The organism is Streptomyces sp. NPDC052109, from assembly GCF_040680195.1.
Taxonomy (GTDB): domain Bacteria; phylum Actinomycetota; class Actinomycetes; order Streptomycetales; family Streptomycetaceae; genus Streptomyces.
This window is the reverse complement of the sequence record NZ_JBFAWF010000002.1, coordinates 395,883-509,141: the sequence shown is the minus strand read 5'-3', so window position 1 is coordinate 509,141 and position 113,259 is coordinate 395,883. Positions and strand designations below refer to the sequence as shown.

Here is a 113,259-nt window from a genome sequence, read left to right as displayed (position 1 = left end):
GCCATGTCACGCGCACCGGAATGCGGTTCTGCGCGGACATGCTGAACCTGACCACGGCCGAGGTCACCGCCGTCGCCACCTTCTACACCATGTACCGGCGCAAGCCGTCCGGTGACTACCAGGTCGGCGTGTGCACCAACACGCTGTGCGCGGTGATGGGCGGCGACGCGATCTTCGAGACCCTCCAGGAGCACCTGGGCGTCGGCAACGGCGAGACCACCGACGACGGCAAGGTCACCCTGGAGCACATCGAGTGCAACGCGGCCTGCGACTACGCGCCGGTCGTGATGGTCAACTGGGAGTTCTTCGACAACCAGACGCCCGGCAGCGCCAAGCGCCTGGTCGATGATCTGCGCGCGGGGCGGCCCGTACAGCCCACGCGTGGGGCGCGGCTGTGCACGTTCAAGGACACCGCGCGGATGCTGGCCGGCTTCCCCGACGAGCGGCCCGGGGCCGTCGAGGAGGGCGGCAGTGCGGGACCGGCGTCGCTGGTGGGCCTTCGCCTGGCAAGGGGAGAGGCCGCACCCGCGCGCGTGGTCCATCCGCGCGGAGGTCCACATGAGGAACCGCATGACAGGGTGCACGAGCCGTCACCGGCCGAGCACCTCAGTTCCCATGACGCGCCGCAGGAGACATCGGCCTCCGACCCGTCCCACCCGGCAGGGCCTACCGCCGAGGAGGGGGAGTGATGACTGTGGCAGCCGAACTCAAGGACACGAGCCCCGAGAAGCTGCTCGCACCCGTGCTGTCGGCCTTCTGGGACGAGGACCGGTCCTGGACTCTGGACGTCTACCGGAGGCACGAGGGGTACGAGGGGCTCCGCAAGGCGCTCGCCATGTCACCCGACGACGTGATCGCGTACGTCAAGGACTCCGGGCTGCGCGGCCGCGGCGGCGCGGGATTCCCGACCGGAATGAAGTGGCAGTTCATTCCGCAGGGTGATGGAAAACCGCACTATCTAGTTGTCAACGCCGACGAATCGGAGCCCGGGACCTGCAAGGACATCCCGCTCCTCTTCGCGAACCCGCATAGCCTCATCGAGGGCATGGTGATCGCGTGTTATGCCATCAGGTCGTCGCATGCCTTCATCTATCTGCGTGGTGAAGTCGTCCCCGTTCTGCGGCGGTTGCACGAGGCCGTGCGCGAGGCCTACGCGGCGGGCTACCTCGGCGAGAACATCCTGGGCAGCGGGCTCGACCTCCAGCTCACCGTGCACGCCGGCGCCGGCGCGTACATCTGCGGTGAGGAGACCGCGCTGCTCGACTCGCTCGAAGGCCGCCGTGGTCAACCGCGGCTGCGTCCTCCTTTCCCTGCTGTCGAAGGGCTCTATGCCTGCCCGACTGTTGTGAACAACGTCGAGTCGATCGCATCGGTTCCCGCGATCCTGAAAAACGGGAAAGACTGGTTCAGGTCGATGGGGAGCGAGAAGTCCCCGGGCTTCACGCTCTACTCGCTCAGCGGCCACGTCGCGAGCCCCGGCCAGTACGAGGCGCCGCTCGGCATCACGCTCCGTCAGCTGCTCGACATGAGCGGCGGCATGCGGGCCGGGCACCGCCTGAAGTTCTGGACGCCGGGCGGTTCCTCGACGCCCATGTTCACCGACGAGCACCTCGACGTCCCTCTTGACTACGAGGGAGTGGGTGCCGCGGGTTCCATGCTCGGCACGAAAGCCCTGCAGTGCTTCGACGAGACGACCTGCGTGGTGCGGGCGGTGACGCGCTGGACCGAGTTCTACGCCCACGAGTCCTGCGGCAAGTGCACCCCCTGTCGCGAAGGGACGTACTGGCTGGTGCAGTTGCTGCGGGACATCGAGGCCGGCAAGGGCACCATGTCCGACCTCGACAAGCTCGCCGACATCGCCGACAACATCAACGGCAAGTCCTTCTGCGCCCTCGGTGACGGCGCCGCGTCCCCGATCTTCTCCTCGCTGAAGTACTTCCGCGACGAGTACGAGCAGCACATCACGGGCCGGGGCTGCGCCTTCGACCCGGACAAGTCGACGGCCTGGGCGGACCGCCCGGAGGTGAACGCATGACCGTACAGCAGGCTGACAGCGGCTCCGCCGCGGGCCAGCGCCCCACGGGTGGGGGAAAGGCGGCGGTCCCGCCGGAAGACCTCGTCACGCTGACGATCGACGGCATCGAGATCAGTGTGCCCAAGGGCACCCTGGTCATCCGGGCCGCCGAACAGGTCGGCATCGAGGTCCCCCGGTTCTGCGACCACCCTCTGCTCGACCCCGCCGGCGCCTGCCGGCAGTGCATCGTCGAGGTCGAGGGCCAGCGCAAGCCGATGGCGTCCTGCACCATCACCTGCACCGACGGCATGGTGGTGAAGACCCACCTCACCTCGCCGGTCGCCGAGAAGGCCCAGCACGGTGTGATGGAGCTGCTGCTCATCAACCACCCGCTGGACTGCCCCGTCTGCGACAAGGGCGGCGAGTGCCCGCTGCAGAACCAGGCCATGTCGCACGGCAACGCCGAGTCCCGCTTCGAGGGCAAGAAGCGCACCTACGAAAAGCCCGTACCGATCTCCACGCAGGTGCTGCTGGATCGCGAACGGTGCGTGCTGTGCGCGCGCTGCACCCGGTTCTCCAACCAGATCGCGGGCGACCCGATGATCGAACTGATCGAGCGGGGCGCGCTCCAGCAGGTCGGCACCGGCGAGGGCGACCCGTTCGAGTCGTACTTCTCCGGCAACACCATCCAGATCTGCCCGGTCGGCGCGCTCACCTCGGCGGCCTACCGCTTCCGCTCCCGCCCCTTCGACCTGGTCTCCTCCCCGTCGGTGTGCGAGCACTGCTCCGGCGGCTGCGCCACCCGCACCGACCACCGGCGCGGCAAGGTGATGCGGCGGCTCGCCGCCAACGACCCCGAGGTCAACGAGGAGTGGATCTGCGACAAGGGACGCTTCGCGTTCCGGTACGCGCAGACGAAGGACCGCCTCGACACCCCGCTCGTCCGGAGCGCCGACGGCGTCCTGGAACCCGCCTCCTGGCCGGAGGCGCTGGACGCGGCCGCGCGCGGGCTGAGCGCCGCACGCTCCCGGGCCGGCGTCCTCATCGGCGGCCGGCTGACCGTCGAGGACGCCTACGCGTACAGCAAGTTCGCGCGGGTGGCGCTCGACACGAACGACATCGACTTCCGCGCGCGCGTGCACAGCGGAGAGGAGACCGACTTCCTGGCCTCCTACGTGGCCGGCCGCGGCCGCGACCTCGACGGTACGGGCGTCACGTACACCTCCCTGGAGATGGCGCCCGCCGTCCTGCTCGCCGGCTTCGAATCGGAGGAGGAGGCCCCCGGCGTCTTCCTGCGGCTGCGCAAGGCCTGGCGCAAGCGCAAGCAGAGGGTGTTCGCGCTGGCCACGCACGCGACCCGGGGTCTTGAGAAGGCGGGCGGCACCCTGCTGCCGGCCGCGCCGGGCACCGAGACCGAGTGGCTGGACGCCCTGGCGAGCGGCGTCGGCCTGGAGGAGGCCGGCGCACGCGCCGCCGAGGCCCTGCGCACCGAGGGCGCGGTCATCGTCGTCGGCGAGCGGCTCGCCTCGGTCGCCGGCGGCCTCACCGCCGCCGTACGCGCCGCCACCGCGACGGGCGCCCAGCTGGTGTGGATCCCGCGCCGGGCCGGTGAGCGCGGTGCCGTGGAGGTGGGTGCACTCCCGTCGCTGCTGCCGGGCGGCCGCCCGGCGACCGACCCCCGCGCGCGGGAGGAGGTCGCCGCCGCCTGGGGGCTCGCCGAACTCCCGCTGCGCTACGGCCGCGACACCCACCACATCGTCGAGGCCGCCGCCACCGGCGAACTGTCGGCACTCGTGGTCGCCGGCGTCGAGGTCGGCGACCTGCCCGACCCGGCACGCGCGCGTGAAGCACTCGACAACGTCGGCTTCCTCGTGTCTCTGGAGCTGCGGCCCAGCGAGGTCACCGAACGCGCCGACGTCGTCCTGCCGGTCGCCGCCGTCGCCGAGAAGGCGGGCACCTTCCTCAACTGGGAAGGCAGGGTGCGCTTCTTCGACGCCGCCCTCAAACCCGAGCAGATGACCCGCCGCCTGGCACCCACCGACGCGCGCGTGCTCCAGATGCTCGCCGACGCCATGGACGTCCACCTGGGCCTCCCGGATCTGCGCACCACACGCGCGGAGATCGACCGGCTCGGCCCCTGGGACGGCCCGCGCGCCGGCGAGCCCCAGGAGACCGCGGGTGTGCTGCCGCGCCCGGCCGCCGGCGAGGCCGTCCTCGCCGGACACCGGCTGCTGCTCGACCAGGGCGTCCTGCAGGAGGGCGACGAGGCGCTCGCCGGAACCCGGCACGCCGCACGCGCGCGTGTGTCGGCCGCGACGGCCGCCGAGGCGGGTGTCGCGGACGGTGACGTCCTCGTCGTCACCGGGCCGTCCGGCACCACCGAGCTCCCGCTGCAGGTCACGCAGATGCCCGATCGGGTGGTCTGGCTCCCGCTGAACTCCGCCGGCGCTGGCGTCGCCTCCGACACCGGGGCACAGCCCGGCTCCCTCGTCCGCATCGGCCCGGCGGCACTCGCCGAAGAGGCCCCCAAGGAGGTGGAGGCATGAGCCCGTACCTCGCCGTTGAAGACCTCTCGATGTTCGGCCGCGACCCCTGGTGGCTGGTCGTCATCAAGGCGGTGTTCTGTTTCGCCTTCCTGATGGTGACCGTGCTCGTCTCCATCGTCATGGAGCGCAAGGTCATCGCCTGGATGCAGCTGCGCGTCGGCCCCAACCGGCACGGCCCCTGGGGCATGCTCCAGTCGCTCGCCGACGGTGTGAAGCTGATGCTCAAGGAAGACATCATCGTCAAGCGCGCGGACACCGTGGTGTACATCCTCGCGCCGATCGTCGCGGCCATCCCGGCCTTCATGGCGATCGCGGTGATCCCCTTCGGGCCGGCCGACAACGAGGTCTCGATCTTCGGCCATCGCACCACGATGCAGCTCACCGACCTCCCGATCGCGATGCTCTACATCCTCGCGGTCGCCTCCGTCGGCATCTACGGCATCGTCCTCGCGGGTTGGAGTTCCGGATCCACCTACCCGCTCCTCGGCGGTCTGCGTTCCTGCGCGCAGATGATCTCCTACGAGATCGCCATGGGCGCCGCGTTCGCCTCCGTGTTCCTCTACTCGGGGTCGATGTCGACGTCCACCATCGTGGCGCAGCAGCACGACCGCTGGTACATCCTGCTCCTGCCGGTCTCGTTCATCCTGTACGTCGTCACGATGGTCGGCGAGACCAACCGCGCCCCCTTCGACATGCCGGAGTCCGAGGGCGACCTGGTCGGCGGCTTCAACACCGAGTACTCGTCCATCAAGTTCGCGATGTTCATGCTCGCCGAGTACGTCAACATGGTGACGGTCTCGGCCGTGTCGACCACGCTCTTCCTGGGCGGCTGGCGGGCTCCTTGGCCGATCAGCACCGTCTGGGCGGGCGTCAACCACGGCTGGTGGCCGATGCTCTGGTTCGTGGCCAAGGTCGTGCTGCTGCTGTTCGTCTTCGTCTGGCTGCGCGCCACGCTCCCGCGTGTCCGCTACGACCAGCTGATGAAGCTCGGCTGGAAGGTCCTCATCCCGGTCTCCGTGACCTGGCTGATGCTGGTGGCGACCGTACGGGCCCTGCGCAACGAGCACTACGACTTCGCCGACATCGCGCTCTACGTCGGCGGCGCGGTCCTCGCCCTGCTGCTGATCTCCTTCGTCGCCGACATGTTCCGCGAGAAGGCCAAGGAGGCCGAGCAGCCCGCCGCCGAGCAGGCCGGATTCGACCCGATGGCGGGCGGATTCCCCGTGCCGCCGCTGCCGGGACAGGAGCTGCCGCCGGTGCCGAGGCGCCGCCCGCGCCGCGAGCGGGAGCTGATTGTCAGTGGCGGGACGGACACTGTCAGTGACGGATCTACGGATGGAAAGGAGGCGTCCGATGGCTGAGGAGCCCAAGGAGACCAAGCCCGGTTTCCAGAACCCCGTAGCCGGCTTCGGCGTGACCTTCAAGGCCATGTTCAAGAAGCGGCTGACCGAGCAGTACCCGGAGCAGAAGAAGACGACGGCCCCGCGGTTCCACGGACGGCACCAGCTCAACCGCCATCCGGACGGCCTGGAGAAGTGCATCGGCTGTGAGCTGTGCGCCTGGGCCTGCCCCGCCGACGCCATCTATGTGGAGGGCGCCGACAACACCGACGAGGAGCGCTACTCGCCGGGCGAGCGATACGGCCGCGTCTACCAGATCAACTACGCCCGCTGCATCCTGTGCGGCCTGTGCATCGAGGCCTGCCCCACGCGCGCGCTGACGATGACCAACGAGTTCGAACTGGCCGACTCCAGCCGCGCCAACCTCATCTACACCAAGGAACAGCTCCTCGCCGGCCTCGAAGAAGGCATGGTCGACACGCCCCACGCGATCTTCCCGGGGACGGACGAACAGGACTACTACCGGGGCTTGGTGACCCAGGCCGCGCCCGGCACGGTCCGCCAGGTCGCCGTCTCCAAAGGCGAGGTCCCGCAGGAGGGCGCGTCCACCTTCGGCGAGGAGGAGCCGGCCTCGGAGAAGGTGATCGGCCGATGACCGCACAGCTCGCCGCCTACACCACCTCCACCGGTGAGGCCTTCCAGTTCTGGGTCCTCGGCACCGTCGCGGTGATCGGCGCCCTGTGCACCGTCTTCATGAAGAAGGCCGTGCACAGCGCGCTCTGTCTCGCCGGGACCATGCTCGTCCTGGCGGTGTTCTACCTCGCCAACGGCGCCTACTTCCTGGGCATCGTGCAGATCGTCGTCTACACCGGCGCGATCATGATGCTCTTCCTGTTCGTGGTCATGCTCGTCGGCGTCACGGCCGCGGACTCCCTGAAGGAGACCATCAAGGGCCAGCGCTGGCTGGCCCTTCTGTGTGGGATCGGCTTCGGCGTCCTGCTGCTCGCGGGCATCGGGAACGCCTCCCTGAAGGAGTTCACCGGCACCGGCCAGGCGAACGCGAACGGCAATGTGGAGGGCCTCGCCTCCCTCATCTTCACCAAGTACGTCTTCGCCTTCGAAATCACCGGCGCCCTGCTGATCACCGCCGCCGTCGGCGCCATGGTGCTGACCCACCGCGAGCGCACCGAGCGCGCCAAGACCCAGCGCGAGCTGTCCGAACAGCGCGTCCGCGCGGGCACGCACGTGCCGCCGCTGCCCGCCCCCGGTGTCTACGCCCGCCACAACGCGGTCGACATCGCGGGCCTGCTCCCCGACGGCACGCCCTCCGAGCTGACCGTCAACAAGACGCTGCGGGAACGTGGCCAGATCCGTGACGTGTCGGCGGAAGCGCTGAACGACCTGCGGGTGCTGGAGCAGCGTGCGAAGGAACGCCTGGAGCGCACGGCGATCGAACCGGCGACGTTCAAGCGGCCCGAGGAGGCGTCGAAGTGAACCCGGTCAACTATCTCTACCTCGCCGCCCTGTTGTTCACGATCGGCGCGACCGGCGTGCTGATCCGGCGTAACGCCATCGTGGTCTTCATGTGCATCGAGCTGATGCTGAACGCCTGCAACCTCGCGTTCGTCACCTTCTCCCGGATGCACGGCAACCTCGACGGCCAGATCATCGCCTTCTTCACGATGGTCGTCGCCGCCGCGGAGGTCGTGGTGGGCCTCGCGATCATCGTGTCGCTGTTCCGTACCCGCCACTCGGCTTCGGTCGACGACGCCAGCCTGATGAAGCTGTAAGGGGTCGGAAGAATCGTGGAGAACCTGATCGCGCTGCTCATCGCGGCGCCCCTGCTCGGAGCGGCCGTCCTCCTGGTCGGCGGTCGGCGCCTGGACCGCGTCGGCCACTGGCTCGGCACGCTGCTCTCGTCCGTCTCCTTCGTCATCGGTCTCGTCCTCTTCGCCGATCTGCTGGGCAAGGGCGCTGATCACCGGACCTTGACGCAACACCTGTTCAGCTGGGTCCCGGTGGCCGGCTTCCAGGCGGACGTCACCTTCCGCCTGGACCAGCTGTCGATGACGTTCGTCCTGCTCATCACGGGCGTCGGCTCACTGATCCATCTGTACTCGGTCGGGTACATGGAGCACGACGAGCGGCGCCGCCGCTTCTTCGGCTACCTGAACCTGTTCCTCGCGGCGATGCTGCTGCTCGTCCTCGCCGACAACTACCTGCTGCTGTACGTCGGCTGGGAGGGCGTCGGCCTCGCCTCGTACCTGCTGATCGGCTTCTGGCAGCACAAACCGAGCGCCGCGACGGCCGCGAAGAAGGCCTTCCTGGTCAACCGCGTCGGCGACATGGGCCTGTCGATCGCGATCATGCTGATGTTCACCACCTTCGGCACCTTCGCCTTCGGCCCGGTCCTCAGCCACACCGGCGGCGCCTCCGAGGGCAAGCTCACGGCCATCGGCCTGATGCTGCTCCTCGCCGCCTGCGGCAAGTCGGCCCAGGTGCCGCTGCAGTCCTGGCTCGGTGACGCCATGGAGGGCCCGACCCCGGTCTCGGCCCTGATCCACGCGGCGACGATGGTGACCGCGGGCGTCTACCTGATCGTCCGCTCCGGCGCCGTCTTCAACGCCGCCCCCGACGCGCAGCTCGCGGTCACGGTGGTCGGCGCGGTCACGCTCCTCTTCGGTGCGATCGTCGGTTGCGCGAAGGACGACATCAAGAAGGCGCTGGCCGGCTCGACCATGTCGCAGATCGGCTACATGGTCCTGGCGGCGGGCCTCGGCCCCATCGGCTATGTCTTCGCGATCATGCATCTGGTGACGCACGGCTTCTTCAAGGCCGGGCTGTTCCTCGGTGCCGGCTCGGTCATGCACGGCATGAACGACGAGGTCGACATGCGCAAGTACGGCGGCCTGCGCAAGTACATGCCGGTCACCTTCATCACCTTCGGCCTCGGCTACCTCGCCATCATCGGCTTCCCGGGCCTGTCCGGCTTCTTCTCCAAGGACAAGATCATCGAGGCGGCCTTCGCGAAGGGCGGCACCGAGGGCTGGATCCTCGGCGGCGCGGCCCTCCTGGGCGCGGCCATCACCGCCTTCTACATGACGCGCGTGATGCTGATGACGTTCTTCGGAGAGGAGCGCTGGAGGAACCAACCCACTCGCTCGCCGGAGGCGCCGAGCGCGGAGCCCGCGGCGGAGCACCGTGGTGAGCACGTCGAACCGCACCCGCACGAGTCCCCGAAGGTCATGACGATCCCGATGATCGTGCTGGCCGTCGGCTCGGTCTTCGGCGGCTTCTTCTTCAACCTCGGCGACCGCTTCCTGCACTGGCTGGAGCCGGTCACCGGGCACAGCGAGGGCAACTCCCCGGTCAGCGCGTGGACGGTCACCGGGGCGACCATGGTCTGCCTGGTCATCGGCGTCGGCATCGCCTGGGCCCAGTACGGCCGGAAGCCCGTCCCGGCCGTCGCCCCGCGCGGCTCGCTGCTGACCCGCGCGGCCCGCCGCGACCTGCTCCAGGACGACTTCAACCACGTCGTCCTGGTGCGCGGCGGCGAGCACCTGACGCGCTCCCTGGTCTACGTCGACCACACCCTGGTCGACGGCGTCGTCAACGGCACGGCGGCCGGCTTCGGCGGCCTGTCCGGTCGGCTGCGCCGGCTCCAGAACGGCTTCGCCCGCTCCTACGCGGTCTCGATGTTCGGCGGTGCGGCGCTCCTGGTCGCCGCGACCCTGCTGATGAGGGCGGTCTGATACCGATGTCCTTTCCTCTGCTGACAGCGACGGCGGCGCTCCCGGCCGTGGGGGCCGTCGCCACGGCCGCCGTACCGGCCGCCCGGCGCACCGCCGCAAAGTGGCTGGCACTGGTCGTCTCGCTCGCCACGCTCGCCCTGGCGGTGACGATCCTGGTCCGCTTCGACCCGAGCGGCGCCCGCTACCAGCTCACCGAATCCCACGCCTGGATCAAGGACTTCGGGGTGCGGTACGAGCTGGGCGTCGACGGCATCGCGGTGGCGCTGATCGCGCTGACCGCCGTACTGATCCCGTTCATCATCCTCGCCGGCTGGAACGACGCCGACCCGCTGGAGACCGGCAGCCGCCGCTGGCGCCCCACCCAGGGCTTCTTCGCGCTGATCCTGGCCGTCGAGGCGATGGTCGTCATCTCCTTCGAGGCGACCGACGTCTTCCTCTTCTACATCTTCTTCGAAGCCATGCTCATCCCGATGTACTTCCTCATCGGCGGCTTCGGGGACCGCGCCCACGCGCAGGGCGAGGAGGCTGCCTCGACCCAGCGGTCGTACGCGGCGGTCAAGTTCCTGCTCTACAACCTGGTCGGCGGTCTGATCATGCTGGCCGCGGTGATCGGCCTCTACGTGGTCGCCGGGAACTTCAGCCTTCAGGAGATCGCGCAGGCCCGCGCGAACGGCTCGCTGCACATGGCGACGAGCACCGAACGCTGGCTGTTCCTCGGCTTCTTCTTCGCGTTCGCGGTGAAGGCGCCGCTGTGGCCGCTGCACACCTGGCTGCCCAACGCCATGCAGGAGTCCACCGCCCCGGTCGCCGTCCTCATCACGGCGGTCGTCGACAAGGTGGGCACCTTCGCGATGCTCCGCTTCTGCCTCCAGCTGTTCCCGGAGGCCAGCAAGTGGGCGACGCCCGTCATCCTCGTCCTGGCCCTCATCAGCATCGTCTACGGCGCGCTGCTGGCCGTCGGCCAGCGGGACATGAAACGCCTGGTCGCCTACGCCTCGATCTCGCACTTCGGGTTCATCGTCATGGGCATCTTCGCGATGACCAGCCAGGGCCAGTCCGGTGCGACGCTCTACATGGTCAACCACGGCATCTCCACGGCCGCCCTGATGCTGGTCGCCGGCTTCCTGATCTCCAGGCGCGGCTCGCGGCTCATCGGCGACTACGGAGGCGTGCAGAAGGTCGCCCCGGTGCTCGCCGGCACCTTCCTGATCGGCGGCCTCGCCACCCTCTCCCTGCCCGGACTCGCCCCGTTCGTGAGCGAGTTCCTGGTCCTGGTCGGCACGTTCACGCGCTACCCGGTGATCGGCATCATCGCCACCTTCGGCATCGTCCTCGCCGCGCTGTACGTCCTCGTCCTGTACCAGCGGACGATGACCGGGCCGGTGAAGCCCGCGGTGTCGGCGATGCCTGACCTCCGCGTACGTGAACTCGTCGTCGTCGCCCCGCTGATCGTGCTGCTGATCTTCCTGGGCGTCTATCCGAAGCCCGTCACGGACATCGTCAACCCGGCGGTCAAGCAGACCATGTCCGACGTCCACAAGACCGACCCCAAGCCCTCGGTGGAGGCGGCCAAGTGAGCACAACAGCCGTCCACAGCCTGTGGACAACCGCGGCCGACCCGATCTCGAAGATCCCGGCACCCAAGATCGAATACGGACAATTGTCACCGACGCTGATCGTCGTCGGTGCGGCACTGGTCGGGGTGCTCATCGAGGCGTTCGTCCCGCGCAAGTCCCGCTACTACGCCCAGGTGTTCGTGTCCGTCGTCGCGCTGTGCGCCGCGTTCGCCGCAGTGGTCGCGCTGGCGGCCGACGGCTACGGCACCACCAAGGCGCACATCGCGGCCATGGGCGCCATCGCGGTCGACGGACCGTCCTTGTTCCTGCAGGGCACCATCCTGCTGGCGGGCCTCGTCGGCCTGTTCACCTTCGCCGAGCGGCGCCTGGACCCGGCCGCACACGGCAACCGCGTCGACTCCTTCGCCGCGCAGGCCGCCTCCGTACCGGGCAGCGACAGCGAGCAGGCCGCGGTGAAGGCGGGCTTCACCACCACCGAGGCCTTTCCGCTGCTGCTCTTCGCCATCGCCGGCATGCTGGTGTTCCCCTCGGCCAACGACCTGCTGACGCTGTTCGTGGCGCTGGAGGTCTTCTCCCTGCCGCTGTACCTGCTGTGCGCGCTGGCCCGCCGCAAGCGGCTGATGTCGCAGGAAGCCGCGGTCAAGTACTTCCTGCTCGGCGCGTTCGCCTCCGCCTTCACGCTGTTCGGCATCGCCCTGCTGTACGGCTACGCGGGCTCGGTGTCGTACGCACGCATCGCCCAGGTCGTCGACGGCACCGTCACCAACGTCGACCCGGCCCTGGCCAACACCATGGGCAACGACGCGCTGCTGCTGCTCGGCAGCGCGCTGATCGTGATGGGCCTGCTGTTCAAGGTGGGCGCGGTGCCGTTCCACATGTGGACGCCGGATGTCTACCAGGGCGCGCCGACGCCCGTGACCGGCTTCATGGCGGCGGCGACGAAGGTGGCCGCGTTCGGCGCGCTGCTGCGCCTGCTGTACGTCGTCCTGCCCGGGATGCGCTGGGACTGGCGGCCGGTCATGTGGGCGGTGGCGATCATCACCATGCTCGGCGGTGCGATCGTCGCGATCACGCAGACTGACATCAAGCGCCTGCTGGCGTACTCATCCATCGCGCACGCGGGATTCATCCTCGCGGGTGTCATCGCCACGTCGAAGGACGGCGTCTCGTCGGTCCTCTTCTATCTGGCCGGCTACTCCTTCGTGACGATCGGCGCCTTCGCGGTGGTCACGCTGGTGCGCGACGCGGGCGGCGAGGCGACCCACCTGTCGAAGTGGGCGGGCCTCGGCCGCCGCTCCCCGCTGGTGGCGGCGGTCTTCGCCGTGTTCCTCCTGGCCTTCGCCGGCATCCCGCTGACCTCCGGCTTCGCCGGGAAGTTCGCCGTGTTCAAGGCGGCGGCGGACGGTGGCGCGGCCCCGCTGGTCGTGGTCGGTGTGATCTCCTCGGCGATCGCCGCGTTCTTCTACATCCGCGTGATCGTGCTGATGTTCTTCAGCGAGCCGAGGCCGGAGGGCCCGACCGTGGCCGTCCCGTCCCCCCTCACCACGACGGCGATCGCCATGGGCGTCGCGGTGACGCTGGTCCTCGGTGTGGCCCCGCAGTACTTCCTGGACCTGGCGAGCCAGGCGGGAGTGTTCGTGCGCTGACGCTCACCTCGTACAGGCCGCTGCCCGGCACCCGTCATGAAAGGGGCCGGGCAGCGGCCTGACTGCGTCAGGTCACTCTCCGGTCACCCACGAGAACGGGCTGAGCCTGTGGATAACTCCGAGGCTGTCGGTCCGGACCCCTATCGTGGAGGCAGTGGTCGAGGAACGACACGCGGGGGACCGACGGGGGACAGGCAATGGGTGCGACAGGCGGGATCAGCGAGATGCCACAGGTGACCGAGGGGCCGGGCGCGGCCGACAGCGAGGCGCTGGCCACGCTGCACCGGGTCTTCGGATACGACGCCTTCCGGGGCGAGCAGGACGCGATCATCGAGCATGTGGTGACGGGCGGCGACGCCGTCGTCCTCATGCCGACCGGCGGCGGCAAGTCGCTGTGCTACCAGATCCCGGCCCTGGTCAGACCGGGTACGGGCGTGGTGATCTCGCCGCTGATCGCGCTCATGCAGGACCAGGTGGACGCCCTGCGCGCCCTCGGCGTGCGGGCCGGTTTCATCAACTCCACGCAGGACTTCGACGAGCGGCGCGTGGTCGAGGCCGAGTTCCTGGCCGGCGAGCTGGACCTGCTGTATCTCGCGCCCGAGCGCCTGCGCCTGGAGACGACGCTCGATCTGCTGTCCCGTGGCAAGATCTCCGTCTTCGCGATCGACGAGGCGCACTGCGTGTCCCAGTGGGGCCACGACTTCCGCCCCGACTACCTCGCCCTGTCCCTCCTCGGCGACCGCTGGCCGGACGTACCGCGGATCGCCCTCACGGCCACGGCCACCCGCGCCACCCACGAGGAGATCACCCAGCGGCTGAAGCTGCCGACGGCCCGCCATTTCGTCGCCAGCTTCGACCGGCCCAACATCCAGTACCGGATCGTGCCCAAGTCCGACCCCAGGAAGCAGCTGCTCGCCTTCCTCCGTGAGGAGCACGCGGGGGACGCCGGCATCGTGTACTGCCTGTCGCGCAACTCGGTGGAGCGGACGGCGGAGTTCCTGACCGCCAACGGCATCGACGCGGTGCCGTACCACGCGGGTCTGGACGCGGGCACACGCGCGACGCACCAGTCTCGGTTCCTGCGCGAGGACGGCCTCGTCGTGGTGGCGACCATCGCCTTCGGCATGGGTATCGACAAGCCGGACGTACGGTTCGTCGCCCACCTGGACCTGCCCAAGTCCATCGAGGGCTACTACCAGGAGACGGGCCGCGCGGGCCGTGACGGGCTGCCGTCCACGGCTTGGATGGCGTACGGCCTGAACGACGTCATACAGCAGCGCAAGCTGATCCAGTCCGGCGAGGGCGACGAGGCGTTCCGCCGCCGGGCTGCCGCCCACCTCGACGCCATGCTCGCCCTGTGCGAGACGGCCCGGTGCCGCCGCGGCCAGCTGCTCGCCTACTTCGGCCAGGACCCCGCCACGGCGGCCTGCGGCAACTGTGACACCTGCCTCACCCCGCCGGAGACGTGGGACGGCACGATCGCCGCGCAGAAGGTGCTGTCGACGGTCGTGCGGCTGCAGCGGGAGCGCGGGCAGAAATTCGGCGCGGTGCAGATCGTGGACATCCTGCTCGGCAAGCGCACCGCGAAGGTCATCCAGTTCGACCACGACCAGCTGTCCGTCTTCGGCATCGGACAGGACCTCGCCGAGGCCGAGTGGCGGGGTGTCGTCCGGCAGCTGCTGGCCCAGGGGCTGCTCGCGGTCGAGGGTGAGTACGGCACGCTGGTGCTCACCGAGGCGAGTGGCTCCGTCCTGCGGCGGGAGCGGGAGGTGCCGCTGCGCAAGGAGCCGAAGAAACCGGCCGCCTCCCGGTCCCGGTCGGCCGGCGGCTCCGGCGGCAAGACCAAGGCTGCCGTGGCCGAGCTGCCCGACGAACTGCTGCCCGCCTTCGAGGCGCTGCGCGCGTGGCGCGCCGAACAGGCCCGTGAGCAGGGCGTGCCGGCGTACGTCATCTTCCACGACGCCACCCTCCGGGAGATCGTCAGCCGCCGGCCCGGTTCGGTGCGTGAGCTCGGCACGGTGAGCGGCGTCGGCGAGAAGAAGCTGGCGACGTACGGCGAGGGCGTGCTGGCCGCGCTGGCCTCCCTGGACGGGCCTGCCCCGGCCGTCGACGCCACACCGGACGCCGACTGGCCGGAGCCGGACGAGGAGCCGGAGCCCGACGACTGGATGTAGGCGGCGGGCCACGACGGACCGGTCCAGGCGATGCGGGGGATCGTCACAGTCCCGGAGACCGCGCCGCGTAGGCCCTGACGTCGGCGTCCGAGTCGGCCGTGGCCGTGGCGAGGGCCGCGCGTGCCTCCAGCCCGGCCCGGTGCCGGGCCAGGGCCGGCACCCCCGCCTTGCGCACGTCGGCGTTCGCGTCGGCCGGCGCCTTGGCCCGCGCGGGGACGACAACACCCCTGCGTAGGCCGTGGACTGGGCGGCGTCCGCGCCCGCCCGGGTCGCCGAGGACGAAGGCGCCGATCCTGTGGCCGGATCGACTCCAGCGTGGAAGACCGACTCTTCGGGAGATGGCTGAGCCTGAGCTGGACCGGGCAGCGGTCGCTGGCGACCTAGGTGGCGAACTCGGCCCTCATGTGTCCCGACCACTAGTCGGAGTCCACGAAGCGCTCGCCGTGCCCGTCGACCTGATAGCCGCTGAAGGGGGTGGCGACGTAGGCGCGGGCCGGTCCGTTGTAGTCCCTGATCAGCAGGTTGGTCTGGAAGCGCTCGATGCCGGTCGGCTCGGCGCACGCGTGGTAGGCCGTGGCGTACTCGTCGCCGGCGTTGGTCGGATCCGCCACCCGGGCGCAGGCGTCAGGACAGTGCCGTGAGTCCTGGTGCGAACGTGATCAGCAGCGGGAGCAGCGGCACCAGGGCGGCCACGGTCGTCGTCAGCGCCCGGTGCCGGCGCAGCAGCCGCGGCGGCGGCTCCAGCAGCCGGTCCACGCGTTCGCCGAGGAGGCGCTTGCTGGAGTCGCAGGACAGGACGCCCCGGTGCTGGTTCAGTTCGATCAGCGCGAGGGCCGTGGTGAGGTGCCCGCAGCGCCGGGACGCCGCGTCGTCGGCGGCCAGTTCGACCAGGCGGTGCGTCTGGTCGCAGAAGTGTGCGAACAGCGGCACGCGCGGGAAGCCGGTGGCGAGCGCGGTGGACAGGTGCAGCAGCCAGTCGTGGTGGGCGCGCGCGTGACCGCGTTCGTGGGTGAGGACGGCGTCCAACTGGTGGTCGGTGAGACGGTGCAGTGCGCCGGTGGTGACGACCAGCTGGGGCGGGTGCCCCGGCATCCACCAGGCGTCCGGGTACTCGTCCTCCAGTACCAGCATCGGGCCGCGCGCCGCCGGCAGTCCGGCCGGCAGGTCGGGGGCGCGCTCCCGCAGCTGGGCGCGGGCCAGGTCACGGCTGCGGCGGGCCTCGACGAGTTCCCGGGCCAGCATCGCCGTCGTCCACGCGGCCCCGCAGGCCAGCAGCACGGTGACGGCGGCGGCCCAGACGGGCGTGGCGGAGAGGTCGTAGGCGGCGGTGACGGAGGGCGGCGCGGGGGCGAACACGCGATCGCGGACGGTGTGGAAGACGGCCGCCGTGCCCAGGACCAGTGCGGCCATGCAGCACAGCAGGACGGTGGCGACCAGGCACTGCCACACCCACAGCGCGACCACCGGTTCTCGCTCGGGCCAGGCGGCACGGGTCAGCGCGCGCGGCGCCGGCAGGGCGGCCGTCAGGGCGACGACGCTCAGCAGGAGCAGGCAGACGGTCATGCCGGGGCTCCGGTTCCTGGTCGGAGAGTTGTGCGGTGTGCCGGGTGGTGCGGGGCGATGCGCCGAGGGGCGCGCCGCGTGGTGCGTGTCCGCCCAGTATGACGGTGCGGGGCGGTGAGAGTCAGGTCTCGGCGGTGATCCGTCCTGCGGCCCTGCACGTCCGGCTCGGCCGGCGACCGGGAGGGGAGGCGTTGCGTGTCCCGGTCCCGGAACGCGGGCCGAACCGCCCCCGGCAAGTCGTCCTATCCGGATCCCCAGGTCACTGCCCAGGTCACGAAGCCCCGGGTCCGGTCGCCGAGTTCTTGCCGGGTCCGGATCAGGGACGCCGTCTCCGGTTCGCGAGGTGGCGCGGACCTGCTCGCAGGGCGGGACGGCCCGGCCGTGTCGACCCACACGGCGACGCCACGCGCTCCGGCACGGCCCTCCCCGCCCCCGGCTCACCTGTCCTGGCGCGCCCCGCCTCCGGCACTCCAGCCCCGGCTCACCCCGCCACGACTCGTCCGCTGACCTCGCCCAGTGCGACACGGCTTCCGTCCGGGCCGGGGGCCCAGGCCGACAGGGTCACCACGTCTCCGTCCTCCAGGAAGGTCCGCTTGCCGTCGGGGAGTTCGAGGGGGTCGCGGCCGTTCCAGGTCAGCTCCAGCAGGGAGCCTCGCCGGCGCTCCTCGGGGCCGCTGACCGTGCCCGAGCCGTACAGGTCTCCGGTGCGCAGCGAGGCGCCGTTCACCGTCATGTGGGCGAGCTGCTGGGCCGCGGTCCAGTACATGGTCGAAAACGGTGGCTCGGACACCACGTGGCCGTTGATCGCGACGGAGATCCGCAGGTCGTAGCCGCCGGGCTCGATGCCGGGCGCCGAGTCGTCCAGATAGGGCAGCAGCGGGTGCGTGCGCTCCGGAGGTGCCACGCGCGCGTGCTCCAGCGCGTCGAGCGGGGTGATCCACGCCGACACCGAGGTGGCGAAGGACTTGCCGAGGAACGGGCCGAGGGGAACGTACTCCCAGGCCTGGATGTCCCGCGCGGACCAGTCGTTCAGCAGGCACAGCCCGAAGACGTGGTCGCGGAAGTCGGCCAGTGCGACCGGGGTGCCCAGCGTGGACGGCGCGCCCACGACGAAGCCGACCTCGGCCTCGATGTCCAGCCGGATCGACGGTCCGAAGACGGGTGCCGGGTCGGCGGGCGCCTTGCGCTGCCCGGACGGCCGTACGACGTCCGTGCCGGAGACGACCACCGTGCCGGAGCGGCCGTGGTAACCGATCGGGAGATGCTTCCAGTTGGGGGTGAGGGAGTCCACGGCGTCCGGGCGGAAGATCTGGCCGACGTTGCGAGCGTGGTTCTCCGAGGCGTAGAAGTCGACATAGTCCGCCACCTCGAAGGGCAGGTGCAGGGTCACCTCGGACAGGGGACTGAACAGCGGTTCCAGCGTCTCGCGGTGCCCGGGGTCCGTGACCCAGGCCGTGATCGCGCGCCGTACCTCCGACCAGGCCGGGCGGCCCGCGGCCAGCAGCGTGTTGAGGGTGGGCCGCGCGAGCAGCGAGTGGTGCGGCGAGCCGAGGGCGGCGGCCGCGGCGCCCGCGTCGAGGACGTGGTCCCCGAGTCGGACCCCCACCCTCCGCTCCGTGCTGCCGGACGGCGAGAACACACCGTAGGGAAGGTTGTGCGGGCCGAAGGGGTCGCCCTCGGGGACGTCGAAGGGGGGCATGGGGTGCTGCCTCACTCTCATCCGGGCCGTGCATGGCGCTCGTTCCATGTGGTCGCGCCACACGTTACGGCCGTGATGCCTGTCTTGGGCAGTGCCTCCGGCGGCACCCCGAGGGGTGTCCGAAACGTGTGTGTCAAAGAAGCTTCGAAAGGTTGCTCGCACCCTGTCTAAAGAGTTCGCAATGTCCGAATAGGCCTTGTCGGAGGCGGCAATTCCGGCTTAGCGTCCTTTGGGGACACGGACGGGGTGGGTCCGTTCCATTGGGGGGACACGTGGGGGGACCCGTGGCCGGAGACACCGTCGGTGTGCCGTTCGAGGCGGACCGGGACGTACCAGGACTGATCGTCAAGTTCGGCGACTATCCGCTGCACCACGGCGGCGTCGGAGCGATCCGCAGCCTGGGCCGGCTCGGCGTGCCCATGTACGCCATCACCGAGGACGCGTACACGCCCGCGGCCTCCTCGCGTTATCTGAAGAAGGCCTTCGTGTGGCCGACGACCGGTGCGGAGGACCCGGGCCACCTGGTCGAGGGCCTGCTGCGGATCGGCCGCCGCATCGGCCGCCCCACCCTCCTCGTCCCGACCGACGAGGAGGCCGCCGTACTGATCGCCGAGCACCAGGACGAGCTGGCCGGATCCTTTCTCTTTCCGCGCGTCGATCCCGCGCTGCCGCGCCGCCTGGCCAGCAAAAAAGGCCTCTACGAACTGTGCGTGGAGCACGACATAGCGGCCCCCGCGTCGGCGTTCCCGGAGTCGTACGAGGACATCGTCGCCTTCGCCGACACGGCCCGCTTCCCGGTGGTGGCCAAGAACCGTGAGGCCTTCGTCCGGCGCGAACGGCCCGCCGTCAACGGCACCACGAGGATCGCCACCCGGGAGGGCCTGCTCATCCTCGCGCGCGACTGGGGGGCGCGGCCGGGCGTGATCCTCCAGGAGTACCTGCCGCGCGAGGACGCCGAGGACTGGATCGTGCACGCCTGCTTCGACCAGGACGCGAGCCCGCTCGCGCTGTTCACCGGCGTCAAGGTCCGCTCGTGGCCGCCGCACGCCGGCATGACGGCGAACGCGTACGTCGTCGACAACCCGGAACTCACCGACCTCGCCGCGCGTTTCATCAAACAGATCGGCTACAGCGGCATCATCGACCTCGACCTGCGCTTCGACCGGCGCGACGGACAGTACAAGCTCCTCGACTTCAACCCACGCATGGGCGCCCAGTTCCGGCTCTTCGAGAACGAGTCGGGCGTGGACGTCGTACGCGCCATGCATCTGAACCTGACCGGCCGCCCCGTTCCGGAGGGGGAACAGCGCGCCGGCCACCGCTACATCGTGGAGAACATCGACCTGCCCGCCCTCCTCGCCTACCGCCGCAGCGGCTATACGACGCCGCACGCGCCGGCCAGGGCGAGCGGGACGGAGCTGGCCTGGCTCGCGGGTGACGACCCGCTGCCGTTCCTCACGATGCTCGCCCGCTTCGTGCGCCCGGGCGCGAAGCACCTCTACCGGCTGTGGCGGACCAACCGCCGCGGCAGCAGCACTTCCACGAAGTAGGCAAGGCCACCACGGGGTGGCGCACCATGTCCTGGGGAGGGACTTCGTGACTCGACCGGTTGCAGTCATCGGGGCCGGGCCGTTCGGCCTGTCCACCGCCGCCCATCTGCGGGCGCGCGGCATCCCCGTCCGCGTCTTCGGTGACCCCATGGTCAGCTGGCGCGACCACATGCCCGAGGGCATGCTCCTGAAGTCGACGCCCGCCGCCTCGAATTTCGACTGCCCGCAGCCCGGCCACACCCTCGCCGACTACTGCGAAGCGGCCGGGATCCGCCGCCTGGTGACCGACGAGGACATCATCCCGGTGGACACCTTCATCGCCTACGGCGAGTGGTTCCAGCAGAAGCTGGTGCCCGAGCTGGAGCGGGTGCGGGTCGTCTCCGTCGACCGCGACAAGAGCGGCGGCTTCGAACTGAAGCTGGACTCCGGGGAGATGTTCACCGCGCGTGCCGTCGTCGTCGCCACCGGACTGTCGGGCCTGGCGCACCTGCCGGCGGAGCTCGCGGGGGCCGCGGCCGACGGGCCGGCGCCCACGGGCCCGGTCTCGCACAGCTCCCAGCATCACGACCTGAGCCGGTTCGCCGGCAAGGAGCTGATCGTGATCGGCGCCGGCCAGTCCGCACTGGAGACGGCGGCGCTCGCCGCCGAGGCGGGGGCACGCGTGCGTGTGGTCGCACGTGGCCGCGGCCGGGTCGCCTTCGGCGCCCCGCCCTGGAACCAGCCGAAGCTGCGCCCCGAGTCCCCCTTCGGCAACGCCTGGTCGCTGTGGGCGCTCAGCTACTACCCGCATCCCTACCGCTATCTGCCCGAGTCCACCCGTCACTACCTGGTCCGCCGCGTGCTCGGACCGCTCGGTGCCTGGTGGCTGCGCGAGCGCTTCGAGAGCGCCGTGCAGGTGCAGGACGTCGACCGGGTCATGGCCACCGAGGCGCCGGACGGCAGCCCCGTCCTCACCGTCCGCACGCACGGCGGGCAAACGGAGCGGCTCACCGCCGACCACGTCATCGCCGCCACCGGCTACCGCGTCGACATCGCGGCGATGGACTTCCTCGGCCACGAACTGCGCACCCGGCTCGCGGTGAGCCGCGGGACGCCGAAGCTCGGGCCCGGCTGTGTCTCGTCCGTCCCCGGTCTGTACTTCACCGGCCTGCCGGCCGCGTCGTCGTACGGCCCGGTGATGCGCTTCGTCTGCGGTACGGAGTTCGCCTCCCCGCGCCTGGCGAGGCACCTGGCGGCGGCCCACGGCTGAGCGGTGCCGGGGTGTCCGGCACCACCATCAGCGGTCGGGCGAGGGCCACTTGGGGTGGATCAGTACGTAAGTGCGCAGGACGGCAAGGTGAGTCGGCGGGGCGTGGGATCCGTATTCTCTGATCATGGCAGTCTCCCCCGCATATTCACTGATCGCCACCGACCTGGACGGAACGCTGCTGCGTGGCGACGACACGGTCTCCGACCGGTCGCTCGCCGCGCTCGCGCGGGGGGTGCGGGCCGGTGCCCGGCATCTGGTGGTGACGGGCCGCCCGGCCCCGCGGGTACGGCCCCTCCTCGAGCTCCTCGGCTGCACGGGGCTCGCGGTGTGCGGGCAGGGCGCGCAGGTCTACGACGCCGCGGCCGGCCGGCTGCTGTGGTCGGTCCGGCTGGACCGGGAGCTGGCCGAGACCGCGCTCGGCAAGATCGAGGCGGAGGTGGGGCAGGTCTACGCCGCCGTCGACCAGGACGGCGTCGACGGGCTCACGCTCATCGAGCCCGGCTATCTGATGCCGCACCCGACCCTGCCCGCGGTGCGGGTCGGCCGGCGCGACGACCTGTGGTGCGCGCCGATCAGCAAGGTGCTGTTGCGGCATGGCACCTTGACCGACGACGAGTTGGCCGCCGTGGCGCGTTCGGTGGTGGGATCGCTCGCGACGGTCACCATGTCAGGGCCGGGGACCGTGGAGCTCCAGCCGTCCGGAGTGACCAAGGCGACCGGTCTCGCGCTGGCCGCCGAGCGGCTCGGCATCGCCGCGGCAAGGGCCCTGGCGTTCGGCGACATGCCCAACGACATCCCGATGTTCGAGTGGGCAGGACGGGGGGTCGCCATGTCCAACGCGCACCCGGAACTGAAGGCGGTGGCCGATGAGATCACGCTGTCGAACGAGCGCGACGGCATCGCCGTCGTCCTCGAAAGACTGTTCCCGACCGACTGACCGGCACATCAGTACGCGGCCGGCGTACGGGCCCGGCGCACGCGGGCGGCCGGTGGATGCGCGGCGGCCCCGTGGATGCGCGGCGGCCGTCCGGCACGGCCCCGTCCGTCAGGTGCGGGTACGTGCCGGACGGCCGATGTCGTGCCGGTCCGCGGGAGTGGGACGGTCAGTACGCGCTGTGGACGTTGTCGATCGAGCCGTACCGGGCGGCGGCGTAGTTGCAGGCCGCGGTGATGTTGGCGACCGGGTCGTAGGGGTCGAACGCGGTGCCGGCCACGTGGTAGGTGTTGAAGGTCGGGTCGATCACCTGGAGCAGACCCTTGGACGGGATGCCCGCGGCGGCGTTGGAGTCCCAGAGGTTGATGGCCTTCGGGTTGCCGGAGGACTCCCGCATGACGTTGCGGTAAATGCCGTTGTAGGTGCCCGGGATGCCCTTCTGGGCCATGATCGCGAGCGACTCGCGGATCCAGCCGTCCAGGTTGTTCTGGTACCCGGCGGTCGTGGTGGAGGCCGTCGTGGTGCTCGTGGTGGTGGCCGCGGAGGCGCCGGTGGCGCCGAAGAGCGGCAGGGCGAGGACGGCGGCACCCGTGCCGGCGACGGCGAGGGCGCGGACGAGGCGGTTGTTCCGGGTACGGCGGTACTGAGCGGCAGCAGACATGGGAAGTCCTCTCCGTCGCCTGCGAGGTGAGCTGTCGGGTTCGGGCGGGGAGGTGCCCGGCCGCGCCCGAGGGCGCGGCTTCACCCCTAGCCGTTCCGGTGCGACGTGTGTCGTCCGGCCCGGCGACTTACCTGGGTCCCCCGCTCCTGCCGTACGAATGAGTTCGTCGATGGGTCACACAGGCGGCGGCAGGATTCGGCGTCCGCCTGGCTGGCCCGGAACGTATGCGAGAGCACATGTCGGGAACAAGTCCCGGATGAGCGCAACGCACTATTTGACCTTGATATGCGCCGTATGGGGTGCTTGATCCTTTGCGGTTGCCAATCCTCAACTCCCCGACGGGGTATGGGTGGAGTAAAGGCGGAGACGTGACCTGGGGGTTCGTGATCTCGACAGCCGACGTGACCCAACTCACGAAATAGCAAAGCAGTTCAAATCGGACATAGGGGATTTGGGTGGATCGAGTGGGCGGTGGAACCCGTGACGCGGCCCCGGTCGTTGTCGTAGTGGTCGGGGCGGTCGCCGCGTGGTGCATGATCGTCGCGGCGTGGAGGGAGGTGCAGGCGTTACTCCGCTCGCTCCCCGATTCGCGACAAAGCGTGCGGGGTCCTGTTAAGTCGATAAATGTCCGCTCTTACCACTTGATCAAAAACATACCGGTCATGATCCGATACCGCCCAGGCTGGACCGGTGGGCGCTATCGGTGATCGAAACAGGACCGGATACGCTGACTTGAGTGATGGCAGCGACCTATCGACAAACCGTGTAATCGCCAGCAGACACCAGCAGACAGGAGACCCCTCGTGACCGTCGTCGGGCCGTTCGGGCTGAGCGTGCGGGACCAGGCTCTGGAAGCCGATGTCCAGGCCGGATTGGCGGCTGTCGAGGAAGGCTTGCTCGAGGCCACCAAGAGCGAGGTCCCGTTCATCACCGGGGCCGCGCAGCACCTCGTGCGAGCCGGCGGGAAGCGGTTCCGGCCGCTGCTCGTGATGCTCGCGGCCCAGTTCGGCGACCCCTACGCGCCGGGCGTCGTGCCGTCGGCCGTGGTGGTGGAGCTGACTCACCTGGCCACGCTGTACCACGACGACGTCATGGACGAGGCCGCCGTGCGGCGCGGCGTCGACAGCGCCAACACTCGCTGGGGCAACTCCGTCGCGGTCCTCACCGGCGACTTCCTCTTCGCCCGCGCCTCCCAGATCCTCGCCGACCTCGGCCCCGAGGCGGTCCGGGTGCAGGCCCTCGCGTTCGAGCGGCTGGTCACGGGCCAGATCCTGGAGACCGCCGGCCCCTCGGACGGCCGTGACCCCGTCGAGCACTACCTGGACGTGCTCGGCGGCAAGACCGGCTCGCTGGTGGCCGTGTCCTGCCGGTTCGGCGCGATGATGTCCGGCGCCGACGAGACGGTCGTCGACGTGCTCACCCAGTACGGCGAGCGGCTCGGGGTCGCCTTCCAGCTCGCCGACGACGTCCTGGACATCGCCTCCGACTCCCACGAGTCCGGCAAGACCCCGGGCACGGACCTGCGCGAGGGCATCCCGACCTTGCCGGTGCTCCGGCTGCGCGAGCGGGCCGCCCGGCTGGGGCTGCCCGAGGACATCGCCCTGTGCGAGCTGCTCGACTCCGACCTCAGCGACGATGCCCGGCACGCCGAGGCGCTGTCCGCGCTGCGCGCCCACCCCGCGCTGGAGCGGGCCCGCCGGGACACCGTCCGGTACGCGGAGGAGGCCCGGGCTGCGCTGGCGCCGCTGCGGGAGTGCGGCGCCAAGGCGGCCCTGATGGAGCTGTGCGACGCGGTGGTGCACCGCGCCGGCTGACGCCGGACCGACCGTGGCGTCCGCGGTCCACAGGACCGCACCGGCCCGTGCCCGGACGGCCCGCGCGAGTCCGTGCCCGGCCGGCCCGTGCGAGTCCGTGCCCGGACGGCCATGCGGGACCCATGCCCGGACGGCCATGCGGCCGACCGTCGGCCGGACGCCGGCGGGCCGCACCCACCCGGGGCGGCGCACCCCGGCGCGGCCGGCCGTACGGCCTGTGCGCCCCCTTCCGGCAACATCCGTTCCGGTGAGACCCTTACGGGTCGGGGGAGCCGCCACCCCTACGTGTCATACCGCAGGCGTACACGGAGTTGGCTCCGAGGTCTGACGCTTCCTCACCGCCGATTTGGTGAGATGGAAGCCACGGAAATCACCACTCCTCACCGATTCGGGTGAGAATGGCGGCTCTGGTGGACCAACGTGAGGACAGCCGCCGCCGACGACGGAGGTAAGGCACACATGGCACCGTACGAATCCGACGACACAGTGGACGCCGCGCGGGACGAGACCCCGCACGCCGGACGCCGCAAGGCCGCCCGCTACGCGGTGCCGGTCGCGGTGGTGGGGGTGGCGGCTGCCACCATCGGTCTGGTCCCGGCGCTCGCCGCATCCGGTGACCCCGACCTGCCGAGGATCACCGCACAGCAGCTCATCGACAAGATCGCCAAGTCGGACGTCCAGCAGCTCTCCGGCACCGTCCGGATCAGCACCGACCTCGGTCTGCCCAACCTGGGCGGCCTGGAGAACAGCCTGGCCTCCGGCGCCGCCAAGGGCTCCGGCGACGGCTCCTCCGCCGACCCGCAGTCCAAGCTCACCTCGCTGGTCTCGGGCACACACACCCTGCGCGTCGCCGCCGACGGCCCCGAGAGGCAGAAGCTGTCGCTGCTGGAGAGCGGCTCCGAGTACAGCCTCATCCACAACGGCAAGGACGAGTGGGGCTACGACAGCAAGAGCAACGAGGTGTACCACGGCACCTCGGCCGACTCGGGCAAGGACCACGGGGCTGAGCCCCCGGCCACGCCGAAGGACTTCGCCGACCAGGCCCTGAAGTCGGTGGACGACACCACGTCCGTCACCGTCGACGGCACCGAGCGGGTCGCCGGCCGGGACGCCTACAAGCTGCTGGTCAAGCCCAGGCAGTCCGGCACCACGGTCGGCGCGATCAGCATCGCCGTGGACGCGAAGACGGGCATGCCGCTGAAGTTCACGCTGACGCCGAAGAGCGGCGGCGCCGCCGTCCTCGACGCCGGCTTCACCCAGGTCTCCTTCGCCCGGCCGGCCGCCTCCACCTTCGAGTTCACCGCGCCCAAGGGCGCGAAGGTGACGGAGCAGAAGAAGGACGCCACGGCACGCCAGGAGCAGAGGCCCGGCATGGGCTTCGCCGGGGACCACGGCAAGGGCACCGTCCTCGGCAAGGGCTGGACGTCCGTCGCCACCTTCGACACCGGTGCCAAGGGCGGCCTGCCGACCGGCTCCCGGGGCGGTGACCTCGGCGGCTTCCTGGGCTCGCTCGGCGACAAGGTCACCGGCAAGTTCGGCAAGGGCACGGTCTTCTCCACCCGCCTGGTCAACGCCCTCGTCACCGACGACGGCAGGGTCTACGTCGGCGCGGTGACCAAGGACGCCCTGGTGAAGGCGGCGGACACCGGAAAGTGATCCTGTCCGGGCACTACGGGCCGTGATCGTGCGTTGACCCTTCAGGCGGTGCTGATCGAGGGGACGAGGGGGAACCGATGGACGAACGGTCCGCCACGGAGCGGGAGGCGGGGGACGGGGAGCAGCATGCCCCGGGCGGGGCGGAGACGGCCGTCATCGTCACCCGCGGCCTCACCAAGCGCTACCGCGGCGGACAGCCGGCCGTGGACGGTCTCGACCTGACCGTCCCGGCGGGCAGCGTCTTCGGCTTCCTCGGCCCGAACGGCTCGGGCAAGACCACCACCATCCGCATGCTGATGGGCCTGATCGAACCGACGGCGGGCACGGCCCGCGTGCTGGGCCGCCCGATGCCGCGGGCGACCCGCGCCGTCCTCCCGCAGGTCGGCGCGCTCATCGAGGGCCCGGCCCTGTACGGCTTCCTCTCCGGCCGGGACAACCTGCTGCGTTACGACGCCGCCGACCCGACCGCCGACCCGCGCACCCGCCGCGCCCGCGTCGCCACCTCACTGGAGCGGGTGGGGCTCGCGGCCGCGGCGGGCAAGAAGGCGAAGGCGTACTCGCTCGGTATGAAGCAGCGCCTGGGCCTGGCCGCCGCGCTGCTCCAGCCGCGCCGGCTGCTCGTCCTGGACGAGCCCACCAACGGCCTCGACCCGCAGGGCATGCGCGAGATCCGCACCCTGATCCGGGAGCTGGCCGCCGACGGCACCACCGTCTTCCTCTCCTCCCACCTCCTGGACGAGATCGAGCAGGTCTGCACCCACGCGGCGGTCATGGCGCGGGGCCGGCTGGTCACCCAGGGCGCGGTGGCCGACCTGGCCGCCGGGGCGCGGGGCCGGCTGGTGGTGACCACCCCGGATCCGACCGAGGCGGCCCGGGTGCTGAAGGAACAGGGCGTCGGGGACGTCACGGCCGACGGCGACCGGGTCACCGGCGAACCGCCCGCGCGGGACCTCGCCGAGGTGAACGCGGCCCTGGTCGCAGCCGGGGTCCGGGTCAGAGGGTTCACGGTCGAACGGGCCTCGCTGGAGGACGCCTTCGTGGCGCTGACCGGGGAGGGCTTCGATGTCGCGGGCTGAGACGGTTCCCGGATCCGAGACGGTCCCCGTGACCGTCGTACGCCGGACGAGCCCCTTGTGGACGTTCGGGCTCCTGCGCAGCGAGCTGGTCACGACGGTCCGCCGCTGGCGCACGCTCGCCCTGCTCGGGGTGCTGGCCGCGGTGCCTGTGCTGGTCGGGATCGCGGTGAAGATCCAGACGCGGGGCGGCGGGACGGCGGACCACAGCGGCCAGGGCCCGGCGTTCATCACGCAGATCACCAACAACGGCCTGTTCCTGGTGTTCACGGCGCTCGCCGCGACGCTGCCGTTCTTCCTGCCGATGGCCGTCGGCGTCGTCGCGGGAGACGCGATCGCGGGCGAGGCCGGTGCGGGCACCCTGCGCTATCTGCTGGTCGTCCCGGCGGGCCGCACCCGGCTGCTGCTCACCAAGTACACGACCGTGGTGGCCTTCTGCGTGCTGGCCACCCTGGTCGTGGCCGTCTCGGCGCTGATCGTCGGCGCCCTGCTCTTCCCGCTCGGCGACCTCACGACGATATCCGGCACCCGGATCAGCTTCACCGACGGCCTCGGCCGGGCCCTTTTGATAGCCCTGGTGGTCGCCGCCTCACTGGTCGGTGTGGCGGCGCTCGGCCTGTTCGTGTCGACCCTCACGGGCAGCGGCATCGCGGCCATGGCGACCACCGTCGGCCTGGTCATCACCGTTCAGATCCTCGACCAGATACCCCAGTTGCACGCGCTCCAGCCGTACTTCTTCTCGCACTACTGGCTGTCCTTCGCCGACCTGATGCGCGATCCCGTGTACTGGGACGACCTGGTGAAGAACCTCGGGCTCCAGGCGCTGTACGCGGCCGTGTTCGGCTCGGCGGCCTGGGCGCGGTTCACGACGAAGGACATCACCGCCTAGGACCTAGCCGGCAGCCGTCCGGTGCGGGAAGCGCGCGAGGGGCGCGTCCTGCGCGAAGAACGTCTTGGCGCGTGCCAGCGCGTCGGTGTCCTTCAGTACGTCGCCGGGCGCGCTGCCGTTGCCGAGCAGCACCCCACCGAAACGCATCCCCATGTAGGCGGCCGAGTTGTTGAGGGTGCCGGAGTAGGGGTCGGCGACCGACGGCTCGTCGTCGGCGAGCGCGGCGATGCCCCAGAGCGTGCGGCCGGCCAGGGTCGCCTTGAAGTCGAGGCCGGGGGTGCGCAGCCAGCCCGACCAGTGGTCCAGGTAGCGCTTGGTGAGGCTGGACACCGAGTACCAGTACAGCGGGGAGGCGATCACGATGTCGGTGGCGGCCAGGGTGGCGTCCAGCAGCAGACCGGTGGCGCTGTCCGTCGCCGGGCGTACGTGGTCGGCGTCGTGCCGCAGGTCCGTGAAGTCGGGAAGCGGGTGTTCGGCCAGGCGGATCCAGCACTGTTCGACCTCACCGGGCAGCTGTTCGGCCGCGGCACGTGCCAGCAGTTCGGTGTTGCCCTCGGCGCGGGCGCTGCCCAGGACGAAGAGGAAACGTCGGTTCATGGGTCCCCCAGGGGCGTGCTGTCGCACTAACGATACAGACATGTGCATCTTATGCACATGCAAGCAATTTTGGCCAGGGCGGGCCGGAAGTGCGCCAAGGGGGCGGCTGGTGCGAGGCTGTGACGCGGCGGTGACGCGGAAGCCGAAGCGAGCCGACACACTGGTGGGCAGGACGCGTACGACCGGATCGCGACGCCGGGGGAGTGAGGAAACCGATGTCTCGACTCAGCTTCGAGAAGAAGCGGGCGCAGCAGCCCGCGGCGCATCCGGCGGTGGTACCGGTCCGGGTGTTCGGCGCGGGAGGCGCGTCGGTGGGCGGGACGTCGGTGGTGGCGGCGCCGGGCGAGGAGATCCAACAGGCCGTTCTCAACCACCTCCAGCGTCTGGCCATCAGCCTCGGCGCCCCCATACGCGCCACGATCCACGACGACCGCGCGGGCTGCGTGGTTCCCCTCGAGGTCGCGGCGGACGGCTCCAGCCGGGTCACGGGGGAGCCGGTACGGGTGGCTCCGCCGGAGAAGCCGGCTGCGGCGGGCGTGGGTTCGCCGGTCAAGCCGGGCGAGGCGGTTGTGGGTCCGCCGGTGTGTGCGGCCGCGCCGGAGGGCGGGAACGAGGCGCCTTCGCCGGAGCGTGCCGAGATCCTGGCCTCCGCCGAGCAGCCGGCACCCCTGCCGGCCCGAGCCGACCAGCCGGTTGCGCTGCCGGCCGGGACGGCGCAGGCGCCGACGGGACGGTTCGGCCCCGCGCCGCTCATGTCGGTCACGGAGGCCCCCGCGCTCGTCGTGGACGTCCCGGATCCCGAGGCCGCCCCCACGGGCTCCGTCCCGGCCACCACCGCCACCCCGACCCCCGCCCGGGGCTTCGACGCCGTCGCCGAGGAAGTGCTCGGGGACGGCCCCGTGACCGAGACCGCGGAGGGGGCCGAGCTGCTCACCGAGCCGATGACGCGGATCAACGAGGCCGTGCGCGACGGCCGTATCGAGGAGGCGGCGGAACTCGCCGGCCGTACGGTCACCGAGGCGACCACCGTGCTGGGCCCGGCCCATGCCGAGGTCCTGCACCTGCGCGAACTGTCCGCCTACATCGCGTACTTGGCGGGCGACCCGGTCCGCGCCCTCACGCTGTCCCTGGACCTCGCCCGACTGCGCCGGCAGGCGCGGGACGCCGAGGCCGCCTACGGCAACGTGCAGAGCGCGGCGACCGCGTGGCGTGCGGTCCGTGATCCCGAGGAGGGCCTGCGGCTTGGCCGCGCCCTCATCGAGCTCTGGACGGACCTCAGCGGCGAGCCGGGTCCCGCCGCCGACGACCCGGCCCCCCTGGAGTCCGCCCGCGCCCGCATGCTCCGCCTGGCCGACCGCGCGGCCCGCGCCGCACGGGCCTGACGGCCGACGCCGTCCAGGCCGCCGCAAGGCGCGGGATCCGGCAGCTCCGGTGCAGATGGCACTGCGCGGCGGCCCGGTGCACGCAGAACATCGGGCTAGTGCACGCAGAACTCGTTGCCCTCCGGGTCCGCCATCACCACCCACTCGCCCGAGGGTTCCTTCACCTCGGCCAGGACCCGCGCGCCCAGCGCCCGAAGACGCGCCACCTCGTCCCCGCGCCGCCCCTGGCCGGGGTGCAGATCGAGATGGAGCCGGTTCTTCACGGTCTTCGGCTCGGGTACGCGCTGGAACAGCAGCCGGCGTCCGAGCCCGGTGCCGGTCTCGGGGTCGTACGGGTCGCCGGGGTGCCGTACGGCGATCAGGTCACGGAAGGCGGGGCGGCCGTGGTACTCGACGGTGGCCGCGCCGGGCAGCGCGCCCACGGACAGCAGCCGTTCGATCAGGGCGCTGTTGTCCTCGGCCGTGTAGTGCAGCGCGGCGGCCCAGAAGTCGGCCTGGGTGTGCGGGTCGACCGCGTCGACGACGAGCTTCCAGTGCAGCGGGGCGGGCGTGGGGCCGGGTGTCTGGGTGGTCATGGTGACCACTTATAGCCGCGGGCACGGGCCGGAAGGACCGCTTCCGTCCCGGCACTCCCTCGCGCCGCCACCGGTGCGGTCACTCTCGCGCCGCCGCCTCTGCGGCGCGTCGTGCCGTCGCCGGCGTCGACCCGGAACCGGGCCCCGGAATCCCGGTGATGCGCGCGGTCACGGCCGCGCGGACTCGGCCGAGGGCTCGGCCGCGGCCTCCGGGCCGGGCGCCGAGGCCACGCTCTCCGTGTGCCGTACGGCCCTGACCGTGCCGGACGGCACGGTGGTGGCCGCCACGCCGGCCTGTCCGGCGAGGGTACGGGCGGTCCGGCGCGCGGAGCGCAGCGCGTCCCCGGTGAGCAGCATCAGCGCCAGCCAGACCAGCGCGAACCCGGCCCAGCGCTCCGGTGGCATGGCCTCGTGGAAGTACAGGATGCCGAGCAGGAACTGGAAGACGGGCGCCAGGTACTGCAGCAGGCCCAGCGTGGACAGCGGCACGCGGATCGCCGCCGCGCCGAAGCAGACCAACGGGATCGCGGTGACGAGCCCGGTGGACGCGAGCAGGGCCGCGTGCCCGGCGCCGTCGTTCACGAAGCCCGCCTCGCCGTGCGCGCCGATCCACAACAGATAGCCGAGTGCCGGCAGGAACTGGATCGCGGTCTCGGCGGCCAGTGACTCCAGGCCGCCGAGGGCGACCTTCTTCTTGACCAGGCCGTAGGTGGCGAAGGAGAAGGCGAGGACGAGCGAGATCCACGGCGGACGGCCGTAACCGACGGTCAGGACGACGACCGCCGCGAGGCCGGTGGCGACCGCCGCCCACTGCACGGGGCGCAGCCGCTCCTTCAGCAGCAGCACGCCCATCGCGATGGTCACCAGGGGGTTGATGAAGTACCCGAGGGAGGCCTCGACCACATGGCCGGAGTTCACGGCCCAGATGTAGACGCCCCAGTTCACGGTGATGACGGTGGCGGCCACCGTGATCAGCCCGAGCCGGCGCGGCTGGCGCAGCAGCTGTCCCGCCCAGGCCCAGCGCCGTACGAAGAGCAGGGCGACGGCGACGACGAGCAGGGACCACACCATGCGATGGGCGAGGATCTCCAGCGCCCCTGCGGGCTTCAGCAGGGGCCAGAAAAGTGGCACCAGACCCCACATACCGTAGGCGGCGAAACCGTTCAGCAGGCCTATCCGGTGCTCACCCTTGGACTTCCCGGCCACGGGCCCCCTCCTTCTCACATCAGGCACGCGAGAACGAAGGTAGCGCCGAGCACCCGCGCCTGTCATGGGTGTATCGGCATACGGTCATGACAGGCGGGGGAGGGGGCGGCTGGGCCTCTTCTGCGGCTCAGCCCTTGAGGGCGGCGGCGATCGCCTCCGACAGCGGCGTGGTCGGGCGGCCGGTCAGGCGGGACAGGTCGCCGGAGGAGACCACCAGCTCCCCCTTCTCGATCGAGGCGTCCACGCCGGCCAGGATCGCGGCCAGCGGCCCCGGCAGCCCGGCGCCGGTCAGGATGCCGGCGAGGGCCTCGACGGAGACGGCGTTGTAGGTGATCTCCTTGCCGGTCTGCCGGCTCAGCTCGGCCGCGTACTCGGCGAAGCCCCACGCCTCGTCACCGCCCAGCTCGTACGTCGTGTTCTCGTGACCCTCGCCGGTCAGCACCGCGACAGCGGCGGCGGCGTAGTCGGCACGGGCGGCCGAGGAGATCCGGCCGTCGCCCGCGGCCTGGACGACCGCGTTGTGCTCCAGTGCCGGGGCCAGGTTCTCGGTGTAGTTCTCGTGGTACCAGCCGTTGCGCAGCAGGGTGTACGGCAGGCCGGAGGCGAGCAGCGCCTCCTCCGTTGCCCGGTGGTCGTCCGCCAGCGCGGCCGTGAGGCTGCCGGGGGCGCTCGTGTACGCGAGCAGTGCCACGCCCGCGGCCCTGGCGGCGTCGATGACGACCTTGTGCTGCTGCACCCGGCCCTTGTCGAACTCGTTGCCGGAGATCAGCAGCACCTTGTCGCCGGCGGCGAACAGGCCGTCGAAGGTCTCGGGCGTGTTGTAGTCGGCGACGGCCAGCTTCACCCCGCGGGCCGCGAAGTCGGCGGCCTTCCGCTCGTCCCGCACGACGGCGGTGATCTGCTCCGCCGGAACCTTCTCCAGCAGCTGCTCCACGACGTGCCGGCCGAGGTGTCCGGTGGCTCCGGTGACGACGATGCTCATGGTGGGGAACTCCTTCTGCGGTGGGTATGCCACTCACCCTAGGAGGTGCACTAACTCATCGAAAGTACCCACTTTGAAGTAAGGTACTGACATGGCAGTAAGTCAGAAGCAGCTCGTGGACGCCGAGGCGCTGTGCCCCTACCGGCTCGTCCTGGAGCACGTCACCAGCCGCTGGGGCGTCCTCGTCCTGATCGAGCTCCTGGAGCGGCCGTACCGGTTCAGTGAGCTGCGCCGGGCGATCAGCCGCTTCGGGGGGCGGGGCGTCAGCGAGAAGATGCTCACCCAGACCCTGCAGACCCTGGAGCGTGACGGCCTGGTCCACCGGGACGCCAGGCCGGTCATCCCGCCCCGCGTCGACTACTCCCTCACCGGCCTCGGCCGCGAGGCCGCGGAGCAGGTACGGGCACTGGCCCGGTGGACCCACGACCGCATGGGCGAGGTGGAGCAGGCCCGGCAGGCCTACGACGAGAGGCGCCGGGCACACGACGAGGCCCGGGAGAACCGGTCCCGGGCCTCGTGAACGGCTGAAACGGCGGTCGGCTCAGCCGACGACCGTCCAGGTGTCCCCGCCGGCCAGCAGTGCGGCCAGGTCGCCCTTGCCCTTCTGCTCGATCGCGGTGTCCAGCTGCTCGGCCATGGCCGTGTCGTAGACCGGCCGTTCGACGGAGCGGAAGACACCGATGGGCGTCCGGCGCAGGGTGTCGGGGTCGGCGAGCCGGGAGAGCGCGAACGCGGTCGTCGGGGACGCGGCGTGGGCGTCGTGGACCAGGATGTCCGCCTCGTTGTCCGCCGTCACGGTGACCACCTCGAGGTCGCCGGTGGCCCGGTCGCGCACGACACCGCGCTCGTTGTCGGCGCCGAAGCGGATCGGCTGTCCGTGTTCGAGGCGGATCAGCGCCTCCTGGGCCTGCTGCCTGTCCTTCAGGGCGTCGAAGGCGCCGTCGTTGAAGATGTTGCAGTTCTGGTAGATCTCGATCAGGGCCGTGCCCGGGTGGTCGGCCGCCTGGCGCAGCACCTCGGTCAGGTGCTTGCGGTCGGAGTCGATCGTCCGGGCCACGAAGGACGCCTCCGCGCCGATCGCCAGCGAGACCGGGTTGAACGGGGCGTCGAGCGATCCCATCGGCGTCGATTTGGTGATCTTGCCGAGTTCGGAAGTGGGGCTGTACTGGCCCTTCGTCAGGCCGTAGATCCGGTTGTTGAACAGCAGGATCTTGAGGTTGACGTTCCGGCGCAGGGCGTGGATGAGGTGGTTGCCGCCGATCGACAGCGCGTCTCCGTCACCCGTGACCACCCACACGCTCAGGTCGCGGCGCGAGGTCGCCAGGCCGGTGGCGATGGCGGGGGCGCGGCCGTGGATGGAGTGCATCCCGTAGGTGTTCATGTAGTACGGGAAGCGGGAGGAGCAGCCGATGCCGGAGACGAAGACGATGTTCTCCCTGGCCAGCCCCAGCTCGGGCATGAAGCCCTGCACGGCGGCGAGGATCGCGTAGTCACCGCAGCCCGGGCACCAGCGCACCTCCTGGTCCGACTTGAAGTCCTTCATCGACTGCTTGGCCTCGGCCTTGGGGACCAGCTGCAGCAGCCCGTCGGTGGCGTCAGTCATCGATGGCCTCCTTCAGCGCCGCGGCGAGCTGTTCCGCCTTGAACGGCATGCCGTTGACCTGGTTGTAGGAGTGGGCGTCGACCAGGTACTTCGCCCGGATCAGGGTGGCGAGCTGCCCGAGGTTCATCTCGGGGACGACCACCTTGTCGTACTGCGCGAGCACGCTTGCGAGGTTGCGCGGGAAGGGGTTGAGGTGGCGCAGATGGGCCTGCGCGATCGACTCGCCGGCGCGGCGCAGCCGCCGTACCGCCGCCGTGATCGGGCCGTACGTCGAGCCCCAGCCCAGCACCAGCGTCTTCGCGCCGTGCGGGTCGTCGACCTCGACGTCCGGCACCTCGATCCCGTCGATCTTGGCCTGCCGGGTGCGGACCATGAGGTCGTGGTTGGCCGGGTCGTACGAGATGTTGCCCGTGCCGTCCTGCTTCTCGATGCCACCGATGCGGTGCTCCAGGCCCGGGGTGCCCGGAATCGCCCACGGCCGGGCGAGGGTCTGCGGATCCCGCTTGTACGGCCAGAAGACCTCGGTGCCGTCGGCAAGGGTGTGGTTCGGTCCGGAGGCGAACCGCACACGCAGGTCGGGCAGTTCGTCCAGGTCCGGGATCCGCCACGGCTCGGAGCCGTTGGCCAGGTAGCCGTCGGACAGCAGCATGACCGGCGTCCGGTACGTCAGCGCGATCCGGGCCGCCTCCAGGGCCGCGTCGAAGCAGTCCGCCGGGGTCATCGGCGCGACGATCGGCACGGGCGCCTCGCCGTTGCGGCCGAACATCGCCTGCAGCAGGTCGGCCTGCTCGGTCTTGGTCGGCAGACCCGTGGACGGGCCGCCGCGCTGGATGTCGACGACCAGCAGCGGCAGCTCCAGCGAGACCGCGAGCCCGATCGTCTCGCTCTTGAGCGCGACCCCGGGACCGGAGGTGGTCGTCACCGCGAGCGAGCCGCCGAAGGCCGCGCCCAGCGCCGCGCCGATGCCCGCGATCTCGTCCTCGGCCTGGAAGGTGCGCACGCCGAAGTTCTTGTGCTTGCTCAGCTCGTGCAGGATGTCCGAGGCCGGGGTGATCGGGTACGAGCCGAGGAACAGCGGCAGGTCCGCCTGCTGCGAGGCCGTGACCAGGCCGTACGCCAGGGCGAGGTTGCCGGAGATGTTGCGGTAGGTGCCGACCGGGAAGGCCTTGGCGGCCGGCGCGACCTCGTAGGAGACCGCGAAGTCCTCCGTCGTCTCGCCGAAGTTCCAGCCCGCCCGGAACGCGGCGATGTTCGCCGCCATGATCTGAGGCTTCTTCGCGAACTTCGACTTCAGGAACTTCTCGGTGCCCTCGGTCGGCCGGTGGTACATCCAGCTCAGCAGGCCCAGCGCGAACATGTTCTTGCTGCGCTCGGCCTCCTTGCGGGAGAGGTCGAACTCCTTCAGCGCCTCCACCGTGAGCGTGGTGAGCGGCACGGGGTGCAGGTTGTAGCCGTCCAGCGAGCCGTCCTCCAGCGGGGAGGCGTCGTAGCCGACCTTCTGCAGGGCGCGCTTGGTGAACTCGTCCGTGTTGACGATGATCTCGGCGCCGCGCGGCAGATCGCCGATGTTCGCCTTCAGCGCGGCCGGGTTCATCGCAACCAGGACGTTCGGCGCGTCGCCCGGGGTCAGGATGTCGTGGTCGGCGAAGTGCAGCTGGAAGCTGGAGACGCCGGGCAGGGTGCCGGCGGGGGCGCGGATCTCGGCGGGGAAGTTCGGGAGAGTGGAGAGGTCGTTGCCGAAGGAAGCGGTCTCCGAGGTGAACCGGTCACCGGTGAGCTGCATACCGTCACCCGAGTCCCCCGCGAACCGGATGATCACCCGGTCCAGGCGCCGCACGTCCTTCGCGTCACCCGGTTGGCGCTGCTCTCCCACGACGTTCGCGTCGGCCTGCTCCGCTGGGCTACTGACCTGGCTGGTCACTGAACTGGACCTCCTTCGAGGCGGCTGTCCGGGGCGTGGTCGGCCCACCGACCATCCCAGGATCAACCCTACGTCGGTTAGGGTCGCCTTCCCGAGGCGATCCACAGATTGGACGATATTTCGAGTCGGCCTGTAGCGCTTCTGGACCGGTCTGCGGCGCTGACGGTTCGCAACGCCCTTCCCGGGTTCCCTCGTCCCGTCTTCCGACTGGATATCCGTCATCCACGATGAGCCGCACGGTCTGGCACCTTGCTGACACAGTGTCGTCCGGTCAGGAGTTCAGATAGGTCAGTACCGCCAGAACACGCCGGTGGTCCCCGTCACTCGGGGCCAGACCGAGCTTCAGGAAGATGTTGCTGACGTGCTTCTCCACGGCGCCGTCGCTGACCACCAGCTGCCGGGCGATCGCCGAGTTGGTACGCCCCTCCGCCATCAGCCCCAGCACCTCGCGCTCGCGCGGGGTCAGCCCCGCCAGCACGTCCTGCTTGCGGCTGCGGCCGAGCAGCTGCGCGACCACCTCGGGGTCCAGCGCCGTACCTCCCCCGGCCACCCGCACCACCGCGTCCACGAACTCGCGCACCTCGGCGACCCGGTCCTTGAGCAGATAGCCCACGCCCCGGCTCGAACCGGCCAGCAGCTCGGTGGCGTAACGCTCCTCCACGTACTGCGACAGCACCAGCACCCCGAGCCCCGGATGCGCCTTCCGCAGCCGTACGGCCGCCCGGACGCCCTCGTCGGTGTGCGTCGGCGGCATCCTCACGTCCGCCACGACCACGTCGGGCAGCTCGCCCTGCGCGTCCAGGTCGGCGACGGTCTTCACCAGCGCCTCCGCGTCCCCGACGCCGGCCACGACATCGTGCCCGCGGTCGGTCAGCAGCCGGGTCAGGCCCTCCCTGAGCAGCACTGAGTCCTCGGCGATGACCACCCGCACCCTGTCCTCCACGATCTTCCGGCCCCCCAAGCCCGATCCCGCTCTCCGACGACGGTCCTCCGTACGGAGGTCCAGCATTCCAGCATTCGGTACGCGCCGCGCGGCAGGTCCGGGATCTTCTTCCAGCGTTCTGCCGAGCATCGGGGAGCCTGAACGATCGGGGAGGGGAAGGGGACGCGAAAGGTACGGCGGTGCGTACCGGTGTCAGGTCCGCCAGGGCAGTTCCGCGATCACCCGGGTGGGGCCGCCTGCCGGGGAGTCGACCACGAGGACGCCGTCCACCGCGTCCAGGCGTCCGGCGAGCCCGGCCAGACCCGAGCCGCGGGAGACGTCCGCGCCGCCCACACCGTCGTCGGTCACCTGCAGCATCAGCCGGTCCTCGGTCTGCCACACGTCCACCGACGCGGACCGGGCCCGGCTGTGCTTGCTGATGTTCTGCAGCAGCTCGGAGACCGTGAAGTAGGCGATGCCCTCGATGGCCGGGGCCGGGCGCTCCGGCAGGTCCACCTCGACCCGCACCGGCACGGTGCACCGGGAGGCGACCGAGGACAGCGCCGCGTCCAGGCCCCGGTCGGTCAGCACGGCCGGATGGATGCCTCGGGCGAGGTCGCGCAGCTCCTGCAGCGCCGTCTTCACCTCGCCGTGCGCCTCCTCCACCATCGCCGCCGCCGACCGCGGATCCTCCCGCAGCTTCTCCTTGACCAGCCCCAGGTCCATGGCCAGGTTGACCAGCCGCGCCTGCGCCCCGTCGTGCAGGTCCCGCTCGATGCGCCGCAGATCGGCGGCGGCCGTGTCCACGACGACCCCGCGGTCCGACTCCAGCTCCACCACCCGCGCCGACAACGACGACGGCCCCAGCAGCCCGCGCACCAGCAGTCCGTCCACCGTCGTCAGGGCCCGCACGATCCACGGTGCGGCCAGCGTGAACAGCAGCCCGACCAGCGCGGTCACGGTGATCTCGAACGGGTTGTCGAGATAGACGCTGTGGTGCTCGTCGCCGTACAGCTGCAGCCCGCCCTGGCCGCCGTACATCGGGAACACCCAGAACCACAGCGGGTACGTCAGCAGCGTCCAGCCGACGGACCACAGGGTCACCGCCACCGAGAACGCGAACACCGCCCACGGGAACTGCAGCAGCGCGTAGAGCAGGTTCCGCCAGGAGGAGCCGCTCTTCAGTACCGCGCCCATCCAGGCCAGCGCCCCCGGCTTGCGCATCCGCAGCGGCTCCGGCTCGGCCACGTCCAGCCCCAGCAGCCCGCGTGCCCGCGCCCGCTCCAGCGCGGCGAAGCCCCGGCAGCCGGCGAGCGCCGCCGCGAGCACCGGGATGCCGAGGAAGGTCACCAGCAGGCCCGCGCCGAGCGACACCACGGTCACCGTCCAGGTGAACAGCACGATGGACAGGGGCAGGCTCAGCAGGACATAGCCGAACTCGCGCCAGCTGCGCGCCTCGAACGGCGCCCGCAGCGCGGCGGGCAGCCGATAGCCGGTCGCGGCGGAACGTTCGTCCCCCCGGCCGTACCCGTCTCCGTAGTCCGTGGCCATCGATCTCGTCCCGTTCTCCTCGTCCGTACGGCGGTTCAGCCGTGTCTCCAGAGTCGTGCGCCGCCGGTTCCCGGGCCATGGAGTCCGTCGGCGTCTTGGGCCGGGGGTTTTCCCCACCTCCTGCCTCGGCGGACAGGCCGTCGTCCGGTGCCGGCGGCTTCCCGGTGCGGTCGGCCGGTCGCGGACCGTTAAAGGGGTGCTGCTGCGAGGCGGCTGCGGGCGCGTCGTGGGCTGGTCGCGCCCACGCGGCGGCGCCGCACGTCCGACGCGGCCCCGCGCCCGGCAAGCTGCGGCCGCATGAGGACGCGTAGTCGCCGCACACGCGTGCGGAACCGTGGCAGCCGCACCCCCCTGCGGAACCGCGGCAGCCGTCCCCGCACGTGGAACCGTCGGCTACTCCGCCCGGTCACGCCACGGCAGCTCCGCCGTGACCACCGTCGGGCCGCCCACCGGGGAGTCGAGGACGAACAGGCCGTCCACCGCGCCCAGCCGTTCCGCGAGGCCCCGCATCCCCGTGCCGTCCTCCAGCCGGGCGCCGCCCCGGCCGTCGTCCCGGACCTGGATGAGCAGCCGGTCCTCGGTGCGCCACACGTCCACTGACGCGGAGCGGGCCCGGCTGTGCTTGCTGATGTTCTGCAGCAGTTCGGAGACCGTGAAGTAGGCGATGCCCTCGATGGCCGGGGCCGGGCGGTCCGGCAGGTCCGCGGTCACCTTCACCGGCACCGTGCACCGGGTGGCGACGGACGACAGCGCCGCGTCCAGGCCCCGGTCGGTGAGCACGGCCGGATGGATGCCTCGGGCGAGGTCGCGCAGCTCCTGCAGGGCCAGCTTCACCTCGCCGTGCGCCTCCTCCACCATCGCCGCCGCCGAGTCGGGATCCTCCAGCAGCTTCTCCTTGGCCAGACCGAGCCCCATGGCCAGGTTGACCAGCCGCGCCTGCGCCCCGTCGTGCAGGTCCCGCTCGATGCGCCGCAGATCGGCGGCGGCCGTGTCGACCACCACCCCGCGGTCCGACTCCAGCTCGGCGATACGGCGCTCCAGCTCGTCCGAGGGCGACAGCAGTCCGCGCACCATGAAGCGGTCCACGTTCGCGAGCCCCCGTGCCAGGTACGGCAGCACCGGCCACAGCACGAAGAACGAGGTCAGCACGGTGCAGAAGGTGAGGATGCCCCAGGGCAGCCGGATGGCGTCGTAGAGCATCGTCCGCCAGCCCACCGGGTCCTTCAGCGCCATCCACAGCCGCTGCGTCAGCGTGCCGCTCCTGGCGAGCGGCAGCGGCGTCGGCTCCTCCACCCGCACCCCGAGCAGCCTCCGGGCGCGGGCCCGCTCCAGCTTCCCCAGCTGCCGGGAGCCCAGCAGGCTGAGCGCCAGCAGCGGCAGTCCGACGACGGTGACCGTCAGGGACCCGCCGACGGCCAGCGTGGTGATCGCGTAGACGAAGCCGAACACCGTCACCGGGAAGTTCAGCAGGAGATACAGGATCTCCTTCCACGTGTGCGCGTCGAACGCCGGCCGGATCGGGGGCAGCCGGTCGGCGCTGTCGGCCCGGCCCGCGGCGGAACTGGTAGCGGTCATGGCGGTCAGCCTGCCGTGCCCGGCAGCCTCAGCGCCATGCGGTACGCCGCCCTCCGCCGACGGGGGAAATCCCCACCCCGGCCCGCACCACCTGTCTCAGCCCGTGACGGGCTGCTTACCGTGTCTTTATCAGGGCCTAGACTCCCGTGCGTACGGATCGTCGAATCACGTGGCATCACAGAGTTCACGGATTCACGCGGGTCACAAGGTCAGGGAGCGAGGGACGGACGGTGCGGGAGACGTTGGGGGACTCGACGGCCGCAGCGGCGAACGTCATCGCGGCCGGCTACTTCCGGTCCTACTCGGTGGTAGGCCTGCTCGCCCTCGTCGGCGTGCTGTTCGTCGCGGTCGCCTTCGGCGCGGGCCGCCTGCTGCGCCCCGTCGTGCCGACCCCCGAGAAACTCCTGACCTACGAGTGCGGCGTCGACCCCGTCGGCGAGGGCTGGGCCCACACCCAGGTCCGCTACTACGTCTACGCCTTCCTCTACGTGATCTTCGCGGTCGACTCGATCTTCCTGTTCCCCTGGGCGACGGTCTTCGCCGCCCCCGGCTACGGCGCGACCACGCTCGTGGAGATGTTCGTCTTCCTCGGCTTCCTCGCCGTGGGCCTGCTGTACGCATACAAGAAGGGCGTCCTGGCATGGACGTGAACCCGGAGCCCGTGTACCTGCCGGAGCCCAAGCGGCTCGGCGCCCTGGCCCGCCTGGCCCCCGAGCCGATGAAGGTGGTCCTGAACTGGGGTCGCCGCTACTCGCTCTGGGTCTTCAACTTCGGCCTCGCCTGCTGCGCGATCGAGTTCATCGCCGCGTCGATGGCCCGCCACGACTTCATCCGCCTCGGTGTCATCCCGTTCGCGCCCGGCCCCCGCCAGGCCGACCTGATGGTGGTGTCGGGCACGGTCACGGACAAGATGGCCCCGGCCGTGAAGCGCCTCTACGAGCAGATGCCCGAGCCGAAGTACGTCATCTCCTTCGGCGCCTGCTCCAACTGCGGCGGTCCCTACTGGGACTCGTACTCGGTGACGAAGGGCGTCGACCAGATCATCCCCGTCGACGTCTACGTCCCCGGCTGCCCGCCGCGCCCCGAGGCGCTGCTCCAGGGCATCCTCAAGCTCCAGGAGAAGATCGCCCGGGAGTCGCTGGGGGAGCGGTACGGACACTCCCGGCCGTCCGCGGCCGCCCTGACCAGCGACCTGGTGAGGCCTCCTGTACCGGCCGCCGAGGGGGACGCTCAATGAGCACCGTCGGCTGGCTGCCCGCCCCGGTCGAGGACCTCTTCGGTACGAACACCACGGCCGAGGAGTCCTACGACCTCCTGACCGTGGACGTACCGCCGTCGTCCTGGCTCACCGCCCTTCAGACGGCCCGTACGACCCTGGGCTGCACCTACTTCGACTGGCTGAGCGCGGTCGACGAGCCGGGCACGGGTTTCCGCGTGTCCGCGCACGTCGTCGCGCTCTCGCCGGTGCGCCGACTGCTGCTGCGGACCACCGTCCCGCACGAGGCGCCGACGCTGCCGTCCGCCGTCGGGGTCTACGCGGGCGCCGCCTGGCACGAGCGCGAGACCCACGAGATGTTCGGCGTCCGCTTCGAGGGCCACCCCTCCTTGGAGCACCTGCTCCTCCCCGAGACTTTCGAGGGCCACCCCCTCCGCAAGGACTTCGTTCTCGCCGCCCGCGTCGCCAAGGCCTGGCCCGGCGCCAAGGAGCCCGGCGAATCCGAGCACGGCGGCCCGAAGCGCCGGCAGATGCTGCCGCCGGGCGTCCCGGACCCCAACGAATGGGGCCCGCTGAAGGGCCGGCTACCGGCTGCCCCGACCCGCGCGGCGGGCGAACGCCCGGTACGACGCACCCGTACGGCAGCGGCGGGCTCAGCAAGCCAGACCGGCCAGGCGGGGGAGGCTGGTGCTGGTGCTGGTGCTGGTGCTGGTGCTGGTGCTGGTGCTGGTGCTGGTGCTGGTGCTGGTGCTGGTGCTGGTGCGCGGCCGCGGCGGATGCGGAGTGCGAGCGAGGGCTCGGTGACTCAGGCGGGGCAGGCGGCCCAGGGCAGCGAGGCCGCTGCCGGCGCCGCTGGATCCGGTGCTGCAGCTGATGCAAGTGCTGCCCGGCCGCGGCGGATGCGGAGTGCGAGTGACGGCTCGGTGAGCCAGACGCCGGCACCGGCACCTGAGGACGCGGCCGAGGGCGATGCGACTCGGGCCGGGGCGGCGGAAGGCCCGGCGGCCGAGGCGTCCGTGGCGCACGAGCCCGGCCCAGCCCCGGCCCGTCCCCGCCGCGCGCGCACTGCCTCGGAGGGCTCGGCCGCCCAGCGGACCCAGGCCGCGCAGCCCACCTCGGAGGAGCCGACGGCACCTGCGTCGGACGAGCCGACGGCACCGGGCCAGGCCCAGCCGACGTCACCGGACAGCGCGGCTCGCCCCGCTCGTCGGAGCCCGGCCCCGCGCAGCTCCGACGCCCCGTGGCACCATGCCCGCCCGGCCTTCGAGCAACCGACGAAGCCCGAGGGCACGCCGACGGAGCCCGAGCAGGCGGCTGTGGAGCGCGAGCAGGTCCCAGCGGAGCGCGAGACAGCCCCGGCGGAGCCCGAGCCGGTTCCGGTGGAGCCCGAGCGGACGCCGGTGGAGTCCGGGCGGGCGGCTGTGGAGCCCGAGCAGGTCCACGGCGAGGCCGAGCGGACCTCGGCGGTGTCCGAACAGGTCCCGGCGGAATCCGGGCAAGCCGCTGTGAAGCCCGGACAAGGCCCGGCGGAGCGCGAGGCAGCCCCGGCGGGGCCCGGCCAGACACCGGCGGAGCCCGAGCAGGTGCACGGCGAGCCCGAGCGGACCTCGGCGGAGACCGAACAGGTCCCGGCGGAGCCCGAGCGGACACCGGCGGAGTCCGGGAAAGCCGCTGTGGAGCCCGGACAGGTCCCGGTGGAGCCCGAGCAGGCTCTCACGGAGCCCGAGCAGGCTGCCACGAAGCCTGGGCGGACGCCCGTCGACGCCGGGCAGGCCGCGCAGGCCGGGCAACGGTCCGATCAGCCGGTCACCGGTGACGACGGCGCCAACCGAGAGGCCCCTGCCAGTCCCGAGACCCCCTCCACCCCCGACAGCCCGCACGACGACGATCCCATAGGAGGCCCGCAGTGAACGGCGCGCTGGACGTCGCCCTGCGACTCCTGGTCGTGTTCGTCGTCTTCCTGACGTTCCCGCTGATCGTCGGGCAGACCGAGCACAAGGTGATGGCCCACATGCAGGGCCGCCTCGGCCCGATGTACGCGGGCGGTTTCCACGGCTGGGCCCAGCTCATCGCCGACGGCGTGAAGTTCGCGCAGAAGGAGGACGTGGTCCCGGCCGGCGCCGACCGCCGTGTCTTCCAGCTCGCCCCCGCCGTCGCCCTGTTGCCCTACCTCCTCGTCCTGCTCGCCATCCCCATCGGCCCGAGCGCGGGCGCCGTCGGCCAGGTCCTCGACGCGGGCGTGTTCTTCGTGCTCGCGGTGATGGGCGTGGGCGTGCTCGGCTCGCTCATGGCCGGTTGGGCCAGCGCGAACAAGTTCTCCCTGCTCGGCGGCCTGCGCACGGCCGCCCAACTGCTCGCCTACGAACTCCCGATGCTGCTCGCCGCGGCCTCGGTCGCCATGGCCGCGGGCACCGTCTCCCTTCCCGGCATCCTGCACGCCTTCCACTGGTGGTGGGTGCCCTGGCAGATGGTCGGCGCGGTCGTCTTCTTCGTCGCCGGACTCGCCGAGCTGCAGCGCCCGCCGTTCGACATGCCCGTCGCCGACTCGGAGATCATCTTCGGCGCGTACACCGAGTACACCGGTCTGCGTTTCGCTCTGTTCCTGCTCGCCGAGTACGCCGGCATCGTCGTCCTGTGCGGCCTGACCACCGTCCTCTTCCTGGGCGGCTGGCACGGTCCCTGGGGCACCGCAGGCCTCGGCTGGGTCTGGACCCTGTTGAAGACCGCGATCCTCGCCTTCCTCGTCATCTGGCTCCGCGTCACCTACCCGCGCCTGCGCGAGGACCAGCTCCAGAAGCTCTCCTGGACCCTCCTCGTCCCCCTCTCCCTCACCCAGATCGCCCTCACCGGCATCATCAAGGTGGTGATCTCCTAACCATGGCCGTGCCGCCCCCGCCCTCCCGTTCCCGCATTCCCGGCTCCGGCCTCGCCAAGGGCCTGGCCGTCACCCTGCGCACGATGACCAGGAAGACGGTCACCGAGCAGTACCCGGACGTCCAGCCCGAACTGCCGCCCCGCACCCGCGGCGTGATCGGCCTGTTCGAGGAGAACTGCACGGTCTGCATGCTCTGCGCCCGTGAGTGCCCCGACTGGTGCATCTACATCGACTCCCACAAGGAGACGGTCCCACCGGCCGCCCCCGGCGGCCGCGAGCGCAGCCGCAACGTCCTCGACCGGTTCGCCATCGACTTCTCCCTGTGCATGTACTGCGGTATCTGCATCGAGGTCTGTCCTTTCGACGCGCTGTTCTGGTCCCCGGAGTTCGAGTACGCCGAGACGGACATCCGCGACCTCACCCACGAGCGGGACAAGCTCCGCGAGTGGATGTGGACCGTCCCCGCGCCGCCGGCCCTGGATCCCGCCGCCGAGGAGCCGAAGGAGATCGCCGCCGCCCGCAAGACCGCCGAGAAGCTGGCGGCCGCGCAGGCCGAGCCGGAGGAGGGAGAGTCGTGACCCTCGCCCAGGCACCGCACGGCTTCCTGTCCCCGACCGGAGTCGAGATCGCCTTCCTCCTCGTCGGCCTTGTCACCTTCGGCGCCGCCCTGGTCACCGTCACCACCCGCCAGCTGGTGCACGCCGCCCTGTGGCTGGTGGTCGCGCTCGGCGGTCTCGCCGTCGAGTACCTCCTGCTCACCGCGGAGTTCATCGCCTGGGTGCAGGTCCTGATCTACGTCGGTTCCGTCGTCGTCCTCCTCCTGTTCGGTCTGATGCTCACCAGGGCGCCCATCGGCCGCTCCCCGGACGCCGACTCCGGCAACCGCTGGGCCGCCCTGACCGTCGCGGTCGCCGCCGCCGTCGCCCTGGTGTGGGTCGTCGGCGACGCCTTCCGCACCACCTGGATCGACCTCGACGGCCCGGCCGCCGGCTCCACCCGGGTCACCGGCGAGAGCCTGTTCCGAAACTGGGTGCTGCCCTTCGAGGCCCTGTCCGTGCTGCTCCTCGCGGCCCTGGTCGGCGCGATCGTCCTGTCCCGCAAGGCGAAGGCGGAGGCGACCGCCAGTACCCCGGTGAACAACCGCGTCGGCAAGGAAGGCGACCGCTGATGCACCTCGCCTACCCCGCCGTACTCTCCGCCCTCCTCTTCTGCACCGGCCTGTACGGCGTCCTCGCCCGCCGCAACGCGATCCTGGTCCTGATGTCGGTCGAGCTGATGCTCAACGCCGTCAACCTCAACCTGGTCGCCTTCGACATCTGGCTCAGCCGGGCCGCGCGGGAGACCCTGCACTCCGGCCAGGCGCTGACCCTGTTCACCATCGCCATCGCCGCCGCCGAGATCGGCATCGGCCTGGCGATCGTGCTCGCCGTCTACCGCAACCGCGGCACCTCCGACATCGACAAGCTCCGCGACACCGCCGAGGGTCCCGAGACCGGTGGCCCCGACTCCTCCGCGGCCGAGAAGGCTGAGGCCACCGCGTGACCACGACCACCCTCGCCGTCCTCGTCCCCCTTCTGCCGTTCCTGGGCGCCGCGGCCGGACTGCTGCTCGGTCGCACCGCGCCCGGGTTCGTCCGCCCCCTCGCCGTGCTGCCGCCGCTGGCCTCGCTCGTCCTGGCCGCGCTGGTCGCCGCACACCAGGGTGGCGGCCGGGCGGTCGACGCCCACACCGAGCTGACGCCCACCGGTTCGGTCCCGATCGAACTGGCGCTGCACATCGACGGCTTCGCCTCGCTCGTCGCGATCCTGGTCGCCTTCGTCGCGGCCTGCGTGCAGATCTACTCGACGGGCTATCTGCGCGACGACCCGCGCTACCCCTCCTACGCAGCCCTCGTCTCCCTGTTCACCTCCGCGATGCTCCTGGTCGTCTACTCCGGCGACCTGATCGTGCTGCTGGTCGGCTGGGAAGTCATGGGTATCTGCTCCTACTTCCTGGTCGGCCATTACTGGGAGACCCCCGAGGCCCGCGCCGCCTCCCTGAAGGCGTTCCTGGTCACCAAGCTGGGCGACGTGCCCTTCCTGATCGGCCTGTTCGCGCTGGCCACCGACGCCGGCTCCTTCCGTATCACCCGCGTCCTCGGCGCCGTCGCGAGCGGCGACCTGCACCACCCGACGCTGGTCGCCCTGCTGCTCCTCGCGGGCGTCGCGGGCAAGTCGGCGCAGTTCCCGCTGCACACCTGGCTCCCGGACGCGATGGCGGGCCCGACGCCCGTCTCGGCGCTGATCCACGCCGCGACGATGGTCGCCGCCGGTGTCTACTTCATCGCCCGACTCCTTCCCGTCTTCGAGGCCTCCTCGGCCGCGATGGTGGTCCTCGCCGTCATGGCCGCGGTCACGATGACCGGCTCGGCGCTCGCCGCGCTCGCCCAGGACGACATCAAGCGCGTCCTCGCCTACTCGACGATCGGCCAGCTCGGCTACATGACCGGCGCCCTCGCCGTCGGCGACCGCGGTGCCGCCGTCTTCCACCTCCTGTCCCACGGCGCCTTCAAGGCGCTGCTGTTCCTCGCGGCCGGTGTGATCATCCACGCCGCCGGCACCAACTCGCTGGCCGCCATGTCCCGCATGCACGGCCTGCGCGACCGCGTCCCGGACGCCTACTGGACGATGACCGTGGCCCTCCTCGCGCTCGCCGCGATCCCGCCGTTCAGCGGCTTCTTCTCCAAGGAGTCCGTCCTCGGCGCGGCCGAACACGCCGTCGCCGGGAGCACCGACCACGCGCCCGGCACGGCCGGCTGGATCGTCCTCGTCGCCGGTCTGCTCACCGCCCTCCTCACCGCCGCCTACGCGACCCGGCTGTGGCTGCTGGCCTTCCGCGGCCGGGGCGCCGAGGCCCCCGACCACGGCCGCCAGCCGCTGACGATGACCGTGGTGCTGTGGGTCCTCGCCGTGCCGTCCCTCGCCTTCGGCGGGCTCGCCTACCGCTCGCTGCCCGGCTGGTTCGACGGCCGCGCCCTGACCCCGAGCCTGCTCACCTCGATCCTCGGCACGGGCCTCGCCGTGGTCGGCGGGCTGATCACCTACGGGGCCTGGCAGCACACCACCCGCATCGCCGCCCGGGTGCCGCTGGGCGCGGTCGCCGCCCACCCAGAGGGCGACGCCGGACTGGTCGAGGCCGAGGCCATCGCCACGCACCGGCCGGCCTACGGTGACATCGCGTACGCGCCCGACCCGGCGGATCCCGGCCGACTGCTGCTCGGCCCGCTGCACCGGTCCGCGGCCGCCGGCTTCCACCTGGACGCCGTGTACGCGGCGCTGTTCGTCCGCCCGGTCCAGGCCGGGGCGAGTCTCGTCCGGTTCCTCGACCGCGAGGTCGTCGACACCTACGTACGCGGCGCGGCCGCCCTGCCCCGGGCGCTCGGGGCCGCCGTACGGCGGGCGCAGACCGGCAATGTGCAGACCTATGTGAGCGCGCTGCTCGCCGGCACCGTCGTCCTGGCGGTCGCCGTCGTCCTCGTCGCCACGGGAGCGTGAGCAGGCGTGATCGATATCAACGAGTCCGTGATGCAGTTCCTTCTGGCATTCGTCGTCGTCGGCCCGCTCCTCGGCGCGGTCGCCGCTCTCCTGCCGGCCCCGCCGGGACTGAAGGGGAGGTCGCCCGAGCAGGCCGTGCTGCGGCACGGCGTGACCGTGACCGGCGCGATCCTCATCGCCGCACTCGTCCTCGCGCTCGGCTTCGACCACGACCACCCGTCGAGGATGCAGGCCACGACCGACATCAGCTGGATCCCCGCACTCGACGTGCGGATCCACCTCGGCATCGACGGCATCTCCCTCCCCCTCGTCGTCCTGACCGCGCTGCTGACCTTCCTCTGCGCGCTCTACTCCTACTTCAAGCCGCCCGCGGGCGGCTCCCCGAAGGCGTTCGTCGCCCTGCTGCTCCTGCTCGAGTCCGGCACCCTCGCGACCTTCGCCGTCCTCGATCTGCTGCTGTTCTTCCTCGCGTTCGAGATGGTGCTCATCCCGATGTACTTCCTCATCGCCCGCTGGGGCGGCGAGGGCCGGGCCCGGGCCGCGTGGAAGTTCATCCTGTTCACGCTGCTCGGCTCCGTCGTCATGCTGCTCGGCCTGCTCCTGATCGGAATCAAGGCGGGCACGTTCGACATGGTGGCACTCGCCACTGACAACGGCCGGTCACTGACCGCATCCGTGCAGGTCATCGCCGTTCTGGCGATCGGCGTCGGGCTCGCGGTCAAGACGCCGATGTGGCCGCTGCACAGCTGGCTGCCCGACGCCCACACCGCCGCGCCGACCGTCGGCTCGGTGCTGCTGGCCGGTGTCCTGCTGAAGATGGGTACGTACGGTTTCGTCCGGATTCTGCTGCCGATCGCGCCGCACGGCTTCCACACCTTCGCGCCGTACCTCGCCGCGTTCGCCGTGGTCGGGATCATCTACGGGTCCCTGGCCTGCCTGGCCCTGGCCAAGCGGGGCGCGAAGGGCGACCTCAAGCGGCTGATCGCCTACTCCTCCGTCGGCCACATGGGCTTCGTCCTGCTGGGCATCGCCACCATGACCCCGACCGGCGTCAACGGCGCCCTGTTCGCCAACATCGCCCACGGCCTCATCACCGGCCTGCTCTTCTTCCTGGTCGGCGCGCTCAAGGACCGCACCGGCACCACCGACCTCGACACCCTCTCCGAGGAGAGCGGCCTCGCCCTGTACGGCAAGGCCCCGCGCCTCGGCGGCCTGCTCGCCTTCGGTGCCGTCGCCTCGCTCGGCCTGCCCGGACTCGCCGGGTTCTGGGGCGAGATGCTGGCCCTGTTCGGCGCGTTCAAGCCCGCCTCCGACCTCAGCCGGCCGGCCTTCCTCACCTTCATGGCAATCGGTGCGTTCGGCACCCTGCTGACGGCCGCGTACATGCTGATCGTGGTCCGCCGCGTCTGCATGGGCGGCACGGAGCAGGAGGTCCCGAAGCTCGCCGACGTCCACGGCTACGAGTTCGCCGCCTGGACCCCGCTCGTCGCCCTCACCGTCGTCGCAGGACTGTGGCCGAGGGCGCTGCTCGGCCTGACCGACCCGGCCGTGCACCAGCTCCTCGCAGGAGGCACCCGATGAGCGCCCAGCCCCTCGCCGAGTCGCTGGTGCAGTCCGTCGACTGGCTCGCCGTCGCCCCGCCGACCATCGCCGCCGCCGTGGGACTCGTCGTGCTGGTCGCCGACCTGTTCCTGCCCGAGTCCCGCAAGGCAGTCCTCGGCTGGGTCTCGGTCGCCGGACTGGCCGTGGCCGCGCTGACGCTCCTGCCCCTCCTGGACGGCGACCGCAGCACCTTCTGCGTGAACGGCGCCACGCGCGCGTGCAGCTACACCGCCGACCACTTCACTCTCGTCATCCAGTTCCTGGTCCTCGGCGGCGCGCTGCTCGCCGCCCTGCTGTCGGTCACGAACCTCAAGGACGACCAGCGGCGCGTCCCTCCGGGGGAGTTCTGGTTCCTGCTGCTGTCCTCCGCGGCCGGCGCCGCCCTGCTGCCCGCCTCCCGCGACCTCGCCACCCTGGTCGTCGCCCTGGAGGTCGCCTCCCTGCCCGCCTTCGCCCTCGTCGGCATACGGCACGGAGACAAGCGGTCCTCGGAGGCCGCCCTGAAGTTCTTCCTGTCCTCGGTGACGGCCACCGCGGTCACCCTGATGGGCGTCAGCTTCGTCTACGCCTCCACCGGCACCCTCTACCTCACCCAGGTCGCCCGGCGCCTGCCCCACGTCGACGGGCAGCTGCACACCCTCGCCCAGGCGGGCGTGGTCCTCACCCTGATCGGCTTCGCGTTCAAGACGGCAGCCGTGCCCTTCCACTTCTGGGTGCCCGACACCTACGTCGGCGCGCCGCTGCCCGTCGCCGCGTACCTGTCGGTCGTCGGCAAGGCGGTCGGCTTCTCCGGCCTGATCCTCGTCACCGTGGTCGCGTTCCCGTCGTACGCCGACGTCTGGGGGCCCGCGCTCGCCGTCCTGGCCGCCCTGACCATGACGGTCGGCAACCTGGGCGCCCTGCGCCAGCAGGCCACGCGCGCGTACAGCGCCGTACGGCTGCTCGCCTGGTCCTCCGTCGGTCAGGCCGGGTACCTGCTCGTGCCCATCGCCGCCGCCGGCTACGCCAAGGACCCGCAGAAGGCGATCGGCTCCACGGTCGCCTACGCGCTGATGTACGCCGCCGTGAACCTCGGCGCGTTCGCGGTGGCCGCCGTGGTGGGCCGTAGCCGGGCCCGGAACCGGATCAGCGACTACCGGGGCCTGTACGCCGCCAACCCGCTCACCGCGCTCCTGCTGGCGTTCTTCCTGCTCTGCCTGGCCGGGCTGCCGCCGGGGATCATCGGGCTGTTCGCCAAGGTCACCGTCTTCTCGTCGGCCGTCGACGCGGGCCTGGGCTGGCTCGCCGTCGTGATGGCCGTCAACGTGGTGATCGCGCTCTTCTACTATCTGCAGTGGACCGCCCTGCTGTTCCGCGCCCCCGAGGGCGAGCCCGCCCGGCACCACGTCCCCGGCCCCCTCACCGCCGCCCTCGCCCTCACCGGCGTACTCGGCGTCGCCCTGTCCGGAGCGCCTCAGCTCGTGCTCCGCTTCGCGGCCACGGGCCTGTTCTGAGCGGCCCGGCGGACCGTTCCGCCGGGCATGCCGGAGGGGTCCGAGGAGCCCCCTCGCGCGCATGGCCCATCCGTGCCGTCACGCGCGCGGGACAGCGAACGAGCACGTCACCCGTCCGGCCGACCGGCCCCCGCGCCGGCAACAGGGAACTCGCGACCGCCGCCTGGCGTTGTCACAAGCGGGAGGGTCCACTGGACCAAAGTGTTCCCCAGCTGCACGACTTGGAGGGCGTACGGTGCACCGCCGGCACAACGGGCTCAGGACCGCAGTACTCCTCGGGGGACTGTCCGCACTCATCATCGTCATCGGCAGCTTCTTCGGCCGCGCCGGCCTGATCATCGCGGTCCTGATCGCCCTGGGCACGAACGCGTACGCGTACTGGAACAGCGACAAGTTGGCCCTGCGCGCGATGCGCGCCCGTCCGGTCAGCGAGTTCGAGGCCCCCGCGCTCTACCGCATGGTCCGCGAGCTGTCCACGCAGGCCCGCCAGCCGATGCCCCGCCTGTACATCTCCCCCACGGAGGCCCCCAACGCCTTCGCCACGGGCCGCAATCCGCGCAACGCGGCCGTGTGCTGCACCGAGGGCATCCTGCGCCTGCTGGACGAGCGCGAGCTGCGGGGCGTCATCGGCCACGAGCTCAGCCACGTCTACAACCGGGACATCCTGATCTCCTCGGTGGCCGGCGCGCTCGCCTCGGTGATCATGTTCCTGGTGAACTTCGCCTGGCTCATCCCGGTCGGGCGCTCCGACGACGACGACGGCCCGGGCCTCATCGGCATGCTCCTGATCATGATCCTGGGCCCGCTCGCCGCAACCCTCATCCAACTGGCCATCAGCCGTTCCCGCGAGTACGAGGCGGACGCGTCCGGCGCTCAGCTCACCGGCGACCCGCTGGCCCTCGCCGGTGCCCTGCACAAGCTGGAGGGCGGCACCCAGCAGCTGCCGCTGCCGCCCGAGCCCCGGATCCAGACGGCCAGCCACATGATGATCGCGAATCCCTTCCGCGCGGGCCAGGGACTGACCAAGATGTTCTCGACGCATCCGCCCATGGCGGACCGAATCGCCCGGCTCGAGAAGATGGCAGGTCGCTACCGGTGAAGACGATCCTGAACGTCATTTGGCTCATCCTGAGCGGCTTCTGGCTGTTCCTGGGCTATCTGTTCGCCGGCGTCCTGCTGTGCATCACGATCATCGGCATCCCGTTCGGCGTCGCCGCCTTCCGTATCGGTGTCTACGCCCTGTGGCCCTTCGGGTACACCACGGTCGAGCGCCGGGACGCGGGCGCGCCCTCGTGCATCGGCAACGTGCTCTGGCTGATCCTGGCCGGCTGGTGGCTGGCGATCGCGCACATCGTCACCGGTATCGCCCTGTGCATCACGATCATCGGCATCCCGTTCGGCATCGCGAACTTCAAACTGATCCCGGTCTCCCTGCTGCCGCTGGGCCGCGAAATCGTGCCGACGGACGAGCCGTTCGCGACCCGCTGAGTCGGCGGGCGGACAGCGGGCCACGCGCGCGTACGGCCCCGGGCCCCCTGACGGCGTTTCACTCGCCGCGCTGCCGCACCCACCGCCGTACGCCGTAGGCCGCCACGCCCACCGCGAGCACGCCCGCCCCCACGGCCACCGAGACGGCGGGCAGCGCGAACGCCAGCGCGGCGCAGCCCAGCAGGCCCACCACGGGCACCACACGGGTCGACGGAGCCGGATTCAGGGTCCACGCGGAGGCGTTGGCGACGGCGTAGTAGGCGAGCACTCCGAAGGAGGAGAAGCCGATCGCGCCGCGCACGTCCACCATCGAGGCCAGCACGGCGACCACCGCGCCCACGGCCAGCTCGGCCCGGTGGGGCACCTGGAAGCGCGGGTGCACGGCCGCCAGCGCCCCCGGCAGATGCCCGTCCCGTGCCATGGCGAGCGTCGTACGGGACACGCCCAGGATCAGCGCGAGCAGCGAGCCGAGCGCCGCCACCGCGGCCCCGGTCCGCACCACCGGCACCAACCCCGGCAGGCCGGCCACCCGCACCGCGTCGGCCAGCGGAGCCGCCGCGTGCCCGAGCCGGCCCGCGCCGAGGACAGCGAGCACGGCGACGGCCACGCACGCGTACACCACAAGTGCGATGCCCAGGGCCAGCGGGATTGCGCGTGGAATCGTGCGCGCCGGATCCCGTACCTCCTCACCCAGGGTCGCGATGCGCGCGTACCCGGCGAACGCGAAGAACAGCAGCCCCGCCGCCTGAAGCACCCCGCCCGCGCCCGACGACAGCCCGACGTCCAGCCGCCCGGCCCCGGCCCGTCCGGACGCCAGGCACACGACCACCACGGCGGCGAGGACGGCCAGCACCACCGCCACGATCACGCGCGTCAGCCAGGCCGACTTCTGGATCCCGCCGTAGTTCACGGCCGTCAGCGCCACCACGGCCGCGACCGCCACGGCGTGCGCCTGCCCCGGCCAGACGTACGCGCCCACGGTGAGCGCCATGGCCGCACAGGACGCCGTCTTGCCGACCACGAACGCCCAGCCCGCGAGATACCCCCAGAAGGGGCCGAGCCGCTCGCGCCCGTACACGTACGTCCCGCCGGAGGCCGGGTAGCGGGCCGCGAGACGCGCCGAGGACATGGCGTTGCAGTAGGCCACCACGGCCGCGAGCGCCAGCCCGGGCAGCAGTCCTGTTCCGGCCGCGCGTGCGGCGGGTCCCAGGGCCGAGAAGACGCCGGCCCCGACCATCGAGCCGAGGCCGACGACCACGGCGTCCCGCACGCCCAGGGTGCGCCGCAGTTCGGTGCCGGAAGGTGTCATGCGCCGCACCCTACTGAGCGCGGCAACCGTGTGGTGGACGGGTGACGTCCTCTTCATCGACACGGCACGAACACGCGCGCGTGGACAGTGGGTCCTCACCGGATTCCCAGGAGCGGGACGGTGCGGACACAGCGCGGAAGGGCAGGTTCACGGCATGGGCATCATCGCTTGGATCATCCTCGGACTGCTGGCCGGAGCCATCGCCAAGGTCCTCCTGCCGGGCCGCGACCCGGGTGGCTTCATCGGCACGACTCTCATCGGCGTGGCGGGTGCGTTCATCGGCGGCTGGATCTCGGCCCGTTGGCTGCACCACCCGATCACCAAGAGCTTCTACGACGGCGCCACCTGGGTCGCGGCCATCGGCGGCTCCTTGGTGCTGCTGATCGTCTACCGCATCCTGTTCGGGAACTCACGCGACTGAGCGCGGCACCGGCAGCGCGAAAGGGTGGGCTCCGCTCGGGGGCGCCCACCCTTTTCCGCCTCTTGCCGAGGTCCTGCCGGTCGCCTACCGATAGTTCACGAACTGCAGCGCGAAGTCGAAGTCCTTACCCTTCAGCAGTGCGATGACGGCCTGCAGGTCGTCGCGGCTCTTGGAGGAGACGCGCAGCTCGTCTCCCTGGACCTGGGCCTTCACGCCCTTCGGGCCCTCGTCGCGGATGATCTTCGCCACCTTCTTCGCGTTCTCCTGGGAGATCCCCTCCTCGATGGACGCGAAGATCTTGTACTCCTTGCCGGACAGCTGGGGCTCGCCCGCGTCCAGGGCCTTCAGCGAGATACCGCGCTTGATCAGCTTGGACTGGAAGACGTCGAGGACAGCCTTCACCCGGTCCTCGGAGTTCGCCTCCATGAGGATCTTGTCACCGGACCACGAGATCGAGGCACCCACGCCCTTGAAGTCGTAGCGCTGCGAGATCTCCTTGGCGGCCTGGTTGAGGGCGTTGTCGACCTCCTGCCGCTCGACCTTCGAGACGATGTCGAAACTGGAGTCGGCCATGTCCTGTGGCTCCTTGTATCGGGTGCGTATCGGGTGCGTGCCGGCGTGCGCGGCGGCGGCCGCCGGGCCCGGCAGGCGCCGGGCCGCATCCGCACCAGCCTAGCCACCCACGAGCCGAGGGGTGGAGATCAATCGGGTGGCGGAGCACCCCTGTGTATCGGGTATTGTTTACGTCGTCGCCAGGGAGCGCCGCCGAGAAGCGGTTCGATCTGGTGTCCACCCCGGCGGTGTGCCCGAGCGGCCAAAGGGAGCAGACTGTAAATCTGCCGGCTCAGCCTTCCCAGGTTCGAATCCTGGCGCCGCCACGCTGAGGGAAACCCCCTCTGATCAGGCTAAATACCTGATCAGAGGGGGTTTCTCGTTGTCGGGGCCCCTTCGATTCGGCGTGGCCGAAGTGCGGTCGTGTCTCACCCCGTACCGCCCGTATCCCGACGTCAGTCACTGAGTGTCCCCCAGGTGTCCCCCGGGGGACGGCCCAAGCTCACCCCACTCCTGCAGAGCAGCGTCGATCGGTTCATGGCTCAGTGCTGCGTTACCTCCGGCCCGCACTTGCAAGTGAGCGGCCAAGATCACTTTCAACCAGCGGCTTGCTGGCACACGGCAGGGCGACTCATCGGTCTGTGCCGCTCTGCGGGGCAACCGCATACGCCTGGCTGGAGGGGCCGGTCAGCGCCGGGTCTTGATCTCGTCGAGTGTTTCTTCGACCGGGCCCGCCAAGACGTCGGTCAGACCGTAGCGGCTTACTACCTCCCGGTTCGTCTGCTTGGAGAGCGTACGATTTTCCTCGCCTACCGGCGCGATGACCGGCAACACGTCGACACCATGTGCGCCAAAGCGCCAATAGGTAGTAATGTGGCGCTTTTTCCTCGTATATTGATCGATCGCATTGCTTTCTTGCATCTCAGCCGTTTGGATGATGGTGTCGAGCTCTCTCTGATCTTTCTTCATCCATGAGGGCACATTACCTTTCCGCCAGGAGTAGCGCGAGACTCCAAATTTATCCAGAACGAGCCGGTCTTTACGCGCCAGACTCAGGGTGGCGTAGAACGTCAGCTTGCGGAAATTCGTGTTGCTGGGAAGCTGAACAACGGTCCGCGTGAGCGACTCGTCGTTCACCTCGACCCAATTTCCGGCGGGAATCCACGGCTGCGCCGCCACCAGCTTGCCCGGCTGGTAGACCTCTCTGCGGGTAAGTGGGTGCTTCTCCCGGTATCTAGCCCATTGCTCGGCATCCTCTCGCCACTTCGGTCGGGCCAGGTCTCTCGGGCTCACCTTCACGACCTCTCCCATGGCATGGAATTCGGCACCCAGCACGTAGAAGGCCATATCGCTGTGATTCACGAGCTTGATGTCGACCGGTACGGAAAGCACCTTGCGGTCCGCGCTGAGTACTGCCTTCTCAACGTTCAGCTGCACGAGAGGGGTGGCCTCGCGCCGGTATGGCTGAAAAATGTACTGGTAGCCAAAATTGGCAACCGCGACGAACGTGGAGATAATGAGTGCCGCAGCCACCCGCTTCGGAGTGGGGATCTCATCCAATCTTCGCCACACCAGTACGACAGTGGATAGCGAACTTACGCTAAGCACAATTGACAGTACTTTGAACTCGACTTTTTCGCCGTCATTCCATGTCTGTAGCGCGAGCAAAACGTTCGTCAATAATGCAACGCCGGTACTGATCAGCGCGGCCACTCCAAAGTTGGAACTCGGCCCGCGGACCCAACAGTCCACGACCGCAGCGACACCCACGACCATAATGAGAGCCGCCAGCATGAGTGCCGCTCCGGTGACACACCCCGCGAAAGTCAGAGCCTCTCTAAAGTCCTTGAAGCCACACCATCCCACGGGCAGCGCCGTCAGGAGCAGGACCAGCACAACCCATGCCATTTCCGCCCGCGAGCATGGGCATCTCCTCAGCCCTCTTCGCACCATCACGTACGAGCCGGAGCGGGCCCCCGGGGCGGGCCCTGAGGAATTCGTCACATGATCACCTCCTGGCTGTACACCGGAATCTGATCACCATGCTCCTAGGTATCCACGCGATGTTCCGAGTGATCCACGCGATCACTACACGTATTCCGCCGGGATCACTACACGCATTCCACCGGTCGGCCCATCCGTCCTGCGCCAAGCCGAAACGGCGATTGCGGCCTGGTTGGGGCAGCCTCCTGCTCTCATGGCCGCATCTCGGTGTTCGCCGGAGGGATGAGAACCCGGGAAGGCCGCTCGAGCGGGTGTTGAACCACCTTGTGCTCTTGCGAGATCGCGCGGCGACAGTGTGACGCCACGACCTGGAAGGTCGGCGTCTCGCAGAAGCTGTTCAAGGCCGGGGGCAACCTCAGGGCCGCTGGACGGGAGCCGCGGTACACCGCGGCTCAGCTCAAGCGCGCGGTCAAGGCAACTACCAACGCCTCCCGAGCCGGTCACCAAGGGTCCCCTCTGTCCAGGTTGATCACCTGAACAGAGGGGGTTTCACGTTGTCGGTCCCCAGTCACTGCGTGTCCCCCAGGTGTTCCCCGGGGGAGAGCATGATCATTCCGGCTCGTTCCACTCCCGCAGGGCCGCATCGATCCGGCTGTTCGCTCGCTCCCGTGTCTGATCCAGCACCTTGGCGTACACCTTGTGCAGCACCGCGATGCTGTGCCCAGCGCGACGGGCGCACTCCATCGCGTCCACCCCGGAACTGAGCCAGAACGACACCCCAGCGTGCCGGAGGTCGTAGGGGCGCCGAGCCAGCAGCGAGACCGTTTCTGCCTCGCTCAGCACCTCTCGGCGGGCCTTAGCCCATACCTCCCCGTAGCCGGTCTCCTGCAGCAGGCCGTTGCGGTTGGTCCGGAACAGCCGGCCATCGGGCGCCGTGCCCTGCGTGGCGATGTGCTCCCGCAGCATGCGAACGAATTGCGGCGGGATGGGCACCGGCCGGGAATCCTTCGTCGCCCGAGCTTTCAAGTGGCGCGTCTCGTGAGCCGACCCGTCGTCCGTCCAGCTCGGTCCGGCCCGAACAATGCCCTGGCGCAGGGTGAGCATGCCCCACCCCGTCTCCGGGAGGTGACACTGATTCGCGCGCAGGCCAGCCGCCTCAGCGGGACGCATAGCCGCGTAGTACAGGCACCCGAAGAACGCCTCCAGATGACGACCACGGGACCCCTGTTCACGTACGCCGGCCAGTAGTGCGCGTACCTGTCGAGGGTTTGCGACGCTTTCGGGATCCACCTCGTCCACGGACTTCGGGGCGGTCCATTTCACGGTCGTGAGCGGGTTGACCGGGAGGGAGAAGTACTGCTCTTCCACAGCCAGCCCGAGAACGTCGCTCAGACACGCTCGCTTGCGCTTCGCGGTGCGCGGTGATGCCGACTCTCCGTCCATGCGCAATGCCAGGGCATCAAGGGCGAGACGTACGTTTGTGGGGTCCTCCAGAGCAGACACCGACATTGAATGCTTGCCGATCCAGGCCAGGGCGCGGGCAACAGCGTCCAGTGGGGTCTCGTCCCAGCGGTTCCGGTTGAACGCCCACCCGTAGAGTGCACGCCGCATGAGGGCGGCATCGGGCATGCCTGCCTTCGACTTCACCAGCGCCGGCGTGAGTGGTTGCCAGCGCATCCGCGTAGTTCTTACGCGACTTTGCTGGGGCCGACGTCCGCTTACGGTCAACGTACGCACGGCAGTGCTCGTACCAGGTGATGGAACCCTGCTTCGCCCGCAGCTCGGAGACGGGAAGGCCGGTCTCCTCGTCGAACTGGTCGCCGCGTCGGATGGCGGACATGAGTTCCGAGCGGCGTCCCTCCGCCTGAACCTTGAGGGTGTAGCTCTTGGAGTGCTTGTTCGCCCCGACCAGCCAACGGACGCGGTATGGCTTGGGGCGGTCCTTGCGGATCTCGATGGAGTAGAGACGAACGTCGTAGGTCAGCGACATGCAAACTCCAGAGGGGCCCGCCGGAAGCGGGCCCCTCGTTCTCTCGTGGGGTGAAAGTCAGGCTGCGGTCTCGTGTTCCGCCCACCAGGCGTCCAGGTCACTGCGTCGACAACGGATCTGACCGTTGGGCAACTTGATGAGCTTGGGGGCCTTGCCGCGTGCGCGCATCCGGTAGAAGGCGGCGCGGCTCATGTCGATCTCTTCGAGGACTTCGCGGAGCTTGAGCTTGTCGGTGCCTGCCAAGGCATTAACTCCTCTGTGGTCTCTCTTCTGAGGGATCGGGTCTGCTGCACGATCGGGTGACATCTGAACTGGCTTGCTCTGAGGGGCGGGTGGGAAGGATGTCGCTGTGCCCAAGCCTTATCCGGAAGAGTTCCGCCAGGACGTCGTGCGAGTCGCGAGGAACCGCGGCCCGGGTGTCACGGTCGAGCAGCTGGCCACCGATTTCGGGGTTCACCCGATGACGTTGTGGAAGTGGATGCGCCGGGCGGACATCGATGACGGGTCCAAGCCCGGGGTGACCAGCCAGGAGAGCGCGGAACTGCGGGAAGCGCGTCGGCGGATCAAGCTGCTGGAGCAGGAGAACGAGGTCCTGCGCCGGGCCGCGGCCTATCTGTCGCAGGTGCATCTGCCGGGAAAAGGATCTACCCGCTCGTGAAGGAGCCGGCCGTGGACGGGGTGCCCGTCACGGTGACGTGCCGGGTGTTGAAGCTCGCCAGACAGCCCTACTACCGCTGGCTCGACAAGCCGGTGGCCGACGCCGTACTGGAGGAGTCGTATCGCGCGAACGCACTGTTCGACGCTCACCGCGACGACCCGGAATTCGGCTACCGGTTCCTGGCCGATGAAGCGCGTGGTGCCGGGGCTCGGATGGCGGACCGGACCGCGTGGCGGATCTGCCGGGACAACCGCTGGTGGAGCGCGTTCGGCAAGAAGCGCGGCAGGGGCAAGAAGGCCGGCCCGCCGGTGCACGACGATCTCGTGAGCCGCAACTTCACCGCGACCGGCCCGAACCGGCTGTGGCTCGCCGACATCACCGAACACGCCACCGGCGAAGGCAAGCTGTACCTCTGCGCGATCAAGGATGTGTTCAGCAACAGGATCGTGGGCTACTCCATCGACGCGCGGATGAAGTCCCGCCTGGCCGTGACCGCCCTCGACAACGCCGTGGCCCGACGTGAACACGTCGACGGGTGCATCCTGCACAGCGATCTCGGCTCGCAGTTCCGGTCCCGGAAGTTCGTCCGGGCCCTCGACCGGCACCGCATGGTCGGATCGATAGGGAGGGTCGGGGCGGCCGGCGACAACGCGGCCATGGAGTCCTTCTTCAGCCTGCTGCAAAAGAACGTCCTCGACCGCCGGAGCTGGGCCACCCGCGAGGAACTGCGGATCGCGATCGTGTCCTGGATCGAGCGGACCTATCACCGGCGCCGCCGACAAGCCGCACTCGGCCGGCTGACACCCGTCGAATTCGAGACCGTCATGACCACACCGGCCCTCCAGGCCGCGTGACCGAACCTGTCACCTGAACCTGCACCAGACCCGGGTTCTGAGGGCAGACGTGGGGTGTGGGCGCGCTGACGCGGCGTCTTCGCAGCCAGCAGGCCGTGGATCGCGCGGTCTGTAAAGCTGCGGGTCAACTGGAATGCCTTACTCCCTCCTGTGGGCGAGTGGTCCTGCCTGACTGGTTTCTGCATGCTCAGGTACGTCTAGTGGTGGCGCCGCTACGCTCCTGTCCACTGAGCGGCCGAGGCCAGGTGCCCGTGTGGTGCCTGGGCGCGTGGGGGTGGGGCGTGGTGGAGCGTCTTCTGGTGGATCTGAGCGCCGACGGCCGGGTGGCGGTGTCGATGTGGCCGTCGGGGGAGGCTTTCCCGAGCCTGGCCGGAGAGCCGACCGGGCTTGTGTGGCCGCTGGACGGAGAGGCGCTCGAGGATCTGCGCTGGTACTTGGAGGACTATCTGCGGGCTCCGTTTGGGGTGTACGAGGAGCGCGGTCCGCGGATTGCCGCGAGACTGCCCGAGTGGGGCCGGCAGGTGTTCCAGGCGGTGTTTGGGGCCGGGGCCGCGCGGGACGCATATATGCGTGCGCAGGACCGTGGGGAGGGACTGGAGGTGGTTCTCCGGTCGGGCGTGGCTTCATTGCTTGGCTTGCCGTGGGAGTTGATGGCGGATCCCGGGCGCCCGTCGCCCCTTTCGTTGGACGGGGTGGCGGTAACGCGGAGTATGCCGTCGGCCGAGCTGGGCCGAGTGTTCTCGGTTCCAGGTTCGCGGTTGCGGGTGTTGATGGTGATTGCTCGGCCGCGGGGTGCGGACGATGTGGGCTATCAGGTGATTGCACGTCCGTTGCTGCGGCGTCTTGAGGCGGTGCGTGGTGAGGTTGATCTCGTGGTGTTGCGTCCGCCGACACTGGAGCGCCTGGGGGAGGTGCTGCAGAAGGCGCGGGCGGCGGGGGAGCCGTTCCAGGTGGTGCATTTCGACGGGCACGGGGTGTTCGGCGAGGTGGCGTCGCAGCTGTCTGCTGGTTGGGGGCCATTGACGTTCCAGGGGGCAGGGGCCCGGGGAATGCTGGCGTTCGAGAAGCCGGGCGGGGGCGCGGATCTGGTGCCGGCGGAACAGGTGGCGCACGTCCTGGCGCGGGCAGAGGTGCCGGTGGTCGTGTTGAACGCATGCCAGTCCGCGGTTCTCGGTTCGCAAGTGGAGGCCGCTGTTGCGACCCGCTTGCTGCAGGAGGGTGCCGGCGCGGTAGTGGCGATGGCGTACAGCGTGTACGCGGTGGCAGCAGCGGAATTCATGACAGCGTTCTACGAGCGGTTGTTCGCCGGCGACCGGGTCGCTCAGGCGGTCGCGGCTGGCCGTCAAAGGCTGGCACAGAATGATCGCAGACCGTCACCGAAGGGACGTTTGCCGCTGGCCGACTGGATGGTCCCAGTGCTGTATGCGCGCAGCGAGGTCAGTTTCCCCGACCTGCGCACCGAGCGTGGCTCCCCGGAGTCCCTGGAGGCCTCCTTGGACCGGATCTTGGAACAGCCTGTGGACCCGGACGCCGCTGCTGCAACGGAGGTAACCGACCTGGTACCGGTGGGCGAGTTTGTGGGCCGGGATGGGCTGCTACACACCCTGGATGCGGCGGCGCGGTTGCAGCGCGTGGTAGTGCTACATGGCCCAGGGGGTGTGGGAAAGACGGAGCTCGCAAAAGCGTTCGGGCGCTGGTGGCGGGACAGCGGGGGTGTGGACCGGCCGGAATGGGTGGTCTGGCACTCCTTCGAACCGGGGGTGGCCTCCTTTGGCCTGGACGGTGTGATCTCTAGCGTGGGGCAACGGGTGTTCGGCCGCCGCTTTTCGCTGATCGAGGACTCTGACGAGCGACTGCGCGTCGTGGAGCAGGTATTGCAGGAGCGTCGACTGTTGCTGGTGTGGGACAACTTCGAGTCCGTACACACCATGCCCGACCCAACCCAAGCGACCCCATCCCTGGACGAGGACGGCCGGGAGGCCCTGCGCACCTTCTTGCTTCGCGTTGCTGGCAGCGGCCGTAGCGCAGTGGTGGTCACCAGCCGAAACCAGGAGGCGTGGCTGGACGAGGCGAGTGCCATTGCAGTGCGGCGAATCGAGGTGGCGGGTTTAGAGCCCCAAGACGCGGTCGAGTACGCGGACCAGGTCCTTGCTCCCTATCCGGCTGCGCAGGTCCGGCGCGGGCAATGGGCGTTCGGGGAACTGATGCAGTGGCTTGACGGGCACCCCTTGAGCATGCGTCTGGTCCTGCCTCACATGGAACACCAGGGCACTCAGGAGTTGCTTGACGCGCTCGCGCATGGCACAGCGGACCTACTGGGCCACGACGACGACCGTCGGGGCGCGTCCTTGTCCGCGAGTATCGCCTATTCCTTCTATCACCTTCGCGACAACGATAAGGAGTTGCTGGTTGCAGTCAGCCTGTTCCAAGGGATTGCAGTTACCGACGTGCTTGGCTGCTTTTCCCAGGAACCGATGGTTCCTGATCTCTTTCGTGAGATTACGAACGACGCTTGGCAGCGACTGCTAGAGGCCGCAGCCGCAGTCGGCCTGCTCACCGAACTGAATGGTGGCATGTTCAGGGTTCACCCGGCCCTGCCCGCCTTCCTGCTGACCCGGTGGCGCCGCCGAGAGCCGGAAGATTACGCCAACCAGTACCGAGCAGCGCAATCTGGCATGCTCAACGCCCACGCCAGACTGTGCATCTGGATTGCGCATGAGTGGCAATCCGGTAACGCTGGATTGGCAACCACCATCATCCATCTCTGGCGACGAACGCTGAGCAGCATGCTTGGCCACGCTCTCGACTGGGCCGAGTGGGAGGCCGCTCAAAGAATCGCGAATGCGCTGGGCATCTATTTGGACGCAAGAGGACTTTACCTAGAGGCGCGTGCCTGGGTGGACCGTGCGCGACTTGTCCTTGAACGCCCGGACGGCACACCACCGGCTCTGGGAACCTTGGCGGGGGGGCTCTGGCTGTTCTTCGTGGGCTCGGAAGCCAATCGCCAATTGGAAGCTGGTCGACTCGATCAAGCCCAGCAAACTTACGAGGAGATCCTCCGGTCCTTGGAGCAGCTGGCACCCAATGCGGATCAGCAATCTCGGGTGGCGCTGGCCTATCATCAGTTGGGGATGGTAGCCGAACAGCGCGGCATGTTTGAGGAAGCCGAGGGGTTGCATCGACGGTCGTTGGCCATCAAGGAGGAGCTGGGGGACCGGCCCGGGAGGGCCCTCAGTTATCACCAGCTAGGAATGGTGGCGCGGCTTCGCGGTGCGTTGGCGGAGTCCGAGGAATGGCATTGGCGCGCCTTGGCCATCGAGGAGGAACTCGGGTATCAACGGGGGATCGCTTCCACCTACGTCGAGTTGGGGATCGTAGCTCTGCTCGAGGGCAGGATGGAAGAGGCGAAGGGTCGATATAGCCGTGCCATGTCGCTTTGGATGAAAGTCGGCGACTTGCCAGCGATAGCTACTTGCTATCACCAGTTCGGGGTTGTTGCGCAGCTAGAGAATGCGCTCGGGGACGCAGAAGAGTGGTTTCAGCGGTCTCTGGTCATCCGGGAGGAGTTGGGGGACCTGCCGGGACTGGCCAAGACCTATCACCACCTGGGTTCCGTCGTGCTGAAGCGAGGGGGTTTGGAGGAGGCACAGGAGTGGTTTCAGCGGTCTCTGGCCATCAAGGAGGAGTTGGGGGACTTGTTGGGGGTAGCGAGGAGCTACTACCAGCTGGGCATGGTGGCGCAACTGAAGGGGGTGCTGAGGGAGGCGGAGGGGTGGTATCGGGAATCCTTGGCGATACTGGAGGATTCGGAGGATCTGCGCGCGCTTGTCGACATCTATCACCAGTTGGGGGAGGTGGCGCAGTTGCGGGGGGCGCCGAGGGAGGCGGAGGGGTGGTATCAGCAGTGCCTTGATGTTGAGCTGGAAATGGGGAACCGCTCAAGATTGTCCGCCATTTATAGGCAATTGGGGATCTTGGCCGAAGATCGAGGCGATGCGCGTACGGCATTGGGGTGGATTGTCCGCTGTGTTGCCTGTTTTGAAGATTTTCCCCACCCAGCCACGGGGCCAGGCCCTGATCATCTCAAGCGTTTGGTGACATCACTCGGCCTGGGGGTCCTGGAGGAGACCTGGGAGGCCGTTACCGGCGGTCCATTGCCTCCTGCCGTCCGCGCCTATGTGCTGTCCTCTCCGACTTCGTCGGATACACCCTGACCCGACAGGAGAACCGCTCATGAGTAGTCCCGTTGAAGCCGGCGCGCGCGCCGCTGCCCGACGACTCGACACGCCGCACACCTCGACCCTCGCCGCTGACGTTGAGGTCGCCCTAAACACCCAGGAAGCTGGTCGTCGCCCGGACCAGTACTTCGATCCGATCTCCCTGGGGGCATTCATCGTCAGTATCGCCACTCTTGCCTGGACGATCTACAACGACCTCCGAAAGGACGGCGTTGCACCACAACGCGAGGTGATCACGCGGCGCATCCGGGTCCAGTTCAACCGTGACGACAGTCAACTCGCCGCCCTAAGTTCTGCCGAGCACGACCGCTACATCGACATTACGGTCGAAGAAACCCTCAACGCCGCCGACCCGAACCACGGCAACCCGACCTGAGGCTCCCACTCGCGAACGCCAAAGTAGAACGGCTCGATCAGCAACTGTGGGGGATGCGTGGGGCCAGCACTTTCTCCGAGAGCATCCCGCAGGTCAGAGGCCTACTGTGCGTAGTCTGTAAAGCTGCTCGTCCTGCTCGCGGCCGGCTCCTGGCAGGCCTTCGGTGGGTTGCTGGTTTCCGGGTTTCAAGGACCTGCGCTCAGCGCCGATGCGACCATCCTCGGATGGATGCGTCGGTGCTCAGTGCGCTGGTAGGGCTGATTGGTGTAGGAGCTGGTGCTGGCGCCACCTTTGGTGGGGTCGTGTATCAGCAACGACATGGCACCCGAGAGGCGAGGGCCGCGCGGCTGCGGGGCGAAGCGGTTGCAGCAGCAGAAAAGATCCTGTCTGAGCTGTTGGCTATGCAACACAGCCTGCGACTGGGCGCGTACGGTGCCGCCGAGGAGGAGCAGCGCGACTACCAGAGGGCCTTGCAGCATCACCATGCAACGATCCAGTTGCACTCGCAGTGGCTGCCCGATGCCGAACTCAGGTCCCGACTCACCGTCAACGCTCTGTACACGCAGATCGGGCCGGTCGGCGATACCCGTAGCGACATCGAGCGTCGCGGGCACGGGATGGCTCTCTGCGCGGACAGTATTGCCTGCCTCGGTGCCTTCCTACGCTCTGAAGCTCTTCCTGTACGCGATGCATACGTCGATCAGATACTTGCCCGCTGGCCTGAGGGGCGGGAGCTACACACATTCATCGTTTCAGGTCCCCCCGTGGAGATCGACGAGACTCCAGGGTCTGCTACTTAGCGCAACTTGGAGGTAGCGCTCCCCACATTGGTGTGCCGCAGGATGCTCGACCCAACAATCGCAACAGGGAGAGCCAGGTACGCGGGCTCCGGCGTGCTCGCATGGGGCACTGGTGGGGCAGCGCAGCAACACCAGGTGTGAAGGCGCAGATGAGCGACTGAGTGCCCCGCGGTCTGTAAATCTGCCGGCTCAGCCTTCCCAGGTTCGAATCCTGGCGCCGCCACACGGGAACGAGAGCCCCGTGACCTGTGAGAACCAGGTCACGGGGCTCTTGTCGTACTCCCGAGCGATCAGCGGACTGGCTCACGCCGTCTCGCGTTCGAACGCCTTGTCGGTGGGCACCAGGGTGGATGCGGTCCCCACGTGGACGATGCGTGGACGGTCAGGGCCCTTCCCCGTGCACGGCCGGCAGTTGTTGCCGGTCAGCCACAGGCTGTGCCAACGATGTCGAGGGGACTGTGCATTCACCGCTCACGCCGACGCCCGCTCGAGGTGCCGACGCGGGCGATGAGGAGGGCGATGTCGTCCTGCGCGGGGGTGGGGGCGAGGCGATCGATGAGGGTGTCGGCCAGCTCGTCGAGGGAGGGGTGGGTCCCGGCGAGGAGGTGGGTGAGCTCCTCGAGGCCCTCGTCGAGGTCGCGCTCTCGGGCTTCGACGAGCCCGTCGGTGTAGAGGACGAGCACGCTCCCGGGAGCGACGGGGATCTCGGTGGTCGTGTAGGAGATGCCACCGATGCCGAGCGGTGCGCCAGAGGGCAGGTCGACGAGGCGTGCGGTGCCGTCGGGGGTGATCAGGGCAGGTGGGGGGTGTCCGGCCCGGGCGAGCCAGCAGCGGTTGGCTGCGGCGTCACAGACGCCGTACAGGCATGTGGCCAGGGTAGGGCCGTCGAGGTCCTGCATTGTCTGATCAAGGTGGTGCAGCAGCTGGTCGGGGGGCAGGTCGAGGCGGACGAGGGCGCGGAGTGTGCTGCGCATCTGCCCCATGACGGCGGCGGCCGGGATTCCGTGCCCCATGACGTCGCCGATGGCCAGGGCGGCCTTGTCGGGGGTCATGGCGGCCACGTCGTACCAGTCGCCGCCCACCTCATTGGCGTCGGAGGCGGGCAGGTAGCGGTGGGCGATCTCGATACCGTCGGGCGGGCTGAAGCTGCGGGGCAGCATGCTTCGTTGCAGCGTCAGAGCTGTGTCGTGCTCGCGGGCGTAGCTGAGGGCGTTGTCGATCGCCGCCGCGGCCTTGGCCGCGATTTCCTCGGCATCGGACAGCTCGTCCTCAGCGAACGGGCTGGGGTTCTCCGCTCGCCAGAGGCCGACCGAGCCCACAAGTGTGCGTCGTGAGTACAGCGGGGCGGTGATCAGCGAGTGCATGCCGTAGTCCAGCAGTTTGTGGGCCTGGTGGCCGTGCTGGGCCTGCCATGCGGAGGAGGTGCGAAGGTCCGGCACGAAGGTCGCGCTCGCGGTCGCGAGGGCGACCTGTGAGCCCACAGGGTCGAGCGGGGGAGCGTCGCGGACCCCGCCCAGTGCGACGCGTCGAGCCGATGCGCCGTGGTCGGCGAGCGGCTCGTCGAGCAGGACGGGCAAGGCCAGATCGACGGTGACGAAGTCGGCGAAGCGTGGGACCAGCACGCGGACCAGTTCCTGTGCGGTCTGCTTCGCGTCGAGAGTCGTGCCGATGACAATGCTGGCTTCGTACAGCAGGCCGAGGCGTTCGTGAGCGTGACGTGCCTGCTCACGGCTTTCCTCAAGTGAGCAGGCCATGGTGTTGAACGCCGTCGCGAGCTGCCCGATCTCACCTCTGCCGGTTTCGGGCATCCGCACGGTGAGGTCGCCGCCGGCGAGCCGGGACGCCACGCCGGCCGCCCTGCGGACCGGCCAGACAACGGCCCGGATCACGTACCCGGCGAAGGCCGCGATGAGGAGCATTGAGCCGGTAAGTCCGATCGACGCTGCCACGACCGCTTCCCGGATGTCATCGTTGGCCGCGCTTTCGCGCGCCGCGATCAGGGCTTCCTGGGTCGAGTCGTACCGGTCGAACTGCTTCCTGAGCGCGTCGACGCGCCGCTTCCCTTCCAGCGTCGCCGCTGCGCCGCGTGCACGGGAATCCCCTCGGCTCGCAGCCGCGACCAGCGGAATCGAGTAGTCGTGGATGAGAGACTCGCCAGCCTGCCTGATCTGTCCGGCCAGTGTCTTCTGGCCGGAAGTGGTGCTGAGGCGCACGAGTCGCTGTGCCTGGCCGGAGAACGTGGTCCGGGCGGTCTGCCATGGCTCGAGGAACTGCTTCTCCCCGGTGATGACGAAGCCGCGCTGGCCTGTCTCCAGGTCGACGATGAGTCCCTCGACCGTCCTCGCCTGTGCGAGTGCCGTCTGTGTGTGGCGGTCCGCGGCCGCCGACTCGCCGAGCCCGATGATCGTCCAGAGCAGCATCATGAAGGCAAGCCCGATCAGCAGGGCCAGCAGCCCACCAGCGACGGCAGTAAGGGGCACCAGCCCCACACGTGCGCGTCTCTTTCGTGGACCTGACATGCGCATCCCCTACCCTGCGCACGAACCGATGGTCGAGTCACCAGCAGGGCGGTCTCGCGGTGAGCTCCGTCCCCTTGAGTCTAGGTTGGGTGCGCCGGACCCGCCGGTGACGGCTGTAAGGCCGCGGTCGTCCGCCTGCCGGTTCAGCCTTGTCAGGTACGGATCCTGGGGGCCGGCCTGGGGCCGACAACATCATGGGGCGAGCGGTGACTCCTCGCTCGTATGGTGAGAAGAGACAGAGCTGCGGGGCAAGGCAGGGAAGCCATGAAGGTACCGGCGGTCGACTACGCGGCGGTGTTCCAGGCCCTTCCCGGGGCGGTGGCGCTGGTGACTCCACAGCTGATCTACGCGGACGCCAACGCGGAGTTCTTGCGCCTCCGGGGCGCCACCCGCGAGCAAGTGGTCGGTCGCTTCGTGCCCGAGGACCATCCCGAGAAGCACCCCGCCGAGCCTGTCCTGCTCAGAGTTCTGGCGTCACTGCGCCAGGCGGCGGACACCGGTGAGCGCAGCATCGTGGCGGTGCAGCGCTACGACACGGAGGACCCCGACCAGCCCGGAGTGTGGCGTGAGCGGTACTTCAACATGACCAACGTCCCCGTGTTCGGTTCTGATGGGCGGGTGGCGCTGCTGCTGCACCGGGTGGAGGAGGTCACCGAACTGATCCGCGCCCGTGAAGTCGCGCTGACCTTGCAGAAGTCCATGCTGCCCGCTTTCCGCCCGGACGGTCGGCATCAGGCGGCCGTACGCTACCGGCCCGCCGCCGAAGCACTCCACGTGGCCGGCGACTGGTACGACCTGGTCGACCTGCCCGGCGACCGCGTCGCCGTCGCCGTCGGCGACGTCGTCGGCCACGGCCTGCCCGCGGCCGGCGTCATGGGACAACTCCGCAGCGCCCTCACCGCCGCCTCCCTCGTCGCCCAAGGCCCCGCCCACGCCCTGGAAGTCCTCGGGCTGTACGCCCGCACCGTCGACGGCGCCGAGAACACCACCGTGGCCACGGCGTTCATCGACCGGGAGACCCGCACCCTCACCTACAGCAGCGCCGGCCACCCCCCACCCGGGCTCCTCCGGAGGGACGGCACCGTCGAGTTCCTGGACCAGGCCACCGACCCGCCACTGGCCGCCTGCCCTGAACACGCCCCCCGGACCCAGGCTGTCGCGGCCTTCCGCGAGGGTGCCGTTCTGGTGCTCTACACCGACGGCCTGATCGAACGCCGGGGCGAAGACATCGACACCGGCCTCGCCCGGCTGGCCGACTCCCTGGCCCGCCACCAGGCAGACGACCCCGAAGCCCTCGCCGACGCCGTGCTCGCCGACCTGCTCCCACCCGGTGACGCCGCCGACGACACCGCCCTCGTCATCGTGCGCCTGTGACTCCGGCCCGCCACGTTCGACTGCTCGTGTGCACCTCGCCGACAACGGTAAGTGCCTGGTTACGACCGGCGACCATCCGCTCCACCGGCGCTACGTCCGCGAGGCCGCACCCCGTGACGACGAGGGCGCCCGCTTCCGGTTCGGCCTCGACTGCCTCCTGGACGGCGTCGCCGCCCGGCTGCACCTGCCCCTGTCACCGCCCTCGGGGGAGTGACAAGAGGCCCGTGATCCGCGAGAACGGGTCACGGGCTCTCGTAGGTGCGATGCCGCCCGGACCGGCCGGCGCGCTGAGCCGGCCGCCGGGGGGCTCTCAGTGGAACTTGGCGGCCATGCCGGCCTCGTAGTCGCCGGCGGGCTGCTGAGTGATGACGTTTCCGCGGTTGAAGGCGTTGATGACGGCGATCTGGGTCACCAGGTCGGCGAGCTGCTCCTCGGTGTAGTGCTTGGCGGCATTCGCCCAGACCTCGTCGGGGACGCCACCGGCCGCGTCGGCGATGCGGGTGCCCTGCTCCGTCAGCTCCAGCGCGGCGCGCTCCGCCTCGGTGAAGACCTTGGCCTCCCGCCAGGCGGCGACCAGGTGCAGGCGCACGGCGGTCTCCCCGGCCGCGGCGGCTTCCTTGGTGTGCATGTCGATGCATCCGGCGCAGCCGTTGATCTGGCTGGCGCGCAGCATCATCAGTTCGCGAGTCGAGGCCGGCACGGTCGATTCCGAGAGCGCCATGCCCGCAGCGATGATGTGCTTCATGGCCTTGGCCGCCACCGGACTGACGGCCATGACGTTCAAACGAGCTTCCACGGTGTGCTCCTGGGTCGTCGATGGTGCGTACGCCTCTCTTGGACAGGGCGACCCCACGCGCTGTGACGGGAGCGGGATGTGACCTGCGTCTCGGCGGCGCGGTCCCGTATCGCAGGGCTCGTGTCGCCCCCTGGCTCGCTGGTCACACTTTCCCGTATCTTCATTAGAATCGAACGTGTGAACGATGACCGTCCGCTGACGCGTCTCGACATGCTGCGCTTCGCCCGCCGCGTCGTCGAGCACCAGGCCGCGCGGCAGCTCGCCCTGATGGACCGGTGGATCGCGGACGAGGAACGCCGAGAGGCCGAACGACGGCGCCGCCTCGCGACCCGGCAAGCCGCCCCGGAATGGCTGATCGAGCATGGTCTGAACGGCCGCAGCGCGGTGTACGTCCACGTCGGCGGCTGCGCGGGCGCCGGCGGGCGCACCAAGGGGGTCGGCCGGGGCCAGGCGGTGCGCGCGCTGACCGAGGGCGGCGTCGCCGCGTGCCCGCTGTGCCGCCCCGACACCATGCTGGGGATTCTGGAATGACCGGTCCGGGTGCGGGTCCGGGCGGACCGGACGATGCTGTAGCCATGGCCGGGAAACGCCCCATCGTCGTACACCTGCCGTCCCCGACCGGCGGTCGCCGGGTGCGGGTGGACGGCGAGATCCTCGGCCTGGCGTACAACGTGCGCGACCTGGTGGAGTTCCTGCGCCGCGCGGGCCTGGAGATCGACCCGGAACAGGTGGCCGACTCGCCGTTGATCGACTGGCGCGGGGTGGGCCCCGACCGCTGGGAGGCCGAGAGCCGCACCTGAGCGTGGGGTGGGTCCAGAGGGCCCCATCCGAGCGCGGGGGCGGCCGCACCCAGGCGCGGGGTCCGGGGAGGGCCGTACGCGAGGTCCGGAGGGCCGCACCCGAGCGCGAGGTCCGGAAGGCCGCACGTGACCGCGGGACCCGCGGGCCGCCGCCTGAGCGCGGTGTCGCCGTCGGCCCCCAGGCGGGCACACTGACGGCATGTCCTCCCGACGCCGCACCTGCCCTGTCTGCCATCGCGACATCGCCGTCGTCGCGGGCCGTTTCGCGCGGCACGACCCGCCCGGGGCGCGGGAGAACGGGGAACTCGTCTCCTGTGCGGGATCGCGACGGCAGGCGCAACTCGGGGCGGTCCAACCGGCGTTGGACGGCTACGCCGTACCGGAGTTTCCCGGGCAGCTGCCTCTGTTCTGAGCTGTCGGGCGACGGTGACACGGCCGGCCCGGCTTGCGGAGTCCGACGCGGCGACAGCAGGGCGCGGCGAAGGTTTTGACGGCGGCTCCTACCGTTCAACGGCCGGTGGCCGACCTCAGTTCCCGGCCACCGACTTCACCGCGACCGACACCGGCGTCGAGCCGCTGATCAGCTCCAGCGTCAGACCTGTCGTCGCCGGGGTGTCCACCAACTCCGCGAGGACGGCGGCCACGTCGTCCCGCGGGATCGTGCCGCGCCCGGTGTGCGCCTCCAGGCGGACCAGGCCGGTACCGGCGTCGTCCGTCAGCGAGCCGGGGCGCAGGATCGTCCAGTCCAGCGCCTCCTGCCGGCTCACATACGCGTCCGCCTCACCCTTGGCGCGCAGGTAGGCGTCGAAGACCTCGTCTCCCCGGTGTGCGGGATCCGCCCCCATCGACGAGACGACCACGAAACGCCGTACACGCGCGCGTACGGCCGCGTCCGCGAACAGCACCGCCGCGTCCCTGTCCACCGTCTGCTTGCGGTCCGCGCCGCTGCCCGGGCCCGCGCCGGCCGAGAAGACCGCCGCGTCGGCGTACTGCAGGTGCGCCGCGACCTCCTCCACCGAGGCGGACTCCAAGTCGAGCAGGACCGGTTCGGCACCGGCCGCCCGCAGATCGTCGCCCTGTTCGGCCTTGCGGATGATCCCCGCGACCTCGTCCCCGCGCGCGGAGAGCAGGCGCTCCAGTCGCAGCGCGATCTGACCATGACCACCAGCGATGACAATGCGCATGATTCCGACCGTACGCCCGAAGGGGCGCATCCGCCGCATGAGTTAACCGGCGTGGCCGCGGTGCGCCGGGCTACCGCGACCGGGTACGGCCCCGGCGTGCACGAACACACGCTCGGCGTGTGCTGAGGGTTTCACGCCGGCGTGCGAGCGGCCGCTACGCACCGGGCGTGCGAGCGGCGACTACGCGCTTGGTGAGCGGACGTACGCGCAAGGTTGAGGCAGTGCGCTCCGCCCCCCCGCACCCCCGGTGACCCACGCCTCCTGCCTCACGACAACTCGCCCCGCCCCTGTCGCGGCAGGCCGAGTTCCACCGTGGCCGCCGAGGTGCAGTACTCGCGCACCGCGCTCGTGCGGGCCACCACCCGGCCCCGGTGCACCACGATCCGGCTGTAAGCCAGGGACAGGGCGCCGGCCAGACGGTCGCCGCGTACGGCCAGGAGGTCGGCGGGGAAGCCGGCCTCCACGCGGATCTCCGGCAGGCCCAGCACCGCGCGGGCCGAGGCGCTCACGGCGTCGTAGGCGTCCTCCGGGCGAAGGCCGTGCGCGGAGGCGAGGAGGTAGGCCGCCTCCAGGGGGTCACCGCGGCCGACGGGGTTGGAGACGTCGCGCAGGGCGCCGCTGCCGGCCGACACGCGCACCCCGGCCGCGCGCAGCAGCCGTACCGGAGCGGCACCCCGGCGGTCGGCGCCGCAGCAGCCGCCCTGGGGCAGGCACACGACGGTCACGCCGGCCGCCGCGAGCTGGTCGGTGGCGCGCGAGGCGGCTTCGGTGGACAGGCGCGCCAGACCGGCGCAGGGCCCGATCGTCACGCCGGGGCGCAAGCCGCCCGCCATGGCCGCGAGCCGGGACAACCGGGCCGGGTCGGAGGCGTCCGTGTGCAGGTCCACCGGGCAGCCGTGCTCGGAGGCCAGTTCCAGGACGGCCTCCACATAGCCCGTGGGATCGGGGTCCACGTCCGGGCAGCCGCCCACCACCGAGGCGCCCATCTTGACCGCGTCGCGCAGCATCGCCAGCCCGTCGGCCCCCGCCACCCCGGTCAGCAGCCGTGGCATCGCCACTGTCGTCAGCTCCGCGAGCCCCCGCAGCGAGCGTCGCGCCTGGAGGACGGCGCCCAGTGCGCCGAGCCCCTGGACGTCGCCCACGCGTACGTGCGCGCGTACGGCCGTCGCCCCGTGCCCGAGCTGCAGCAGAACCGCCTCCGTCGCCCGGCGCTGGACCTCCTCGGGGGCGTACGACTCCGGGCCGGGCTGCTCGGCGGACAGCGCGGTGTCACCGTGCGCGTGCGGCTCGGCCGGAGCCGGGAGGAGCAGGTAGCCGCTGAGGTCCACGCGCGTGGCGCCCGTCCCGGCCGGACCCGGAGCCAGACTGCCGGTCGTGCCCACCGCCTCGATGCGTCCGCCGCCCAGCCGCACGTCCACGGTCCGGCCGTCGGTGAGCCGTGCCCCGCACAGCAGCAGGGGGGCAGGATCGGACTGCCCCGAGGACCCGGACGACCCCGACCCCGAGGAGTTCGACGGCGGGTGGGGATGCGGCTGGCTGTCTGGCATCGCGCTCCAGGGTGGGGACCGGGGCTCGGGCGGCCCGCGTGAGGGACCGGGGCGTGGACACCCCATGATCACGCAGAGTGAGTCGAGCCTAGGGTGGCGAGCCGCGGGGGGCGCGCAGGAGGGCAATAGTCGTACCGGCGTGGCCCGCCCTTGGCGGTACATGTGTCGCCCACCTGCGTGGTCACCGCCTCATTCCGACGGGCGCTCACGCCCGTGCAGCCCGGACCTTCGGGCGACCGACGACCCTTTACGCGTCACGCGCGCGTGCCGCCGGGCCCTCCACGAGACGGACGGCGCATACACGTACGTGCGTCCAGGCCTCCAGCCGATCCGTCCTGAGCGCCCAACCGGCCCCACCACCCACTGCCCGCCGAAACGCCTGACCGCCGGGCCGCGGCGGGAACCGCCTGACCGGCCTGACCACCTGCGCGCGCCTCGTCGGTCGGGGGCCGTGCGGCTCAGGAGGCCGTTGCGAGCGCTGAGATCGGGTCGTGCCGGGCGGCCGGATACGGATTTGGGTGAACGGCGGCGGACCGTGTAATGTCTTCATCGCTCGCCCCAATAGCTCAGTCGGCAGAGCGTCTCCATGGTAAGGAGAAGGTCAACGGTTCGATTCCGTTTTGGGGCTCTGGTGTGAGAGGTTCCCGTCGAAAGGCGGGTCCCGATCGCATCACAGCGGTGTAGCTCAGTCGGTAGAGCAAGCGGCTCATAATCGCTGTGTCACCGGTTCAAGTCCGGTCACCGCTACTCACAGTAGCCGATTGCGGGGTCGGTCCTTCGATCGGCTACTCTTTCTTGCGTTGAATCAGTCCATCCGTTCGTCTTAGGAGCACTCACGTGGCTGCCACCGACGTCCGCCCGAAGATCACGCTGGCCTGCGTGGAGTGCAAGGAGCGGAACTACATCACCAAGAAGAACCGGCGTAACAACCCGGATCGTCTTGAGATGAAGAAGCACTGCCCGCGCTGCAACGCGCACACCGCGCACCGCGAGACGCGATAATCAGGCTCGTTCGCGAGGCCGTCCCCTTCCGAGGGGGCGGCCTCGCGGCGTTTCACCGGCCCGCTGCACCGGCTCGCCGGCTGGGTGCCCACCGTCCCCGTGCGCATTTCCGGGCCGGGTTGCGGCTAATTTGGGGCCATCACAGCAGACATCAGGAGGTGCCGGGCCATGGCGCTCGACCAGTCCTTCGTTGGACGGACCTACCCGCCCACCGCGCCCTACGAGGTGGGCCGGGAGAAGATCCGCGAATTCGCCGAGGCGGTGGGAGAGACCAACCCGGCGTACACGGATCCCGAGGCCGCGAAGGCGTTCGGTCACTCCGATGTGATCGCTCCGCCGACGTTCGTGTTCTCCGTCACCTTCCGGGCCGCGGGGCAGGTCATCGAGGACCCGCAGCTCGGGCTCGACTACAGCCGCGTGGTGCACGGCGACCAGAAGTTCGCCTACAGCCGCCCGGTACGCGCCGGCGACCGGCTCACGGTCACCTCCACCATCGAGGGCATCAAGTCCATCGCGGGCAACGACATCCTGGACATCCGCGGTGAGGTGTACGACGAGGCGGGCGAGCACGTCGTGACGGCCTGGACCAAGCTCGTGGCCCGTGCGGCCGAGGAGGCGTGAGGACCCGATGACGGCGAAGATCGCGTACGACGACGTCGAGGTCGGCAGTGAACTGCCGGCGCAGACCTTCCCCGTGACCCGCGCCACGCTCGTGCGCTACGCGGGTGCCTCCGGGGACTTCAACCCGATCCACTGGAACGAGAAGTTCGCCAAGGAGGTCGGGCTGCCCGACGTCATCGCGCACGGCATGTTCACCATGGCGGAGGCGATCCGCGTGGTCACCGACTGGACCGGGGACCCGGGGGCGGTCGTGGAGTACGGCGTCCGCTTCACCAAGCCCGTCGTGGTGCCGAACGACGACCAGGGCGCTCTGATCGAGGTCAGCGGCAAGGTCGCGGCCAAGCTGGACGACAACACGGTGCGTGTGGACCTGACGGCGACCAGCGGCGGTCAGAAGGTGCTGGGCATGTCCCGGGCGGTCGTACGTCTGGCCTGACGGCCCGCGCGACCTGTCGAGGTAAGGGGGCGGGCGCCCCCATCGGGGCGCCCCCTTACGTACGTCCGCACGCCCGCCCGTACGTCCGCACGCGTCCGGCGAGCGGGCCCAGGGGCCTTGCCAAGTTAGTGATTGAGTACTAACTTACTTCGCATGGTCAGGATGAGCGCGGAAGAGCGGCGCGAGAGCGTCATTCGCGCGGCGATCGCGGAGTTCGCGCGGAAGGGCTTCTACGGCACTTCCACGGAGACGATCGCGAGCCGCGTGGGTGTCTCGCAGCCGTACCTCTTCCGGCTCTTCGCGGGCAAGAAGGCGATCTTCGCCGCCGCGTCGCTGCGGTGCGTGGAGGACACCTGCCGGGTCTTCGAGGAGGCCGCCGAGGGGCTGCACGGCGAGGAGGCCCTGCATGCCATGGCGAACGCCTACGTGCGGCTGATCACGGAGCAGCCCGAGAAGCTCCAGATGCAGATGCAGACCTACATCACGGTCGCGGCCGCCGAAGCGGAGGGTGACCACGAGTTCGGTGAGTCCGTGCGGGCCGCCTGGATGAAGCTCTGGGACACCGTTCATCTGCCGCTGGGGGCGGACGACGGCGACACCACGACCTTCCTGGCGTACGGGATGCTCATCAACACCCTGATGGTCATGGGGTTCCCGCCGGAACACCGCGTCTGGCAGGGGATGGACACGTTGGCCCGGAACTCCGGGCGGCTGGAGAAGTAGCGCGACGGGCGGTGTGCCCGCCTCTTTCGTGGCCGCAAAAGTTAGTCATCAATAACTAACTAGATCGCTCTCTGGGGGAGAGATGTCACAGCAGAACGCACCGGGCGAGACGGCGCCGAGCGGACCGAGCGCACGGCGCGGAAGTGCCGCGTGGGCCCTCGTCATCACGAGCGTCGCCGGATTCATGGCGGCCCTCGACAACCTCGTCGTCACCACCGCCCTGCCCTCCATCCGCAAGGACCTCGGCGGCGCCCTGGACGACCTCGAGTGGACCGTGAGCGCCTACACGCTCACCTTCGCCGTCCTGCTGATGTTCGGCGCGGCGCTCGGCGACCGCTTCGGGCGCCGCCGGCTCTTCATCGCCGGGCTCACCGTCTTCACCGGTGCCTCGGCCGCCGCGGCCATGGCACCCGGCATCGACTCCCTGATTGCCGCCCGCGCGGTCCAGGGCGTCGGCGCGGCCGTGATGATGCCGCTCACGCTGACCCTGCTGACCGCGGCCGTGCCCGCCGCCAAGCGCGGGATGATGTACGGCATCTGGGGTGCCGTCAACGGACTCGCCGTCGCCTCCGGACCGCTCATCGGCGGCAGCCTCACCGAGCACGTGTCCTGGCACTGGATCTTCTGGCTGAACGTTCCGCTCGGCCTGATCACGCTGCCGCTCGCCCGCCTGCGCCTCGCCGAGTCCTACGGCACCGCCGCCCGGCTCGATGTCCCCGGCACCCTGCTCGCCAGCGGCGGTCTCTTCGGCATCGTCTACGGCCTGGTCCGGGGGCCCGCCGACGGCTGGACCGACACTGTGGTGCTGACCGCTCTGTTCGCCGGCGGCGCGCTGCTGACCGGGTTCGTCCTGTACAGCTCCCGCGCGGCGAGCCCCATGCTGCCGATGCGGCTGTTCCGGTCCCGCGCCTTCTCCGGGATCAACGCGGCCAGCCTGCTGATGTTCGTCGGCATGTTCGGCTCGATCTTCCTGCTCAGCCAGTACATGCAGGGCGTGCTCGGCTACTCGCCCACCGAGGCGGGCCTGAGGATGCTGCCCTGGACCGGCATGCCGATGCTCGTCGCGCCGATCGCCGGGATCCTGTCCGACCGTATCGGCGGCCGGCCGGTCGTCGCCGCGGGGCTGCTCCTGCAGGCCGCCGGGCTCGGCTACATGGCCGTCGTGGCCACCGCGAACGCCTCCTACGCCGTCCAGCTGCCCGCCCTGATCATCAGCGGCGTCGGCATGGCCCTGTACTTCGCGCCGGCCGCCAATCTGGTGATGTCCAGCGTCCGTCCGCAGGAGCAGGGCATCGCTTCCGGCGCCAACAACGCGCTGCGGGAGGTGGGCGGCGCGCTCGGCATCGCGGTGATGTCGTCGATCTTCTCCGCGCAGGGCGGCTACGAGAGCGCGCAGAGCTTCGTGGACGGCCTGCGCCCCGCCCTGGTCACCGGCTCGGGGGTGGTCGCCCTCGCCGCGGTCGCGGCCCTGGTGATCCCGGCCCGGCGGAGCGCGGCCCGGCTCACCGCGGTGGACGGGCAGCCGCCCGCGACCGTTTCCGAGGGCGGCGCACCGACGGCCGCTGATGCGGGGAGCTCTGCCGCCGCGGAGGCGACTGCCCTGGAGAGCACCCGCTGAAGCCCGGCCCGGACCCCCGCCACCCTCGTCTCTTTCGCCGTCCTCGCCGTCCCTGCCGCAAGGAGATCGCGATGCCCGACCTTCCCTGGATCGTGCCGAACACTCCGCCGCGCGACACCGAGGTCCACGTCTTCGCCTCGCGCTTCGAGACCCGCTCGCTGTGGGGCGCCCTCCGTTTCCTCACCCGCACCCCGGCCGTGTGGCGGCAGATCGGCCGGGCTCCCGGTGCCTACGGGGCCTCCCTCAAGGCGCAGCCCCTGCGGCGGACGTTCTGGACGCTGTCCGCCTGGGAGTCGGCCGACGCGCTGAAGGCCTTCGCCGACTCCGGCGCCCACCGGCCCACCGCCCGCGGCCTCGCCTCCCAGATGCGCGACGCCCGGTTCGCCATCTGGCGGGCGTCCAGCGACCGGCTGCCGGTGCACTGGGAGGAGGCGGAGAGGCGGCTCACGTAGATCGCCGGTCGGCGGTAGGTCACCTACGCGCGCGTGGACTTGCGGAGGCGTCCACGCGCGCGTACGTGCGTGCCGGCCTGCGCGGGCCGGCGGGAGCGGCCGGCCGCGACCGGCACCGGGGTTCGGCGTGGCTTTGCGGGCGGTGGTCGCGTGGATGTCGGGCTGTCGGAGGCGTCTCGTAGTCTTGGGCGCGTGCAGGTACTCCACGACGCCCCTCTTGCCCCGCTGACCACCTTCCGGCTGGGCGGTCCCGCGACGCGGCTGGTCACTGCGGTGACCGACGCCGAGGTGATCGCCGCCGTGCGGGAGGCCGACGACAGCGGGACACCGATGCTGGTCATCGGCGGTGGGTCGAACCTGGTCATCGGCGACAAGGGCTTCGACGGCACCGCCCTGCGCATCGCCACGCGCGGGGTCGAGCTGCGCGGCACGACGCTGGAGCTGGCCGCCGGCGAGGTGTGGACGGACGCCGTCGCCCGCACGGTCGAGGCGGGGCTCGCCGGGATCGAATGCCTGGCCGGTATCCCGGGATCCGCTGGCGCGACGCCGATCCAGAACGTGGGCGCCTACGGCCAGGAGGTCTCCTCCACCATTACCGAGGTCAGCGCCTACGACCGGCGCGCCGGCGAGACCGTCACGCTCACGAACGAGGAGTGCGCCTTCTCGTACCGCCACAGCCGCTTCAAGGCGGACCCCGAGCGCTACGTGGTGCTGCGGGTCCGCTTCGAGCTGGAGGACGCAGGCGGGCTGTCCGCGCCGGTCAAGTACGCCGAGGCGGCGCGCGCGCTCGGTGTCGAGCCGGGGGACCGGGTGCCGCTGGCCGAGGCCCGCGAGACCGTGCTGAAGCTGCGCGCCGGCAAAGGCATGGTCCTCGACGCCGAGGACCACGACACCTGGTCCGCCGGGTCCTTCTTCACCAACCCGATCCTCACCGACGAGCAGTTCGCCGCGTTCCACGCGCGCGTGCGCGAGCGGCTGGGCGACGGCGTCGAGCCGCCCGCCTACCCGGCGGGGGAGGGCCGTACGAAGACCTCCGCGGCCTGGCTGATCGACAAGGCGGGCTTCACCAAGGGCTACGGCACCGGACCGGCCCGTATTTCCACCAAGCACACCCTCGCCCTCACCAACCGTGGCGGCGCCACCACGGAGGACCTGCTGGCGCTGGCCCGCGAGGTGGTCGCCGGCGTCCACGAGGCCTTCGGGATCACGCTCGTCAACGAGCCGGTGACGGTCGGCGTCAGCCTCTAGGCGTGCTGTTCGGACGAGGCGCAAGACCGTACGCCCCTGGTACGGCCCCCTAGTACGCCACGCCCACTCCCTGCTTCACCGTGCTCTCGTCGTCGATCATCGCCAGCATCGCGTGGGCGACGTCCGCGCGTGCGATGAAGCGGCCCCTGCGCGGGAAGCCGCCGACGACGGTGCGGTAGCGACCGGTGAGCGGCTTGTTCTGCAGGCGCGGCGGCCGTACGGATGTCCAGTCCGTGCCGCTGCGGGCCAGCTCCGCCTCCATACCGCGCAGATCGGTGTAGACGTCCTTGAGCGCGGCCGACACCAGGCCACGCATGGTGCGGTCCAGAGCGCCGTCGCCCTCGGGGGCGGGGCCGACGGGACCCGCGCTGACCACGAGCAGCCGTCGTACGCCCTCCTCCTCCATCGTGGCGAGGACCGTACGGGTCAGCCGCGTGGCGACCCCGGCGTCCTTGCGGCTGCGTGCGCCCAGGCCGGAGAGGACCGCGTCCCGGCCCCCGACGGCGGTACGCAGCGCCTCGGGGTCGGTCAGGTCGGCGCGGAACACCTCCAGGGCGTCCCCGGTGACGTCGAGCCGGGCCGGATCGCGGACCACGGCGGTCACCCGGTGGCCGGCGCCGAGCGCCTGGCGCACGATCTCCCGGCCGATGCCGCCGGTGGCGCCGAAAACGGTGATGTTCATGTGTGCTCCCGTAGGCGGGGCTGGTGGGTGAGTATTCACTCACTCGTGGTGCCTCTAGAGTGGGTAAGCACTCACCCACTCGTCAAGCCCCGATCGGAGCCCCATGGAGCAGAAGCCGGCGCGTGTGCGCATTCTCGACGCCGCTCACGAGCTCATGCTCACCGTCGGACTCGCCCGCGCCACCACCAAGGAGATCGCGCGAGCGGCCGGCTGCTCCGAGGCGGCCCTCTACAAGTACTTCGACAGCAAGGAAGACCTGTTCGTACGCGTGCTCGCCGAGCGGCTGCCCCGGCTCACCCCGCTGCTCAGCAGTCTGGCCACCGAGCCGGGACAGGGCACCCTCGAGGGCAACCTCACCGAGATCGCCCGCCAGGCCGCCCTCTTCTACGAGCAGAGCTTCCCGATCGCCGCCTCCCTGTACGCCGAGCCCCAGCTCAGGCGGCGCCACTTCGACGCCCTGCGCAAGCTCGGTTCCGGCCCGCACAGGCCCCTCCAGGACCTCGACGCCTACCTCCGCGCCGAGCAGGACGCCGGCCGCGTCCGCGCCGGCGCCGACACCTTCGCGGCCGCGTCCCTGCTGCTGGGCGCCTGCGCGCAGCGCGCGTTCGCCTACGACGCGACCGACACGGGAGAGCGGCCGCCGGTCGAGGAGTTCTCCGCGCGGCTCGCGAAGACGCTGCTGGACGGAATCTCCGTTGTGCGGGCCTCGGAGTGACCTCCATGCTGAGAGCATGACAAAGCCCTCCAGGGAAGACCCCCCGTGCGGCTGAGGCTGCGCGAGTTCCGGCCCCGCAACGGGCCGCACGCCTACCGGATCGTCCAGCCACGGCTTCCCTTGCGCCAAACCTCCTCGCGCGCCCCCATCGGCCTGCTGCTCGGCGACCACGACGGGCTGAGCCGGATGGCGGCCCTGTTCTCCTCTCCTTCGCCGCGTACTCCCGGCACACCGTCGTCCATGTGCCGCTGCGCTACGGCGTCCCGCCCGACGAGGGCGTCGGCGAGCCGGTCGACCTGGTCCTCGTCCATCACACGCTCGGACCGCGCCCCAGCCGGTGGCCCGAGCTGCGCCGGAAGCCGCGCGCGGGCAACCCGCTGACCGTACGGACCGGCGAGACACGCACCGCGCGTGACGCCGCCGTCCGGCGCGAGCGCTTCGAGCGGCCAGGCCTCCGGGACGTGCTGCGGCACGCCAGCACGCGCGTACGTTCTTCCTCTTCGGCGGCAGGGACGTGTTCGCCGAGACGGCCACCTGGTTCGCATACGCGGCGGGCAACGGGCCGTACCGGAAGAACGCCGCCAAGGGATGCGCGACGTGGATGGCTGAGCTGCCCGCACTGGTCCAGCCGTCCGGTGGCCGGCACCCGGTCGATGTGCTGGTCCGCTTCAAGCCCTGTCCGCCGTACGCCCACTTCGGACGGCCGGGCGAGCCCTTCAGGCGGCCGGCCGGGCCAGCCAGTCGTCCACGCCCGCCAGCAACCGCGCCCTGACGTCCGCCGGGGCGGCCGAGGCCCGCACCGACTGCCGGGCCAGCTCGGCGAGCTCGGCGTCCGAGAAGCCGTGGCCTTGCCGGGCGATCTCGTACTGCGCGGCCAGCCGGGAGCCGAACAGCAGCGGGTCGTCGGCGCCGAGGGCCATCGGGACGCCCGCCTCGAAGAAGGTGCGCAGCGGCACGTCCTCGGGTTTCTCGTACACACCGAGGGCCACGTTCGAGGCCGGGCACACCTCGCAGGTCACGCCCCGGTCGGCCAGCCGCTTCAGCAGCCGCGGGTCCTCCGCGGCGCGCACGCCGTGTCCGATCCGCGAGGCGTGCAGGTCGTCCAGGCAGTCGCGCACCGAGGCGGGGCCGGTCAGCTCGCCGCCGTGGGGAGCCGACAGCAGACCGCCCTCGCGCGCGATGTGGAAGGCGCGGTCGAAGTCCCGGGCCATGCCCCGCCGCTCGTCGTTGGAGAGCCCGAAGCCGACCACGCCCCGGTCCGCGTAGCGCACCGCGAGGCGGGCCAGCATGCGGGCGTCCAGCGGGTGCTTCATGCGGTTGGCGGCGACCAGCACGCGCATGCCGAGCCCGGTCTCCCGGGACGTCGTGTCCACCGCGTCGAGGATGATCTCAAGGGCCGGGATCAGACCGCCCAGCCGGGGCGCGTACGACGTCGGATCCACCTGGATCTCCAGCCAGCCCGAGCCGTCCTTCAGGTCCTCCTCGGCGGCCTCCCGGACCAGGCGCTGGATGTCCTCCGGTTCGCGCAGGCAGGAGCGCGCCGCGTCGTACAGCCGTTGGAAGCGGAACCAGCCCCGTTCGTCGGTGGCCCGCAGCCTGGGCGGTTCGCCGCTGGTCAGCGCTTCCGTCAGGGTCTCGGGCAGACGTACGCCGTGCTTGTCGGCCAGTTCCAGGACGGTGCCCGGTCGCATCGAACCGGTGAAGTGCAGGTGCAGATGAGCTTTCGGCAGTTCAGAGACATCACGTACACGCTCCATCCCAGGATCCTGCCGTACGCACCTGTCGCACCGGTAGCCGTTTCCCCGTACGTGGTCTTGCTCGCACACGGAAGCGGGCCGCCTCCCCCCGGGGGAAACGGCCCGCACGCGCGCGTAGAGCTCGAAGACGAGGAGCTCGACAGAGGAGCTCGCCAACGGAACTAGTCCCGCGCCTCCGCCAGCAGCTTCTGGATGCGGCTCACGCCCTCGACGAGGTCCTCGTCGCCGAGCGCGTACGACAGCCGCAGATAGCCCGGCGTGCCGAACGCCTCGCCCGGGACGACCGCGACCTCGGCCTCCTCCAGGATCAGCGCGGCCAGCTCGACGGTGTCCCGCGGACGCTTGCCGCGGATCTCCTTGCCGAGCAGGGCCTTGACCGACGGGTAGGCGTAGAACGCGCCCTCGGGCTCCGGGCAGACCACGCCGTCGATCTCGTTGAGCATCCGCACGATGGTCTTGCGGCGCCGGTCGAAGGCCTCGCGCATCCTCGACACGGCCTGGAGGTCACCGGAGACGGCGGCGAGGGCGGCCACCTGGGCCACGTTGGAGACGTTGGAGGTGGCGTGCGACTGCAGGTTGGTCGCGGCCTTGACGACATCCTTCGGGCCGATGACCCAGCCCACGCGCCAGCCGGTCATGGCGTACGTCTTGGCCACGCCGTTGACCACGACGCACTTGTCGCGCAGCTCGGGGAAGAGGCCCGCCAGGGAGACGGCGGCGGCGTCGCCGTAGACCAGGTGCTCGTAGATCTCGTCGGTCAGCACCCACAGGCCGTGCTCCACGGCCCAGCGGCCGATCGCCTCGGTCTCGGCCTCGGAGTACACCGCGCCGGTCGGGTTGGACGGGGAGACGAAGAGCACGACCTTCGTCTTCTCCGTGCGCGCCGCCTCCAGCTGCTCCACGGTGACGCGGTAGCCGGTGGTCTCGTCGGCGACGACCTCCACCGGGACACCGCCGGCCAGGCGGATCGACTCCGGGTACGTCGTCCAGTACGGCGCCGGGACGATGACCTCGTCGCCCGGGTCGAGGATCGCCGCGAACGCCTCGTAGATGGCCTGCTTGCCGCCGTTGGTGACGAGGATCTGCGAGACGTCGGGCTCCCAGCCGGAGTCGCGCAGCGTCTTCGCGGCGATGGCGGCCTTCAGCTCGGGCAGGCCGCCGGCCGGGGTGTAACGGTGGTACTTGGGGTTCTTGCAGGCCTCGACGGCCGCCTCGACGATGTAGTCCGGGGTCGGGAAGTCGGGCTCACCGGCGCCGAAGCCGATCACCGGACGCCCGGCGGCCTTCAGGGCCTTGGCCTTGGCGTCCACGGCGAGGGTGGCGGACTCGGAGATCGCGCCGACTCGGGCGGAGACCCGGCGCTCGGTGGGTGGGGTTGCAGCGCTCATGGAGCCCATCGTTCCAGACCGGAAACACCCCCGGCACGCGGGTTTCACAGACTGAACAGCCAGGGGTCGGCACGTGAACACGGGTCCGAATCCGGTCCCCGGCCAGGACGATCTTTGGTCACGCCGCCCCGTACGGGCGCTTTCTGTTCGACGCCGGGCCGCGGACCACGTACACTCTCACCTCGTTGGCCTCCAGCAGCCGCCGCCGAAACAGGTGCACACCGCGCACCCGTCCGGATGCGGTACGTTTGGGGGGACGCGAAGGGTCGTAGCTCAATTGGTAGAGCACCGGTCTCCAAAACCGGCGGTTGGGGGTTCAAGTCCCTCCGGCCCTGCTACACACACCGCCAGGATGTGTGCGCATGTACGTACAGCGATTGCACCGCCGTGCGGCTCAGACCGGGCGCGGCACGGCCACGACCCGGAATCAGGTGAGGCAGAATGACGGACGCCGTGGGCTCCATCGACACGCCTGATGCCCAGGACGAGGCGCTCGAGTCCAAGAAGAAGGCCCGCAAGGGTGGTAAGCGCGCCAAGAAGGGCCCGCTGAAGCGCCTGGCCACCTTCTACCGCCAGATCATCGCGGAGCTCCGCAAGGTCGTCTGGCCGACGCGCAACCAGCTGACGTCGTACACCACCGTGGTGATCTTCTTCGTCGCCATCATGATCGCGTTGGTGACCGTGATTGACTATGGGCTCAACCACGCGGCCAAGTACGTCTTCGGCTGAGCCAAGAGCGAAGGGCGCCGTGGCACCGGCGCCCGTTTTCGCATGTTCCACCACTATGTATCCAGGAAGAAGCAGCCATCGTGTCTGACCCGAACCTGAACGACGACGCCATCGAGTCTCGCGGGACCGCTGCCGAGATGGTGGACGACGAGCTCGACATCGTCGAGGGCGCGGACGAGCAGGACGAGTTCGAGGCTGCCGAGGCCGAGGCGGGGGAGCCGGCCGAAGAGGCTGCCCTGAACGTCGAGGACGAGGACGAGGACGCGGAACAGGCCGAAGAGGCTGCCGCCGAGGCCGCCGATGAGGAGCCGGCCGAGCCCGTGGACCCCGTCGCGGCCCTGCGCGAGGAACTGCGCACCCTCCCCGGCGAGTGGTACGTCATCCACACGTACGCCGGCTACGAGAACCGCGTGAAGACCAACCTGGAGCAGCGCGCCGTCTCGCTGAACGTCGAGGACTACATCTTCCAGGCCGAGGTGCCGCAGGAAGAGGTCGTCCAGATCAAGAACGGCGACCGCAAGACGATCAAGCAGAACAAGCTGCCGGGTTACGTACTGGTCCGCATGGACCTGACCAACGAGTCCTGGGGCGTCGTGCGCAACACGCCGGGCGTCACCGGCTTCGTCGGCAACGCCTACGACCCGTACCCGCTGACCCTGGACGAGATCGTCAAGATGCTCGCCCCGGAGGCCGAGGAGAAGGCCGCCCGCGAGGCCGCCGAGGCCGAGGGCAAGCCCGCCCCGCAGCGCAAGGTCGAGGTGCAGGTGCTGGACTTCGAGGTCGGCGACTCGGTCACCGTCACCGACGGCCCGTTCGCCACGCTGCAGGCGACCATCAACGAGATCAACCCCGACTCGAAGAAGGTCAAGGGCCTGGTGGAGATCTTCGGCCGGGAGACGCCGGTCGAGCTGTCCTTCGACCAGATCCAGAAGAACTAGTCCGGAAACAGTCCCTTTCGGACTTCTTCGGACTTCATGCTTCCGCGCAGGTCAGGCAGGCCCTCACGGTCCGCCTGACCTGCACGGTTTTTGGCCGCGCATTCATACCCGTTATCGTTGCGCGGTATGCCTGCGTCAGGATCGCGATCCTCGCGCGGGCATGGACCCGAATGAAAGGACCCGGAGAGCAATGCCTCCCAAGAAGAAGAAGGTCACGGGGCTCATCAAGCTCCAGATCCAGGCCGGTGCCGCCAACCCGGCCCCGCCGGTCGGCCCCGCGCTGGGTCAGCACGGCGTCAACATCATGGAGTTCTGCAAGGCCTACAACGCCGCGACCGAGTCGCAGCGCGGTTGGGTCATCCCGGTGGAGATCACGGTCTACGAGGACCGCTCCTTCACCTTCATCACCAAGACGCCGCCGGCCGCGAAGATGATCCTCAAGGCCGCGGGCATCGAGAAGGGCTCCGGCGAGCCGCACAAGACCAAGGTCGCCAAGATCACCGAGGCGCAGGTCCGCGAGATCGCCCAGACCAAGATGCCCGACCTGAACGCGAACGACCTGGACGCCGCGGCGAAGATCATCGCCGGCACCGCGCGTTCCATGGGCGTCACGGTCGAGGGCTGACCTCACCCACCAGTAGTCATGCGGCCGTAGCCGGTCGCACGTGGCAGGGCCTGCTCGGCCCAGGGACCACGACTCCTTTCAGAACACACAGGAGCAAGTTGTGAGCAAGCGCAGCAAGGCTCTCCGCGCTGCGGACGCCAAGGTCGACCGGGAGAAGCTGTACGCCCCGCTCGAGGCCGTCCGTCTCGCCAAGGAGACCTCCACGACCAAGTTCGACGGCACCGTCGAGGTCGCCTTCCGCCTGGGTGTCGACCCGCGCAAGGCCGACCAGATGGTCCGTGGCACCGTGAACCTGCCGCACGGCACCGGCAAGACTGCCCGGGTCCTGGTCTTCGCGACCGGTGACCGTGCTGCGGCCGCGGAGGCCGCGGGCGCCGACATCGTCGGCTCCGACGAACTCATCGACGAGGTGGCGAAGGGCCGTCTGGACTTCGACGCCGTCGTCGCCACCCCGGACCTCATGGGCAAGGTCGGCCGCCTCGGCCGCGTCCTCGGCCCGCGTGGTCTGATGCCGAACCCGAAGACCGGCACCGTCACCCCCGACGTCGCCAAGGCCGTCACCGACATCAAGGGCGGCAAGATCGAGTTCCGCGTCGACAAGCACTCGAACCTGCACTTCATCATCGGCAAGGCGTCCTTCGACGACGCCAAGCTGGTGGAGAACTACGGCGCCGCGCTGGAGGAGATCCTCCGTCTGAAGCCGTCCGCCGCCAAGGGTCGCTACATCAAGAAGGCCGCCATCACCACCACGATGGGCCCCGGCATCCCGGTCGACCCGAACCGCACCCGCAACCTCCTCGTCGAGGAGGACCCGGCCGCCGTCTGAGCCTTCCGCTCCCCCGGTAGCCGCGTCAGGTACGCGTAAGGAGAGGGCGGGCCCCGCAACCTTCCAGGTGCGGGGTCCGTCCTTTCTTTGTGCGAGCTTTCGTACGACTGTCGGTGGCCTGGATTACGGTGCAGGTACACGACTTGCATGGGGGAGGACCAGATGAAGAGCACGACGGCGCGCCGGGTGACCCTTTCCGCGGCGGTGGTGGCCGCACTGACCGGGGTGGCCGCCTGCGGCTCCGCCGACTCCGGGAAGGGCGGCAGGGCGGCCGGCGACACCGCGATCAACGTCAGCCCCATCGCCGCCCTGCGCACGGCCGCGCAGTCCACCGACAAGGCGGACTCGGCGAAGGTGCGCTCCACCATGTCCCTCGGCACCCTGATGACGGCGACCGGGAACGGCGCCTTGGCCTGGGGCCACGGACTCACGGGCAACCTCACGATCACGTACACCGGCGGCCAGATGGCCGAGATGATGCGCAAGGCCGGTTCCGCGTCGACGCAGGCCCGCTACCTGCCGGACGCGTACTACGCCCGCATGAGCGACGCGTTCGCCCGGCAGGCGGGCGGTAAGCACTGGCTGAAGTACGGGTACGGCGACCTCGCCAAGCTCGGCGGCGCATCCGGTGCGTACATGAAGGACCAGGCCCAGTCGTCCACGCCGAACCAGGCCGTGAAGATGCTGCTGGCCTCCGGTGACGTGAAGAAGGTCGGCACCGAGACGGTCTCCGGCGTCCACACCAGGCATTACGCCGGCACGGTGAACGTCGCCGACCTCGCGGGCAGGAGCAGCAACCTCAGCGCGCAGCAGCTGTCGGCCCTGAAGACGCAGCTCGACCAGGCCGGCATCACCACGGACACCGTCGACATCTGGATCGACGACCAGAATCTGCTGGTGAAGAAGACCGAGAAGGCGGACACGAACAAGGGCGTCCTGAGCAGCACCGCCTACTACAGCGACTACGGCGTCCCGGTCTCCGTCCAGGCGCCCCCGGCGAGCGACACCAAGGACTTCAAGGACCTGATGAAGTCCCTCGGCACCCCGGGGTCGGCGAACACCGCGAGCGGCTCCGGCATCAGCTCCTGACCCCACCGCGGGCCCGGGGCGCCGTGGAGCCCGATTTGCTCGACGGCGCCCCGGTCCCGTACTCTCTTGCAGAAGCCAAAGACCGCTGGTCGTTACCGTGCGCTCTGAACGAGGGCGCGGTGGCCGAAGGATCCGCTGAAAAGTGGGCGACCCGCGCAGGTGACAGTGGAAGAACTCCCGGAGTGCGCGCGCCGAGCGTGTGCGCGGCCGGTCGAGTCCGCCCCGTGCGCCTGCGCCGGGGCGTTTCGTTTTCCCCAGTCCTCCTTCGGGTCCGCGCGGTCCGAATCACCCGGAAGGAGGCCGAGGCTCTATGGCGAGGCCCGACAAGGCTGCCGCGGTTGCGGAGCTGACGGACAAGTTCCGCAGCTCCAACGCCGCCGTGCTGACCGAGTACCGCGGTCTCACCGTGGCGCAGCTCAAGACGCTGCGCCGGTCGCTCGGTGAGAACGCCCAGTACGCCGTGGTGAAGAACACGCTGACCAAGATTGCGGCCAAGGAGGCCGGGATCACGCTGGAGGACCAGCTCTTCGCTGGCCCGACGGCCGTCGCCTTCGTCACCGGTGACCCGGTGGAGTCGGCGAAGGGTCTGCGTGACTTCGCCAAGGAGAACCCCAATCTCGTCATCAAGGGCGGTGTCCTTGACGGCAAGGCGCTGTCCGCCGACGAGATCAAGAAGCTTGCGGACCTCGAGTCCCGCGAGGTTCTGCTCAGCAAGCTGGCCGGTGCCTTCAAGGCGAAGCAGTCCCAGGCTGCCTCCGTCTTCCAGGCGCTGCCGTCGAAGCTCGTCCGCACCGTGGACGCGCTGCGCGCCAAGCAGGCCGAGCAGGGCGGTGCCGAGTAATTCGGCTCGCTTTCTGACCCGCACCAACGGCGCGGGTCGCAGCGGGCCGACGTACGCCCGCCTTATCCAGTACATCCGGCACCTGCCGATTTGAGTGGAAGGACCGCCATCATGGCGAAGCTCACCCAGGACGAGCTGCTTGCCCAGTTCGAGGAGATGACCCTCATCGAGCTCTCCGAGTTCGTGAAGGCCTTCGAGGAGAAGTTCGACGTCACCGCCGCCGCTGCCGCGCCGGTCGTCGTCGCCGGTGGTGCCGCTGGTGGCGCCGCCGCCGAGGCCGAGGAGGAGAAGGACGAGTTCGACGTCATCCTCACCGGCGCCGGCGAGAAGAAGATCCAGGTCATCAAGGTCGTGCGTGAGCTGACCTCCCTGGGTCTGAAGGAGGCCAAGGACCTCGTCGACGGCACCCCGAAGCCGGTCCTCGAGAAGGTCAACAAGGAGGCCGCCGACAAGGCCGCCGAGGCCCTCAAGGGCGCCGGCGCGTCCGTCGAGGTCAAGTAAGACCTTTCCGGGTCCCCAGGACTCGAACGCGAGGCGAGCGCAGCCGGGTGGCACCGTTAAAAGTGCCCCGTAGGGCTGTAACGCGACCGCACCGAAGAGCGATCATCCATCCGGGTGGTCGCTCTTCGGCGTATCCGGGGCCCGGCCGCGGTTGCCTTGCACTCGCTACGGCGAGGGGTAAGGTGATCTTCGTCGTGTCTCCGCCACGATCCGCTTCGGACTGTGGGGCCTTGACGAACCGCACGCAGCGCGCAATTCTCAGGACGCGTCGTCACAAGGATCCGAATCCGAGGCATGGATCGACGACGAAGAGGGCAGTATCAACGTGCGTTGAGAGCAGGCATGCCGAGGGCGTTGACAAGAGCGGTGAGCACAGCGAGGGTCTCGAAAAACCCGCACTGGACATCAGTGTGCCAAGTGGCTACACTGACCCTTTGCGCTGCCTGTTAGCTGTCCCCTGCCCGTCACCAGGGGTCTGCCCTCACTCGAGCACTGATGACCGAACCTCCCTTGACCTGGGGTTTCTGTCTCTGTGTACGGGGGAGGGGCCGGTACGCGCGTAGTGAGTCCGAGCCCTCGGAAGGACCCCCTCTTGGCCGCCTCGCGCAATGCCTCGACCGCGAATACGAACAACGGCGCCAGCACCGCCCCGCTGCGCATCTCCTTTGCAAAGATCAAGGAGCCTCTCGAGGTTCCGAACCTGCTCGCGCTGCAGACCGAGAGCTTCGACTGGCTGCTCGGCAACACCGCCTGGCAGAGTCGGGTCGAGGAGGCTCTGGAGAACGGTCAGGACGTCCCCACCAAGTCCGGTCTGGAGGAGATCTTCGAGGAGATCTCCCCGATCGAGGACTTCTCCGGGTCGATGTCCCTGACGTTCCGGGACCACCGCTTCGAGCCGCCGAAGAACTCCATCGACGAGTGCAAGGAGCGCGACTTCACGTACGCCGCCCCGCTCTTCGTCACCGCCGAGTTCACCAACAACGAGACCGGTGAGATCAAGTCCCAGACGGTCTTCATGGGCGACTTCCCGCTCATGACGAACAAGGGCACCTTCGTCATCAACGGCACCGAGCGTGTCGTGGTGTCTCAGCTGGTCCGTTCCCCCGGTGTCTACTTCGACTCCACCATCGACAAGACGTCCGACAAGGACATCTTCTCCGCCAAGATCATCCCGTCCCGGGGTGCCTGGCTGGAGATGGAGATCGACAAGCGCGACATGGTCGGTGTCCGCATCGACCGCAAGCGCAAGCAGTCGGTCACCGTGCTGCTGAAGGCCCTCGGCTGGACGACCGAGCAGATCCTCGAGGAGTTCGGCGAGTACGAGTCGATGCGCGCCACCCTGGAGAAGGACCACACCCAGGGCCAGGACGACGCGCTGCTCGACATCTACCGCAAGCTGCGTCCGGGCGAGCCCCCCACGCGTGAGGCCGCGCAGACGCTGCTGGAGAACCTCTACTTCAACCCGAAGCGTTACGACCTCGCCAAGGTCGGCCGCTACAAGGTGAACAAGAAGCTCGGCGCGGACGAGCCGCTGGACGCCGGTGTGCTCACCACCGACGACGTCATCGCCACCATCAAGTACCTGGTGAAGCTGCACGCCGGCGAGACCGAGACGACCGGTGAGTCCGGCCGCTCGATCATGGTCGAGACCGATGACATCGACCACTTCGGCAACCGTCGCATCCGCAGCGTCGGTGAGCTGATCCAGAACCAGGTCCGTACGGGTCTCGCCCGTATGGAGCGTGTCGTGCGCGAGCGCATGACCACCCAGGACGTCGAGGCGATCACGCCGCAGACGCTGATCAACATCCGGCCGGTCGTCGCCTCCATCAAGGAGTTCTTCGGCACCAGCCAGCTGTCCCAGTTCATGGACCAGAACAACCCGCTGTCGGGGCTGACGCACAAGCGTCGTCTGAACGCCCTCGGCCCGGGTGGTCTCTCCCGTGAGCGGGCCGGCTTCGAGGTCCGTGACGTTCACCCGTCGCACTACGGCCGCATGTGCCCGATCGAGACGCCGGAAGGCCCGAACATCGGTCTGATCGGCTCGCTCGCCTCCTACGGCCGGGTCAACGCGTTCGGTTTCATCGAGACGCCGTACCGCAAGGTCGTCGACGGCCAGGTCAGCGACGAGGTCGACTACCTGACCGCCGACGAGGAGGACCGCTTCGTCATCGCGCAGGCCAACGCGCCGCTGAACGACGAGATGCGGTTCGCCGAGGCCCGCGTGCTGGTCCGCCGCCGTGGCGGCGAGGTCGACTACGTCGGTCCCGAGGACGTGGACTACATGGACGTCTCGCCGCGCCAGATGGTGTCGGTCGCGACCGCCATGATCCCCTTCCTCGAGCACGACGACGCCAACCGTGCCCTCATGGGCGCGAACATGATGCGTCAGGCCGTGCCGCTGATTAAGTCCGAGGCCCCGCTCGTCGGCACCGGCATGGAGTACCGCTCCGCGGTCGACGCCGGCGACGTGGTCAAGGCCGAGAAGGACGGTGTGGTCCAGGAGGTCTCCGCGGACTACATCACCACCGCCAACGACGACGGCACGTACATCACGTACCGCCTGGCCAAGTTCTCCCGGTCCAACCAGGGCACCTCGGTCAACCAGAAGGTCATCGTCAACGAGGGCGACCGCGTCGTCACCGGCCAGGTGCTGGCCGATGGCCCGGCCACCCAGAACGGCGAGATGGCCCTGGGCAAGAACCTGCTCGTGGCGTTCATGCCGTGGGAGGGTCACAACTACGAGGACGCGATCATCCTGTCGCAGCGCCTCGTGCAGGACGACGTCCTCTCCTCGATCCACATCGAGGAGCACGAGGTCGACGCCCGTGACACCAAGCTCGGCCCCGAGGAGATCACCCGGGACATCCCGAACGTCTCCGAGGAGGTCCTCGCCGACCTCGACGAGCGCGGCATCATCCGCATCGGTGCCGAGGTCATCGCCGGCGACATCCTCGTCGGCAAGGTGACCCCGAAGGGTGAGACCGAGCTGACCCCGGAGGAGCGCCTGCTGCGCGCGATCTTCGGTGAGAAGGCCCGTGAGGTCCGCGACACCTCGCTGAAGGTGCCGCACGGCGAGACCGGCAAGGTCATCGGCGTGCGCGTCTTCGACCGCGAGGAGGGCGACGAGCTGCCGCCGGGCGTGAACCAGCTGGTCCGCGTCTACGTCGCGCAGAAGCGCAAGATCACCGACGGTGACAAGCTCGCCGGCCGTCACGGCAACAAGGGTGTCATCTCGAAGATCCTGCCCATCGAGGACATGCCGTTCCTCGAGGACGGAACTCCGGTCGACATCATCCTCAACCCGCTGGGTGTGCCGTCCCGAATGAACCCGGGACAGGTTCTGGAGATCCACCTCGGCTGGCTCGCCAGCCGTGGCTGGGACGTCTCCGGCCTCGCGGACGAGTGGGCCCAGCGCCTCCAGGTCATCGGCGCCGACCAGGTCGCCCCGCGCACCAACGTCGCGACCCCGGTCTTCGACGGTGCCCGCGAGGACGAGCTGGCGGGTCTGCTGCAGCACACCATCCCGAACCGCGACGGCGAGCGCATGGTGCTTCCGTCCGGCAAGGCGCGGCTGTTCGACGGCCGCTCCGGTGAGCCGTTCCCGGACCCGATCTCGGTCGGCTACATGTACATCCTGAAGCTGCACCACCTGGTCGACGACAAGCTGCACGCCCGCTCGACCGGTCCGTACTCGATGATCACCCAGCAGCCGCTGGGTGGTAAGGCGCAGTTCGGTGGCCAGCGGTTCGGTGAGATGGAGGTGTGGGCCCTCGAGGCCTACGGCGCCGCGTACGCCCTCCAGGAGCTGCTGACCATCAAGTCCGACGACGTCACCGGCCGCGTGAAGGTCTACGAGGCCATCGTCAAGGGCGAGAACATCCCCGAGCCCGGCATCCCCGAGTCCTTCAAGGTGCTCATCAAGGAGATGCAGTCGCTCTGCCTGAACGTGGAGGTGCTGTCCAGCGACGGTATGTCCATCGAGATGCGCGACACCGACGAGGACGTCTTCCGCGCTGCGGAGGAGCTCGGTATCGACCTGTCCCGGCGCGAGCCGAGCAGCGTCGAAGAGGTCTGACGGGAGTCCGGCGGGCCCCTGACCCACCAGGGGCCCCGCCGACCCCCAGGCCCCCGTACAGACCAAAGACTTACGACCCTGAGAGGGATTGACGCATAGTGCTCGACGTCAACTTCTTCGACGAGCTCCGGATCGGCCTGGCCACCGCTGACGACATCCGTCAGTGGAGCCACGGCGAGGTCAAGAAGCCCGAGACCATCAACTACCGCACCCTCAAGCCCGAGAAGGACGGACTCTTCTGCGAGAAGATCTTCGGTCCGACCCGGGACTGGGAGTGCTACTGCGGCAAGTACAAGCGCGTCCGCTTCAAGGGCATCATCTGCGAGCGCTGTGGCGTCGAGGTCACGCGCGCCAAGGTGCGCCGTGAGCGGATGGGTCACATCGAGCTGGCCGCCCCCGTCACGCACATCTGGTACTTCAAGGGCGTCCCGTCGCGCCTCGGCTACCTGCTGGACCTGGCGCCGAAGGACCTCGAGAAGGTCATCTACTTCGCGGCGTACATGATCACGTACGTCGACGAGGAGCGCCGTACCCGCGACCTGCCCTCCCTGGAGGCGCACGTCTCGGTCGAGCGCCAGCAGATCGAGAACCGCCGCGACGCCGACCTGGAGGCCCGCGCCAAGAAGCTCGAGTCCGACCTGGCCGAGCTGGAGGCCGAGGGCGCCAAGGCCGACGTGCGCCGCAAGGTGCGCGAGGGTGCCGAGCGCGAGATGAAGCAGCTGCGCGACCGCGCGCAGCGCGAGATCGACCGCCTCGACGAGGTGTGGAACCGGTTCAAGAACCTCAAGGTCCAGGACCTGGAGGGCGACGAGCTGCTCTACCGCGAGCTGCGTGACCGCTTCGGCACGTACTTCGACGGCTCGATGGGTGCCGCGGCGCTGCAGAAGCGCCTGGAGTCCTTCGACCTGGAGGAGGAGGCCGAGCGCCTCCGCGAGATCATCCGCACCGGCAAGGGCCAGAAGAAGACCCGTGCCCTCAAGCGCCTGAAGGTCGTCTCCGCGTTCCTGCAGACGTCCAACAGCCCCAAGGGCATGGTCCTGGACTGCGTCCCGGTCATCCCGCCGGACCTGCGTCCGATGGTGCAGCTGGACGGTGGCCGCTTCGCGACCTCCGACCTGAACGACCTGTACCGCCGTGTCATCAACCGCAACAACCGTCTGAAGAGGCTCCTGGACCTCGGTGCCCCGGAGATCATCGTCAACAACGAGAAGCGCATGCTTCAGGAGGCTGTTGACGCCCTCTTCGACAACGGTCGTCGCGGCCGGCCGGTGACCGGTCCCGGTAACCGCCCGCTGAAGTCCCTCAGCGACATGCTGAAGGGTAAGCAGGGTCGATTCCGTCAGAACCTGCTCGGTAAGCGTGTCGACTACTCGGCGCGTTCCGTGATCGTCGTCGGTCCGCAGCTGAAGCTGCACCAGTGCGGTCTGCCCAAGGCGATGGCGCTGGAGCTGTTCAAGCCGTTCGTGATGAAGCGCCTGGTCGACCTGAACCACGCGCAGAACATCAAGAGCGCCAAGCGCATGGTGGAGCGCGGCCGCACGGTCGTGTACGACGTCCTCGAAGAGGTCATCGCCGAGCACCCGGTGCTGCTGAACCGTGCTCCCACCCTGCACCGCCTCGGCATCCAGGCCTTCGAGCCGCAGCTGGTCGAGGGCAAGGCCATCCAGATCCACCCGCTCGTCTGCACCGCGTTCAACGCGGACTTCGACGGTGACCAGATGGCCGTGCACCTGCCGCTGTCCGCGGAGGCGCAGGCCGAGGCCCGCATCCTGATGCTGTCCTCGAACAACATCCTCAAGCCGGCCGACGGCCGTCCGGTGACGATGCCGACCCAGGACATGGTCCTCGGTCTGTTCTTCCTCACCACCGACGGCGAGATGCGTGACGTCAAGGGCGAGGGCCGCTCGTTCGCGTCCGTGGCCGAGGCGATCATGGCGTTCGACGCCGGCGAGCTCTCGCTGCAGTCGCGCGTGGACATCCGCTTCCCGGTGGGCACCATCCCGCCGCGCGGCTGGACCCCGCCGGCGCGCGAGGAGGGCGAGCCGGAGTGGCAGCAGGGTGACAGCTTCCGCCTGAACACCACCCTGGGCCGCGCGCTCTTCAACGAGCTGCTGCCCGAGGACTACCCGTTCGTCGACTACGAGGTCGGCAAGAAGCAGCTCTCCGAGATCGTCAACGACCTCGCCGAGCGCTACCCGAAGGTCATCGTGGCGGCGACGCTCGACAACCTGAAGGCCTCCGGCTTCTACTGGGCCACCCGTTCCGGTGTCACCGTCGCCATCTCCGACGTCGTCGTTCCCGAGGCGAAGAAGGAGATCGTCAAGGGTTACGAGGCGCAGGACGAGAAGGTCCAGAAGCAGTACGAGCGCGGTCTGATCACCAAGGACGAGCGCACGCAGGAGCTCATCGCGATCTGGACCAAGGCGACCAACGAGGTCGCCGAGGCGATGAACGAGAACTTCCCGAAGACCAACCCGATCTTCATGATGGTGAACTCGGGTGCACGAGGCAACATGATGCAGATGCGTCAGATTGCCGGTATGCGTGGTCTGGTGTCGAACGCGAAGAACGAGACGATCCCGCGGCCCATCAAGGCGTCGTTCCGTGAGGGTCTGTCCGTGCTGGAGTACTTCATCTCCACGCACGGTGCCCGTAAGGGTCTGGCGGACACCGCCCTTCGTACCGCCGACTCGGGCTACCTCACCCGTCGTCTGGTCGACGTCTCCCAGGACGTCATCATCCGCGAGGAGGACTGCGGCACCGAGCGCGGCCTCAAGCTCCACATCGCGGAGGTCGGCGCGGACGGCGTGCTGCGCAAGGCGGACGACGTCGAGACGTCCGTGTACGCGCGCTGCCTCGCCGAGGACATCGTGGTCGACGGCAAGGTGCTGGCCCCGGCCGGTACCGACCTCGGCGACGTGCTCATCGACGAGCTGGTCAAGAACGGCGTCGCGGAGGTCAAGACCCGCTCGGTCCTGACCTGTGAGTCCGCCGTCGGCACCTGCGCGATGTGCTACGGCCGTTCGCTGGCCACCGGCAAGCTGGTCGACATCGGTGAGGCGGTCGGCATCATCGCCGCCCAGTCCATCGGTGAGCCCGGTACCCAGCTGACGATGCGTACCTTCCACACCGGTGGTGTGGCCGGTGACGACATCACCCAGGGTCTGCCGCGTGTCGTCGAGCTCTTCGAGGCCCGTACCCCGAAGGGTGTCGCCCCGATCTCCGAGGCCTCCGGCCGCGTCCGGATCGAGGAGACCGAGAAGACCAAGAAGCTCGTCGTCACCCCGGACGACGGCAGCGACGAGACGGCCTACCCGATCTCGAAGCGTGCCAAGGTCCTGGTCAGCGAGGGTGAGCACGTCGAGGTGGGCCAGCAGCTCACCGTGGGTGCCACCAACCCGCACGACGTGCTGCGCATCCTGGGCCAGCGTGCCGTCCAGGTCCACCTGGTCGGCGAGGTCCAGAAGGTCTACAACTCGCAGGGTGTGTCGATCCACGACAAGCACATCGAGATCATCATCCGGCAGATGCTGCGCCGTGTGACGATCATCGAGTCCGGCGACGCCGAGCTGCTGCCCGGCGAGCTGGTCGAGCGCTCGAAGTTCGAGACCGAGAACCGTCGTGTGGTCCAGGAGGGCGGTCACCCGGCCTCCGGTCGTCCGCAGCTGATGGGTATCACCAAGGCCTCGCTGGCGACGGAGTCCTGGCTGTCGGCCGCCTCCTTCCAGGAGACGACCCGAGTCCTGACGGACGCGGCGATCAACGCCAAGTCCGACAGCCTCATCGGCCTCAAGGAGAACGTCATCATCGGTAAGCTCATCCCGGCCGGTACGGGCCTGTCCCGCTACCGCAACATCCGGGTCGAGCCGACCGAGGAGGCCAAGGCCGCGATGTACTCGGCCGTCGGCTACGACGACATCGACTACTCGCCGTTCGGCACCGGCTCCGGCCAGGCCGTCCCGCTGGAGGACTACGACTACGGTCCGTACAACCAGTAAGCGAGCAGCTTGAGCTGACGGGCGGTCACCCCTCGGGGTGGCCGCCCTTCGGCGTGTCCAGGGGCGGCTCGGACGCGCGGCTCGCGCAGGGGGCGGCGAGGTGCAGCAGCGCCCTGCCTCGCCCGGCGGCCGGTGAGCGGCCGGTACGCAGGTCCGGCGTGAGCAGGTGGACGGCGAACCGGCCGCCGTCGTGCTGGTCGGACTCGAACGCGCGGGAGGCGCCGTCCCTGAGGACCACCTCGGTGCCCCGCCCCGCCAGCGGCAGCTCCGCCTCCGCCCGCGCCGCGATCCGCCACCGCGCGGAGGCGCGGACGTTCAGGGACAGCTCGCCGCCGACCGGTGCCGGTACGGCGACCCCGGCCCGGACAGGGGCCTTCAGAGAGCACTCCGAGACCAGCTCCTGCCGGCGGGCGCCGGAGTGCCCCGAGACGGCCACGGAGCGGGCGCAGGGTGCCGCCTCGAACACCAGCAGCGCCGACCCGCCCCCGGGCGACGGGTCACGTCCGTGGCGGCGAGCCGGGCCGTCTCCGGCCGCCCCCAGCCGCGCGGCCGCGCTCCAGCGGGCCCGGGACGCGGCCGGGCGTGCTTCGCCCGGCCTCCTCGTGCCGTCACATCCAGGGGAGCAGGTTCCCGGCGGCGTACAGCAGGAAATCGACCGGCCCGCTGATCAGCCCGTGGCGCGCGTAGCTGGTGCGCGGCGGGCGGACGGACGCGTCCGGCTCCTTGTGTCCCCGCCCCCGCCGGCCTCGCTCACGGCGGCGCCCATGACCGCCCCCGGAATCCGGGCGGCGGTGCCAGTGGCCGATTCGGCGGTGTTTCGGCCGTTTCGACCGCCGGATTCCGGCAACCGGACAGGGGTGGCACGGCGAAGGGTCTTGACAGCACGCCCGACGTGATAGGGGCGGGTCCCATTTGTTTTGACCACAGCGAATGAGGTAGGTACGCTCAGACCTTGTGCCTGGGGTGTGCCCTGGCTCTCGTGCGTGCCTTCAGACCGCATGGCGAGCCACAAGCGGCCACCGTAATCTGTGCTCTTTTCGCCTTGCGGCGGGAGTCCGCCGGATTCGACACACCCGACCGCGTGGGTCGGAGACGTTCCAGGTTAGCTGTACCCATCGGCACACAGAAACCGGAGAAGTAGTGCCTACGATCCAGCAGCTGGTCCGCAAGGGCCGGCAGGACAAGGTCGAGAAGAACAAGACGCCCGCACTCGAGGGATCCCCTCAGCGTCGTGGCGTCTGCACGCGTGTGTTCACGACCACCCCGAAGAAGCCGAACTCGGCCCTCCGCAAGGTCGCGCGTGTGCGTCTGACCAGCGGCATCGAGGTCACCGCTTACATTCCGGGTGAGGGACACAACCTGCAGGAGCACTCCATCGTGCTCGTGCGCGGCGGCCGTGTGAAGGACCTGCCGGGTGTTCGCTACAAGATCATCCGCGGCTCCCTCGACACCCAGGGTGTCAAGAACCGCAAGCAGGCCCGCAGCCGTTACGGCGCCAAGAAGGAGAAGTAAGAATGCCTCGTAAGGGCCCCGCCCCGAAGCGCCCGGTCATCATCGACCCGGTCTACGGTTCTCCTCTGGTGACCTCCCTGATCAACAAGGTGCTGCTGAACGGCAAGCGCTCCACCGCCGAGCGCATCGTCTACGGCGCCATGGAGGGCCTGCGCGACAAGACCGGCAACGACCCGGTCATCACGCTGAAGCGCGCTCTCGAGAACATCAAGCCGACCCTCGAGGTCAAGTCCCGCCGTGTCGGTGGCGCCACCTACCAGGTCCCGGTCGAGGTCAAGCCCGGCCGTGCCAACACCCTGGCGCTGCGCTGGCTGGTCGGTTACTCCCGCGCCCGTCGCGAGAAGACCATGACCGAGCGTCTCCTCAACGAGCTTCTCGACGCCTCGAACGGCCTCGGTGCGGCCGTGAAGAAGCGCGAGGACACCCACAAGATGGCCGAGTCCAACAAGGCCTTCGCGCACTACCGCTGGTAGTCGCTACCCACATCGAGACCGAGAGAAGACTGAAGCCTTATGGCTACCACTTCACTTGACCTGGCCAAGGTGCGCAACATCGGCATCATGGCCCACATCGACGCGGGCAAGACGACCACCACCGAGCGGATCCTGTTCTACACCGGTGTGTCTTACAAGATCGGTGAGGTCCACGACGGCGCTGCCACCATGGACTGGATGGAGCAGGAGCAGGAGCGTGGCATCACGATCACCTCTGCTGCCACCACCTGTCACTGGCCGCTGGAGGACGTCGACCACACCATCAACATCATCGACACCCCGGGCCACGTCGACTTCACCGTCGAGGTGGAGCGCTCCCTGCGCGTGCTCGACGGTGCCGTGACGGTGTTCGACGGCGTCGCCGGCGTTGAGCCGCAGTCCGAGACGGTGTGGCGTCAGGCGGACCGCTACGGCGTTCCGCGTATCTGCTTCGTCAACAAGCTCGACCGGACCGGTGCCGAGTTCCACCGCTGCGTCGACATGATCTCTGACCGCCTGGGCGCTCAGCCGATCGTGATGCAGCTGCCGATCGGTGCCGAGGCCGACTTCAAGGGCGTCGTGGACCTGGTCCGCATGAAGGCGCTCGTGTGGTCCGCCGAGGCCACCAAGGGCGAGATGTACGACGTCGTCGACATCCCGGACACCCACACCGAGGCTGCCGAGGAGTACCGCGGCAAGCTGGTCGAGGCCGTCGCCGAGAACGACGAAGAGATCATGGAGCTGTACCTGGAGGGCCAGGAGCCCACCGAGGAGCAGCTGTACGCCGCGATCCGTCGTATCACCATCGCGTCCGGCAAGGGCACCGGCACCACCGTGACTCCGGTGTTCTGCGGCACCGCGTTCAAGAACAAGGGCGTCCAGCCCCTGCTCGACGCGGTCGTGCGCTACCTGCCGTCCCCGGTCGACATCGAGGCCATCGAGGGCCACGACGTCAAGGACCCCGAGGTCGTCGTCAAGCGCAAGCCGTCCGACGAGGAGCCCCTCTCGGCGCTGGCGTTCAAGATCATGAGCGACCCGCACCTCGGCAAGCTCACCTTCGTCCGGGTCTACTCGGGCCGCCTGGAGTCCGGCTCTTCGGTGCTGAACTCCGTCAAGGGCAAGAAGGAGCGCATCGGCAAGATCTACCGCATGCACGCCAACAAGCGTGAGGAGATCGAGTCGGTGGGCGCCGGCGACATCGTCGCCGTCATGGGCCTGAAGCAGACCACCACCGGTGAGACGCTGTCCGACGACAAGAACCCGGTCATCCTGGAGTCCATGGACTTCCCGGCGCCGGTCATCCAGGTCGCCATCGAGCCCAAGTCGAAGGGCGACCAGGAGAAGCTCGGCGTCGCGATCCAGCGCCTGGCCGAGGAGGACCCGTCCTTCCAGGTCCACTCGGACGAGGAGACCGGCCAGACCATCATCGGTGGTATGGGCGAGCTGCACCTCGAGGTGCTGGTCGACCGTATGCGCCGTGAGTTCAAGGTCGAGGCCAACGTCGGCAAGCCGCAGGTGGCCTACCGCGAGACGATCCGCAAGGCCGTCGAGCGCGTCGACTACACCCACAAGAAGCAGACCGGTGGTACCGGTCAGTTCGCGAAGGTGCAGATCGGCATCGAGCCGCTCGAGGGTGGCGACACCTCGTACGAGTTCGTGAACAAGGTGACCGGTGGCCGTATCCCGAAGGAGTACATCCCTTCGGTGGACGCCGGTGCGCAGGAGGCCATGCAGTTCGGCATCCTCGCCGGTTACGAGATGACCGGTGTCCGCGTGATCCTGCACGACGGTGCCTACCACGAGGTCGACTCCTCCGAGCTCGCCTTCAAGATCGCCGGTTCGCAGGCCTTCAAGGAGGCCGCGCGCAAGGCCAGCCCCGTGCTGCTCGAGCCGATGATGGCCGTCGAGGTCACCACGCCCGAGGACTACATGGGTGAGGTCATCGGTGACATCAACTCCCGCCGTGGCCAGATCCAGGCCATGGAGGAGCGGGCCGGTGCCCGCGTCGTGAAGGGCCTCGTGCCCCTTTCGGAGATGTTCGGTTACGTCGGCGACCTGCGCAGCAAGACGTCCGGCCGTGCGAGCTACTCCATGCAGTTCGACTCCTACGCCGAGGTTCCGCGGAACGTCGCCGAGGAGATCATCGCGAAGGCCAAGGGCGAGTAACGCACCGCGTTCACACGCCGTAGGCTTGACTCCGGAGCCTCAAGGGGCAAACAACCGTAAACCCGGATGTTTGCCCCCGGTTCCGGGCCTTTACAGCAAAGATCACCTGGCGCCGATGAAGTAAGGCGTACAGAACCACTCCACAGGAGGACCCCAGTGGCGAAGGCGAAGTTCGAGCGGACTAAGCCGCACGTCAACATCGGCACCATCGGTCACATCGACCACGGTAAGACGACCCTCACGGCCGCCATTACCAAGGTGCTGCACGACGCGTACCCGGACCTGAACGAGGCCACCCCGTTCGACAACATCGACAAGGCGCCCGAGGAGCGCCAGCGCGGTATCACCATCTCCATCGCGCACGTCGAGTACCAGACCGAGGCGCGTCACTACGCCCACGTCGACTGCCCGGGTCACGCGGACTACATCAAGAACATGATCACCGGTGCCGCCCAGATGGACGGCGCGATCCTGGTGGTCGCCGCCACCGACGGCCCGATGCCGCAGACCAAGGAGCACGTGCTCCTGGCCCGCCAGGTCGGCGTTCCGTACATCGTCGTCGCCCTGAACAAGGCCGACATGGTGGACGACGAGGAGATCCTGGAGCTCGTCGAGCTCGAGGTCCGTGAGCTCCTCTCCGAGTACGAGTTCCCGGGCGACGACGTTCCGGTCGTCAAGGTCTCCGCTCTCAAGGCCCTCGAGGGCGAGAAGGAGTGGGTGGACTCCGTCCTCAACCTGATGAACGCCGTCGACGAGTCGATCCCGCAGCCGGAGCGCGACGTCGACAAGCCGTTCCTCATGCCGATCGAGGACGTCTTCACGATCACCGGTCGCGGTACGGTCGTCACCGGCCGTATCGAGCGTGGTGTCCTGAAGGTCAACGAGACCGTCGACATCATCGGCATCAAGACCGAGAAGACCTCCACCACGGTCACCGGCATCGAGATGTTCCGCAAGCTGCTCGACGAGGGCCAGGCCGGTGAGAACGTCGGTCTGCTCCTCCGTGGCATCAAGCGCGAGGACGTCGAGCGCGGCCAGGTCATCATCAAGCCGGGCTCGGTCACCCCGCACACCGAGTTCGAGGCGCAGGCCTACATCCTGTCCAAGGACGAGGGTGGCCGCCACACGCCGTTCTTCAACAACTACCGCCCGCAGTTCTACTTCCGTACGACGGACGTGACCGGCGTGGTGACCCTCCCCGAGGGCACCGAGATGGTCATGCCGGGTGACAACACCGAGATGAAGGTGGACCTCATCCAGCCCGTCGCCATGGAGGAGGGCCTGAAGTTCGCCATCCGTGAGGGTGGCCGCACCGTGGGCGCCGGCCAGGTCACCAAGATCGTCAAGTAAGTTCCGCTTGCTTGAGGGTCGACGACCTCAGGGTCTGACCTAAGGGGAGGCCCGTACGACTTCGGTCGTGCGGGCCTCTTCGCTTTTTCGCGGGCGAGCAGCGGCTCTGGGCAGGACCGGTTCGGCAGTCGCGGCGGTGGCCGGGGCGCGGTGCGCGGAAGGCGCGGTCGCGGCCGTCGCAGATCTGGAGGGGGTGCCGGTCGGGCTCGGACGGCTCGGCGTGGCGCACGGCGGTGGGAGTGAGGTCGCGCTCCAGCGAGGCGGCGACACCGGGCGCTCGGTGCTCGGCGTCGGTGGCGGAGAGGAACAGGCGGGGGCCCGTTCATCGGGAGCCCTGGGATCTCAGGGCCCCCGCGTGAGCGGCTGTGCGTGGCGTCAGCGTGCGAACTTTTCGATGGCTGCCGGGGTGACGGGCGTGAAGAAGTTGACGAGGTTGCCGTCGGGGTCGCGGAACAGCAGCGACCGGTTTCCCCAGGGCATCGTGGTGGGCCCGTTGACGAAGTCGGTGACGAAGCCGGTCAGGTTCTGGTGAACGCGGTCCACGTCGTCGACGAGGAACTCGGTGATCACGCTGTGGTTGTCCGCCGGGCGGGCAGAGCCCGGGGCGAACAGCGGGACGGTGCGGGTGCCGGCGATCGCGAGGGTGGCGCCCGGGGTCTTGAGCTCGGCGAAGTCTTCGGTGGCCCACGTCGCCCGCGCCCCGGTGGCCCGCTCGTAGAACTCGACGAGGCGCGCTACGTCGCCGGTGATGATGCGGATCGAGACGAAGTCCATGGAGATCTCCTTGGCTGTGCGGAGGCGTGCACGTCGCAGGCTAGGAGAAATAGTGGACAGAATCGGTCCTGTATTCGCGCTATGTTGTGCCCATGCCTCGACCCACTGGACGCGTGCTGACACTCCTGGAGCTGCTGCAGTCGGGCGGCACCCGGACGGTGGCGGAACTCGCGGACCGGCTCGGCGTCGAAGGGCGCACCGTGCGGCGGTACGTGGACCAGCTGATCGACCTGGACGTGCCCGTGGAATCGGTGCGCGGCCGCTACGGCGGGTACCGGCTCGCCCCCGGGTACCGCTTGCCTCCGCTCATGCTCAGCGACGACGAGGCGCTGGCCGTGCTGCTCGGCCTGGTCGCCGGCCGCCGGGCAGGGCTGACGACGGCGCAGCACACGGCAAACGAGACTGCATCGGCCAAGATCCGGCGGGTGCTGCCCAAGCACATCGCCCGCCGACTCGACACACTCCTGGAATCCCTCGCCTTCACGGAACAGCCGGGCGAGTCCGACACCCCGGACGCCGGGGTCCTGCTCACCATCGCCGATGCGGTGCGCCACCGCCGACCGGTCTCGATCCGGTACACCGACCGCGACGGACGGCGCAGCGAACGCACACTGCACGCGTACGGGATCGTCACCCATTCGGGCCGGTGGTACGTCACGGGCACGGACCCCGAGATCGGCGAGGACCGAACCTTCCGGCTCGATCGCATCGCAGACGCGCGGGCCCTGCCCGGCTCATTCGAAGCGCCGGCGGGTCCCGGTCCGGCACAGCGGGTGTTGTCAGGGTTCGCCACGGCTGAGTACCAGCATGAGGTGACCTTGCGGATCCACGGCACGGTCGAGCAGATCCGCGCCCATCTCCCCGCCAGCGTCGCGAGCCTGGAGGAGCAGGGGCCCGCGGCATGCGAGGACCGGGCGACCGAGCGCTGGCTGCGCGTTGAGCTGCGGGCGGAGCGGCTCGACTGGTTGCCTCCGCTACTCGCCTCACTCGACCGGCCGTTCGTCATCGAGCGCCCCGACGAACTACGCGGCCTCGTCATCGAGCTCGCCGATCGCCTCGCGTCCTCGGCCCGCCAGGCCTGACAGCGAGGAACCGGGTCGCGCTCACCTTCGTTTTCTTCCTTGGGAAGGACCGTCCGTGGCGCCGGAGCAGGGTCCGCCGGGTTCCGGCGCGGGGAAGGTGACTTCGGCCCAGACGGTCTTGCGCGGGTGGCGTCCGACGGTGACGCCCCAGCGGTCGGCGAGGGCTTCGACGAGGACGAGTCCGCGGCCTGATTCCGTGTCTGACGGCGGTTGTCGGAGCCGGGGTAGGCGGTCACCGCGCGTGTCGGTGACCTCGATGCGGAGCGTGTCGGCGACGACGTGGAGCAGCAACTGGAAGTCGCGGCCGGGGACGCGGCCGTGGGTGGCGGCGTTCGCGGCGAGCTCGGCGACGATGTGCGTCGCCCTCTCCAACGGCAGCCCCCAGGCGCGCAGTTGCTGTTCGGCGAGTAGCCGTGCGAGGCGGGCGCCGCGTGGCGTGGGGGACAGGCGGACGCTGAAGTGGGGAACCGGATCGACGAGTTGGTCTTCCGGGGCAGCCATTTCTTGATTCACATCACTCAGCGTGGCCGCACCTGCTTCCGTAAGGGAGTGACGACGCCCCTACGTACGGTGACTGTCCCGGCTTTGTCTCGGCTGTCCCGGCTGTCTCGGGCGTTGTACGGGTACGAGCGCGCGGCGGAGGAGGAGACATGGGCGAGGGTGTGGACGAGGCGGGCTGGGACGTCGAGCCGGGCGACGAGATCGAGCCGGTGGTCCAGGCGGTGGGGCGGCTGCTCAGGGTGTGCAGGGAGGCGGCTGGGCTGACGGTGTCCGAGCTGGCCGAGGCCGTCGGGTACGGCGAGGACATGATCCGCAAGATCGAGCGGGGCGCCCGTATCCCGCGACCGGAGTTCCTGGACAGGGTGGACCGGCTGCTGAAGGCGCAGGGGCATCTGAGGGCCTTCATGGAGGACATGCGCAAGGCCCGATATCCGAAGAAGGTGCGGGAGCTGGCGGAGATGGAGGAGCGGGCGGTGGAGATGTCGCTCTACAGCAACCACAACATCCATGGCCTGCTGCAGACGGAGGAGTACGCGCGAGCGCTGCTTCGCACCTGGCGTCCGGCCTACTCACCGGACCAGCTGGAGCGGATGGTGGGTGCTCGCATGGCCCGGAAGGCCGTCTTCGAGCGCTCGCCCGCACCGGAGTTCAGTTTCGTCCAGGAAGAGGTGACGCTACGCCGTCCGATCGGGGACACAATGGTGTTGCGCCGACAGCTCGAACACATGCTGGAGGTAGCTCGGTTGCCCTTCGTGGAGCTTCAGGTGATGCCGACCTCGCGCGCGAACCACCCCGGGACGGGGGGCCGTATCCAGGTGCTGAAGTTCGCGGACGGTACGGGGATGGGCCGTACCGACGGTGACTTCTCGGGCCGGCCCGTCTCGCACCCGAGGCAGCTCCGCGTCCTCGACCTGCGCTATGGCATCATCCGGGCTCAGGCGCTCACGCCAGAGGAGTCTCTGGTCTTCATCGAACAAGCGCTGGGAGAACTATGAGCACCCCGGAACTCCACTGGTTCAAGAGCAGCTACAGCGACAGCAGCAACGGCAACGACTGCCTCGAAGTCGCCCCCACCCCCACCACCATCCACATCCGCGACTCCAAGAACACCGAGGGTCCCCAGCTGGCCGTCGCCCCCACCGCCTGGGCGGACTTCCTGCCGTACGCGGCCAAGCCCCCTCGTTCGTGAGGTAGGCGACGCAGTGGCGATACAGAACCCCTATCCATGGGGACCCCCGTACGGCGGCCCGCCTCCCGTGCCGTTGGACATTCCGGCGAAGGACTTGCGGCCCCGGCGCATCTGGTACCTGGTCGCGGCGCTGCTGGGTCTCGTTCTGGTCGGCGCCGGCATCGCCTTCATCGTGGCGACGGTGAAGAACACGATGGACTCCATCGACACCGCCCACAGCTTCTCCGGCGGCGACTCCCGGACGTTCAGCTTCGTCGAGGGGCAGACCAAGGCGATCTACGTCTCTCAGTCCGGGACGGGCCATGTCGACTGCCGGATCCCGGAGATGCGGTCCGGGTCGATGACCCAGCCGTCCAGCACCTTCCGCATCACCCTGGGGTCCCGCACCTGGGACCGCGTCTTCGAGGTGAAGCCCGGCAGCACCGGTGACTACACGCTCACCTGCACCTCGGAGCTGCCGGCCGAGTTCGCGCTGGGGGACAGGCCCGAGGTGGGCGCCGCTATCGGCAGCATCGCCGCGGGGATCGGCTGCTTCATCGCCGGCTTTGCCGCGGCCGCGACCATCATCGTCGTCACCGCCGTCCGGCGCAGCCGTCACCGCCGCCGGCTCGCCGCCACGTGGACCCCCGCACCGCAGTGGGGCCCACCACCCTCCGGGCCCACTCCGTGGCACCCGGCCGACCCGGCCTAGCGCGAGACGCGAGACGAGAGCACCGGGAACGGCCGGGCAGGGCCCGCAGCCGGACCGGCTTGCGGAGCAGTGTCGGCGGGTCCGGGCGGGCGGCCGAGGCCGTCAGGCTGTCCAGGAGGAGCACCCGCCCCTTGTCGTTCTGGGCGTACAGCAGGCTCCCTGAGGCGCGTGGCCGCCGATCTCGCGCCGCAGCCAGATCACCCGACGGGTGTCCGGACCCGGTTTCCCGACCGCCCTGATCACTTCGTCGAACTCCGGGAAGTAGCGGCGCCGGCGTCGGCCCCGCCAGCCGGGGGCCTCATGGGACGGAGTACCAGGCAGGGGGACGGACGGGGGTCCGTCGATCCCGCAGTGCAGGGCGGCCAGGCAGCCGCGCGCGTTGAGCCGCTGGGGGTGCCCCGCCCTTGGGAACTACGGGGAAGCCGTGCTGGGCAGTGCCCGGCAGGCCATCAGCCAGGCGGTGGCCGACTCGTGCACCGGGGACGGCGCGGCCCGTCCACCAGGCCGCCGTACATGGCCTACAACCAGGCCATGGCCTGCCGATCCGGGTCGACGCCCCACCCGGCGTCCGGCCAGACGCCGGCCGTCCGCAGCGACAGGTACTGGTGGGTCGGCAGGAAGGTGGGCGGGAAGTGGGGGTCCGCTCCGTCGTGCGGTACGACCGCGACCGAGCGCGGGAACTCGATCGCCGTGTCCGGAAGCATGACGACGGAGTCCGCGCGCTCCGGGTACGCCTTCGTCCTCAGATGGCGTTCTGCCGCCGCGACGGCTTGTTCCCGGGTCGATTTCCTGGTGTGGGCCGCCGGTCGCGGTCTGCCGGCCCCGGGCAGCGCAGCTCCAGCCAGGTCGGCAGGTGCCTCTCGGCGTTCTCGGCCAGGCGCCAGCCGTACTCCCCGTGGGCGATGTCGAAGGCGCGCCGCGCGCCCAGAAGCCGGTAGTAGCTGTCTTCGATGGCAAGGCGATGCACGCCGCCCGAGCAGGGCAGCGGCGGGACTGCTCCGGGGCGCGGGGGAACGCAGTTCAGACGGTGGTCCACCAGCAACTAGCTGATCTCGCGTTCCTGTTCATGCGGGTCGGTCATGCGCTCCGGGCGTAGCCGCTCCCGATCGATCCAGATCCTCCGACCCCAGCGCGGCTCTCCCATGGGCCCTCGGCCCGACTGCGGGACCTCCACGTCGAGCAGGGCCAACACGATCAGGGGAACCCGCACTCGACCTCGCAGTAGCCAGCCATCGCCGTCGTACCCCGAAGTGATCTCGTAGCGACGATCCTGACACGGAGCCTGCGGTCGAAGCGGATCGCCTGGTACCGGGCTACAGGGCGAGCACAGAACGCTCCCCAAGGCTTCACGCCCCGCCCCGGCCCGGCGCCGGTTTGACCTACGTCACCATCGGGGTAATCTCTTCGGCCCGATTGGCCAGCCGCCCGCCCCATATGGCAGACTGTCCGAGTTGCTCGGTCGAGTGTTGATGCTGCGCGCCTCCCGCCGGGAGGACCGGAAGCGAGTCCCACAGTACTCGTCGCCCTAACTGCCCTCGGGCAGCACTGGGGCGGACGTACGGGAATCTTCCGGGAAGTGTGGGCGCGGCACCGACCAGGCGCCCGGTGGGCCCGAGGTCCCCGGTCCGCGGTTCCGGAAGGGCCGTCGCATTCCCCGCAGGGATGTTCGAACAAGGGACATCCATGTCAGCGGGAGCGCGACACGCCCGACCGCGTGGGTCGGAGAAGCGAGGGGCGAGAAGGAATCCACCGGGTTCCAGAGCGTAAGAGAGACAGGACTACTGAGTAGCCATGGCGGGACAGAAGATCCGCATCCGGCTCAAGGCCTACGACCACGAGGTCATCGACTCCTCGGCGAAGAAGATCGTCGAGACGGTGACCCGCACTGGTGCGTCGGTCGCGGGCCCGGTGCCGCTGCCCACTGAGAAGAACGTGTACTGCGTCATCAAGTCGCCGCACAAGTACAAGGACTCGCGCGAGCACTTCGAGATGCGCACGCACAAGCGCCTGATCGACATTCTCGACCCGACCCCCAAGACCGTTGACTCTCTGATGCGACTCGACCTGCCGGCCGGTGTCGACATCGAGATCAAGCTCTGAGGCTGGTGGGCTGAGAATGGCTAAGCAGATCAAGGGCATCCTGGGCGAGAAGCTCGGCATGACGCAGGTGTGGGACGAGAACAACCGTGTTGTTCCGGTCACCGTCGTCAAGGCCGGCCCGAACGTCGTCACCCAGGTCCGTACGAATGACGTGGACGGCTACGAGTCCGTTCAGATCGCCTTCGGCGAGATCGACCCGCGCAAGGTGAACAAGCCCCTCAAGGGCCACTTCGCCAAGGCCGACGTCACCCCCCGTCGTCACCTCGTCGAGATCCGCACCGCGGACGCCTCCGAGTACACGCTGGGCCAGGAGATCACCGCTGAGGTGTTCGAGGCCGGCGTGAAGGTCGACGTCACCGGCAAGAGCAAGGGCAAGGGCTTCGCCGGTGTCATGAAGCGCCACAACTTCCGTGGCCTCGGCGCCGGGCACGGCACCCAGCGCAAGCACCGCTCCCCGGGTTCCATCGGTGGCTGCGCCACCCCGGGCCGCGTGTTCAAGGGCCTCCGCATGGCGGGTCGCATGGGCAACGAGCGGGTCACCACCCAGAACCTGACCGTCCACGCCGTTGACGCGGAGAAGGGTCTGCTGCTCATCAAGGGCGCGGTTCCCGGTCCGAACGGCGGCCTCGTCCTGGTCCGCACCGCGGCCAAGGGGGCCTGAGGTAACCGATGAGCACTGTTGACATCCTTTCGCCGGCGGGCGAGAAGGCCGGTTCCGTCGAGCTCCCCGCGGAGATCTTCGACGCCAAGGTCAGCGTTCCGCTGATCCACCAGGTCGTCGTCGCGCAGCTGGCCGCTGCCCGCCAGGGCACGCACAAGACCAAGACCCGCGGTGAAGTCCGTGGTGGTGGCAAGAAGCCGTACCGCCAGAAGGGCACCGGTCGCGCCCGTCAGGGTTCGACCCGCGCGCCGCAGTTCGCCGGTGGTGGCGTCGTGCACGGTCCCGTGCCGCGTGACTACTCGCAGCGGACCCCGAAGAAGATGAAGGCCGCCGCCCTGCGCGGTGCCCTCACCGACCGGGCGCGTCACAACCGCATCCACGTCGTCTCCGGCGTGGTCGAGGGTGCGACCCCCTCCACGAAGGCCGCCAAGTCGCTGTTCGGCAAGATCTCGGAGCGCAAGAACCTGCTCCTGGTCGTCGACCGCGCCGACGAGGCCGCGTGGCTGTCCGCCCGCAACCTGCCCCAGGTCCACATCCTGGAGCCGGGCCAGCTGAACACGTACGACGTTCTCGTCTCGGACGACGTGGTCTTCACCCAGGCCGCTTTCGAGTCCTTCGTCGCCGGCCCGAAGGCCAACGACACCGAAGGGAGCGAGGCCTGATGGCTACGCGTCACCCGAGCATTGCCTCGAAGGCGGCCAAGGCCGCCAAGGCCGCGCGCGTCGCCAAGGCGCGTCGTCACGCCGCCGAGGGCAAGAACACCGTCGAGACCCCGCTGAGCAAGTCCTTCACGGACCCCCGTGACGTGCTGCTCAAGCCGGTCGTCTCGGAGAAGAGCTACGCGCTCCTCGACGAGAACAAGTACACGTTCGTCGTCGCCCCGGGCGCCAACAAGACCCAGATCAAGCAGGCCGTCCAGGCGGTCTTCGACGTCAAGGTCACCGGGGTCAACACGATCAACCGCCAGGGCAAGCGCAAGCGGACCCGCACCGGCTTCGGCCAGCGTGCGGCGACCAAGCGCGCGATCGTGACCCTCGCCGAGGGCGACCGTATCGACATCTTCGGCGGTCCGACCGCCTAAGGGCGGTCCGGATCGTCCGATATCGGACGAGGACTGAGAAATGGGAATCCGCAAGTACAAGCCGACTACGCCGGGCCGTCGTGGCGCCAGCGTCGCCGACTTCGTCGAGGTCACGCGGTCCACGCCGGAGAAGTCGCTGGTCCGCCCCCTGCACAGCAAGGGCGGCCGTAACAACGCCGGTCGTGTGACCGTTCGCCACCAGGGTGGCGGACACAAGCGCGCCTACCGAGTGATCGACTTCCGTCGTCACGACAAGGACGGCGTGCCGGCGAAGGTCGCGCACATCGAGTACGACCCCAACCGCACCGCGCGCATCGCGCTGCTGCACTACGCCGACGGCGAGAAGCGCTACATCCTCGCCCCGCGCAACCTGCAGCAGGGTGACACCGTGGAGAACGGTCCGGGGGCCGACATCAAGCCGGGCAACAACCTGGCCCTCCGCAACATCCCGGTCGGTACCACGATCCACGCGATCGAGCTCCGTCCCGGTGGCGGTGCCAAGTTCGCCCGCTCCGCCGGTGCCTCCGTGCAGCTGCTCGCGAAGGAGGGCGCCTACGCCCACCTGCGCATGCCGTCCGGCGAGATCCGCCTGGTCGACGTCCGCTGCCGCGCCACCGTCGGTGAGGTCGGCAACGCCGAGCAGAGCAACATCAACTGGGGCAAGGCCGGCCGTAAGCGGTGGCTGGGCGTTCGCCCGACCGTCCGTGGTGTCGTGATGAACCCGGTTGACCACCCGCACGGTGGTGGTGAGGGCCGGACCTCCGGTGGTCGCCACCCTGTGTCCCCGTGGGGCAAGAAGGAAGGCCGTACTCGTTCGCCCAAGAAGGCGTCGAACAAGTACATCGTCCGCCGCCGCAAGACGAACAAGAAGCGCTAAGGACGGGTTGAGATGCCTCGTAGCTTGAAGAAGGGGCCCTTCGTCGACGACCACCTGATCAAGAAGGTGGACGCCCAGAACGAAGCCGGCACCAAGAACGTCATCAAGACCTGGTCCCGTCGCTCGATGATCGTCCCGCAGATGCTGGGCCACACGATCGCGGTGCACAACGGCAAGACCCACATCCCGGTGTTCGTCACCGAGTCGATGGTCGGCCACAAGCTCGGCGAGTTCTCGCCGACCCGCACCTTCCGGGGCCACGTCAAGGAAGACCGGAAGTCGAAGCGCCGCTAGTAGCGGATCGCATTCAGACACGTAAGTAACTGAAGGGACAACCATGGAAGCCAGGGCCCAGGCGCGGTACATCCGCGTCACGCCCATGAAGGCCCGCCGCGTGGTGGACCTCATCCGTGGCATGGACGCCACGGAGGCCCAGGCTGTTCTGCGATTCGCTCCGCAGGCAGCCTCCGTGCCGGTCGGCAAGGTGCTCGACAGCGCCATCGCCAACGCCGCGC

Annotated in this window: 103 protein-coding genes, 4 tRNA genes, 3 pseudogenes and 1 riboswitch (2 of these 111 running past the window's edge); of the genes and pseudogenes, 79 read left to right on the top strand and 31 right to left on the bottom strand. The window is 69.6% G+C overall.

The genetic code is table 11. The features are described from left to right. The 11 genes from nuoE to recQ all read left to right on the top strand — a co-directional run. Positions 1-689, top strand: the 3' portion of a protein-coding gene (nuoE, locus tag AB0L59_RS07915) for an NADH-quinone oxidoreductase subunit NuoE (protein WP_365580591.1). It extends 178 nt beyond the left edge of the window; the window shows 689 of its 867 coding nt (coding positions 179-867); its start codon lies beyond the left edge, outside the window; the stop codon is at positions 687-689. Continuing rightward, positions 686-2,035, top strand: coding sequence for an NADH-quinone oxidoreductase subunit NuoF (gene nuoF / locus AB0L59_RS07910; RefSeq protein ID WP_365580588.1), 1,350 nt, complete (start codon positions 686-688; stop codon positions 2,033-2,035). The genes nuoE and nuoF overlap by 4 nt, the downstream gene beginning before the upstream one ends. Then, positions 2,032-4,560 carry an NADH-quinone oxidoreductase subunit G gene (locus AB0L59_RS07905; RefSeq protein WP_365580586.1) on the top strand — a complete coding sequence of 843 codons (2,529 nt, stop codon included), beginning with the start codon at positions 2,032-2,034 and terminating at the stop codon, positions 4,558-4,560. Before nuoF ends, AB0L59_RS07905 begins: the two co-directional genes overlap by 4 nt. Next, positions 4,557-5,921: an NADH-quinone oxidoreductase subunit NuoH gene (nuoH, locus tag AB0L59_RS07900; RefSeq protein ID WP_365580583.1), complete on the top strand. Its 1,365-nt coding sequence runs from the start codon at positions 4,557-4,559 to the stop codon at positions 5,919-5,921. Before AB0L59_RS07905 ends, nuoH begins: the two co-directional genes overlap by 4 nt. Further along, the gene (nuoI, locus tag AB0L59_RS07895) at positions 5,914-6,555 is read left to right on the top strand and encodes an NADH-quinone oxidoreductase subunit NuoI (RefSeq protein ID WP_365580580.1); all 642 of its coding nucleotides are present in this window, start codon (positions 5,914-5,916) and stop codon (positions 6,553-6,555) included. Before nuoH ends, nuoI begins: the two co-directional genes overlap by 8 nt. Continuing rightward, on the top strand, positions 6,552-7,394 hold the full coding sequence (locus tag AB0L59_RS07890; RefSeq protein WP_365580577.1) for an NADH-quinone oxidoreductase subunit J: 843 nt from the start codon (positions 6,552-6,554) through the stop codon (positions 7,392-7,394). Before nuoI ends, AB0L59_RS07890 begins: the two co-directional genes overlap by 4 nt. Further along, positions 7,391-7,690, top strand: coding sequence for an NADH-quinone oxidoreductase subunit NuoK (gene nuoK / locus AB0L59_RS07885; RefSeq protein ID WP_023547474.1), 300 nt, complete (start codon positions 7,391-7,393; stop codon positions 7,688-7,690). The genes AB0L59_RS07890 and nuoK (AB0L59_RS07885) overlap by 4 nt, the downstream gene beginning before the upstream one ends. 15 nt (positions 7,691-7,705) lie before the next feature. Further along, the gene (gene nuoL, locus AB0L59_RS07880) at positions 7,706-9,652 is read left to right on the top strand and encodes an NADH-quinone oxidoreductase subunit L (protein WP_365580574.1); all 1,947 of its coding nucleotides are present in this window, start codon (positions 7,706-7,708) and stop codon (positions 9,650-9,652) included. 5 nt (positions 9,653-9,657) lie between these two features. After that, positions 9,658-11,229 carry an NADH-quinone oxidoreductase subunit M gene (locus AB0L59_RS07875; RefSeq protein ID WP_365580571.1) on the top strand — a complete coding sequence of 524 codons (1,572 nt, stop codon included), beginning with the start codon at positions 9,658-9,660 and terminating at the stop codon, positions 11,227-11,229. Beyond that, positions 11,226-12,875 (top strand): NADH-quinone oxidoreductase subunit NuoN, encoded by a 1,650-nt coding sequence (gene nuoN, locus AB0L59_RS07870; protein WP_365580568.1) that lies wholly within the window; start codon positions 11,226-11,228, stop codon positions 12,873-12,875. The genes AB0L59_RS07875 and nuoN overlap by 4 nt, the downstream gene beginning before the upstream one ends. A gap of 197 nt (positions 12,876-13,072) precedes the next feature. Further along, the gene (gene recQ / locus AB0L59_RS07865) at positions 13,073-15,049 is read left to right on the top strand and encodes a DNA helicase RecQ (protein WP_365580566.1); all 1,977 of its coding nucleotides are present in this window, start codon (positions 13,073-13,075) and stop codon (positions 15,047-15,049) included. Between the two features lie 43 nt (positions 15,050-15,092). Here recQ and AB0L59_RS07860 read toward each other — a convergent pair whose 3' ends face one another. The 4 genes and pseudogenes from AB0L59_RS07860 to fahA all read right to left on the bottom strand — a co-directional run bounded on the left by AB0L59_RS07860 (position 15,093) and on the right by fahA (position 18,311). Further along, complete coding sequence (locus AB0L59_RS07860) at positions 15,093-15,224, bottom strand: hypothetical protein (protein ID WP_365580563.1); 132 nt, start codon at positions 15,222-15,224, stop codon at positions 15,093-15,095. Between the two features lie 127 nt (positions 15,225-15,351). Beyond that, positions 15,352-15,654: pseudogene (locus AB0L59_RS07855) on the bottom strand (oxidoreductase); the annotation flags it as partial. Between the two features lie 19 nt (positions 15,655-15,673). Then, positions 15,674-16,612 (bottom strand): M56 family metallopeptidase, encoded by a 939-nt coding sequence (locus tag AB0L59_RS07850; RefSeq protein WP_365580560.1) that lies wholly within the window; start codon positions 16,610-16,612, stop codon positions 15,674-15,676. Between the two features lie 481 nt (positions 16,613-17,093). Beyond that, positions 17,094-18,311 carry a fumarylacetoacetase gene (gene fahA / locus AB0L59_RS07845; protein WP_365580558.1) on the bottom strand — a complete coding sequence of 406 codons (1,218 nt, stop codon included), beginning with the start codon at positions 18,309-18,311 and terminating at the stop codon, positions 17,094-17,096. A gap of 305 nt (positions 18,312-18,616) precedes the next feature. Here fahA and AB0L59_RS07840 point away from each other — a divergent pair, with 305 nt between their 5' ends. The 3 genes from AB0L59_RS07840 (at position 18,617) to AB0L59_RS07830 (ending at position 22,047) form a co-directional block, all read left to right on the top strand. Further along, entirely contained in the window at positions 18,617-19,861 is a 1,245-nt protein-coding gene (locus tag AB0L59_RS07840) for an ATP-grasp domain-containing protein (RefSeq protein ID WP_365580961.1), read from the top strand. 46 nt (positions 19,862-19,907) lie between these two features. After that, positions 19,908-21,110 (top strand): FAD-dependent oxidoreductase, encoded by a 1,203-nt coding sequence (locus AB0L59_RS07835; protein WP_365580555.1) that lies wholly within the window; start codon positions 19,908-19,910, stop codon positions 21,108-21,110. A gap of 124 nt (positions 21,111-21,234) precedes the next feature. Continuing rightward, positions 21,235-22,047 carry an HAD family hydrolase gene (locus AB0L59_RS07830; protein WP_365580552.1) on the top strand — a complete coding sequence of 271 codons (813 nt, stop codon included), beginning with the start codon at positions 21,235-21,237 and terminating at the stop codon, positions 22,045-22,047. 166 nt (positions 22,048-22,213) lie between these two features. Here AB0L59_RS07830 and AB0L59_RS07825 read toward each other — a convergent pair whose 3' ends face one another. Then, entirely contained in the window at positions 22,214-22,705 is a 492-nt protein-coding gene (locus tag AB0L59_RS07825) for a transglycosylase SLT domain-containing protein (protein ID WP_365580550.1), read from the bottom strand. Between the two features lie 3 nt (positions 22,706-22,708). After that, positions 22,709-22,884, bottom strand: a riboswitch (cyclic di-AMP (ydaO/yuaA leader). A 624-nt stretch (positions 22,885-23,508) separates the two neighbouring features. Here AB0L59_RS07825 and AB0L59_RS07820 point away from each other — a divergent pair. From AB0L59_RS07820 to AB0L59_RS07805, 4 genes are all read left to right on the top strand, one after another. Continuing rightward, a complete protein-coding gene (locus AB0L59_RS07820; RefSeq protein WP_365580548.1) occupies positions 23,509-24,519 on the top strand; it encodes a polyprenyl synthetase family protein in 1,011 nt (336 codons plus the stop codon). A gap of 459 nt (positions 24,520-24,978) precedes the next feature. Next, positions 24,979-26,175 (top strand): DUF2092 domain-containing protein, encoded by a 1,197-nt coding sequence (locus AB0L59_RS07815; RefSeq protein WP_365580546.1) that lies wholly within the window; start codon positions 24,979-24,981, stop codon positions 26,173-26,175. 77 nt (positions 26,176-26,252) lie between these two features. Further along, positions 26,253-27,251 carry an ABC transporter ATP-binding protein gene (locus tag AB0L59_RS07810; protein ID WP_365580543.1) on the top strand — a complete coding sequence of 333 codons (999 nt, stop codon included), beginning with the start codon at positions 26,253-26,255 and terminating at the stop codon, positions 27,249-27,251. After that, positions 27,238-28,137 carry an ABC transporter permease gene (locus AB0L59_RS07805; protein WP_365580540.1) on the top strand — a complete coding sequence of 300 codons (900 nt, stop codon included), beginning with the start codon at positions 27,238-27,240 and terminating at the stop codon, positions 28,135-28,137. The genes AB0L59_RS07810 and AB0L59_RS07805 overlap by 14 nt, the downstream gene beginning before the upstream one ends. Positions 28,138-28,140: 3 nt before the next feature. On the opposite strand, the gene AB0L59_RS07800 is transcribed toward AB0L59_RS07805, so the two are convergent. After that, the gene (locus AB0L59_RS07800; protein WP_365580537.1) at positions 28,141-28,734 is read right to left on the bottom strand and encodes an NAD(P)H-dependent oxidoreductase; all 594 of its coding nucleotides are present in this window, start codon (positions 28,732-28,734) and stop codon (positions 28,141-28,143) included. Positions 28,735-28,949: 215 nt separating this feature from the next. Between AB0L59_RS07800 and AB0L59_RS07795 the strand changes: the two genes are divergently transcribed. Further along, positions 28,950-30,116, top strand: a complete 1,167-nt coding sequence (locus AB0L59_RS07795) for a hypothetical protein (RefSeq protein ID WP_365580535.1) — start codon at positions 28,950-28,952, stop codon at positions 30,114-30,116. Between the two features lie 95 nt (positions 30,117-30,211). Here the strand turns inward: AB0L59_RS07795 and AB0L59_RS07790 are convergent, their stop codons facing one another. The 3 genes from AB0L59_RS07790 to AB0L59_RS07780 form a co-directional block, all read right to left on the bottom strand. Then, complete coding sequence (locus tag AB0L59_RS07790; RefSeq protein ID WP_365580533.1) at positions 30,212-30,691, bottom strand: VOC family protein; 480 nt, start codon at positions 30,689-30,691, stop codon at positions 30,212-30,214. A gap of 168 nt (positions 30,692-30,859) precedes the next feature. Beyond that, positions 30,860-31,897 carry an EamA family transporter RarD gene (rarD, locus tag AB0L59_RS07785; RefSeq protein WP_365580531.1) on the bottom strand — a complete coding sequence of 346 codons (1,038 nt, stop codon included), beginning with the start codon at positions 31,895-31,897 and terminating at the stop codon, positions 30,860-30,862. Between the two features lie 127 nt (positions 31,898-32,024). Next, positions 32,025-32,879, bottom strand: a complete 855-nt coding sequence (locus AB0L59_RS07780; RefSeq protein ID WP_365580529.1) for an SDR family oxidoreductase — start codon at positions 32,877-32,879, stop codon at positions 32,025-32,027. A gap of 91 nt (positions 32,880-32,970) precedes the next feature. Here AB0L59_RS07780 and AB0L59_RS07775 point away from each other — a divergent pair, with 91 nt between their 5' ends. Further along, positions 32,971-33,399 carry a helix-turn-helix domain-containing protein gene (locus AB0L59_RS07775; RefSeq protein ID WP_365580526.1) on the top strand — a complete coding sequence of 143 codons (429 nt, stop codon included), beginning with the start codon at positions 32,971-32,973 and terminating at the stop codon, positions 33,397-33,399. 21 nt (positions 33,400-33,420) lie between these two features. On the opposite strand, the gene AB0L59_RS07770 is transcribed toward AB0L59_RS07775, so the two are convergent. From AB0L59_RS07770 to AB0L59_RS07750, 5 genes are all read right to left on the bottom strand, one after another. Next, complete coding sequence (locus tag AB0L59_RS07770; protein ID WP_365580524.1) at positions 33,421-34,482, bottom strand: 2-oxoacid:ferredoxin oxidoreductase subunit beta; 1,062 nt, start codon at positions 34,480-34,482, stop codon at positions 33,421-33,423. Next, positions 34,475-36,403, bottom strand: coding sequence for a 2-oxoacid:acceptor oxidoreductase subunit alpha (locus AB0L59_RS07765; protein WP_365580521.1), 1,929 nt, complete (start codon positions 36,401-36,403; stop codon positions 34,475-34,477). The genes AB0L59_RS07770 and AB0L59_RS07765 overlap by 8 nt, the downstream gene beginning before the upstream one ends. Positions 36,404-36,674: 271 nt before the next feature. Then, positions 36,675-37,334 (bottom strand): response regulator transcription factor, encoded by a 660-nt coding sequence (locus tag AB0L59_RS07760; protein ID WP_365580960.1) that lies wholly within the window; start codon positions 37,332-37,334, stop codon positions 36,675-36,677. 204 nt (positions 37,335-37,538) lie between these two features. Next, a complete protein-coding gene (locus tag AB0L59_RS07755; protein WP_365580519.1) occupies positions 37,539-38,876 on the bottom strand; it encodes a sensor domain-containing protein in 1,338 nt (445 codons plus the stop codon). Between the two features lie 393 nt (positions 38,877-39,269). Further along, a complete protein-coding gene (locus AB0L59_RS07750) occupies positions 39,270-40,451 on the bottom strand; it encodes a sensor domain-containing protein (protein ID WP_365580516.1) in 1,182 nt (393 codons plus the stop codon). A gap of 230 nt (positions 40,452-40,681) precedes the next feature. Between AB0L59_RS07750 and AB0L59_RS07745 the strand changes: the two genes are divergently transcribed. The 12 genes from AB0L59_RS07745 (at position 40,682) to AB0L59_RS07690 (ending at position 52,658) form a co-directional block, all read left to right on the top strand. Beyond that, positions 40,682-41,101: an NADH-quinone oxidoreductase subunit A gene (locus AB0L59_RS07745; RefSeq protein ID WP_365580513.1), complete on the top strand. Its 420-nt coding sequence runs from the start codon at positions 40,682-40,684 to the stop codon at positions 41,099-41,101. Continuing rightward, the gene (locus AB0L59_RS07740; RefSeq protein WP_365580510.1) at positions 41,092-41,688 is read left to right on the top strand and encodes an NADH-quinone oxidoreductase subunit B family protein; all 597 of its coding nucleotides are present in this window, start codon (positions 41,092-41,094) and stop codon (positions 41,686-41,688) included. Before AB0L59_RS07745 ends, AB0L59_RS07740 begins: the two co-directional genes overlap by 10 nt. Continuing rightward, the gene (locus tag AB0L59_RS07735) at positions 41,685-43,577 is read left to right on the top strand and encodes an NADH-quinone oxidoreductase subunit C (RefSeq protein ID WP_365580507.1); all 1,893 of its coding nucleotides are present in this window, start codon (positions 41,685-41,687) and stop codon (positions 43,575-43,577) included. The genes AB0L59_RS07740 and AB0L59_RS07735 overlap by 4 nt, the downstream gene beginning before the upstream one ends. Then, positions 43,574-44,542 (top strand): complex I subunit 1 family protein, encoded by a 969-nt coding sequence (locus AB0L59_RS07730; protein ID WP_365580505.1) that lies wholly within the window; start codon positions 43,574-43,576, stop codon positions 44,540-44,542. The genes AB0L59_RS07735 and AB0L59_RS07730 overlap by 4 nt, the downstream gene beginning before the upstream one ends. A 2-nt stretch (positions 44,543-44,544) precedes the next feature. Continuing rightward, positions 44,545-45,120 carry an NADH-quinone oxidoreductase subunit I gene (locus AB0L59_RS07725; RefSeq protein WP_365580502.1) on the top strand — a complete coding sequence of 192 codons (576 nt, stop codon included), beginning with the start codon at positions 44,545-44,547 and terminating at the stop codon, positions 45,118-45,120. Beyond that, the gene (locus AB0L59_RS07720) at positions 45,117-45,710 is read left to right on the top strand and encodes an NADH-quinone oxidoreductase subunit J (protein ID WP_365580499.1); all 594 of its coding nucleotides are present in this window, start codon (positions 45,117-45,119) and stop codon (positions 45,708-45,710) included. Before AB0L59_RS07725 ends, AB0L59_RS07720 begins: the two co-directional genes overlap by 4 nt. After that, on the top strand, positions 45,710-46,084 hold the full coding sequence (gene nuoK / locus AB0L59_RS07715) for an NADH-quinone oxidoreductase subunit NuoK (protein WP_365580496.1): 375 nt from the start codon (positions 45,710-45,712) through the stop codon (positions 46,082-46,084). Before AB0L59_RS07720 ends, nuoK (AB0L59_RS07715) begins: the two co-directional genes overlap by 1 nt. Next, positions 46,081-48,075 carry an NADH-quinone oxidoreductase subunit L gene (locus tag AB0L59_RS07710; RefSeq protein WP_365580494.1) on the top strand — a complete coding sequence of 665 codons (1,995 nt, stop codon included), beginning with the start codon at positions 46,081-46,083 and terminating at the stop codon, positions 48,073-48,075. The genes nuoK (AB0L59_RS07715) and AB0L59_RS07710 overlap by 4 nt, the downstream gene beginning before the upstream one ends. Before the next feature lie 6 nt (positions 48,076-48,081). Further along, positions 48,082-49,656 carry an NADH-quinone oxidoreductase subunit M gene (locus AB0L59_RS07705; protein WP_365580492.1) on the top strand — a complete coding sequence of 525 codons (1,575 nt, stop codon included), beginning with the start codon at positions 48,082-48,084 and terminating at the stop codon, positions 49,654-49,656. Continuing rightward, entirely contained in the window at positions 49,653-51,170 is a 1,518-nt protein-coding gene (locus tag AB0L59_RS07700) for an NADH-quinone oxidoreductase subunit N (protein WP_365580490.1), read from the top strand. The genes AB0L59_RS07705 and AB0L59_RS07700 overlap by 4 nt, the downstream gene beginning before the upstream one ends. A gap of 235 nt (positions 51,171-51,405) precedes the next feature. Beyond that, positions 51,406-52,269: a zinc metalloprotease HtpX gene (htpX, locus tag AB0L59_RS07695; RefSeq protein ID WP_365580487.1), complete on the top strand. Its 864-nt coding sequence runs from the start codon at positions 51,406-51,408 to the stop codon at positions 52,267-52,269. Further along, positions 52,266-52,658, top strand: coding sequence for a YccF domain-containing protein (locus AB0L59_RS07690; protein WP_365580485.1), 393 nt, complete (start codon positions 52,266-52,268; stop codon positions 52,656-52,658). Before htpX ends, AB0L59_RS07690 begins: the two co-directional genes overlap by 4 nt. A 58-nt stretch (positions 52,659-52,716) precedes the next feature. Here the strand turns inward: AB0L59_RS07690 and AB0L59_RS07685 are convergent, their stop codons facing one another. After that, positions 52,717-53,967, bottom strand: a complete 1,251-nt coding sequence (locus AB0L59_RS07685; RefSeq protein WP_365580482.1) for an amino acid permease — start codon at positions 53,965-53,967, stop codon at positions 52,717-52,719. 154 nt (positions 53,968-54,121) lie between these two features. Here AB0L59_RS07685 and AB0L59_RS07680 point away from each other — a divergent pair, with 154 nt between their 5' ends. Further along, on the top strand, positions 54,122-54,388 hold the full coding sequence (locus AB0L59_RS07680) for a GlsB/YeaQ/YmgE family stress response membrane protein (protein WP_365580479.1): 267 nt from the start codon (positions 54,122-54,124) through the stop codon (positions 54,386-54,388). Between the two features lie 84 nt (positions 54,389-54,472). Here AB0L59_RS07680 and AB0L59_RS07675 read toward each other — a convergent pair whose 3' ends face one another. Beyond that, positions 54,473-54,961, bottom strand: coding sequence for a YajQ family cyclic di-GMP-binding protein (locus AB0L59_RS07675; RefSeq protein ID WP_019756392.1), 489 nt, complete (start codon positions 54,959-54,961; stop codon positions 54,473-54,475). A gap of 223 nt (positions 54,962-55,184) precedes the next feature. Here AB0L59_RS07675 and AB0L59_RS07670 point away from each other — a divergent pair. Next, positions 55,185-55,266 (top strand) — tRNA-Tyr (locus AB0L59_RS07670). Between the two features lie 361 nt (positions 55,267-55,627). On the opposite strand, the gene AB0L59_RS07665 is transcribed toward AB0L59_RS07670, so the two are convergent. The 3 genes and pseudogenes from AB0L59_RS07665 to AB0L59_RS07655 form a co-directional block, all read right to left on the bottom strand. Further along, positions 55,628-56,653, bottom strand: coding sequence for a hypothetical protein (locus tag AB0L59_RS07665; protein ID WP_365580476.1), 1,026 nt, complete (start codon positions 56,651-56,653; stop codon positions 55,628-55,630). An 840-nt stretch (positions 56,654-57,493) separates the two neighbouring features. Next, positions 57,494-58,874: pseudogene (locus AB0L59_RS07660) on the bottom strand (site-specific integrase). 57 nt (positions 58,875-58,931) lie between these two features. Beyond that, positions 58,932-59,117: a helix-turn-helix domain-containing protein gene (locus AB0L59_RS07655; protein ID WP_191872034.1), complete on the bottom strand. Its 186-nt coding sequence runs from the start codon at positions 59,115-59,117 to the stop codon at positions 58,932-58,934. 106 nt (positions 59,118-59,223) lie between these two features. Here AB0L59_RS07655 and AB0L59_RS07650 point away from each other — a divergent pair. The 4 genes from AB0L59_RS07650 to AB0L59_RS07635 all read left to right on the top strand — a co-directional run bounded on the left by AB0L59_RS07650 (position 59,224) and on the right by AB0L59_RS07635 (position 65,800). Continuing rightward, positions 59,224-60,386, top strand: a protein-coding gene (locus tag AB0L59_RS07650; RefSeq protein ID WP_365580472.1) for an IS3 family transposase whose coding sequence is annotated in 2 segments (ribosomal slippage) — positions 59,224-59,508 and positions 59,511-60,386 — 1,161 coding nt in all. Because the reading frame shifts where the segments join, the coding sequence is not laid out codon by codon here. Between the two features lie 284 nt (positions 60,387-60,670). Continuing rightward, positions 60,671-64,600 (top strand): tetratricopeptide repeat protein, encoded by a 3,930-nt coding sequence (locus AB0L59_RS07645; RefSeq protein ID WP_365580469.1) that lies wholly within the window; start codon positions 60,671-60,673, stop codon positions 64,598-64,600. 19 nt (positions 64,601-64,619) lie between these two features. After that, the gene (locus tag AB0L59_RS07640; RefSeq protein WP_365580467.1) at positions 64,620-65,000 is read left to right on the top strand and encodes a hypothetical protein; all 381 of its coding nucleotides are present in this window, start codon (positions 64,620-64,622) and stop codon (positions 64,998-65,000) included. Between the two features lie 224 nt (positions 65,001-65,224). Next, a complete protein-coding gene (locus tag AB0L59_RS07635; protein WP_365580464.1) occupies positions 65,225-65,800 on the top strand; it encodes a hypothetical protein in 576 nt (191 codons plus the stop codon). 464 nt (positions 65,801-66,264) lie between these two features. On the opposite strand, the gene AB0L59_RS07630 is transcribed toward AB0L59_RS07635, so the two are convergent. Further along, positions 66,265-68,289: a SpoIIE family protein phosphatase gene (locus AB0L59_RS07630; RefSeq protein WP_365580462.1), complete on the bottom strand. Its 2,025-nt coding sequence runs from the start codon at positions 68,287-68,289 to the stop codon at positions 66,265-66,267. 294 nt (positions 68,290-68,583) lie between these two features. On the opposite strand from AB0L59_RS07630, the gene AB0L59_RS07625 reads away from it, so the two are divergent. Further along, entirely contained in the window at positions 68,584-69,693 is a 1,110-nt protein-coding gene (locus AB0L59_RS07625) for a SpoIIE family protein phosphatase (RefSeq protein ID WP_365580459.1), read from the top strand. A 28-nt stretch (positions 69,694-69,721) separates the two neighbouring features. Next, positions 69,722-69,907, top strand: a complete 186-nt coding sequence (locus tag AB0L59_RS07620; protein ID WP_365580457.1) for a hypothetical protein — start codon at positions 69,722-69,724, stop codon at positions 69,905-69,907. A gap of 96 nt (positions 69,908-70,003) precedes the next feature. On the opposite strand, the gene AB0L59_RS07615 is transcribed toward AB0L59_RS07620, so the two are convergent. Beyond that, positions 70,004-70,489, bottom strand: coding sequence for a carboxymuconolactone decarboxylase family protein (locus AB0L59_RS07615; protein ID WP_365580454.1), 486 nt, complete (start codon positions 70,487-70,489; stop codon positions 70,004-70,006). A 177-nt stretch (positions 70,490-70,666) separates the two neighbouring features. Between AB0L59_RS07615 and AB0L59_RS07610 the strand changes: the two genes are divergently transcribed. The 3 genes from AB0L59_RS07610 (at position 70,667) to AB0L59_RS07600 (ending at position 71,701) form a co-directional block, all read left to right on the top strand. Further along, the gene (locus AB0L59_RS07610) at positions 70,667-71,020 is read left to right on the top strand and encodes a DUF6233 domain-containing protein (RefSeq protein ID WP_365580451.1); all 354 of its coding nucleotides are present in this window, start codon (positions 70,667-70,669) and stop codon (positions 71,018-71,020) included. 44 nt (positions 71,021-71,064) lie between these two features. Then, on the top strand, positions 71,065-71,289 hold the full coding sequence (locus AB0L59_RS07605) for a hypothetical protein (protein ID WP_365580448.1): 225 nt from the start codon (positions 71,065-71,067) through the stop codon (positions 71,287-71,289). Positions 71,290-71,488: 199 nt separating this feature from the next. Then, positions 71,489-71,701, top strand: a complete 213-nt coding sequence (locus tag AB0L59_RS07600) for a hypothetical protein (protein WP_365580446.1) — start codon at positions 71,489-71,491, stop codon at positions 71,699-71,701. 115 nt (positions 71,702-71,816) lie between these two features. Here the strand turns inward: AB0L59_RS07600 and AB0L59_RS07595 are convergent, their stop codons facing one another. Further along, the gene (locus AB0L59_RS07595; protein ID WP_365580443.1) at positions 71,817-72,473 is read right to left on the bottom strand and encodes an SDR family oxidoreductase; all 657 of its coding nucleotides are present in this window, start codon (positions 72,471-72,473) and stop codon (positions 71,817-71,819) included. A gap of 266 nt (positions 72,474-72,739) precedes the next feature. Continuing rightward, positions 72,740-74,020 (bottom strand): amidohydrolase family protein, encoded by a 1,281-nt coding sequence (locus tag AB0L59_RS07590; protein WP_365580440.1) that lies wholly within the window; start codon positions 74,018-74,020, stop codon positions 72,740-72,742. A 555-nt stretch (positions 74,021-74,575) separates the two neighbouring features. On the opposite strand from AB0L59_RS07590, the gene AB0L59_RS07585 reads away from it, so the two are divergent. The 9 genes from AB0L59_RS07585 (at position 74,576) to AB0L59_RS07545 (ending at position 80,120) form a co-directional block, all read left to right on the top strand. After that, positions 74,576-74,648, top strand: a tRNA-Thr gene (locus AB0L59_RS07585). A 46-nt stretch (positions 74,649-74,694) separates the two neighbouring features. Next, positions 74,695-74,767: transfer RNA gene (locus AB0L59_RS07580), tRNA-Met, on the top strand. Between the two features lie 90 nt (positions 74,768-74,857). Beyond that, positions 74,858-75,022 carry a 50S ribosomal protein L33 gene (gene rpmG / locus AB0L59_RS07575; protein ID WP_003948671.1) on the top strand — a complete coding sequence of 55 codons (165 nt, stop codon included), beginning with the start codon at positions 74,858-74,860 and terminating at the stop codon, positions 75,020-75,022. Positions 75,023-75,190: 168 nt separating this feature from the next. Further along, complete coding sequence (locus AB0L59_RS07570; RefSeq protein WP_365580437.1) at positions 75,191-75,643, top strand: MaoC family dehydratase N-terminal domain-containing protein; 453 nt, start codon at positions 75,191-75,193, stop codon at positions 75,641-75,643. A 7-nt stretch (positions 75,644-75,650) separates the two neighbouring features. Beyond that, a complete protein-coding gene (locus tag AB0L59_RS07565; protein WP_365580434.1) occupies positions 75,651-76,079 on the top strand; it encodes a MaoC family dehydratase in 429 nt (142 codons plus the stop codon). A gap of 153 nt (positions 76,080-76,232) precedes the next feature. Further along, the gene (locus AB0L59_RS07560; RefSeq protein ID WP_365580432.1) at positions 76,233-76,802 is read left to right on the top strand and encodes a TetR/AcrR family transcriptional regulator; all 570 of its coding nucleotides are present in this window, start codon (positions 76,233-76,235) and stop codon (positions 76,800-76,802) included. Between the two features lie 82 nt (positions 76,803-76,884). Further along, on the top strand, positions 76,885-78,420 hold the full coding sequence (locus AB0L59_RS07555; RefSeq protein ID WP_365580430.1) for a DHA2 family efflux MFS transporter permease subunit: 1,536 nt from the start codon (positions 76,885-76,887) through the stop codon (positions 78,418-78,420). A 71-nt stretch (positions 78,421-78,491) separates the two neighbouring features. Continuing rightward, positions 78,492-78,872, top strand: coding sequence for a DUF3291 domain-containing protein (locus AB0L59_RS07550; protein ID WP_365580428.1), 381 nt, complete (start codon positions 78,492-78,494; stop codon positions 78,870-78,872). Positions 78,873-79,034: 162 nt separating this feature from the next. Then, the gene (locus AB0L59_RS07545) at positions 79,035-80,120 is read left to right on the top strand and encodes a UDP-N-acetylmuramate dehydrogenase (RefSeq protein WP_365580958.1); all 1,086 of its coding nucleotides are present in this window, start codon (positions 79,035-79,037) and stop codon (positions 80,118-80,120) included. Between the two features lie 49 nt (positions 80,121-80,169). Here AB0L59_RS07545 and AB0L59_RS07540 read toward each other — a convergent pair whose 3' ends face one another. Next, a complete protein-coding gene (locus AB0L59_RS07540; RefSeq protein WP_365580426.1) occupies positions 80,170-80,802 on the bottom strand; it encodes an NAD(P)H-binding protein in 633 nt (210 codons plus the stop codon). Positions 80,803-80,905: 103 nt separating this feature from the next. Here AB0L59_RS07540 and AB0L59_RS07535 point away from each other — a divergent pair, with 103 nt between their 5' ends. Together AB0L59_RS07535 and AB0L59_RS07530 are read left to right on the top strand one after the other, a co-directional pair. Then, entirely contained in the window at positions 80,906-81,517 is a 612-nt protein-coding gene (locus AB0L59_RS07535) for a helix-turn-helix domain-containing protein (protein WP_365580423.1), read from the top strand. A gap of 45 nt (positions 81,518-81,562) precedes the next feature. Then, positions 81,563-82,289 (top strand): annotated as a pseudogene (locus AB0L59_RS07530) (hypothetical protein). On the opposite strand, the gene AB0L59_RS07525 reads toward AB0L59_RS07530, so the two are convergent. Beyond that, entirely contained in the window at positions 82,234-83,274 is a 1,041-nt protein-coding gene (locus AB0L59_RS07525) for an adenosine deaminase (RefSeq protein WP_365580421.1), read from the bottom strand. The pseudogene AB0L59_RS07530 and the gene AB0L59_RS07525 sit on opposite strands and share 56 nt — an antisense overlap. Positions 83,275-83,435: 161 nt before the next feature. Further along, a complete protein-coding gene (locus tag AB0L59_RS07520) occupies positions 83,436-84,662 on the bottom strand; it encodes a pyridoxal phosphate-dependent aminotransferase (protein WP_365580418.1) in 1,227 nt (408 codons plus the stop codon). Positions 84,663-84,924: 262 nt separating this feature from the next. On the opposite strand from AB0L59_RS07520, the gene AB0L59_RS07515 reads away from it, so the two are divergent. The 10 genes from AB0L59_RS07515 (at position 84,925) to AB0L59_RS07470 (ending at position 98,287) form a co-directional block, all read left to right on the top strand. Next, positions 84,925-84,997, top strand: a tRNA-Trp gene (locus AB0L59_RS07515). Between the two features lie 106 nt (positions 84,998-85,103). After that, positions 85,104-85,391 carry a preprotein translocase subunit SecE gene (gene secE / locus AB0L59_RS07510; protein WP_023547417.1) on the top strand — a complete coding sequence of 96 codons (288 nt, stop codon included), beginning with the start codon at positions 85,104-85,106 and terminating at the stop codon, positions 85,389-85,391. Between the two features lie 80 nt (positions 85,392-85,471). Beyond that, positions 85,472-86,329: a transcription termination/antitermination protein NusG gene (gene nusG, locus AB0L59_RS07505; protein ID WP_365580415.1), complete on the top strand. Its 858-nt coding sequence runs from the start codon at positions 85,472-85,474 to the stop codon at positions 86,327-86,329. Between the two features lie 190 nt (positions 86,330-86,519). Beyond that, a complete protein-coding gene (rplK, locus tag AB0L59_RS07500; RefSeq protein ID WP_030345386.1) occupies positions 86,520-86,954 on the top strand; it encodes a 50S ribosomal protein L11 in 435 nt (144 codons plus the stop codon). A gap of 100 nt (positions 86,955-87,054) precedes the next feature. Continuing rightward, complete coding sequence (gene rplA / locus AB0L59_RS07495; protein ID WP_225824988.1) at positions 87,055-87,780, top strand: 50S ribosomal protein L1; 726 nt, start codon at positions 87,055-87,057, stop codon at positions 87,778-87,780. A gap of 162 nt (positions 87,781-87,942) precedes the next feature. Next, positions 87,943-88,869 carry a hypothetical protein gene (locus AB0L59_RS07490; protein WP_365580412.1) on the top strand — a complete coding sequence of 309 codons (927 nt, stop codon included), beginning with the start codon at positions 87,943-87,945 and terminating at the stop codon, positions 88,867-88,869. A gap of 310 nt (positions 88,870-89,179) precedes the next feature. Continuing rightward, positions 89,180-89,710: a 50S ribosomal protein L10 gene (gene rplJ / locus AB0L59_RS07485; RefSeq protein WP_030601305.1), complete on the top strand. Its 531-nt coding sequence runs from the start codon at positions 89,180-89,182 to the stop codon at positions 89,708-89,710. A 111-nt stretch (positions 89,711-89,821) separates the two neighbouring features. After that, complete coding sequence (gene rplL, locus AB0L59_RS07480) at positions 89,822-90,211, top strand: 50S ribosomal protein L7/L12 (protein WP_356940776.1); 390 nt, start codon at positions 89,822-89,824, stop codon at positions 90,209-90,211. Positions 90,212-90,803: 592 nt separating this feature from the next. After that, positions 90,804-94,289 carry a DNA-directed RNA polymerase subunit beta gene (gene rpoB, locus AB0L59_RS07475; RefSeq protein WP_365580409.1) on the top strand — a complete coding sequence of 1,162 codons (3,486 nt, stop codon included), beginning with the start codon at positions 90,804-90,806 and terminating at the stop codon, positions 94,287-94,289. A 98-nt stretch (positions 94,290-94,387) separates the two neighbouring features. After that, positions 94,388-98,287 (top strand): DNA-directed RNA polymerase subunit beta', encoded by a 3,900-nt coding sequence (locus AB0L59_RS07470; protein ID WP_365580406.1) that lies wholly within the window; start codon positions 94,388-94,390, stop codon positions 98,285-98,287. Positions 98,288-98,312: 25 nt separating this feature from the next. Here AB0L59_RS07470 and AB0L59_RS07465 read toward each other — a convergent pair whose 3' ends face one another. Further along, positions 98,313-98,723 (bottom strand): hypothetical protein, encoded by a 411-nt coding sequence (locus AB0L59_RS07465; protein ID WP_365580403.1) that lies wholly within the window; start codon positions 98,721-98,723, stop codon positions 98,313-98,315. A gap of 704 nt (positions 98,724-99,427) precedes the next feature. Between AB0L59_RS07465 and rpsL the strand changes: the two genes are divergently transcribed. From rpsL to tuf, 4 genes are all read left to right on the top strand, one after another. Next, positions 99,428-99,799: a 30S ribosomal protein S12 gene (gene rpsL, locus AB0L59_RS07460; RefSeq protein WP_003948652.1), complete on the top strand. Its 372-nt coding sequence runs from the start codon at positions 99,428-99,430 to the stop codon at positions 99,797-99,799. Between the two features lie 2 nt (positions 99,800-99,801). Continuing rightward, entirely contained in the window at positions 99,802-100,272 is a 471-nt protein-coding gene (rpsG, locus tag AB0L59_RS07455; protein ID WP_009330725.1) for a 30S ribosomal protein S7, read from the top strand. Between the two features lie 39 nt (positions 100,273-100,311). After that, on the top strand, positions 100,312-102,438 hold the full coding sequence (fusA, locus tag AB0L59_RS07450) for an elongation factor G (protein ID WP_365580400.1): 2,127 nt from the start codon (positions 100,312-100,314) through the stop codon (positions 102,436-102,438). A 156-nt stretch (positions 102,439-102,594) separates the two neighbouring features. Continuing rightward, positions 102,595-103,788: an elongation factor Tu gene (gene tuf, locus AB0L59_RS07445; protein WP_225824999.1), complete on the top strand. Its 1,194-nt coding sequence runs from the start codon at positions 102,595-102,597 to the stop codon at positions 103,786-103,788. A 375-nt stretch (positions 103,789-104,163) separates the two neighbouring features. On the opposite strand, the gene AB0L59_RS07440 is transcribed toward tuf, so the two are convergent. Further along, the gene (locus tag AB0L59_RS07440; RefSeq protein WP_365580397.1) at positions 104,164-104,562 is read right to left on the bottom strand and encodes a VOC family protein; all 399 of its coding nucleotides are present in this window, start codon (positions 104,560-104,562) and stop codon (positions 104,164-104,166) included. Positions 104,563-104,654: 92 nt separating this feature from the next. Between AB0L59_RS07440 and AB0L59_RS07435 the strand changes: the two genes are divergently transcribed. Continuing rightward, the gene (locus tag AB0L59_RS07435; protein ID WP_365580394.1) at positions 104,655-105,644 is read left to right on the top strand and encodes a YafY family protein; all 990 of its coding nucleotides are present in this window, start codon (positions 104,655-104,657) and stop codon (positions 105,642-105,644) included. Positions 105,645-105,665: 21 nt separating this feature from the next. Here the strand turns inward: AB0L59_RS07435 and AB0L59_RS07430 are convergent, their stop codons facing one another. Continuing rightward, positions 105,666-106,145 (bottom strand): ATP-binding protein, encoded by a 480-nt coding sequence (locus tag AB0L59_RS07430; protein WP_365580391.1) that lies wholly within the window; start codon positions 106,143-106,145, stop codon positions 105,666-105,668. A 149-nt stretch (positions 106,146-106,294) separates the two neighbouring features. Between AB0L59_RS07430 and AB0L59_RS07425 the strand changes: the two genes are divergently transcribed. From AB0L59_RS07425 to AB0L59_RS07415, 3 genes are read left to right on the top strand one after another with little or no spacing between them, the layout of a single operon-like run. Continuing rightward, positions 106,295-107,140: a helix-turn-helix transcriptional regulator gene (locus AB0L59_RS07425; RefSeq protein WP_365580389.1), complete on the top strand. Its 846-nt coding sequence runs from the start codon at positions 106,295-106,297 to the stop codon at positions 107,138-107,140. Then, positions 107,137-107,334, top strand: coding sequence for a DUF397 domain-containing protein (locus AB0L59_RS07420; protein ID WP_365580386.1), 198 nt, complete (start codon positions 107,137-107,139; stop codon positions 107,332-107,334). The genes AB0L59_RS07425 and AB0L59_RS07420 overlap by 4 nt, the downstream gene beginning before the upstream one ends. Before the next feature lie 13 nt (positions 107,335-107,347). Next, on the top strand, positions 107,348-108,025 hold the full coding sequence (locus AB0L59_RS07415; protein WP_365580384.1) for a serine/arginine repetitive matrix protein 2: 678 nt from the start codon (positions 107,348-107,350) through the stop codon (positions 108,023-108,025). A 518-nt stretch (positions 108,026-108,543) separates the two neighbouring features. On the opposite strand, the gene AB0L59_RS07410 is transcribed toward AB0L59_RS07415, so the two are convergent. Continuing rightward, positions 108,544-108,729, bottom strand: coding sequence for a hypothetical protein (locus AB0L59_RS07410; RefSeq protein WP_365580382.1), 186 nt, complete (start codon positions 108,727-108,729; stop codon positions 108,544-108,546). Positions 108,730-108,767: 38 nt separating this feature from the next. Beyond that, a complete protein-coding gene (locus AB0L59_RS07405; RefSeq protein ID WP_365580380.1) occupies positions 108,768-109,061 on the bottom strand; it encodes a hypothetical protein in 294 nt (97 codons plus the stop codon). 755 nt (positions 109,062-109,816) lie between these two features. On the opposite strand from AB0L59_RS07405, the gene rpsJ reads away from it, so the two are divergent. The 7 genes in view from rpsJ to rplV are tightly spaced (at most 43 nt apart) and all read left to right on the top strand, a layout consistent with a single transcriptional unit that may run on beyond the window. Further along, complete coding sequence (gene rpsJ, locus AB0L59_RS07400; protein ID WP_003948644.1) at positions 109,817-110,125, top strand: 30S ribosomal protein S10; 309 nt, start codon at positions 109,817-109,819, stop codon at positions 110,123-110,125. Between the two features lie 16 nt (positions 110,126-110,141). Further along, positions 110,142-110,786 (top strand): 50S ribosomal protein L3, encoded by a 645-nt coding sequence (rplC, locus tag AB0L59_RS07395; RefSeq protein WP_014674369.1) that lies wholly within the window; start codon positions 110,142-110,144, stop codon positions 110,784-110,786. Between the two features lie 8 nt (positions 110,787-110,794). After that, entirely contained in the window at positions 110,795-111,448 is a 654-nt protein-coding gene (gene rplD / locus AB0L59_RS07390) for a 50S ribosomal protein L4 (protein ID WP_365580377.1), read from the top strand. Then, a complete protein-coding gene (rplW, locus tag AB0L59_RS07385) occupies positions 111,448-111,867 on the top strand; it encodes a 50S ribosomal protein L23 (RefSeq protein ID WP_365580374.1) in 420 nt (139 codons plus the stop codon). Before rplD ends, rplW begins: the two co-directional genes overlap by 1 nt. Before the next feature lie 40 nt (positions 111,868-111,907). Next, on the top strand, positions 111,908-112,744 hold the full coding sequence (gene rplB, locus AB0L59_RS07380) for a 50S ribosomal protein L2 (protein WP_030601203.1): 837 nt from the start codon (positions 111,908-111,910) through the stop codon (positions 112,742-112,744). Between the two features lie 12 nt (positions 112,745-112,756). After that, positions 112,757-113,038: a 30S ribosomal protein S19 gene (gene rpsS / locus AB0L59_RS07375; protein ID WP_365580371.1), complete on the top strand. Its 282-nt coding sequence runs from the start codon at positions 112,757-112,759 to the stop codon at positions 113,036-113,038. 43 nt (positions 113,039-113,081) lie between these two features. Next, on the top strand, positions 113,082-113,259 hold the 5' portion of the coding sequence (gene rplV / locus AB0L59_RS07370) for a 50S ribosomal protein L22 (RefSeq protein ID WP_019329637.1). It continues 170 nt past the right edge of the window; the window shows 178 of its 348 coding nt (coding positions 1-178); its start codon is at positions 113,082-113,084; its stop codon lies beyond the right edge, outside the window.

What these genes read in the sequence shown, in the direction of transcription:
- AB0L59_RS07905 (WP_365580586.1), top strand. Translation starts at nt 2,032, where the DNA reads ATGACCGTACAGCAGGCTGACAGCGGCTCCGCCGCGGGCCAGCGCCCC.
- nuoH (WP_365580583.1), top strand. Translation starts at nt 4,557, where the DNA reads ATGAGCCCGTACCTCGCCGTTGAAGACCTCTCGATGTTCGGCCGCGAC.
- nuoI (WP_365580580.1), top strand. Translation starts at nt 5,914, where the DNA reads ATGGCTGAGGAGCCCAAGGAGACCAAGCCCGGTTTCCAGAACCCCGTA.
- AB0L59_RS07890 (WP_365580577.1), top strand. Translation starts at nt 6,552, where the DNA reads ATGACCGCACAGCTCGCCGCCTACACCACCTCCACCGGTGAGGCCTTC.
- AB0L59_RS07875 (WP_365580571.1), top strand. Translation starts at nt 9,658, where the DNA reads ATGTCCTTTCCTCTGCTGACAGCGACGGCGGCGCTCCCGGCCGTGGGG.
- recQ (WP_365580566.1), top strand. Translation starts at nt 13,073, where the DNA reads ATGGGTGCGACAGGCGGGATCAGCGAGATGCCACAGGTGACCGAGGGG.
- AB0L59_RS07850 (WP_365580560.1), bottom strand. Translation starts at nt 16,612, where the DNA reads ATGACCGTCTGCCTGCTCCTGCTGAGCGTCGTCGCCCTGACGGCCGCC.
- fahA (WP_365580558.1), bottom strand. Translation starts at nt 18,311, where the DNA reads ATGCCCCCCTTCGACGTCCCCGAGGGCGACCCCTTCGGCCCGCACAAC.
- AB0L59_RS07830 (WP_365580552.1), top strand. Translation starts at nt 21,235, where the DNA reads ATGGCAGTCTCCCCCGCATATTCACTGATCGCCACCGACCTGGACGGA.
- AB0L59_RS07825 (WP_365580550.1), bottom strand. Translation starts at nt 22,705, where the DNA reads ATGTCTGCTGCCGCTCAGTACCGCCGTACCCGGAACAACCGCCTCGTC.
- AB0L59_RS07815 (WP_365580546.1), top strand. Translation starts at nt 24,979, where the DNA reads ATGGCACCGTACGAATCCGACGACACAGTGGACGCCGCGCGGGACGAG.
- AB0L59_RS07810 (WP_365580543.1), top strand. Translation starts at nt 26,253, where the DNA reads ATGGACGAACGGTCCGCCACGGAGCGGGAGGCGGGGGACGGGGAGCAG.
- AB0L59_RS07805 (WP_365580540.1), top strand. Translation starts at nt 27,238, where the DNA reads ATGTCGCGGGCTGAGACGGTTCCCGGATCCGAGACGGTCCCCGTGACC.
- AB0L59_RS07800 (WP_365580537.1), bottom strand. Translation starts at nt 28,734, where the DNA reads ATGAACCGACGTTTCCTCTTCGTCCTGGGCAGCGCCCGCGCCGAGGGC.
- AB0L59_RS07795 (WP_365580535.1), top strand. Translation starts at nt 28,950, where the DNA reads ATGTCTCGACTCAGCTTCGAGAAGAAGCGGGCGCAGCAGCCCGCGGCG.
- AB0L59_RS07790 (WP_365580533.1), bottom strand. Translation starts at nt 30,691, where the DNA reads ATGACCACCCAGACACCCGGCCCCACGCCCGCCCCGCTGCACTGGAAG.
- AB0L59_RS07780 (WP_365580529.1), bottom strand. Translation starts at nt 32,879, where the DNA reads ATGAGCATCGTCGTCACCGGAGCCACCGGACACCTCGGCCGGCACGTC.
- AB0L59_RS07775 (WP_365580526.1), top strand. Translation starts at nt 32,971, where the DNA reads ATGGCAGTAAGTCAGAAGCAGCTCGTGGACGCCGAGGCGCTGTGCCCC.
- AB0L59_RS07770 (WP_365580524.1), bottom strand. Translation starts at nt 34,482, where the DNA reads ATGACTGACGCCACCGACGGGCTGCTGCAGCTGGTCCCCAAGGCCGAG.
- AB0L59_RS07755 (WP_365580519.1), bottom strand. Translation starts at nt 38,876, where the DNA reads ATGGCCACGGACTACGGAGACGGGTACGGCCGGGGGGACGAACGTTCC.
- AB0L59_RS07750 (WP_365580516.1), bottom strand. Translation starts at nt 40,451, where the DNA reads ATGACCGCTACCAGTTCCGCCGCGGGCCGGGCCGACAGCGCCGACCGG.
- AB0L59_RS07740 (WP_365580510.1), top strand. Translation starts at nt 41,092, where the DNA reads ATGGACGTGAACCCGGAGCCCGTGTACCTGCCGGAGCCCAAGCGGCTC.
- AB0L59_RS07735 (WP_365580507.1), top strand. Translation starts at nt 41,685, where the DNA reads ATGAGCACCGTCGGCTGGCTGCCCGCCCCGGTCGAGGACCTCTTCGGT.
- AB0L59_RS07725 (WP_365580502.1), top strand. Translation starts at nt 44,545, where the DNA reads ATGGCCGTGCCGCCCCCGCCCTCCCGTTCCCGCATTCCCGGCTCCGGC.
- nuoK (WP_365580496.1), top strand. Translation starts at nt 45,710, where the DNA reads ATGCACCTCGCCTACCCCGCCGTACTCTCCGCCCTCCTCTTCTGCACC.
- AB0L59_RS07700 (WP_365580490.1), top strand. Translation starts at nt 49,653, where the DNA reads ATGAGCGCCCAGCCCCTCGCCGAGTCGCTGGTGCAGTCCGTCGACTGG.
- AB0L59_RS07685 (WP_365580482.1), bottom strand. Translation starts at nt 53,967, where the DNA reads ATGACACCTTCCGGCACCGAACTGCGGCGCACCCTGGGCGTGCGGGAC.
- AB0L59_RS07680 (WP_365580479.1), top strand. Translation starts at nt 54,122, where the DNA reads ATGGGCATCATCGCTTGGATCATCCTCGGACTGCTGGCCGGAGCCATC.
- AB0L59_RS07675 (WP_019756392.1), bottom strand. Translation starts at nt 54,961, where the DNA reads ATGGCCGACTCCAGTTTCGACATCGTCTCGAAGGTCGAGCGGCAGGAG.
- AB0L59_RS07640 (WP_365580467.1), top strand. Translation starts at nt 64,620, where the DNA reads ATGAGTAGTCCCGTTGAAGCCGGCGCGCGCGCCGCTGCCCGACGACTC.
- AB0L59_RS07635 (WP_365580464.1), top strand. Translation starts at nt 65,225, where the DNA reads ATGGATGCGTCGGTGCTCAGTGCGCTGGTAGGGCTGATTGGTGTAGGA.
- AB0L59_RS07625 (WP_365580459.1), top strand. Translation starts at nt 68,584, where the DNA reads ATGAAGGTACCGGCGGTCGACTACGCGGCGGTGTTCCAGGCCCTTCCC.
- AB0L59_RS07605 (WP_365580448.1), top strand. Translation starts at nt 71,065, where the DNA reads ATGGCCGGGAAACGCCCCATCGTCGTACACCTGCCGTCCCCGACCGGC.
- AB0L59_RS07600 (WP_365580446.1), top strand. Translation starts at nt 71,489, where the DNA reads ATGTCCTCCCGACGCCGCACCTGCCCTGTCTGCCATCGCGACATCGCC.
- AB0L59_RS07595 (WP_365580443.1), bottom strand. Translation starts at nt 72,473, where the DNA reads ATGCGCATTGTCATCGCTGGTGGTCATGGTCAGATCGCGCTGCGACTG.
- AB0L59_RS07590 (WP_365580440.1), bottom strand. Translation starts at nt 74,020, where the DNA reads ATGCCAGACAGCCAGCCGCATCCCCACCCGCCGTCGAACTCCTCGGGG.
- AB0L59_RS07570 (WP_365580437.1), top strand. Translation starts at nt 75,191, where the DNA reads ATGGCGCTCGACCAGTCCTTCGTTGGACGGACCTACCCGCCCACCGCG.
- AB0L59_RS07565 (WP_365580434.1), top strand. Translation starts at nt 75,651, where the DNA reads ATGACGGCGAAGATCGCGTACGACGACGTCGAGGTCGGCAGTGAACTG.
- AB0L59_RS07560 (WP_365580432.1), top strand. Translation starts at nt 76,233, where the DNA reads ATGGTCAGGATGAGCGCGGAAGAGCGGCGCGAGAGCGTCATTCGCGCG.
- AB0L59_RS07555 (WP_365580430.1), top strand. Translation starts at nt 76,885, where the DNA reads ATGTCACAGCAGAACGCACCGGGCGAGACGGCGCCGAGCGGACCGAGC.
- AB0L59_RS07550 (WP_365580428.1), top strand. Translation starts at nt 78,492, where the DNA reads ATGCCCGACCTTCCCTGGATCGTGCCGAACACTCCGCCGCGCGACACC.
- AB0L59_RS07540 (WP_365580426.1), bottom strand. Translation starts at nt 80,802, where the DNA reads ATGAACATCACCGTTTTCGGCGCCACCGGCGGCATCGGCCGGGAGATC.
- AB0L59_RS07535 (WP_365580423.1), top strand. Translation starts at nt 80,906, where the DNA reads ATGGAGCAGAAGCCGGCGCGTGTGCGCATTCTCGACGCCGCTCACGAG.
- AB0L59_RS07525 (WP_365580421.1), bottom strand. Translation starts at nt 83,274, where the DNA reads ATGGAGCGTGTACGTGATGTCTCTGAACTGCCGAAAGCTCATCTGCAC.
- AB0L59_RS07520 (WP_365580418.1), bottom strand. Translation starts at nt 84,662, where the DNA reads ATGAGCGCTGCAACCCCACCCACCGAGCGCCGGGTCTCCGCCCGAGTC.
- secE (WP_023547417.1), top strand. Translation starts at nt 85,104, where the DNA reads ATGACGGACGCCGTGGGCTCCATCGACACGCCTGATGCCCAGGACGAG.
- rplK (WP_030345386.1), top strand. Translation starts at nt 86,520, where the DNA reads ATGCCTCCCAAGAAGAAGAAGGTCACGGGGCTCATCAAGCTCCAGATC.
- AB0L59_RS07490 (WP_365580412.1), top strand. Translation starts at nt 87,943, where the DNA reads ATGAAGAGCACGACGGCGCGCCGGGTGACCCTTTCCGCGGCGGTGGTG.
- rplJ (WP_030601305.1), top strand. Translation starts at nt 89,180, where the DNA reads ATGGCGAGGCCCGACAAGGCTGCCGCGGTTGCGGAGCTGACGGACAAG.
- rplL (WP_356940776.1), top strand. Translation starts at nt 89,822, where the DNA reads ATGGCGAAGCTCACCCAGGACGAGCTGCTTGCCCAGTTCGAGGAGATG.
- rpsG (WP_009330725.1), top strand. Translation starts at nt 99,802, where the DNA reads ATGCCTCGTAAGGGCCCCGCCCCGAAGCGCCCGGTCATCATCGACCCG.
- fusA (WP_365580400.1), top strand. Translation starts at nt 100,312, where the DNA reads ATGGCTACCACTTCACTTGACCTGGCCAAGGTGCGCAACATCGGCATC.
- AB0L59_RS07440 (WP_365580397.1), bottom strand. Translation starts at nt 104,562, where the DNA reads ATGGACTTCGTCTCGATCCGCATCATCACCGGCGACGTAGCGCGCCTC.
- AB0L59_RS07435 (WP_365580394.1), top strand. Translation starts at nt 104,655, where the DNA reads ATGCCTCGACCCACTGGACGCGTGCTGACACTCCTGGAGCTGCTGCAG.
- AB0L59_RS07430 (WP_365580391.1), bottom strand. Translation starts at nt 106,145, where the DNA reads ATGGCTGCCCCGGAAGACCAACTCGTCGATCCGGTTCCCCACTTCAGC.
- AB0L59_RS07425 (WP_365580389.1), top strand. Translation starts at nt 106,295, where the DNA reads ATGGGCGAGGGTGTGGACGAGGCGGGCTGGGACGTCGAGCCGGGCGAC.
- AB0L59_RS07420 (WP_365580386.1), top strand. Translation starts at nt 107,137, where the DNA reads ATGAGCACCCCGGAACTCCACTGGTTCAAGAGCAGCTACAGCGACAGC.
- AB0L59_RS07410 (WP_365580382.1), bottom strand. Translation starts at nt 108,729, where the DNA reads ATGCTTCCGGACACGGCGATCGAGTTCCCGCGCTCGGTCGCGGTCGTA.
- rpsJ (WP_003948644.1), top strand. Translation starts at nt 109,817, where the DNA reads ATGGCGGGACAGAAGATCCGCATCCGGCTCAAGGCCTACGACCACGAG.
- rplC (WP_014674369.1), top strand. Translation starts at nt 110,142, where the DNA reads ATGGCTAAGCAGATCAAGGGCATCCTGGGCGAGAAGCTCGGCATGACG.
- rplD (WP_365580377.1), top strand. Translation starts at nt 110,795, where the DNA reads ATGAGCACTGTTGACATCCTTTCGCCGGCGGGCGAGAAGGCCGGTTCC.
- rplW (WP_365580374.1), top strand. Translation starts at nt 111,448, where the DNA reads ATGGCTACGCGTCACCCGAGCATTGCCTCGAAGGCGGCCAAGGCCGCC.
- rplB (WP_030601203.1), top strand. Translation starts at nt 111,908, where the DNA reads ATGGGAATCCGCAAGTACAAGCCGACTACGCCGGGCCGTCGTGGCGCC.
- rpsS (WP_365580371.1), top strand. Translation starts at nt 112,757, where the DNA reads ATGCCTCGTAGCTTGAAGAAGGGGCCCTTCGTCGACGACCACCTGATC.